General features: G+C 71.4%; 103 protein-coding genes, 2 pseudogenes and 1 riboswitch (1 of these 106 running past the window's edge). Of the genes and pseudogenes, 66 read left to right on the top strand and 39 right to left on the bottom strand.

The features are described from left to right. Both ABD333_RS11955 and ABD333_RS11960 read left to right on the top strand, forming a co-directional pair. A partial coding sequence (locus tag ABD333_RS11955; protein ID WP_344540486.1) for a transposase occupies positions 1-186 on the top strand: 186 nt, incomplete at its 5' end. A gap of 165 nt (positions 187-351) precedes the next feature. After that, entirely contained in the window at positions 352-888 is a 537-nt protein-coding gene (locus ABD333_RS11960; RefSeq protein ID WP_344540487.1) for a DUF4253 domain-containing protein, read from the top strand. A 91-nt stretch (positions 889-979) separates the two neighbouring features. Here the strand turns inward: ABD333_RS11960 and ABD333_RS11965 are convergent, their stop codons facing one another. Next, entirely contained in the window at positions 980-2,902 is a 1,923-nt protein-coding gene (locus ABD333_RS11965; protein WP_344540488.1) for a sensor histidine kinase, read from the bottom strand. 109 nt (positions 2,903-3,011) lie between these two features. Here ABD333_RS11965 and ABD333_RS11970 point away from each other — a divergent pair, with 109 nt between their 5' ends. The 6 genes from ABD333_RS11970 (at position 3,012) to ABD333_RS11995 (ending at position 10,056) form a co-directional block, all read left to right on the top strand. Next, the gene (locus ABD333_RS11970; protein ID WP_344540489.1) at positions 3,012-3,617 is read left to right on the top strand and encodes a response regulator transcription factor; all 606 of its coding nucleotides are present in this window, start codon (positions 3,012-3,014) and stop codon (positions 3,615-3,617) included. Positions 3,618-3,932: 315 nt separating this feature from the next. Further along, positions 3,933-5,525, top strand: a complete 1,593-nt coding sequence (locus ABD333_RS11975) for a multicopper oxidase family protein (RefSeq protein ID WP_344540490.1) — start codon at positions 3,933-3,935, stop codon at positions 5,523-5,525. A gap of 78 nt (positions 5,526-5,603) precedes the next feature. Beyond that, the gene (locus ABD333_RS11980; protein WP_344540492.1) at positions 5,604-6,242 is read left to right on the top strand and encodes a hypothetical protein; all 639 of its coding nucleotides are present in this window, start codon (positions 5,604-5,606) and stop codon (positions 6,240-6,242) included. A gap of 8 nt (positions 6,243-6,250) precedes the next feature. Further along, positions 6,251-7,351 carry a hypothetical protein gene (locus ABD333_RS11985; RefSeq protein WP_344540494.1) on the top strand — a complete coding sequence of 367 codons (1,101 nt, stop codon included), beginning with the start codon at positions 6,251-6,253 and terminating at the stop codon, positions 7,349-7,351. Between the two features lie 128 nt (positions 7,352-7,479). Then, complete coding sequence (locus ABD333_RS11990) at positions 7,480-8,388, top strand: LysR family transcriptional regulator (RefSeq protein ID WP_344540496.1); 909 nt, start codon at positions 7,480-7,482, stop codon at positions 8,386-8,388. Between the two features lie 123 nt (positions 8,389-8,511). Continuing rightward, entirely contained in the window at positions 8,512-10,056 is a 1,545-nt protein-coding gene (locus tag ABD333_RS11995) for a carboxylesterase/lipase family protein (protein ID WP_344540498.1), read from the top strand. Positions 10,057-10,086: 30 nt separating this feature from the next. On the opposite strand, the gene ABD333_RS12000 is transcribed toward ABD333_RS11995, so the two are convergent. The 3 genes from ABD333_RS12000 to ABD333_RS12010 form a co-directional block, all read right to left on the bottom strand. Continuing rightward, a complete protein-coding gene (locus ABD333_RS12000) occupies positions 10,087-11,592 on the bottom strand; it encodes an MFS transporter (protein WP_344540500.1) in 1,506 nt (501 codons plus the stop codon). 241 nt (positions 11,593-11,833) lie between these two features. Next, entirely contained in the window at positions 11,834-12,178 is a 345-nt protein-coding gene (locus ABD333_RS12005) for a VOC family protein (protein WP_344540502.1), read from the bottom strand. A 1-nt stretch (position 12,179) separates the two neighbouring features. Next, the gene (locus ABD333_RS12010; protein WP_344540503.1) at positions 12,180-12,356 is read right to left on the bottom strand and encodes a ribbon-helix-helix domain-containing protein; all 177 of its coding nucleotides are present in this window, start codon (positions 12,354-12,356) and stop codon (positions 12,180-12,182) included. Positions 12,357-12,410: 54 nt separating this feature from the next. Between ABD333_RS12010 and ABD333_RS12015 the strand changes: the two genes are divergently transcribed. Both ABD333_RS12015 and ABD333_RS12020 read left to right on the top strand, forming a co-directional pair. Then, positions 12,411-12,782 (top strand): cupin domain-containing protein, encoded by a 372-nt coding sequence (locus ABD333_RS12015; RefSeq protein WP_344540505.1) that lies wholly within the window; start codon positions 12,411-12,413, stop codon positions 12,780-12,782. Between the two features lie 273 nt (positions 12,783-13,055). Next, entirely contained in the window at positions 13,056-14,225 is a 1,170-nt protein-coding gene (locus ABD333_RS12020; RefSeq protein WP_344540507.1) for an alkaline phosphatase PhoX, read from the top strand. A 21-nt stretch (positions 14,226-14,246) separates the two neighbouring features. Here the strand turns inward: ABD333_RS12020 and ABD333_RS12025 are convergent, their stop codons facing one another. Beyond that, positions 14,247-15,185: an MBL fold metallo-hydrolase gene (locus ABD333_RS12025; RefSeq protein ID WP_344540509.1), complete on the bottom strand. Its 939-nt coding sequence runs from the start codon at positions 15,183-15,185 to the stop codon at positions 14,247-14,249. A 113-nt stretch (positions 15,186-15,298) separates the two neighbouring features. Between ABD333_RS12025 and ABD333_RS12030 the strand changes: the two genes are divergently transcribed. Next, entirely contained in the window at positions 15,299-15,652 is a 354-nt protein-coding gene (locus ABD333_RS12030) for a single-stranded DNA-binding protein (RefSeq protein WP_344540510.1), read from the top strand. 686 nt (positions 15,653-16,338) lie between these two features. Here the strand turns inward: ABD333_RS12030 and ABD333_RS12035 are convergent. Beyond that, the gene (locus tag ABD333_RS12035) at positions 16,339-17,658 is read right to left on the bottom strand and encodes a DUF1015 family protein (protein WP_344540511.1); all 1,320 of its coding nucleotides are present in this window, start codon (positions 17,656-17,658) and stop codon (positions 16,339-16,341) included. A gap of 141 nt (positions 17,659-17,799) precedes the next feature. Between ABD333_RS12035 and ABD333_RS12040 the strand changes: the two genes are divergently transcribed. From ABD333_RS12040 to ABD333_RS12050, 3 genes are all read left to right on the top strand, one after another. Then, positions 17,800-18,162 (top strand): tetratricopeptide repeat protein, encoded by a 363-nt coding sequence (locus tag ABD333_RS12040; RefSeq protein ID WP_344540512.1) that lies wholly within the window; start codon positions 17,800-17,802, stop codon positions 18,160-18,162. Positions 18,163-18,191: 29 nt separating this feature from the next. Next, the gene (locus ABD333_RS12045; protein ID WP_344540513.1) at positions 18,192-19,205 is read left to right on the top strand and encodes an HAD-IIA family hydrolase; all 1,014 of its coding nucleotides are present in this window, start codon (positions 18,192-18,194) and stop codon (positions 19,203-19,205) included. 246 nt (positions 19,206-19,451) lie between these two features. Next, positions 19,452-20,495 carry a glycerophosphodiester phosphodiesterase family protein gene (locus tag ABD333_RS12050; RefSeq protein ID WP_344540514.1) on the top strand — a complete coding sequence of 348 codons (1,044 nt, stop codon included), beginning with the start codon at positions 19,452-19,454 and terminating at the stop codon, positions 20,493-20,495. 47 nt (positions 20,496-20,542) lie between these two features. Here the strand turns inward: ABD333_RS12050 and ABD333_RS12055 are convergent, their stop codons facing one another. Then, a complete protein-coding gene (locus ABD333_RS12055; protein ID WP_344540515.1) occupies positions 20,543-20,884 on the bottom strand; it encodes an SCP2 sterol-binding domain-containing protein in 342 nt (113 codons plus the stop codon). A 115-nt stretch (positions 20,885-20,999) separates the two neighbouring features. Here ABD333_RS12055 and ABD333_RS12060 point away from each other — a divergent pair, with 115 nt between their 5' ends. The 11 genes and pseudogenes from ABD333_RS12060 (at position 21,000) to ABD333_RS12110 (ending at position 34,967) form a co-directional block, all read left to right on the top strand. Next, positions 21,000-21,425, top strand: coding sequence for a hypothetical protein (locus ABD333_RS12060; protein ID WP_344540516.1), 426 nt, complete (start codon positions 21,000-21,002; stop codon positions 21,423-21,425). Continuing rightward, positions 21,422-22,231, top strand: coding sequence for a TlyA family RNA methyltransferase (locus ABD333_RS12065; protein ID WP_344540518.1), 810 nt, complete (start codon positions 21,422-21,424; stop codon positions 22,229-22,231). The genes ABD333_RS12060 and ABD333_RS12065 overlap by 4 nt, the downstream gene beginning before the upstream one ends. Then, positions 22,228-23,115: pseudogene (locus ABD333_RS12070) on the top strand (NAD kinase); the annotation flags it as partial. The gene ABD333_RS12065 and the pseudogene ABD333_RS12070, both read left to right, overlap by 4 nt. A 230-nt stretch (positions 23,116-23,345) precedes the next feature. After that, positions 23,346-25,043, top strand: coding sequence for a DNA repair protein RecN (recN, locus tag ABD333_RS12075; RefSeq protein ID WP_344540520.1), 1,698 nt, complete (start codon positions 23,346-23,348; stop codon positions 25,041-25,043). Between the two features lie 219 nt (positions 25,044-25,262). Then, positions 25,263-26,501, top strand: a complete 1,239-nt coding sequence (steA, locus tag ABD333_RS12080; protein ID WP_344540522.1) for a putative cytokinetic ring protein SteA — start codon at positions 25,263-25,265, stop codon at positions 26,499-26,501. Further along, positions 26,498-27,457, top strand: coding sequence for a copper transporter (locus ABD333_RS12085; RefSeq protein WP_344540523.1), 960 nt, complete (start codon positions 26,498-26,500; stop codon positions 27,455-27,457). Before steA ends, ABD333_RS12085 begins: the two co-directional genes overlap by 4 nt. A 5-nt stretch (positions 27,458-27,462) precedes the next feature. Then, positions 27,463-28,320 (top strand): annotated as a pseudogene (locus tag ABD333_RS12090) (hypothetical protein); the annotation flags it as partial. 262 nt (positions 28,321-28,582) lie between these two features. Beyond that, entirely contained in the window at positions 28,583-30,220 is a 1,638-nt protein-coding gene (gene murJ / locus ABD333_RS12095) for a murein biosynthesis integral membrane protein MurJ (protein ID WP_344540525.1), read from the top strand. After that, on the top strand, positions 30,213-31,415 hold the full coding sequence (locus tag ABD333_RS12100; protein ID WP_344540527.1) for a glycosyltransferase family 4 protein: 1,203 nt from the start codon (positions 30,213-30,215) through the stop codon (positions 31,413-31,415). The genes murJ and ABD333_RS12100 overlap by 8 nt, the downstream gene beginning before the upstream one ends. A gap of 239 nt (positions 31,416-31,654) precedes the next feature. Further along, positions 31,655-32,656 carry a TerC family protein gene (locus ABD333_RS12105; RefSeq protein ID WP_344540529.1) on the top strand — a complete coding sequence of 334 codons (1,002 nt, stop codon included), beginning with the start codon at positions 31,655-31,657 and terminating at the stop codon, positions 32,654-32,656. Positions 32,657-32,771: 115 nt separating this feature from the next. Next, positions 32,772-34,967, top strand: coding sequence for an acyl-CoA dehydrogenase family protein (locus ABD333_RS12110; RefSeq protein WP_344540530.1), 2,196 nt, complete (start codon positions 32,772-32,774; stop codon positions 34,965-34,967). A gap of 35 nt (positions 34,968-35,002) precedes the next feature. Here the strand turns inward: ABD333_RS12110 and ABD333_RS12115 are convergent, their stop codons facing one another. Then, positions 35,003-35,374, bottom strand: coding sequence for a hypothetical protein (locus ABD333_RS12115; protein WP_344540532.1), 372 nt, complete (start codon positions 35,372-35,374; stop codon positions 35,003-35,005). 153 nt (positions 35,375-35,527) lie between these two features. Here ABD333_RS12115 and ABD333_RS12120 point away from each other — a divergent pair, with 153 nt between their 5' ends. From ABD333_RS12120 to ABD333_RS12140, 5 genes are all read left to right on the top strand, one after another. Then, the gene (locus ABD333_RS12120) at positions 35,528-35,956 is read left to right on the top strand and encodes a hypothetical protein (protein ID WP_344540533.1); all 429 of its coding nucleotides are present in this window, start codon (positions 35,528-35,530) and stop codon (positions 35,954-35,956) included. 3 nt (positions 35,957-35,959) lie between these two features. After that, positions 35,960-36,853: an AAA family ATPase gene (locus tag ABD333_RS12125; RefSeq protein ID WP_344540534.1), complete on the top strand. Its 894-nt coding sequence runs from the start codon at positions 35,960-35,962 to the stop codon at positions 36,851-36,853. Between the two features lies 1 nt (position 36,854). Further along, positions 36,855-38,258, top strand: coding sequence for a vWA domain-containing protein (locus ABD333_RS12130; protein WP_344540535.1), 1,404 nt, complete (start codon positions 36,855-36,857; stop codon positions 38,256-38,258). Between the two features lie 58 nt (positions 38,259-38,316). Further along, entirely contained in the window at positions 38,317-38,811 is a 495-nt protein-coding gene (locus ABD333_RS12135) for a winged helix-turn-helix transcriptional regulator (protein ID WP_344540537.1), read from the top strand. 537 nt (positions 38,812-39,348) lie between these two features. Beyond that, entirely contained in the window at positions 39,349-40,905 is a 1,557-nt protein-coding gene (locus tag ABD333_RS12140) for a COG1361 family protein (RefSeq protein WP_344540539.1), read from the top strand. A gap of 75 nt (positions 40,906-40,980) precedes the next feature. Here ABD333_RS12140 and ABD333_RS12145 read toward each other — a convergent pair whose 3' ends face one another. Together ABD333_RS12145 and ABD333_RS12150 are read right to left on the bottom strand one after the other, a co-directional pair. Next, positions 40,981-41,556 carry a TetR/AcrR family transcriptional regulator gene (locus tag ABD333_RS12145; protein ID WP_344540541.1) on the bottom strand — a complete coding sequence of 192 codons (576 nt, stop codon included), beginning with the start codon at positions 41,554-41,556 and terminating at the stop codon, positions 40,981-40,983. Positions 41,557-41,633: 77 nt separating this feature from the next. Beyond that, positions 41,634-41,966: an SPW repeat protein gene (locus ABD333_RS12150; RefSeq protein ID WP_344540543.1), complete on the bottom strand. Its 333-nt coding sequence runs from the start codon at positions 41,964-41,966 to the stop codon at positions 41,634-41,636. A gap of 178 nt (positions 41,967-42,144) precedes the next feature. Between ABD333_RS12150 and ABD333_RS12155 the strand changes: the two genes are divergently transcribed. Continuing rightward, positions 42,145-43,728, top strand: coding sequence for an adenylate/guanylate cyclase domain-containing protein (locus ABD333_RS12155; protein WP_344540545.1), 1,584 nt, complete (start codon positions 42,145-42,147; stop codon positions 43,726-43,728). 6 nt (positions 43,729-43,734) lie between these two features. Here the strand turns inward: ABD333_RS12155 and ABD333_RS12160 are convergent, their stop codons facing one another. The 3 genes from ABD333_RS12160 to ABD333_RS12170 all read right to left on the bottom strand — a co-directional run bounded on the left by ABD333_RS12160 (position 43,735) and on the right by ABD333_RS12170 (position 46,363). Then, a complete protein-coding gene (locus ABD333_RS12160; protein WP_344540546.1) occupies positions 43,735-44,514 on the bottom strand; it encodes an RlpA-like double-psi beta-barrel domain-containing protein in 780 nt (259 codons plus the stop codon). A gap of 122 nt (positions 44,515-44,636) precedes the next feature. Then, positions 44,637-45,278: an MBL fold metallo-hydrolase gene (locus ABD333_RS12165; RefSeq protein WP_344540548.1), complete on the bottom strand. Its 642-nt coding sequence runs from the start codon at positions 45,276-45,278 to the stop codon at positions 44,637-44,639. Then, a complete protein-coding gene (locus ABD333_RS12170) occupies positions 45,278-46,363 on the bottom strand; it encodes an S-(hydroxymethyl)mycothiol dehydrogenase (RefSeq protein WP_344540550.1) in 1,086 nt (361 codons plus the stop codon). The genes ABD333_RS12165 and ABD333_RS12170 overlap by 1 nt, the downstream gene beginning before the upstream one ends. 116 nt (positions 46,364-46,479) lie before the next feature. Between ABD333_RS12170 and ABD333_RS12175 the strand changes: the two genes are divergently transcribed. The 3 genes from ABD333_RS12175 (at position 46,480) to ABD333_RS12185 (ending at position 49,594) form a co-directional block, all read left to right on the top strand. Continuing rightward, positions 46,480-47,982, top strand: a complete 1,503-nt coding sequence (locus ABD333_RS12175; RefSeq protein ID WP_344540551.1) for an MFS transporter — start codon at positions 46,480-46,482, stop codon at positions 47,980-47,982. A gap of 126 nt (positions 47,983-48,108) precedes the next feature. Continuing rightward, complete coding sequence (locus ABD333_RS12180; protein WP_344540553.1) at positions 48,109-48,939, top strand: alpha/beta fold hydrolase; 831 nt, start codon at positions 48,109-48,111, stop codon at positions 48,937-48,939. Positions 48,940-49,012: 73 nt separating this feature from the next. Then, on the top strand, positions 49,013-49,594 hold the full coding sequence (locus ABD333_RS12185; RefSeq protein ID WP_344540555.1) for a TetR/AcrR family transcriptional regulator: 582 nt from the start codon (positions 49,013-49,015) through the stop codon (positions 49,592-49,594). An 18-nt stretch (positions 49,595-49,612) separates the two neighbouring features. Here the strand turns inward: ABD333_RS12185 and ABD333_RS12190 are convergent, their stop codons facing one another. Continuing rightward, a complete protein-coding gene (locus tag ABD333_RS12190; RefSeq protein ID WP_344540557.1) occupies positions 49,613-50,350 on the bottom strand; it encodes an AAA family ATPase in 738 nt (245 codons plus the stop codon). Positions 50,351-50,381: 31 nt separating this feature from the next. Here ABD333_RS12190 and ABD333_RS12195 point away from each other — a divergent pair, with 31 nt between their 5' ends. Further along, positions 50,382-51,596, top strand: a complete 1,215-nt coding sequence (locus tag ABD333_RS12195) for an MFS transporter (protein WP_344540558.1) — start codon at positions 50,382-50,384, stop codon at positions 51,594-51,596. 9 nt (positions 51,597-51,605) lie between these two features. Next, a complete protein-coding gene (locus ABD333_RS12200; RefSeq protein ID WP_344540560.1) occupies positions 51,606-52,643 on the top strand; it encodes a zinc-dependent alcohol dehydrogenase family protein in 1,038 nt (345 codons plus the stop codon). Between the two features lie 52 nt (positions 52,644-52,695). Here ABD333_RS12200 and ABD333_RS12205 read toward each other — a convergent pair whose 3' ends face one another. Together ABD333_RS12205 and ABD333_RS12210 are read right to left on the bottom strand one after the other, a co-directional pair. After that, the gene (locus ABD333_RS12205) at positions 52,696-53,517 is read right to left on the bottom strand and encodes a hypothetical protein (protein ID WP_344540562.1); all 822 of its coding nucleotides are present in this window, start codon (positions 53,515-53,517) and stop codon (positions 52,696-52,698) included. 108 nt (positions 53,518-53,625) lie between these two features. Further along, a complete protein-coding gene (locus tag ABD333_RS12210) occupies positions 53,626-54,435 on the bottom strand; it encodes an SAM-dependent methyltransferase (RefSeq protein ID WP_344540564.1) in 810 nt (269 codons plus the stop codon). A gap of 145 nt (positions 54,436-54,580) precedes the next feature. On the opposite strand from ABD333_RS12210, the gene ABD333_RS12215 reads away from it, so the two are divergent. From ABD333_RS12215 to ABD333_RS12225, 3 genes are all read left to right on the top strand, one after another. Continuing rightward, positions 54,581-55,201, top strand: a complete 621-nt coding sequence (locus tag ABD333_RS12215) for a methyltransferase domain-containing protein (protein ID WP_344540566.1) — start codon at positions 54,581-54,583, stop codon at positions 55,199-55,201. Positions 55,202-55,447: 246 nt separating this feature from the next. Then, the gene (locus ABD333_RS12220; RefSeq protein ID WP_344540567.1) at positions 55,448-58,036 is read left to right on the top strand and encodes a glycosyl hydrolase family 18 protein; all 2,589 of its coding nucleotides are present in this window, start codon (positions 55,448-55,450) and stop codon (positions 58,034-58,036) included. 379 nt (positions 58,037-58,415) lie between these two features. Next, positions 58,416-59,846, top strand: coding sequence for an NAD(P)/FAD-dependent oxidoreductase (locus ABD333_RS12225; protein ID WP_344540568.1), 1,431 nt, complete (start codon positions 58,416-58,418; stop codon positions 59,844-59,846). A 7-nt stretch (positions 59,847-59,853) separates the two neighbouring features. Here ABD333_RS12225 and ABD333_RS12230 read toward each other — a convergent pair whose 3' ends face one another. Then, positions 59,854-60,510 carry an MBL fold metallo-hydrolase gene (locus tag ABD333_RS12230; protein WP_344540569.1) on the bottom strand — a complete coding sequence of 219 codons (657 nt, stop codon included), beginning with the start codon at positions 60,508-60,510 and terminating at the stop codon, positions 59,854-59,856. Positions 60,511-60,679: 169 nt separating this feature from the next. Between ABD333_RS12230 and ABD333_RS12235 the strand changes: the two genes are divergently transcribed. From ABD333_RS12235 to ABD333_RS12245, 3 genes are all read left to right on the top strand, one after another. Further along, positions 60,680-61,171: a hypothetical protein gene (locus ABD333_RS12235; protein ID WP_344540570.1), complete on the top strand. Its 492-nt coding sequence runs from the start codon at positions 60,680-60,682 to the stop codon at positions 61,169-61,171. Further along, positions 61,168-64,974 carry a tetratricopeptide repeat protein gene (locus ABD333_RS12240; protein WP_344540571.1) on the top strand — a complete coding sequence of 1,269 codons (3,807 nt, stop codon included), beginning with the start codon at positions 61,168-61,170 and terminating at the stop codon, positions 64,972-64,974. The genes ABD333_RS12235 and ABD333_RS12240 overlap by 4 nt, the downstream gene beginning before the upstream one ends. A gap of 122 nt (positions 64,975-65,096) precedes the next feature. Continuing rightward, complete coding sequence (locus ABD333_RS12245; RefSeq protein WP_344540572.1) at positions 65,097-65,804, top strand: Crp/Fnr family transcriptional regulator; 708 nt, start codon at positions 65,097-65,099, stop codon at positions 65,802-65,804. Here ABD333_RS12245 and ABD333_RS12250 read toward each other — a convergent pair. After that, positions 65,799-66,545 carry a maleylpyruvate isomerase family mycothiol-dependent enzyme gene (locus ABD333_RS12250; RefSeq protein ID WP_344540573.1) on the bottom strand — a complete coding sequence of 249 codons (747 nt, stop codon included), beginning with the start codon at positions 66,543-66,545 and terminating at the stop codon, positions 65,799-65,801. The two genes, ABD333_RS12245 and ABD333_RS12250, sit on opposite strands and share 6 nt — an antisense overlap. A 151-nt stretch (positions 66,546-66,696) precedes the next feature. On the opposite strand from ABD333_RS12250, the gene ABD333_RS12255 reads away from it, so the two are divergent. Continuing rightward, entirely contained in the window at positions 66,697-67,632 is a 936-nt protein-coding gene (locus ABD333_RS12255; protein ID WP_344540574.1) for an SMP-30/gluconolactonase/LRE family protein, read from the top strand. 184 nt (positions 67,633-67,816) lie between these two features. Continuing rightward, positions 67,817-70,663 (top strand): excinuclease ABC subunit UvrA, encoded by a 2,847-nt coding sequence (gene uvrA, locus ABD333_RS12260; protein ID WP_344540575.1) that lies wholly within the window; start codon positions 67,817-67,819, stop codon positions 70,661-70,663. A 318-nt stretch (positions 70,664-70,981) separates the two neighbouring features. On the opposite strand, the gene ABD333_RS12265 is transcribed toward uvrA, so the two are convergent. Continuing rightward, positions 70,982-71,185 carry a cold-shock protein gene (locus ABD333_RS12265; protein ID WP_344540577.1) on the bottom strand — a complete coding sequence of 68 codons (204 nt, stop codon included), beginning with the start codon at positions 71,183-71,185 and terminating at the stop codon, positions 70,982-70,984. 265 nt (positions 71,186-71,450) lie between these two features. Here ABD333_RS12265 and ABD333_RS12270 point away from each other — a divergent pair, with 265 nt between their 5' ends. Both ABD333_RS12270 and ABD333_RS12275 read left to right on the top strand, forming a co-directional pair. After that, positions 71,451-71,675: a hypothetical protein gene (locus ABD333_RS12270; RefSeq protein WP_344540579.1), complete on the top strand. Its 225-nt coding sequence runs from the start codon at positions 71,451-71,453 to the stop codon at positions 71,673-71,675. 252 nt (positions 71,676-71,927) lie between these two features. After that, entirely contained in the window at positions 71,928-72,422 is a 495-nt protein-coding gene (locus ABD333_RS12275) for a Rieske (2Fe-2S) protein (protein ID WP_344540580.1), read from the top strand. Between the two features lie 29 nt (positions 72,423-72,451). On the opposite strand, the gene ABD333_RS12280 is transcribed toward ABD333_RS12275, so the two are convergent. Beyond that, on the bottom strand, positions 72,452-73,507 hold the full coding sequence (locus ABD333_RS12280) for a mechanosensitive ion channel family protein (RefSeq protein WP_344540581.1): 1,056 nt from the start codon (positions 73,505-73,507) through the stop codon (positions 72,452-72,454). 211 nt (positions 73,508-73,718) lie between these two features. Here ABD333_RS12280 and uvrC point away from each other — a divergent pair, with 211 nt between their 5' ends. The 9 genes from uvrC (at position 73,719) to ABD333_RS12325 (ending at position 83,016) form a co-directional block, all read left to right on the top strand. Continuing rightward, positions 73,719-75,794 carry an excinuclease ABC subunit UvrC gene (uvrC, locus tag ABD333_RS12285; RefSeq protein ID WP_344540582.1) on the top strand — a complete coding sequence of 692 codons (2,076 nt, stop codon included), beginning with the start codon at positions 73,719-73,721 and terminating at the stop codon, positions 75,792-75,794. Beyond that, a complete protein-coding gene (gene rapZ, locus ABD333_RS12290; RefSeq protein WP_344540583.1) occupies positions 75,791-76,669 on the top strand; it encodes an RNase adapter RapZ in 879 nt (292 codons plus the stop codon). Before uvrC ends, rapZ begins: the two co-directional genes overlap by 4 nt. A gap of 40 nt (positions 76,670-76,709) precedes the next feature. Further along, entirely contained in the window at positions 76,710-77,663 is a 954-nt protein-coding gene (locus tag ABD333_RS12295) for a gluconeogenesis factor YvcK family protein (protein WP_344541554.1), read from the top strand. Positions 77,664-77,724: 61 nt separating this feature from the next. After that, positions 77,725-78,702 carry a DNA-binding protein WhiA gene (gene whiA / locus ABD333_RS12300; protein WP_344540584.1) on the top strand — a complete coding sequence of 326 codons (978 nt, stop codon included), beginning with the start codon at positions 77,725-77,727 and terminating at the stop codon, positions 78,700-78,702. A 383-nt stretch (positions 78,703-79,085) separates the two neighbouring features. Then, on the top strand, positions 79,086-80,090 hold the full coding sequence (gene gap, locus ABD333_RS12305) for a type I glyceraldehyde-3-phosphate dehydrogenase (RefSeq protein WP_344540585.1): 1,005 nt from the start codon (positions 79,086-79,088) through the stop codon (positions 80,088-80,090). 74 nt (positions 80,091-80,164) lie between these two features. Continuing rightward, positions 80,165-81,352, top strand: a complete 1,188-nt coding sequence (locus ABD333_RS12310) for a phosphoglycerate kinase (protein WP_344540586.1) — start codon at positions 80,165-80,167, stop codon at positions 81,350-81,352. A 3-nt stretch (positions 81,353-81,355) separates the two neighbouring features. Continuing rightward, on the top strand, positions 81,356-82,150 hold the full coding sequence (gene tpiA / locus ABD333_RS12315; RefSeq protein WP_344540587.1) for a triose-phosphate isomerase: 795 nt from the start codon (positions 81,356-81,358) through the stop codon (positions 82,148-82,150). 162 nt (positions 82,151-82,312) lie between these two features. Continuing rightward, positions 82,313-82,552, top strand: a complete 240-nt coding sequence (secG, locus tag ABD333_RS12320) for a preprotein translocase subunit SecG (RefSeq protein ID WP_151560601.1) — start codon at positions 82,313-82,315, stop codon at positions 82,550-82,552. A gap of 89 nt (positions 82,553-82,641) precedes the next feature. Next, positions 82,642-83,016, top strand: a complete 375-nt coding sequence (locus tag ABD333_RS12325) for an RNA polymerase-binding protein RbpA (RefSeq protein WP_151560602.1) — start codon at positions 82,642-82,644, stop codon at positions 83,014-83,016. Between the two features lie 111 nt (positions 83,017-83,127). Here the strand turns inward: ABD333_RS12325 and ABD333_RS12330 are convergent, their stop codons facing one another. Next, positions 83,128-83,979, bottom strand: coding sequence for a M23 family metallopeptidase (locus ABD333_RS12330; RefSeq protein ID WP_344540588.1), 852 nt, complete (start codon positions 83,977-83,979; stop codon positions 83,128-83,130). Between the two features lie 51 nt (positions 83,980-84,030). Further along, a riboswitch (ZMP/ZTP riboswitch) is annotated at positions 84,031-84,116 on the top strand. 57 nt (positions 84,117-84,173) lie between these two features. Here ABD333_RS12330 and ABD333_RS12335 point away from each other — a divergent pair. Continuing rightward, positions 84,174-85,445, top strand: a complete 1,272-nt coding sequence (locus ABD333_RS12335) for a serine hydroxymethyltransferase (RefSeq protein WP_344540589.1) — start codon at positions 84,174-84,176, stop codon at positions 85,443-85,445. 22 nt (positions 85,446-85,467) lie between these two features. Here ABD333_RS12335 and ABD333_RS12340 read toward each other — a convergent pair whose 3' ends face one another. The 3 genes from ABD333_RS12340 to ABD333_RS12350 are packed head-to-tail and all read right to left on the bottom strand — an operon-like array spanning position 85,468 to position 88,228. Next, positions 85,468-86,352, bottom strand: coding sequence for a DUF4429 domain-containing protein (locus ABD333_RS12340; RefSeq protein ID WP_344540590.1), 885 nt, complete (start codon positions 86,350-86,352; stop codon positions 85,468-85,470). A gap of 10 nt (positions 86,353-86,362) precedes the next feature. Beyond that, complete coding sequence (locus ABD333_RS12345; RefSeq protein WP_344540591.1) at positions 86,363-87,148, bottom strand: class I SAM-dependent methyltransferase; 786 nt, start codon at positions 87,146-87,148, stop codon at positions 86,363-86,365. A gap of 30 nt (positions 87,149-87,178) precedes the next feature. Next, entirely contained in the window at positions 87,179-88,228 is a 1,050-nt protein-coding gene (locus ABD333_RS12350) for a GNAT family N-acetyltransferase (RefSeq protein WP_344540592.1), read from the bottom strand. 166 nt (positions 88,229-88,394) lie between these two features. On the opposite strand from ABD333_RS12350, the gene ABD333_RS12355 reads away from it, so the two are divergent. The 6 genes from ABD333_RS12355 (at position 88,395) to ABD333_RS12380 (ending at position 95,674) form a co-directional block, all read left to right on the top strand. Continuing rightward, the gene (locus ABD333_RS12355; RefSeq protein ID WP_344540593.1) at positions 88,395-89,084 is read left to right on the top strand and encodes a carboxymuconolactone decarboxylase family protein; all 690 of its coding nucleotides are present in this window, start codon (positions 88,395-88,397) and stop codon (positions 89,082-89,084) included. Then, positions 89,077-89,784, top strand: a complete 708-nt coding sequence (locus ABD333_RS12360) for a GNAT family N-acetyltransferase (RefSeq protein ID WP_344540595.1) — start codon at positions 89,077-89,079, stop codon at positions 89,782-89,784. The genes ABD333_RS12355 and ABD333_RS12360 overlap by 8 nt, the downstream gene beginning before the upstream one ends. Before the next feature lie 56 nt (positions 89,785-89,840). Beyond that, positions 89,841-91,265, top strand: coding sequence for an NAD(P)/FAD-dependent oxidoreductase (locus ABD333_RS12365; protein ID WP_344540596.1), 1,425 nt, complete (start codon positions 89,841-89,843; stop codon positions 91,263-91,265). Positions 91,266-91,283: 18 nt separating this feature from the next. Continuing rightward, positions 91,284-91,607, top strand: coding sequence for a DUF1330 domain-containing protein (locus ABD333_RS12370; protein WP_344540597.1), 324 nt, complete (start codon positions 91,284-91,286; stop codon positions 91,605-91,607). 114 nt (positions 91,608-91,721) lie between these two features. After that, positions 91,722-94,742, top strand: a complete 3,021-nt coding sequence (locus tag ABD333_RS12375; RefSeq protein ID WP_344540598.1) for an NACHT domain-containing protein — start codon at positions 91,722-91,724, stop codon at positions 94,740-94,742. 8 nt (positions 94,743-94,750) lie between these two features. After that, on the top strand, positions 94,751-95,674 hold the full coding sequence (locus tag ABD333_RS12380) for a hypothetical protein (RefSeq protein WP_344540599.1): 924 nt from the start codon (positions 94,751-94,753) through the stop codon (positions 95,672-95,674). Here ABD333_RS12380 and ABD333_RS12385 read toward each other — a convergent pair. From ABD333_RS12385 to ABD333_RS12395, 3 genes are all read right to left on the bottom strand, one after another. After that, positions 95,643-96,446 carry an isocitrate lyase/PEP mutase family protein gene (locus tag ABD333_RS12385; RefSeq protein WP_344540600.1) on the bottom strand — a complete coding sequence of 268 codons (804 nt, stop codon included), beginning with the start codon at positions 96,444-96,446 and terminating at the stop codon, positions 95,643-95,645. The two genes, ABD333_RS12380 and ABD333_RS12385, sit on opposite strands and share 32 nt — an antisense overlap. Then, positions 96,443-97,243: a hypothetical protein gene (locus ABD333_RS12390; RefSeq protein ID WP_344540601.1), complete on the bottom strand. Its 801-nt coding sequence runs from the start codon at positions 97,241-97,243 to the stop codon at positions 96,443-96,445. Before ABD333_RS12390 ends, ABD333_RS12385 begins: the two co-directional genes overlap by 4 nt. Positions 97,244-97,306: 63 nt before the next feature. Next, positions 97,307-97,453 carry a hypothetical protein gene (locus ABD333_RS12395; RefSeq protein WP_344540602.1) on the bottom strand — a complete coding sequence of 49 codons (147 nt, stop codon included), beginning with the start codon at positions 97,451-97,453 and terminating at the stop codon, positions 97,307-97,309. A gap of 76 nt (positions 97,454-97,529) precedes the next feature. On the opposite strand from ABD333_RS12395, the gene ABD333_RS12400 reads away from it, so the two are divergent. Next, positions 97,530-98,399, top strand: a complete 870-nt coding sequence (locus ABD333_RS12400; RefSeq protein WP_344540603.1) for a LysR family transcriptional regulator — start codon at positions 97,530-97,532, stop codon at positions 98,397-98,399. Positions 98,400-98,422: 23 nt separating this feature from the next. Here the strand turns inward: ABD333_RS12400 and ABD333_RS12405 are convergent, their stop codons facing one another. Then, positions 98,423-98,893: a MarR family winged helix-turn-helix transcriptional regulator gene (locus tag ABD333_RS12405; protein WP_344540605.1), complete on the bottom strand. Its 471-nt coding sequence runs from the start codon at positions 98,891-98,893 to the stop codon at positions 98,423-98,425. 99 nt (positions 98,894-98,992) lie between these two features. Between ABD333_RS12405 and ABD333_RS12410 the strand changes: the two genes are divergently transcribed. Both ABD333_RS12410 and ABD333_RS12415 read left to right on the top strand, forming a co-directional pair. Further along, a complete protein-coding gene (locus ABD333_RS12410; protein WP_344540607.1) occupies positions 98,993-100,060 on the top strand; it encodes an amidohydrolase family protein in 1,068 nt (355 codons plus the stop codon). 31 nt (positions 100,061-100,091) lie between these two features. Then, positions 100,092-100,607 carry a winged helix-turn-helix transcriptional regulator gene (locus ABD333_RS12415; protein ID WP_344540608.1) on the top strand — a complete coding sequence of 172 codons (516 nt, stop codon included), beginning with the start codon at positions 100,092-100,094 and terminating at the stop codon, positions 100,605-100,607. Here ABD333_RS12415 and ABD333_RS12420 read toward each other — a convergent pair. The 5 genes from ABD333_RS12420 to ABD333_RS12440 all read right to left on the bottom strand — a co-directional run bounded on the left by ABD333_RS12420 (position 100,588) and on the right by ABD333_RS12440 (position 105,521). Continuing rightward, the gene (locus ABD333_RS12420) at positions 100,588-101,361 is read right to left on the bottom strand and encodes an ABC transporter permease (protein WP_344540610.1); all 774 of its coding nucleotides are present in this window, start codon (positions 101,359-101,361) and stop codon (positions 100,588-100,590) included. The two genes, ABD333_RS12415 and ABD333_RS12420, sit on opposite strands and share 20 nt — an antisense overlap. Then, complete coding sequence (locus ABD333_RS12425) at positions 101,358-102,272, bottom strand: ABC transporter ATP-binding protein (RefSeq protein ID WP_344540612.1); 915 nt, start codon at positions 102,270-102,272, stop codon at positions 101,358-101,360. The genes ABD333_RS12420 and ABD333_RS12425 overlap by 4 nt, the downstream gene beginning before the upstream one ends. Positions 102,273-102,347: 75 nt before the next feature. Next, entirely contained in the window at positions 102,348-103,031 is a 684-nt protein-coding gene (locus ABD333_RS12430) for a response regulator transcription factor (protein WP_344540614.1), read from the bottom strand. Positions 103,032-103,046: 15 nt separating this feature from the next. Beyond that, entirely contained in the window at positions 103,047-104,246 is a 1,200-nt protein-coding gene (locus ABD333_RS12435; protein WP_344540616.1) for a sensor histidine kinase, read from the bottom strand. Between the two features lie 81 nt (positions 104,247-104,327). Beyond that, complete coding sequence (locus ABD333_RS12440; RefSeq protein ID WP_344540617.1) at positions 104,328-105,521, bottom strand: L,D-transpeptidase; 1,194 nt, start codon at positions 105,519-105,521, stop codon at positions 104,328-104,330. Between the two features lie 101 nt (positions 105,522-105,622). Here ABD333_RS12440 and ABD333_RS12445 point away from each other — a divergent pair, with 101 nt between their 5' ends. Beyond that, positions 105,623-106,210, top strand: a complete 588-nt coding sequence (locus ABD333_RS12445) for a hypothetical protein (protein ID WP_344540619.1) — start codon at positions 105,623-105,625, stop codon at positions 106,208-106,210. A gap of 134 nt (positions 106,211-106,344) precedes the next feature. Here ABD333_RS12445 and pgl read toward each other — a convergent pair whose 3' ends face one another. The 6 genes from pgl to ABD333_RS12475 form a co-directional block, all read right to left on the bottom strand. Continuing rightward, the gene (gene pgl, locus ABD333_RS12450) at positions 106,345-107,127 is read right to left on the bottom strand and encodes a 6-phosphogluconolactonase (protein WP_344540621.1); all 783 of its coding nucleotides are present in this window, start codon (positions 107,125-107,127) and stop codon (positions 106,345-106,347) included. After that, the gene (locus tag ABD333_RS12455) at positions 107,124-108,125 is read right to left on the bottom strand and encodes a glucose-6-phosphate dehydrogenase assembly protein OpcA (protein ID WP_344540623.1); all 1,002 of its coding nucleotides are present in this window, start codon (positions 108,123-108,125) and stop codon (positions 107,124-107,126) included. The genes pgl and ABD333_RS12455 overlap by 4 nt, the downstream gene beginning before the upstream one ends. A gap of 1 nt (position 108,126) precedes the next feature. Further along, complete coding sequence (gene zwf / locus ABD333_RS12460; protein ID WP_344540624.1) at positions 108,127-109,653, bottom strand: glucose-6-phosphate dehydrogenase; 1,527 nt, start codon at positions 109,651-109,653, stop codon at positions 108,127-108,129. Positions 109,654-109,819: 166 nt separating this feature from the next. Continuing rightward, positions 109,820-111,436 (bottom strand): glucose-6-phosphate isomerase, encoded by a 1,617-nt coding sequence (locus ABD333_RS12465; protein WP_344540626.1) that lies wholly within the window; start codon positions 111,434-111,436, stop codon positions 109,820-109,822. Then, entirely contained in the window at positions 111,433-113,127 is a 1,695-nt protein-coding gene (locus ABD333_RS12470; RefSeq protein ID WP_344540627.1) for a phosphoheptose isomerase, read from the bottom strand. The genes ABD333_RS12465 and ABD333_RS12470 overlap by 4 nt, the downstream gene beginning before the upstream one ends. Before the next feature lie 132 nt (positions 113,128-113,259). Further along, on the bottom strand, positions 113,260-114,212 hold the 3' portion of the coding sequence (locus ABD333_RS12475; protein WP_344540629.1) for a glucose-6-phosphate isomerase. Its footprint extends 715 nt past the window's final position; the window shows 953 of its 1,668 coding nt (coding positions 716-1,668); its start codon lies off the right edge, out of view; it ends in the stop codon at positions 113,260-113,262.

The following is a 114,212-nucleotide window of genomic DNA, read 5'->3' on the forward strand; positions in this document are numbered from 1 at the left end:
GTCGGGATCTTCCCCGACCGTAACGCGATCGTCCGGCTGGTCGGCGCGGTGTTGATGGAACAGACCGACGAATGGGCCGAGACCCGCCGCTATATGGGCCTGGAGTTCCTGGCCAAGGCCCGCCTGCACATCATCGCCGGCGACACCCCGAACGACAAGATCGACCAACAGCAACTCACCGCTTAACCTGCACAAACGGATCACGCGGTGGTCTCCTCTTACACCACTCCGCTGGACGTGACCCACACCGGTCTCTGGCCGCTCCTGCTGGGAGCGATCGACAGCGAGGCCCCGTTGCGGCCGTGGCACAACGACCGGCTCGCACCCACGCCTCCAGAACGAGCCGACCAGGTGGACGTGCAGGCGATGCTGAGCGATGCCTGGGCCTCCGTGCAGCAGGACTGGGCGGAATTCGGCTCGGACGAGGACGTCGGCATTGCTCCGTTCGACCGCGCCTGGCCCGGGTTGGCGCCCGCGAGCGAACCCAGGGCCGATCCCGATGAGAGGGCCATCGCGTTGGCCACTTCGCCTGACGAGGTGCCGGGAATGCTCAGCGGGACGGGCTGGGGTCCCTTTCTAGGCCTGGTCGCCGCCGCTGACGGCGCGGATGCGCTGAGTGAAGCAGGGTGGACGTCGGAGACCCCGTGCGAAGAGGCGACGGCGATGCTGCGTAGTTGGCAGCGGCGATTCGGCGTTCGGCTGTGCTCGATGGGCCACTCCACGCTCGTCGTCTCGGTCGCGTGGCCGCCACGTACGCAGGAGCATGCGTGGCAGGTGGCGATGGAGCATTACGCCTTCTGCCCCGACCTCGGCCAGGAGTACGACGACTTCGAGGAATACGCACAAGGACTGGTCGACGCGAAGACGTGGTGGATGTGGTGGGACTGACCGTCCCGCCGGCACGCGGCTGAACATATACGGCAAGCTGGCCTGCCGCTGCGGCGACAAGCTCAGGGGGAACGCTGGACCGTCTCGGGCCTCAGGGGTTGCCGCCGGGCACCTCGGCTGACAGGTGGAAACGGCCGTCAGGGCCGTTCACTGCGGTGAGCCGGCCTCCCAGGGCCTCCACGCGGGTGGTCATGCTGACGATGCCCATGCCGGTGGAAGGTTCCGCCGGTCCTTCCCGGATGCCGTCGTTGACCACCTGGAGCCGCACGCCGTCCGCGACGGTCACCTTGATGACGACACGGCGCGCGGCGCTGTGCCGGACGACGTTGGTGATGGCCTCCCTCAGCACGGCGGCCAGCTCCACGTCCACCTTCTTCGGCAGCGGCTCCGACGGCACCGTGACCACGGCCTCGATGTCCAAGGCGGCCAGCACCGCGCGGGCGGAATCTGCCTCGGCCACAAGTGAGAGATCGCCGGAGCCCTCGGTCATGTCACGGAGCTCGTCGAGCGAGCTTCGGGCCAGCCGGGACACCTCGACCAGCTCCCTGTGGGCCCGGCCGGGGGCCTCGGGCAGCAACTGCCGAGCCAGCTCGGTCTTGAGTGTGATCGCCGACAGTCCGTACCCGAGCAGATCGTGGACGTCGCCCGCGACGCGCAGCCGCTCGGCCAGCACCGCCATCCGCGCCAGCTCCGCCCGCGCAGCCCGCAGGTCGCCGGCCATCTCCACCAGCCAGATCAGCCCATAGATGACCGTTCCGGAGGCCACGCCGGCGACCCAGCCGTAGGCGGTCTGCAGCGGCGACCGCGAACCCAGGGACGCGAGCATCGGACCGCTGACCAGGAGGATCGCACAGAGTGTCCAGGCAGCGCGGCGGGGTAGCAGAAGGAGCGCCGACGCCGCCACCAGCCCCAGGGGCAGGGACCAATAGAAGCCCGGCACCGCCTGCGGCACATAGGCGAGCACCACCTGTCCGGCGAGGTTCCGGTACCGGTCGCGGACCGGGCTGCCGCGCAGCCGCAGCAACACGTGACGGAGTTGCAGCAGCAGGATTCCCGCGACGCTTCCAGCGGCGGCCAGCCATTCGACGAGGCCCGCCCGCGTCTCCACCAGGAAATGCAGCCCCGCGGTGAGATACATGACGTAGAGGACGAACAGGAGGCGCAGTGCCAGGTGCGCCGCGGTCTCGTCACCGGACGCCGCCGGGACCGGTGACGGCGCCCGATAGGCGACGGCCACCGTACGCGCCTCGTTCAACGCGCGCCGCGACAGCCGCAAGATCTCGGCCGTCGCGGCGGCGGTCTCGGCCGCGGAACGCGCCGCCGCCGCGGTCGCGCTCTGCCGGGCGATCGCCGACAGCCCGCGGCCGATCGCCTGGTCGAGATGGCGCGACGCCCGCAGGCGTTCGGCGATCACCGCCATCCCCGCCAGTTCGTCGAGCGTGGCGGCCACCCGCGCCACCTGGGCGCCCAGATGGGAGAGCCCGAACAGTGCCAGGCTGATGTTCAACGTGCACAGCAGCGCGTACCAGGTGCCTTCCGTGCCGCCGCCGTACCCGCCGCCGAAGAACGCAGAGCTTCCCACCACCAGGGCGAAGAGCGCCCAGGCCGCCCATCCACGCAAAAGGATCAGCACCGAGCCGGCCAGGAACGCCGGCAGCCCCACCCATATCTCACCGAAGTAGAGGTAGGGCAAATAGGTGAACAGCGCCTGGAGGGGCAGGGTATAGCGCGCCAAAGCACGGCCTCCGCCGCGCGTGCTCGAATGGACCAGCTGCAGGACGACCACCGGCGCCACCGCGGCCAGGTACCCGGCGGTCCGCCATGAGAGGCCGAAGTACGTCAGGCGCGAGAGCACGAAGGCGGTGGCGCTGCTGAGCAGAAAACCAAGGACCACTGCTTCGGCGAGCCGGGGGCCGCGCTGCTCACCATCGCTCATCGCCCTCCACCGGCCGGGCACCGAGCCGGTGTCGTCCGGCGGATGGATCGCCGCGGCCGGCGCGTCCGCGCACATCATCCAGGTCCTCCCTCGCCGGGAACTTCATGATCGCGTATGTGGCCGGTCAGGAACGCCGCAGCGGGATAATCAGAGGCTCGGAGCGAACCGCAGGATCGGGAGGTACGTGGTGATCCGGATACTGCTGGCCGAGGACATGCACATGATCCGTGCCGCCCTGGTCGCCCTGCTGCAGCGGGAGCGGGACATCGAGGTCGTGGCCGAGGTCAGCAGCGGAAATGACATCGTGCCCACCGCCCTCGAACACCGTCCCGACGTCGCCGTGATCGACATCATGCTGCCAGGGGTGGACGGCATCACCGCCGCCGCGGAGCTGCACGAGGAGCTGCCGCATTGCCGCACGCTCCTCCTCACAGGAGTGGGCAGACCCGGCGACCTGCGGCGCGCGCTCGCCGCCCATGCCTCCGGTTTCATCCTCAAGGACGCGCCTCCGCAGCAGCTCGCCGAGGCCGTGCGCAGGGTGGCGGACGGCCTGCGAGTGATCGATCCGCAGCTCGCGGTGGCCGCCCTGGAGATCGAGCACAGCCCGCTCTCCGAACGGGAGATCAACGTTCTGCGGCTGGCGGCCGAGGGCCTGGACGCGCCGCAGATCGCCGATCGGCTCAACCTCTCCATCGGGACCGTCCGCAACTACCTCACAGCGATCGTCAGCAAGCTGGGGGCGCGCAACCGCCTGGACGCCGTCCGGATCGCCACCGGCGCCGGCTGGCTCTGAACCCCCATCCGGCCCGTACCGGCGGGACCTTTCACCCAGCGTGGTCCTTCAACCGGCGTGGTCCTTCAACCGGCGTGAATTTCTCATGGCGGCGCATGAGCACGGCATCCCGGAGCCGGACGAGCTCATCCGGAGATAGTGATCTTGGCACTGGCCGCGATTCCGGACACGATGCAGACTTCCCCTGTCCGGTCGCCGAGCGCCGACTCCGCCGCGTGCTGATCGCCGCACTCTCCCGCTGACACCCTGCCCTGATCACGTTCCGTGCGTTCTTTGGGCATGCCTGCACGCCTGACGAAGACAAGGATTGGAACGTTGACCCCACCGCTGGACCGCTCCATGACGTCGGCGCCCGGAACACCCGCCGCGTCGCGCCCGCGATTCACCCGGCGGCGGCTCCTGAAGGCCACGCTGATCGGGGTGCCTGGTGCGGCGGCGGCGGCGGTGGGTGCGGGCGGCTTCGGCCTGCTGTGGGCATCCGCCGACGTGAGCACCGTGGGAAAGGTGCGGTTCGTCAACCGGCTGGTGATCCCATCGCTGGCGGCGGGTCGCCGGGACGAAGCGGGACGGCGGGTGTTCGACTTGCGCGCCACCACGGGCACCAGCCGCTTCCGTTCCGGCGGGGCGACCCGCACCTGGGGTTTCGGCGGCGGGTATCTGGGGCCGACGCTGCGCGCCGCCCGGGGCGAGACGGTGCTGGTGAACGTGCGCAACGACCTGCCCGAGACGACCACCGTCCACTGGCACGGCATGCGCCTGCCCGCCGCGATGGACGGTGGCCCGCACCAGCCGATCCGGCCGGGTACGACGTGGTCGCCGACCTGGAAGGTCGATCAGCCGGCGAGCACGCTGTGGTACCACCCGCATCCGCACGGCGAGACGGCGAAACATGTCTATCGTGGGCTGGCGGGGCTGTTCATCGTGGACGATCCGGCGACCGGCCGGCTCGGGCTGCCGAGCCGGTACGGGGTGGACGACGTCCCGGTGATCGTTCAGGACAAGAACTTCGGCGACGGCAACCGGTTCGACGAGGGACACCCGCTGATGGGCGGGCTCGGCATCATGGGCGACACGATCCTCGTCAACGGTACGCTCGGGCCCTACCACGACGTGACCACCCGGCGGGTACGGCTCCGGCTGCTCAACGCCTCCAACGCGCGCACCTACCGCTTCGTGCTGTCGGACCGGCGGACGTTCGCGCTCGTCGGCACCGACGGCGGCCTGCTGCCCGCCCCGCACACCACCGACCACATCCAGCTCTCTCCCGGAGAACGCGCCGAGATCGTGGTGGCGTTCGCGCCAGGGGAGAAGGTCGTGCTGCGCAGCGATCCGCCCGACCTGGGGGAGGTCGGCAGCGCCCGGTTCGTCGGCGGCGACGACGCGTTCGACGTTCTCGAACTGCGGGCCGCCGACCGCCTCGCCCCCTCACCCGCGCTGCCCGGCAGCCTCGCCGAGGCGCCCCGGATCGGCCCGCCCGGCGGTGCGGGCGCCCGGGTCGATCGCCGCTTCGAACTGAGCGGTTCCAAGCTCAACGGTAAGAAGATGGACATGAGCCGGATCGACTTCGCGGCCGCCACCAACGCCACTGAGATCTGGGAGCTGACCAGCCTGGGCGGCAAACCACACAACTTCCACGTCCACGACACCCACTTCCAGACCCTGTCAGTGGCCGGCGCGCCGCCGCCCCCCGAACTGCGCGGCTGGAAGGACACGATCTTCCTGCGGGCGCAGCAACCGGTACGGGTGGCCGTCCGGTTCGGCGACCATGCCGACCCACGGACGCCGTACATGTTCCACTGCCACATCCTCTACCACGAAGATCAGGGCATGATGGGCCAGTTCGTGGTCACCGAGCCCGGCCAGGCCCCGGCGACGTCCATCGCGCCCCACACCGGCCACCATGGCTGAACGCCCGGATTCTGCGCCGCGGCGCCACGTCACCCAGGGCTGGACAACGCCGCACGAGACCGCTCTAGGGTCGCTCACATGACGCGTGAAAGCGGAATGACGGGCACACGGTCGATGCATCCGAACCGCATCGTCGCCGGCGGGTGGATAGCGATAACGCTCCTGTTCGTGATGACCCTGAGGGCCTGGCCGTCCAGCATGAGCGACGACGAACGACCCTTCTACGTGTCGAATATGGCGTGGAGCCTGGGGACGCTGGGCGTCGTGGTGTTGCTCGGAACGCTGGCAACCGTGGTCGTGAAGGATCCCGCCACTTGGCATGATGACGGGGCACCGGAGGACCGGGCTCAACGGATCGCCCTGGCGCTGACCTTGGGCGCGTGGCTCTTCGGTGGGCTTTTCACCCTCAATCAATATCTGTTCGGCGTTCCTTTCAACCTCTTCGCGGACATCCCCGGGGAGGTCTGCGGCGGATCTGAGGGCGCCGGCACATTTGGATGTCTGCACCGAGTGGGCCCGGTTCTCCATGTTCTCGGCGTGGTGTTCGCGCTGTTGGCGACTCCCATCGCAGGGATCTTGCTTTGGGTGGCAAGTCGCTCGCGGCTGTGCGCGCGCGTGTCCCCGATCATCATCTTCGGCCTGTATCTGCTGGCGCTGCGCTTCTGGCTGCCTCATGAAGGCTGGGGTGTTCCGAACCGTCCCCGCCTTGGGCCGTGAGGCCGTTCATGATCGACACCTCGCAGGGCGCCGCGCCGGTGACGGACCGCCCGCCGCTGCTGCCCGCTCTGCTGCTGCTCGCGGTACTGCCCGCCGGACTGCTGGTCATGCTGATCGATCTGCTCGCCTACACCCGCACCAAAGCGACGCTCCCCGGTGCCCGCCCCAACGTCAATGCCGACGCGGTCGGCCCCGCGCTCGCGGCGTTCGCCGATTTCGGTCCGCACCGCCTCACGCTCATCGCGGGGTTCTTCGCGGCCGCCACTCTCGCGTTCGCCACGCTCGCGTGGGTCCTGCGCCGCGGCGCGTTCCGGTGGCCCGCCGCGCTCCTGCTGGCCGCGGGCACACTGACCGCCGCCTACCTGGCCGGGCTCTTCCAGGTGTTCGCGCACGACCCGGTGCACGATTTCACCGGGCAGGTGGTCGACACGCCGGGCCCAGGGTCGGCGACCGTGCCGTGGGCGATGGACACGCTCAGCCCTGACTGGTACATCCCGGCGCTCGCGGCGGTGCTGATCGCTGCGGCCGCCGCGCCGGTCGCCGCCTGCGCCCTGCTCAGCAGGCCCCGGGCCACTTCCTGGATCGCGGGAGGCCGCACCGTCGTGGTCTCCGTGCGCGCCCACAGACGCAGCGCACTGCTCCTGACGTTGATGCCCGCCACGACTCCCATCCTGTACGCGGCCGTCAACCTTGTCGCGATAGCCGCCGCCGCGCATGCGGGGGACGCGTCCGATGGCGCGGCGGACATCTCCCGCCGCATCGCCATCGCCATGACGGCGGTTCTCGCCGTCGTGGCGGCGGGCTGGACGATCCTGGGCGTCCGCTTGCGGTACGTGCGCGCCTGGCCCGCGTCGCTGCCGGCGGCGGGTGCGCTGCTGGTCGTCCACCTGCTCGTGCTCCGGCTGGTTTGGGATTACCAACCGCTCGGCCACACCGCCTTCCCCGACGACCAGTCAGGGCTGCTCGAAAACCGTCCGTCCTGGCACGCCCCGGGCCTCGCGTTGACAGTCGGCCTGGCCGCCGTGTGGCCCGTCGCCGCGCTGCTCGGAATGGCCACCGCAGGCCGCAGATCGGCCACCGCCCAAGATGAGGACATCACCCCCGGATGAACCGGCCCTGACGATCGGGGACGGCACGGTCGCCGCACGCGCCGCTGAAGGACCGCAGCCGTTTCCGCACACCGGCACAACGTGCGGCGAGTCTGGGGTAAGGGCGGACTGCTGGCAGTGTGCTCTGTATGAAGTTCGAACTCCGTCATCTGCGGGCCTTTGTCGTTCTTGCCGAGGAGCTGCATTTCGGGCGTGCGGCCGAACGGTTGCGCATTGCCCAGCCGGCGCTGTCGCAACAGATCCAGCGGCTTGAGGCCGATCTCGGGGTGATCCTGCTGGTCCGGGATCGGCGCGGGACCGCGCTGAGCCCGGCCGGGCAGGCGTTCTTGCCCGAGGCCATCCGCACGCTGGAGCAGGCCGCCATCGCCGAGACCACCGCATGGCGTGCCCACAAGGGGGAGTGCGGACGGCTTCGCGTCGGATGCTACGCGCCGTCGTCCGCCGGTCCGTTTCTGGAGACCCTCGCTGGTTTCCAGCTGCGATCTCCGGAGGTCGAACTCATGCTGCAGGGGTTGCGGCCGGGATCGCAGACGGCTCCGTTGCTTGAGGATCGCATTGACATCGCGCTGATGACGGTGCTGGGGGAGGTCCGGCCTCCCGGTGAGGTGACGGCCCGGCCGCTGTGGCGAGATCCGCTCGTGGCGGCTCTGCCCAAAGGCCATCGCCTGGCGGCGAGTTCCCAGATCGCGCCGGAGGACCTCGCCCAGGAGAGCTTTGCCGTGATGCCGCGCGGCCGGTGCGGTGAATGGTTCGAGGAGATCATCGCGCTGTGCCGTCGCGCGGGTTTCTCGCCGCGGATCACCCATCAGCTCAGCGAGATCAGCGACCAGCTGGGTTTGGTCGCGGCCGGACTGCGCGTGGCGCTGGTCCCCAGGCCGTCGCGGTCACCGCTGCCGGGTGAGGTCGTCTATGTGCCTCTGGCGGGCACGCGGCTTGAGGTGTCGAGGTGCGCGGCCTGGCGCAGCGATGATTCCTCTCCGGTGGTCGCGAGAATCCGCGAGGCGCTTGAGGTGACGTTTCCCGTGGCGTTCTCCTGATGCATGTCACTGATCAGGCCATCGGAAATTGATCTTTGACGGGAGGAGGCCGGAGTTCCTAATGTCGTCGAGGTCCGCAGATATGCGGTTGCCGACCTCGATATCCCAGAAAGAAGGAACCGGATGACTCCTGCCGAAGATGTGGTCGTGCGTACGACGTTGGGTCGGCTGCGCGGGACGAAGGAATCGGGTCTCACCATGTTCCGTGGCGTTCCCTACGCGGCTCCACCGGTCGGTGAACTGCGCTGGCGCGATGCCGCGCCCCATCCCGGATGGACGGGGACAAGGGACGCGAAGGAGCATGGGCCGATCGCGCCGCAGCGTTCCGATCTGCCCCACTACGCGGTCTTCGGCTCGACGGGCGGGGACTTTGAGTCCATGGACGAGGACTGCCTGACCCTGACCATCGCCACGCCGGAGGCCGATGCCCGGCGGCGCCCGGTTCTGGTGTGGATCCACGGAGGCGGGAACGTCAGCGGCGCCGGGTCGTGGGACTGGTACGACGGGCGGAGTTTCTGCCGCGACGGAGACCTCGTCTTCGTGTCGATCAATTATCGGCTCGGCCCGCTTGGCTACCTCTATATGGGAGAAGAGGACGGAACGGCCCACGGCAATTTCTGGTTGAGTGACATGCTCGCCGCACTGCGCTGGGTGCGGGACAATATCGCCGCGTTCGGCGGTGACCCCGATACCGTCACGGTCGCGGGAGAATCCGGCGGTGCGGCGTCCATCGCCTGGATGATGGGAGTCGCCGAAGCGCGCGGGCTGTTTCGCCGAGCGATCCTGCAAAGCGCTCCACTCGGTGTCGGCGCCATTCCACCGGCGGAGGCCGCGGTCCTCACCGAGCGCTACCTTCACGCCCTCGGGGCGTCCACCGCGGCCGAGGCGAGGCGGCTGCCCTGGGAACGGCTTCTGGAACCGGTGAAGGTGCTCACCGAGACGTTGATGCCTCCCTTCTCGGCGGTGCTCGACCATCCGATCCAACGGCCCCGCGGTGAGGCGCTCACCGGAGACATCGACGTTCTCATCGGATGGACCCGGGAGGAGCACGGTTTCTTCCTGGCGCCCGATCCACAGATGCGCGCCATCGATGAGGAACAGGTCATCGCGGCGCTGCGGTTGCAGTTCGGGGAGGCGGCACCTGAGGCGTACGCGGAGTATGCACGGATGCGCCCCGGAGCCCGCCCCGTACAGGTCTTGATCGACGCCTGCGACGACGAGTGCTTCCGTATCGACGCCATGCGGTTCGCCGACGCCAACGCCGACCGTGGAGGCGGTACCTACGCCTACCAACTGGACTGGGCCTCGCCGGCCTTCGAAGGTCTGCTCGGGGCCGCCCACTGCATGGATGTGCCCTTCGCGTTCGACAACTTCCACGCCTGGCGCGACAGCGCCCTACTCCAAGGAAACGAAACCCACCAGCGCGGCGCACTGGCCAAGTCGATGCATCGGGCATGGATCGACTTCACCCGGACTGGCGACCCAGGCCATCAAGGCCTGCCGGACTGGGCGCCCTACACCACCGCCCGAAGAACGGTCATGCGTCTTGACGCGATCTGCGAGCCGATGGACGACCCCGGCGCCCACCGGCGGCGACTATGGGAACGGCTGGGTGGACGCAGCCACCGCGCCGAACTGCTCTGGCGCGACGCGGTGACCGTCGGCTGAAGCCGATGCCTCCCGGCCCACCCCGGCACATCACAGGCCTCGGCTCACCGGTCGACCAGCGCGATTGACCGGACGGTTCCCGCGGTTCGTTCCGTTCTCCGTGTCGTCCTGTCGGTGTCGTACCAGAAAGCACGCGGCGGCGCCGACGGCTATCACCACGATGGGCAGCGCCATGGTCGGTCGTATCGCGTGTACGAGGCCGGCCTCGAACTGGCCCGAGACGCCGGTGGGCAGCTCGGCGGCCCGGCCGGGCGCCACGTCGTGGATGGAGGCGGCAAGGCGGTTCTGCAATACCGCACCGACGGCGGCGCTGCCGATGACGGTGCCGATCTGCCGGATCGTGTTGAGTACGCCGGAGGCGGCTCCGGCCATCGTGGGTTTCACGTTGTACATCGCCAGGGTCACCATTGGTCCGAACACGCAGCCGATGCCCACTCCGGCGACGGTCAGCGGCGGCTGGAACTCCCACCATGCGCGGCCGACCTGGATCGTCCAGGCCAGCCAGGCCATTCCGGCCGCGAACAGCGTCAGGCCGGTCATCAGGACGTACTTGCCGCCGAGCCGGTCCGCCATCCGGCCCGCGACCGGCGACAGGAACGCCGACACCACCATCGCCGGAGCCATCACCAGTCCGGCCTTGAGCGCGCTGTAGTTCAGGACCGACTGCAGATACATCATCACGGGCAGGAACAGGCCGATCATCCCGACCTGGACGGCCGCGGAGACCACGCTCATGACCGCGTAGTTGCGATCACGGAAGAGCGCGAAGGGCAGCAGCGGTTCGCGGTCCTGCCGCGTGCGCTGGTAGATCAGGAACGCCGCCAGCAGTAGCCCGGCCCCGCCCAGCAGTGCCCAGATCACGGCGTTCCAGTGATAGCGCTGGCCCTCGGTGAGTGCGAACGTCAGGCATCCCAACGTCGCGGTGGCCAGCAGTACGCCGGGGAGGTCCAGCTTGCGGTGGGCGTCCTGCCGGGCCTCGGGCACGAGCGTGACGGCCATCGCGAGCACCAGGGCCCCGATCGGGACGTTCACCAAGAAGATCCACCGCCAGCCGGCCGCACTGACCAGCAGTCCGCCCAGCGTGGGCCCGGCGATCGTGGCGACGCCCGCGACCGCGCCCCAGACGCCGAGCGCCGTGCCCCGGCGCTCGGCCGGGAACGTGCCGATGATGATCGTCATCGTCTGCGGCATCAGCGCCGCCGCGCCCACGCCCTGCACGGCCCGGGCGGCGATGAGCTGCGCCGGATCCTGCGCCAGAGCGCACAGCACGGACGCCACCGTGAACAGCGTGACGCCCCCGATGAACATGGTGCGCGGCCCGCGCACGTCGCCCAGCCGCCCGAACGTGATCAGCAGTGCGGCCAGGACCAGGACGTAGACATTGATGACCCACAGCACCTGGTCCAGCGACGCGTGCAGGTCGTCGATCATGGCTGGGATGGCGACGTTGACGGCCGTGAGGTCCAGCAGTGTCAGGAAGAATCCCAGGCTGAGCGTCAGCAGCACCCCCCAGGGATTGCCGCGCCATCTCTTCATGCGTATTCCCCTCCGTTTCCTCGCACGGCCACCGCCGTTGGCGCGGCCACCATCGTTGGCGCGGCCACCATCGTTGGCGCGGCCACCGCCGTTGGCGCGGCCACCGCCGTTGGCGCGGCCACCGCCGTTGGCACTGGCGCCGCCATCGAGTGCGGTCGGCATTGCCACGCGGCTCTGATCGCCTCATCCGAGGCGCGCGTGTGCGGGTCGGCTCCGTCGCGCCGGCGCGCTCGTCCAGGCGTCAGCTCTTGGCGGGTGCCTGCAGGCTCCACAGCCGCCCGTCGGGATCGCGGACGGTCATCTCCTGCGTCCCGTAGTGGGTGTCCTCGAACGGAGTGACCACCTCGACGGCAGGATCGGGACGGAATCCGTCCGCGTCGGGCACCCTGAGCGCGACCTGCACCCCGGGCTCTCGCCCCTCGGGGATCTCCACGACGACGAGGTAAGTTCCCTCGCCGTTGCGGAACACCCCGGACCCGTCGCCTTCGGAGAGCTCCAGTTCGAAACCCAGTGCCTGGAAGAACCTCGCGGTCTTGCCCCAGTTGCGGGTCTCCAGGAACACCGCCTCGATTCCTTCGGTCGCCATGTCATGACTCCTTTTCGGATGTGTGCTGTTGTCCGTGGGGATTGTCGAGGTAGGCGCGCAACGCCTCGGTGACCAGCGCCGACAACGACGAACCGGTCTCGATCGCGTGATGCTTGACCTGCCTGATCAGCTCTACCGGCAGGTACACGTTGAATTGCTTGACTTCGGCATCACCCATGAGGCAATGCTAGCATGCTAGCAAGCTACTAACCTAGCCCCGGGGGAGTTCCGTATGTCCGTCCCAGCGGCGAAGCCGCACGACCCGGTCGTCGTCCGCGCCGCCGATGGCGCGGTCCCACATCGGCACGACCGTTCGTCCGAACTGTTCTTCGTCGTCGACGGAGCGCTTGAGCTGCTCGTCGGAACGGAGATCATCACCGCCGGTTCCGGCGATCTCCTGGTCGTCCCGCCGCGCTGTGACCACGCCTTTCGCGCCACCTCGGACGACACCGCGGACGCACTGATCGTGATCACCCCAGGCGTCGAACGGTTCGACTACCTGCGGCAGGTCGCCCGGATCCGGCGCGGCGACGCCGACCGCGACAGCCTGCTCACCGAACAGAGCCGTTACGACACCCATTTCGTCACAAGCCCGGTCTGGTAACTCACTTCGCGACGAACTGAAGGATCCTCAGCGAAGCTGAGGGCGCCCCCCATGCCGAGTCTCTCGGCCACGATGTGGCGGACGGCGCCTTCGATCACGCCGGTGACGATCGGCCATCCGGCCGCCGGTGCCTGGTCGGTGCGGGCGCTCGCAGGGGCCTTGACGGGTGGGGCATTTCACCGGATATTCGCATGATCGTGTCGTTCGGGGGCCGCCGGAGTCGTCCGGTGGTGATGAACTCCACCGGTCGTGTGGAGCCTGTGAGGGAGCACTATGCCCATCGCCCTGAACCGACGTATGTTCCTACGCGCCACCGCCGTCGCGGGAGGCACGACCGCCTTCGCGGGTGCGTTGTGGCAGCAGGCGTTCGCCGGGCCCGCGCAGCCCGGGCCTGGTCCGTACGGTCCGCTGCTGGCGGCCGATGGCAATGGCGTTCAGCTGCCCGCCGGTTTCACCAGCCGAATCGTTGCGCGGTCGTTGCAGCGGGTCGAGGGCACGCGCCACACCTGGCACGCGGCGCCGGACGGCGGCGCCTGTTACCGCGACGGCGACGGTTGGATTTACGTGAGCAACTCCGAGGTGCCTCTGGTGGGCGGTGCCTCGGCCGTACGGTTCGACGCGACAGGCAAAATCACCTCTGCGTACCGCATCCTGAACGGGACCACGCTCAACTGCGCAGGCGGTGCCACTCCCTGGAACACCTGGCTGTCGTGCGAGGAACACGACTACGGCCTGGTGTACGAGACCGACCCGTACGGCCGGACTTCGGCGAAGCCGCGCCCGGCCATGGGGCGCTTCAAGCACGAAGCGGCCGCCAGTGACCCGGTGCGGAAGGTCGTCTACCTCACCGAGGATCAGGGGAACGGCTGCTTCTACCGGTTCAGGCCGACGACCTGGGGCGACCTGTCCAGCGGCACCCTGGAGGTGCTGATCGGCACAGGCGTCGGCGCCGTACGCTGGGCCAAGGTGCCGCGTCCCGAGATGTGGATCACGCCGACCCGCGACCAGGTCGAGGGCGCCATGCGCTTCGACGGCGGCGAGGGCTGCCACTACGCGGGCGGCGTCTGCTACTTCACCACGAAGGGCGACAACCGGGTCTGGGCGTACGACGCCGTCAACGAACGCCTCGACCTGGCGTACGACGACGACCTCGTGACCGGCGGAGCCGCCCCGCTGCGCGGCGTCGACAACATCACAGGCGCCGTCTCCGGCGACCTCTACATCGCCGAGGACGGCGACAACATGGAGATCAACGTCATCACGCCCGACGGTGTGGTCACACCGTTCCTGCGCGTCCTGGGCCATGACAAGTCCGAGATCACCGGTCCCGCGTTCTCGCCCGATGGCACCCGCCTGTACTTCTCGTCGCAACGTGGCAAGAGCGGATTCGTCGCCGGTACGGACGGCCACACCTTCGAGGTGACCGGTCCCTTCCGGCGTTGAGGCCGCCGGCACCCGCGGTGGTCAGGCGTGCCGGTCCAGGGCGTGCATGATGCCGGCGACGTTGTTCACCGTGCCGCTGAGGACCTCGTACTTCTCGACGGTCTCGGGATCGGTGATCTCCTTGGTCATGCGGTAGCGGTCCTTGGTGCGCTCGTGCACCATCGCGGCGGCGTGGTCCAGGTCCAGTCCTTCGTCGCGGGCGTCCTTCACGGCGTCGACCCAGACGCGCAGTTCCTCGGCCGACCGTTCGAGCGTGCCGGTGACCTCCGAGACCGGCCCGTAGTGGGCGAACAGCAGCCGTTCGGGCTGCAGGGCCTGGAACTTGGCGAGTGACCGCAGCGCCGTCTCCAGGTCGAAGTCGGGCGGCGGGGTCGCGGGCCGCACGTCGGCGGTCTCGGGGATGTAGATCCCGGCCGCGTCGCCCACGTACAGGTCGCCCGTCTGCGAGTCCATCAGCCCCACATGGTGCTTGGCGTGGCCGGGGGAGTAGTACGACTCCAGGCGCCGGCCCCCGCCGAGGTCAATGGCACCGGTGTCCTGGACTGCGCGGATCCTTGCCGCATCCGTCGGCTTGAGCTCGCCGAAAAGGGTGTCGAGAGCGTCGCCATACACCATGCGTGCGCTGCGCATGAGACGTTCGGGGCCTGCCAGGTGTCGCGCCCCCTTCTCGTGGACGACCACCTCGGCCTGCGGATACATCTCCGCGATGTCCCCGACCCCGCCTGCGTGGTCGAGATGGATGTGCGTCACGACCACGCTCGCGAGATCGGCCGGCCCCACGCCCAGCTCCGTCAGAGCACGCCGCACCACGGGTGCCGATCCCGCCGTACCCGGCTCCACCAGGCATGGCCGGTCGGAGAGGATCAGGTATCCGGCGGTGATGCCGCTGTAGCCCGCCATCCGCGTGTCGATCTCGTAGACGTCACCGCCGAGCGGCGTGACCGTGGTCTCGGTGTCCATTGATAGATCATCGCCCTGCCGTGGCCCGGTTATCCACAGTTTCGGCCCGGTCTTCCGTTCCCAAGGGCGCGTCTTCCACTCTGGTGACCCCAGCACACGGAGAGGAGTCGTTCATGGCCTGCCCCCACATCAACGACGTGACCTTGCTCGGCAAGCTGGCCGAGGACCCCGTCCGACGCGCCTTACCGAGTGGCTTCGTCGTGGCCTGGCGCCTGATCGTGGATCGCCCCCGCAAGGGTTCAGGCCGACGCGTCGTGGACGCCCTCGCCTGCGCCACGTACGAGCCTTCGGTGATCGACCAGACGCCGACCTGGCGCACAGGCGACCTCATCGAAGTGCACGGCTCTCTCCGCCGCCGCTTCTGGCGCCCGGACGACCTCGGCATAGGCCGCTACGAGGTGGAGGTCTACGAAGCCGCCCTGATAGCGGTGGCTCCCATCCCGGCAGGAGGCAACCAAGCACCTTGACGAAGCCACCGCCACCCCGCTGGCATTGCCGGTCCGACTCACTTGGGCAAGCCACGTCCCGGCTCCCACTCATGCCTAGCGCGATCGAGGGCGTTCCGCCCAGGCACAGCCCAGCGCATTGAGTAACCGTGCCCACCACCCCAGCTCAGGCGCGCCCAGGCAAACCAGCTCGGGCGTCGTCCGACTCGCCTGTTCAGGTGCGGGTTCCCCACGCCAGCGCGTCCGGGCTCACATGCTCGGACGTGGTCGGGCGCGTCAGTCCAGGCGTGGGCTGGCTCGGAGGCTTAGGTGGTCCGCGCCAGTCCAGGTGCATCTGCCTGCGGCTGTCCAGGTGGCGTCCGGTGAGCAGTTCGGGCGCGTGCCAGCGCGCGCCTGTTAGAGCGCGGTCCCGCTCGCGTGTCTAGGTGTGGTCCGGCTCGCTGGCCAGGCGTGTTGCACGCCCGTCCGGGAGGGTTCTCGTTGTGGCGGCATAGGCGGTGTCCGTTCCGGAACGTCCGTTGAGGTGCGTGCCAGCCTCTGTTTGGGCACGGGTCAGCTCGGCAGCTCAAGCGCCTTCCGGTACGCCTGTTCGGGTGTGTCTCGCCACAGCTGTTCGCCGGGTCCTCGGTGCGGCAGTTCAGGTGCGGGCCGGTGCGGTGGCTCGGGTGTAGCTGAGCCGTTCTTGGTCGGGATTTCGGTTCGAGTGCTTACGTGCGGTCTAGGAGGCGGAGGACCAGGCCGGTACGGGGTTTGGGTCCGAACGAGGTGGATTTGCGGGGGACTCGTTCGCCCTGGCCTGCCACGGCGAGGACGTCCTCGACCTTGAGCGGGTTGAGGATGACGGCGGTGCCGCCCGTGCGGCGCGCTCGTTCGATCGCGGCGGCGGGGTCGTCGTGGACGACTTCGACGCTGCGCTCGTTCTCGGGCAGGTTCCAGACGCCTTCGATGAGGAGGGCGTCGAGGATGGCGGTGCCCAGCCCGCGCCAGCGTTCGGAATGGCCCACGGGCATCGCGTCTAGCAGTCGGCGCGGGTCCGCCGCCGTGAGCAGGTGCAGTCCGGCGCCCCCGAGGAGGAACGCCGGTCCCTCGGCGGTGGCGAGCGCTTCCATCGCGGCCGGAAGGTCCGGAAGGTGGGTGACCTCGAAGATCTCGGCGGCGCGGGCAAGGGCCGTGTCCGGGGGGAGGGCTGGCAGAACGCGGTGGATCGCGCCCAGGTGCGGTGGATAGCGGGTCGAGTCGACCAGGAGGGCGAGGCCGTAGTCCCAGGGGCCGTGGCCGTCTCCCGCCGTGTGGTGGCGAGCCTGCAGCGCCCGGTACGTGGCGTACCGGTGATGCCCGTCGGCGATCAACGCCCGGCGGGGGCCGAGATCCGCCGCCACGCGGGCGTGGTGGCCGGGGTCGGAGGTCCGCCACAGCCGGTGGACCAAACCGTCGTCGGACCGGAACTCCACCAGCGGAGGCGTGCCGGCGATCTCGTCGATGATCTGCGCGGCGTCACCACCGCCCTCGTACACGAGGAAGATCGGTTCGGGGTTGGCGTGCGTGGCCGCCATGAGATCCAGCCGATTGCGCACCGGGCCCGGATAGACGTTCTCGTGCGGGAGAACGACCCCGTCGGCTTCGGCGCGCAGGCCCAGCGCGCCGATGAGGCCACGCTGGACGGGGGTGCCGTCCGAGGCCGCCTCGTAGACGTACAGGGCCGGTTCGGAGTCGACGATCAACGCGCCGTCCGCGAGCCAGCGCTGAAGGGTCGCCGCACCCTCGCTCGCGGTCGGAGGGAGGATCAGCCGGACGATGTTGTGCCCGTCGCTGGCCATCAGCCGGGCGACCGCCTCATCGTCGATCAAGTCGTACGGCGGCGAGGTCACCGTGGCCAGATCCCCGACGACCTCGGGCGCGAAGCGCACCCCCCGGAACGGGGCCAGCTCCAGTCCGGCGGGCGCGGCGGGGCCGGGGGCGCCGAAGATCCAGGCGCTGAACGCCTCGGGGTCCAGCCCGGAAGGGAGATCGTCGTCCACTGTGGGCATGGTAACGAGGGGCGGGGACACGCGCCGCGCCCGGGTACCGTCGTCAGGATCGAAGGGGAGGTCCACGTGAGTGTTCAAGGGCCGGGGCGGTCAGGGGATTCCCCGGGTGAGGATCCCGGGCCCGCCGCACCCGACGGCGGAGTGTACGAGTGGTACACGCGTGGCCTCGAACTCCTCAAATCGGGCAGCCCGGCCGCCGCGGTCCAGCTGCTGACGCGCGCCGCCGAGGCTGAGCCGACCTCCCGCAGCATCCGGGAGGCGCTTGCCAGGGCCCAGTACGGTGCTCGGCTGTTCGAGGAGGCGGCGGCCAGCTTCCAATGGATCGTCGATTCTGATCCGGCCGAGGACTACGCGCTGTTCGGGCTGGGGTTGTCGCTGAGCCGGATGGGAGAGTTCGAGGCGGCGGTCGAGCATCTGGCTCTCGCGGTCGCGATGCGCCCCGACAACAAGGACTACGCCAAGGCACTGCGCCACGTCCGCGCTACCTTGGCCGCTCGCAAGTGAATCAAGGCACCAGTGGTGAGAGGGGCACGATGAAGGGCAGTGACCGCCCGCTGAGCGAGGCGTACGACGTCGCTCTGCTCGATCTCGATGGCGTCGTCTACGTGGGACACCATCCGGTGCCCGCCGCCGCCGAGTCACTCGCCAAGGCACGCGCGGCGGGTCAGCGGCTCGCGTTCGTCACCAACAACGCCTCCCGGACGCCCAGCGCGGTCGCGGCGCTCCTCACCCGGGTAGGGGTGCCCGCCACCGCCGAGGACGTCGTGACGTCGGCCCAGGCCGCCGCGCGTCTCCTGGCCGAACGCCTGCCCGCTGGGTCCAAGGTTCTGGTGGTGGGCGGAATGGGGTTGCGCCAGGCGCTCTACGCCCGTGGGCTACGGCCAGTCTCCACCGCGTCCGAACGCCCCGCCGCCGTCGTGCAGGGATACGACCCCAACCTCTCCTACGGACTGATCGCCGAAGGTGCCAAGGCCGTCGCCGAGGGTGCCCTTTTCCTGGGCTCGAACGGCGACTTCACCATCCCCGGCGGCGGCGGCCCGCCCAAGCCCGGCAACGGCTCGCTGCTCCAGGTGATCCGTACCGCCACCGGCGTCGAACCGATCGTCACGGGCAAGCCCGAACGGCCGCTCCACCACGAGTCCATCATCCGTACGGGAGCCCAGCGGCCCCTCGTCGTGGGCGACCGCCTGGACACCGACATCGAAGGCGCCCACAACGGGAACGCCGACAGCCTGCTCGTGTTCACCGGTGTCACGGACCCCTTGACCGCGCTCACCGCCGAGCCCCACCACCGCCCCACCTACCTGGCCCCCGACCTCACCGGACTGCTGGTTCCCCACCCCGACGTACGCACGGACGACGACGGCTACCACTGCGTCGGCTGGACGGCCCGCTGGGACGGCGACCACATCACACTCACCGGCGAGGGCGACCCGTACGACGGCCTACGCGCCCTAGCCGCCGCCGCATGGCGCACAGACGCCCCCGCCCCTCCCGAGTCAGTCACCCCCGCCCTAAAAACGCTGAACCTCAACCCCACTCCCTAACGAAACCCGACCCCCGTCCCAAGACCACGCCCCTCCACGCGAGCCAAGCCCGAGAACCCCGCCTCCGCCAGCGCCGCGCCGAAGTCGTACTGATGCCGGAGGCGATGGGTGTTGGCGGCGTCGGGGGACCCGACGTTGGGGTGGCCGAGATGGGCACCTGGGTGTCACTGATCGTTTCCTTTGGAATCATCCGGTGGACGTGCGTGTGCCAGACCGTGTGCCGCAGTAGACGGAAGGGACACTCGGATGAGCAATTGGCGTCGTATCGGTGCGGGGGCCATCGGCTGCGCGCTGGTGATGGGGATGGGGGCGGTCCAGCCCGCGTGGGCGGGAAGAGGCTTTGACCTGCAAGCCCATCGGGGCGGGCTCGGCCTGATGGTGGAGAGCACGCTCCCCACGTTCGCCAACGCGCTGCGGCTGGGCGTGAGCACGCTGGAACTGGACGTTCAGATCACCGAGGACGGGCAGGCGGTCGTCACCCATGACCGGCGGGTCAGTGCGAGGAAGTGCAAGGACACCGCTCCGGTCACGCCGGGGGATCCGGAGTTCCCCTACGTCGGCAAGTACATCAACACGCTGACGTTGAAGCAGGTGCGGACGATGGACTGCGGGTCGCAGACGTTGCCGGAGTATCCCGGTCAGCGGGCCGTCCCCGGGGCCAGGATGCCGCTGCTGCGTGAGGTGTTCGGGCTTGTGCACCGCTTCCGGGCGTACGGGGTCAAGCTGAACGTGGAGACCAAGGTCGAGGCGGGCGCGCCGAGCGAGACCGCGCCGCGGGAGCAGTTCGTGCGGGTGACGGCCAGGGAGGTGCGCCGGGCCGGTCTGCTCCGGCAGGTCACGATCCAGAGCTTCGACTGGGGCGCCCTCATGCGGATGCGTCAGGTCGAACGCCGGTTGCCGCTGGTGGCGTTGACGAACTTCGACTTCTTGCAGGTCGGGCAGCCCGGCAGATCACCGTGGCTCGGGGGTATCGACATCGATGACTTCGGCGGTGACCCGCTGAAGGCGATCAAGACCTTCGGTGCGGTGGCGTTCTCTCCGGTGCACGGCTTCCCGCAGAACGGCAAGATCACGGATCCCGGCTACCGGCCGTACGTCACCAAGGCCATGGTCGAGCGGGCACACCGGATGCGGATCAAGGTCGTCCCGTGGACGGTGAACGACACGGCGACCATGAGCAAGCTGATCGACGACGGGGTCGACGGGATCATCACCGATCATCCCGACCGGCTGCGCGCCCTGATGGCCGAGCGTGGGCTCAAGCTGCCGCGCCGCTATCACGCGCACTGATCCGACGCCGGAGAGCCCTGCCGCCCGAGGTGGCAGGGCTTTCGCGATCACAGCAGCCTGCGGAGGCGAAGCAGGTCGAAGATGCTCGCCTCGATCTTGAGGCGGCCGCTCGCCCAGGCCTTGGCCGGGTTGAGCTCGTCGTTCGCCAGCGCGACCAGGTCGTCGCTGTTCACGGTCAACCGGACCTGGGCGGCCTTGGGGTCCGGCGTGGACTCGAACGCGTCCAGCCCGCCCGCATGGATTCTGGTCACATAGGCCACGCCCAGGTCGGGGATCCGGCAGCTGATCGTCCGTTCGACGACATGTTCGGCCAGCTTGTCGGAATCCACCTCGGCGAGCCGGTCCGCCACCCGGATGAGGGCGGTGCGGCAGTCCTCCTCGTTCGCCATGGTCAGGCCGTTCCCCGTTCGGTCGCCAACGATGTCGTGATGGGACGGTAGCGTTCTGACTGAGCCCGAAGCGACCCGCGGCACGGGGTCGGGGGTCTTCTTGGAGGTAAACGTGATGTCTGGCGAGGCTTCGGGGGAGCACGAGGCCGGAGGTGCGCCGGCGGGGGAGGCGGCCCCTGGCGCGCCGCAGAGCGCCGGTGCCGGCCTGCCCGGGCTGGAGCCGCCAGGGAACGAATCCGTGGCGCCTGAGGGCACTGAGGAGGCTCCCGAGCCCGTCCAGAGTGGGGAACGGCCCTATGTGACGCCTCCCTTCCGGCCGGGGCCGCCGCCTGAGCCGACCGGCGACGCGAGGGTGGACGCTGCGCTCGCGCCCCTGGGCGAGCTGGGCGGTACGCAGGTGGCCGATCACGTCGAAGTCTTCGAGGAGATTCATCAGCGGCTCCAGGAACTGCTGCTGTCGGCTGACGAGGAGGAGGCCGTTCCCCGGCCGCCAGGTCTCCCCGGGCCTGGCAGTGTGCCGCCGGACGGCTTCGGGCGATGAGCCGACGACGGCTGGACGCCGAGCTGGTACGGCGCGGGCTGGCCCGGTCACGTGAACACGCCGGGCAGCTCATCGCCGACGGCCGGGTCAAGGTGGGCGGGCAGGCCGCGGCCAAGGCGGCCACGCAGGTCGAGACCGGTGCCGCGATCGTGGTGGAGACGGCCGACAGCGGGCCGGAGTACGTGTCGCGCGGCGGGCACAAGCTCGCCGGGGCGCTGGAGGCCTTCTCCGATCTCCGGGTCGAGGGGCGGGTCTGCCTCGACGCGGGTGCTTCCACCGGCGGCTTCACCGACGTGCTGCTGCGAGCCGGTGCCGCGCACGTGTACGCGGTGGACGTCGGATACGGGCAGATCGCCTGGTCGCTCCGTACCGACGAACGCGTCAGCGTGCTCGAACGGGTCAACATCCGTGACCTGACCCCCGAGCGGCTGGGGCGGCCCGACGCCGATCCGCCGGACCTCGTGGTCGGCGATCTGTCGTTCATCTCCCTCAAGCTCGTCCTCGGCCCGATCAAGGCGTGCGTGGCGCCCGGCACCGACTACGCGCTCATGGTCAAGCCGCAGTTCGAGGTCGGCAAGGACCGGGTCGGCGCGGGCGGTGTGGTCCGCGATCCGGAGCTGCGCGCCGAGGCGGTGCGGGACGTGGCCGGCCACGCGCGGACGCTCGGGCTCGGCGTGCGCGGCGTGACGGCCAGCCCGCTGCCCGGCCCGTCCGGCAACGTGGAGTACTTCCTGTGGCTGCGCGCGGGGGCGCCGCCGCTGGACGAGCCCGAGCTGAAGAAGGCCATCACGGAGGGGCCCCAGTGAGCACAAGGTCGGTGCTGGTCGTCGCCCACACCGGGCGGCGGGAGGCGGTGCGCAGCGCGCAACTGGTGATCGAGCGGCTCAGCGAGGCCGGCATCGGCGTCCGCGTGCTGGCCGGCGAGGCCGAAGACATCGGCTGCTCGGGCGTGGAGGTCATGCCGCCCTCCGCCGAGGCCGCGGCGGACGCCGAGGTGGTCATGGTGCTCGGCGGCGACGGCACGCTGCTGCGCGCCGCCGATCTCGCCAAGCCCGCGGGCACGCCGCTGCTCGGCGTCAACCTCGGCCATGTCGGGTTCCTCGCCGAGGCCGAACGCGAGGACCTCACCGCCACCGTCGAGGGCGTCGTCACCAGGCGCTACGACGTCGAGGAACGCATGACCATCGACGTCACGGTGCGCCGCAACGGCTCGATCGCGGGCACCACCTGGGCGCTCAACGAGGCCACCGTGGAGAAGGCCGAACGCGAGCGCATGCTGGAGGTCGTGGCGGAGATCGACGGGCGGCCGCTGTCCAACTGGGGCTGCGACGGCGTCGTGTGCGCCACGCCGACCGGGTCCACCGCCTACGCCTTCTCCGCCGGGGGCCCGATCGTCTGGCCTGAGGTCGAGGCGATGCTCGTCGTGCCGATCAGCGCGCACGCGCTGTTCGCCCGGCCGATGGTCGTGTCGCCGCGTTCGGTGGTGGCGATCGAGGTGCTGCCGGGCACACCGCGCGCCGTGCTGTGGTGCGACGGCCGCCGCACGCTCGACCTGCCGCCCGGCGCGCGCGTGGAGGTGCGCCGGGGCGCCGAGCCGGTACGGCTCGCCCGCCTGCATCTCACGCCGTTCACCGACCGCCTGGTCACCAAGTTCGGGCTGCCCGTCACCGGCTGGCGCGGCCGTTTCCGCCAGGCCGCGTCCGATGCCGCGTCCGAGGGTGTGGAACGTGCGGTCCCGCAGGCCGGAGCGGACGGCGCCCTTGGCGGCGCCGGGGCCGCGGCGCCTGTCCGTGACCAAACCCCTGCCGCGAGCGGGGAAGCCGGACCTGGACAAGAGCGATAATCTCACCAGCGGTACAGCGAGACAGCGAGGCGCGGAAACCGGGAACTGTTTGCGAGGGGTTGACGCAGGTGCGTCCGATGGTCGATGAGGTGCGGATCCAGGGCCTCGGCGTGATCGACGAGGCCGTGCTGGACCTCTCACCGGGGTTCAACGTCGTGACCGGCGAGACCGGCGCGGGCAAGACCATGGTGGTCACCAGCCTCGGGCTGATGTTCGGTGGCCGCGCCGATCCGCAGCGGGTGCGGCCGGGCGCGGAGCGCGCGACCGTCGAGGGACGGATCGTGGTCGATCCCGGCGGCCGGGTGCTCGACCGGGTCGAGGAGGCCGGCGGCGAACTCGACGAGGGCGCGCTCATCATCACCCGGTCGGTGTCCGCGGAGGGCCGTTCGCGCGCGTTCCTGGGCGGCCGGTCGGTGCCGGTCAGCCTGCTGATCAACCTCGCCGACGACCTCGTGGCCGTGCACGGCCAGTCCGACCAGCAGCGGCTGCTGCAGGCGGGCAGGCAGCGCGCCGCGCTCGACCGGTACGCCGGAGGTGCGCTCACCAAGCCGATGCGCGCCTACACCACCGCCTACCAGCGGCACCGGCAGGTGAGCGCGTTGCTGGAGGAGCTGACCACCCGGGCGCGCGAACGCGCGCAGGAGGCCGACATGCTGCGCTTCGGCCTGGAGGAGATCGAGAAGGTCGATCCAAAACCGGGTGAGGACGCCGAGCTGGCCGCCGAGGAAGAGCGGCTCGGGCACGCCGACGCCCTGCGCAGCGCCGCGACGACGTCGCACGAGGCGCTGCTCGGCGACCCTGCGGCGGCGATGGAGGCGGCGAACGTCGTGGGGCTGCTCGGCACGGCCCGCCACGCGCTCGACAACGTGCGCGACCACGACCCCGCCCTCGCCACGCTCGCCGACCGCCTGGCCGAGGCCGGATACCTGGTGTCCGACGTCGGCACGGAGCTGGCCGCGTACGCCGAGTCCGTCGAGGCCGACCCCGCGCGGCTCGCCGCCGTGCAGGAGCGCCGCGCGGAGCTGACCGGGCTCACCCGCAAGTACGGGCAGACCCTCGACGAGGTCCTCGAATGGGCGCGCCGGTCCGCGGCCCGGCTCATCGAGCTGGAGGGCGACGACGAGCGCATCGAGGCCCTCCAGGCCGAGGAGACCGAGCTCACCGAACGGCTCGCCGCCGAGGCCGCGGAGCTGACGGAGGTGCGCACGCGCGCCGCCGAGCGGTTCTCCGAGGCGGTCACCGAGGAGCTCACCGCGCTGGCGATGCCGCACGCGCGCGTGGTCGTCTCGGTCACCCAGATGCCGGAGTACGGGCCGCACGGCGCCGACGAGGTCGAGGTACGGCTCGCCCCGCACCCCGGCGCCCAGCCGCTGCCGCTGCACAAGGGCGCCTCCGGCGGTGAGCTGTCGCGCGTCATGCTGGCGATCGAGGTCGTGTTCGCCGGCGCCGACCCCGTGCCGACGTTCGTGTTCGACGAGGTGGACGCCGGTGTGGGAGGCAAGGCCGCGGTCGAGATCGGCCGGCGGCTGGCCCGGCTCGCCCGCAACGCCCAGGTGATCGTCGTCACCCACCTGCCCCAGGTCGCCGCGTTCGCCGACCAGCACCTGCTGGTCGAGAAGTCCGACGACGGCCTCGTGACCCGCAGCGGCGTCACCGCGCTCGACCGCGAGGGCAGGCTGCGCGAGCTGTCGCGCATGCTCGCCGGCCTGGAGGACTCCGAGCTCGGCCGGGCCCACGCGGAAGAACTGCTCCAGCTCGCCGCCGAGGAACACTGACCCAGGAACGACACCCGGACCGACGACCCGTACGGACGACCCGTACGGACGTGGCGTTGAGGAACACTCGGGCGGCGGTGCTCGTTGATGCGCAAGGGAACACCGGCACGACGATCCCGATCGCGAACGGTCCAAAGCCACAGAGAGCGCACGAACGAACACGCCCCGCCGCTCGTCGTTGCCGGTCTCGCCTCCCGCGCTCTGGCAGGATGTCATTCGATGAACGACCCGTCTCCCATCACCGAGCGCCGCGCGCTGATCTCGCCGCGGCTCCAGCGGCGCGTGCGCGCACTGGGCCGTGGCCGGGAGGACGGCCAGCACGGGATCACCGCCACCGCGCGCCTCGACCGGCGGACCAAGGACCTCACCAAGCGCCTGAACACCGGCGACATCGCCGTGATCGACCACGTCGACCTCGACCGGGTGAGCGCCGAGGCGCTGGTGTCGTGCCAGGTGGCCGCCGTGGTCAACGTCGCGCCGAGCATCTCCGGCCGCTATCCCAACCTGGGGCCCCAGATCCTGGTCGAGGCGGGCATCCCGCTGCTGGACGACGTCGGTCCTGAGATCTTCGCCAAGCTCAAGGAGGGCGACCTCGTCCGGATCGAGGACGAGGCCGTCTACCGCGGCGACGAGGTGGTCGCCAAGGGCACCGTGCAGACGCCCGAGACGGTCGAGGAGGCGCTGACCGAGGCCAAGGCGGGTCTGTCGCACCAGCTCGAGGCGTTCGTCGCCAACACGATGGAGTACGTCAAGCGCGAGCGCGACCTGCTCATCGACGGCGTCGGAGTGCCCGAGGTCGCCACCCGCATCGAGGGCCGGCACGTGCTCATCGTCGTGCGCGGTTACCACTACCGCGAGGACATCGCCGCCCTCCGCCCGTACATCCGCGAATACCGTCCGGTGCTCATCGGCGTGGACGGCGGCGCGGACGCGCTCATGGAGGCCGGCTACCGGCCCAACATGATCGTCGGCGACATGGACTCGGTCTCCGACGACGCGCTGACCTCGGGTGCCGAGATCGTCGTGCACGCCTACCGGGACGGCCGCGCGCCGGGGCTCAAGCGGGTGGAGGAGCTCGGCCAGAAGGCCGTGACCTTCCCCGCGACCGCGACGAGCGAGGACATCGCGATGCTGCTCGCCGACGACAAGGGCGCCACGCTCATCGTCGCGGTCGGGACGCACGCCAACATGGTCGAGTTCCTCGACAAGGGCCGCGCGGGCATGGCGAGCACGTTCCTCACCCGGCTGCGGGTGGGCAGCAAGCTCGTCGACGCCAAGGGTGTGAGCCGCCTCTACCGCAGCCGCATCTCCACCTGGTCGTTGTTGTTCCTGGTGCTCGGCGCGTTCATCGCCATGACCACCGCCGTGATCATGTCGCCGGCGGGGGACGTCCTGCTCCCGCTGCTGGCCGACCGCTGGCACGCCTTCCTCTTCTGGCTGACCGGACTCTTCACGTGATCGATTTCCGCTATCACCTCGTCTCCATCGTCGCGATCTTCCTCGCGCTGGCGCTCGGCATCATCCTCGGCTCGACGACGCTCTCGCAGTCGGTCGCCGACAGCCTGCGAAGCCAGGCCAACGATGCCAAGGAGCGCGGCGACCGGCTCCGCGCCGAGAACACGGAGCTGAGCGAGCAGCTCAAGGGCGGCCAGCAGTTCGCCCAGGTGCTCGGCCCGCAGACCGTCGCCGAGCGGCTCAAGGGCCAGTCGGTGGTCTTCGTCGAGACGCCCGGCGCGGCCAGCGACGCGCTGGAGCGGCTCAGCGAGCTCGCGCGGCAGGCGGGCGCCGCGGTGACCGGCCGGGTGACGATCCAGAAGAAGTTCCTCGACGACAACGAGAAGAACACGGTCGACGAGCTCGCCGGCCAGCTGACGCCCGAAGGGATGACCTTCCCGGGCGACGCCGACCCCTACGACAAGGCCGCCGCGGTCCTGGCCAGCGCGATCACCACCAGGGACGCGACTAAGGCGGGCCGGGAGGACACCTCCGGCGGTGCGATCCTCAGCGGCTTCAAGCAGCGGGGTTACGTGACGACCAGCGGGAAGCCGGGTCAGCATGCGACACTCGCCGTCGTGATGGCACCCTCCACCCCGTACACCGGCACCGGCGGGGAGAGCGACAACGAGGCGCTCCTCTCCCTCGCCACCGCGCTCGACGCCGCCGGCCGGGGGACCGCCCTCGGCGGCCCCAACACCGCGGCCCAGAAGAGCGGCGGGCTGATCGCCGCGCTGCGCGGCTCGGACGCCGAGAAGAACGTCTCCTCCGTCGACGTCGCCGACCAGCCCTCGGGCCAGGTCGTGATGATCCTGGCGCTCCAGCAGGAGCTGGCGGGCAAGGCCGGCCAGTTCGGCATCGGGCCCGACGCGGGCGGCTACCTGCCCTCGCCCGCGCCCGCCGCCGGGAAGAGCGGGTGACGGCGATGCGGCGAGTGCTCATCGGGACCGCCCTCGGCGCGGCCGCGGGCCGTGCGGCCTACGTCGCGCTGACGCGGCGTCCCCCCGGCGTGAACGGAGTGCCCGGCGACGAGGTGTGGGGCCGTACCAACCATCGCGGTGAGCCCGTCACCCTGCTGGAGGGTCCCGCGTTCGTCGCCGGAGCGGCGGCGGGCGGCCTGCTGACCCCCGGGCTCGGCGGGCGGATGCGCGCCGCCGTGTTGCTCGCGGGCGCCGGTTCGGGTCTGCTCGGCGGATATGACGACCTCGCGGGCACGACATCGTCGCGTGGCTTCAAGGGACATCTGGCCGCGCTCGCCCGCGGCGAGGTCACCAGCGGCGCGGTGAAGATCCTCGGCATCGGCGCCACCGGCCTGGCGGCCGCCGCGATCGCCGGATCCGGTGCGCCCGGCCGTCCGGGCCGCGCGTTCGACACCGTGGTGAACGGCGCGATCGTGGCGGGCGGCGCCAACCTCATGAACCTCTTCGACCTGCGTCCCGGCCGGGCGATCAAGGTCGGGCTGCTCACCGGCACGCCGCTGGCGCTGACCTCGTCCGGTGCCGCGGTGGTCGCCGCCCCGCTGGGCGCCGCCGCCGTGCTGCTCCCCGAGGACCTCGGCGAACGCGCGATGCTCGGCGACACCGGCTCCAACGCCCTGGGGGCGCTGCTCGGCCTCGCCGCCACCCGGCTGGGCCGCGGTCCTCGCCTGGCCGTGCTGGCGGGGCTCGTCGGCCTCAACGTCGCCAGCGAGTTCGTCAGCTTCACCAAGGTGATCAAGCAGACGCCGGTGCTGGACCGGCTCGACATGCTCGGCCGCCGGCCGGTCGAGCCGTCCCCCGCCCCGCCGCGGTCCGCCCCGCCCGCCGACGGCACCGCCGCCGCTTCCCACCCTGGGTCCGCCGCCGGGCCAGACGCGGCGTTCAGGCCCGACGCCGACGCCGACTCCGCTGCCCGGCGCGTCACCGACGCCGACTCCGCCGCCAGGCCCGCCTCCGACGCCGACTCCGCCAACGGACCGGCCCGGCTGCGGCTCGTCGAGCCCGCGGGCGACCCGCGGCCTGGCGACCCGCGTGCGGGAGACCCCACGGTCTGACGGTCGCCGTACCTTGTCCTCACGTCTGCGTCCCGTCAGCGGCGGCTTCGCCCGCGGCCTCACGCGCGGCCTCGCGGGGGCGGCCGTCCTCATCGGGATCATCACCGTCCTGTCCCGGCTGGCGGGCTTCGGCCGTACGTACGTCTTCTCGCAGACGGTCACGACGTCGTGCCTGAGCCAGGCGTACTTCACCGCGACGCAGTTCCCGAGCATCGTCTACGAGATCGTGGCGGGCGGCGCGCTGGCCAGCATGGTCGTTCCCGTGCTGGCGGGCCCGGCCGAACGCGGTGACCGCGAGACGGTGCGGCGGATCACCTCGGCGCTGCTGACGTGGATCGTCGTGCTCATGGTGCCGCTGTCGCTGCTGATGGCGCTGCTCGCGGGCCCGGTCATGCGGCTGATGGTCGGGGACGACCTGAGCGGCTGCTCCCGTTCGGGGATCGTCTCGACCGGCACCGACATGCTGGCGATCATGGCGCCGCAGATGGTGATGTACGGGCTGGCGGTGGTGCTGTACGGGCTCCTGCAATCGCATCGGCGGTTCGTGGCGCCCGCGCTCGCGCCGCTGATGTCCAGCCTCGTCGTCATCGGCGCCTACCTGCTGTTCGCGCCGCTCGGGCACGGCTACGAGAACGACCTGGAGCACCTGCCGCGCTCCGCCGAGCTGGTGCTGTCCATCGGCACCGCGATGGGCGGTGTCGCGATGGCGGTCACGGCGGGCGTCGCGGCGTGGCGGCTGCGCCTGGGGCTGCGGCCGACGCTGAGGTTTCCCGACGGAGTCGCGGGCCGGGTGCGGCGGCTGGCCGTCGCGGGGCTCGCCACCGTCGCGGCGCAGCAGCTCTCGGCCCTGCTGGTCGTCCGGCTGAGCTACGAGGGGACGATCGGCGCCCTCGCCAACTACCAGTACGCCTGGGCGGTCTATCTGCTGCCGTGGGCGATCCTGGCGGTGCCGATCGCGACCAGCGCGTTTCCGGCCTTGTCCGCCAGGGCGAGCGATGGGGACACCGGCCGCTTCGACCAGATCACGGCCGCGACCACCCGCGCCGTCATCCTGGTCTCGTGCGGGGGCGCCGCCGCGCTCGTCGCGGTGGCGCCGCCGGTCGCCGCGTTGTTCAACCCGGGTCAGCCGCTCCAGCAGGAGGTCCTCAGCCGGGCGGTGTACGCGTTCGCGCCGGGGCTCCTCGGCTACGGCCTGGTCGCCCATCTCGGCCGTGTGCTGTTCGCGTGCCACCGGGGCAGGATGGGCGCGATCGCCGTCGTCACGGGATGGCTGGTGGTGATGGCCGCCGATCTCGTGCTCGTCCTGTCCGTGGACGAGGAGTGGGTCGTCGCCGCGCTGGGCTTCGGCAACGCCGCCGGGATGACCGTGGCCGGGATACTGCTGCTGGGGACGCTCGTCCGGGCGAGGGGCCGGGCGGCGGTGCACGGTGTGCCCCGCGCGCTGGCCGCCGGGCTGGCCGGAGCCGGCGCGGGCGGTGCGGCGGGGTACGCCCTGGCCACGGTGCTCGGCACCGGAGGCCAGGTGGCGAACGCCGGGGTCGCGGCGCTGGCGGGCCTGGCCGCCGGTGTGGTGTTCCTGGTGGTCGCGTTCGTGATCGACGGCCGGGATCTGCGGGCCGTCCTGAGCCGGAGGGTGACGCGCGATGTCTGACCTGGAGCTGGGCGGCCTGCGGGTCGCGCTCGTACTGGGGACCAGCGCGGGCGGCGTGGGACGGCACGTGTCGTCCACGGCCGCCGGGCTGGTGGCGGCGGGCGCCCGCGTGCTGGTGTGCGGGCCGGCCGAGACCGAGGAGCTGTTCGGGTTCGGCGAGGCGGGCGCCCGGTTCGCCGAGGTCGATCTCGCCGATCGTCCGCGCCCGCTCAACGACGCCAGGGCGGTCCGGCGGCTGCGCACGCTGCTGCGTGACGCCGGCGTCGTCCACGCCCACGGGCTGCGCGCCGGGGCACTGGCGGTCGCCGCCCGCGCCAGGGTCGCGCCCGGCCCGCTGAGGTTCGCCAAGGGCGGCCCTCCACTGGTCGTGACCCTCCACAACGCGGTCATCGCCGGTGGCAGGACGGCCGCGATCTACGGCGCGCTCGAACGGGTCGTCGCGCGCGGCGCTGACATGGTGCTCGGCGTGTCCCCCGACCTCGAAGAGCGGATGCGGGCTCTCGGGGCGCGGTCGGTCGGGCACGCGCTCGTACCCGCTCCGGCGCCCCGGGCGCAGCCCGGACCCGCCGTACGGGCGGATGTACGGGCCGAGCTCGGCGTGGGGGAGCGGCCACTGATCCTCACGGTCGGACGGCTCGCGGACCAGAAGGGGCTGCCCACGCTGCTCGACGCCGCCGCGGGCTGGGGCCGCCGCACGCCCGCGCCGCTGGTCGCGATCGTCGGAGACGGCCCGCTCGAAGCCGAGCTCCGGGGGCGGATCGAGGCCGAGGACCTGCCGGTGCGGCTCCTCGGACGGCGATCCGACGTCCCGGGCCTGCTGGCCGCCTCCGACGTCGCGGTGGTGCCGAGCGTCTGGGAGGGCCAGCCCCTGATCGTTCAGGAGATCCTCCGGTCGGGGCGGCCGCTGGTCGCGACCCGGGTGGGCGGGATCCCGATGATGCTCGGAGCGGAGGGCCCGGGTCCGGGCTCGGGCGAGCCGCTGCTGCACGGGCCTGAGAGCGCCGCCGCGCTGCTGGTGCCGCCCGGGGACGCCACCGCGCTGGAACGGGCCGTCAGCCGCATCCTGGACGATCCGGCGCTGGCGGTACGGCTCGGCGCGGCGGCGGCCCAGCGGGCGACGGAGCTGCCGACCGAGGCCGACGCCGTCCAGCAGCTCGCCGGTCTCTACCTCGACCTCGGAGCGAAAGCCACTTAGACGCCCTCGGCGCGGGCGTTGTTCGCGGCCGACGGGACGAGTTTCCGGTTTTTAGGAAAAAGTTCCCGCCGCCGGGAACGGAAAGATCGCTGCGGTCGTTGGAACGGAATAGTGGAGGGGAGTATCCCTGCGCGGCGGTCTCGTCAGCACGGTCGATCCATATCGACCCGGGGCCGTCGGCCTGCCAGTCAAGGCGGGAGAGACCTCCGGCGCTTCGCCATGCCGCCGGAGGTGTCACGTTGAACGTATCGCCATGGGTGTGGGCCCTGACTCTGATCGGGATCCTCACCGTCATCACCATCGACCTGTTTGTGATCAACAGGGACGAGACCAAGGAGTTCACCACCCGAAGGGCCGCCTTCTGGTCGGTCGTCTACATCGGCCTGGCCGTCGCGTTCGGCATCGGGGTCTGGATCTTCTCGGGCGGCCGCTACGCGGCCGAGTACTTCGGGGGTTTCGTCACCGAGAAGAGTCTCAGTGTCGACAACCTCTTCGTCTTCATGGTGATCCTCGCGAGGTTCGCCGTGCCCAAGCAGGCGCAGCACAAGGTGCTCATGGTCGGCATCGTGATCGCGCTGGTGCTGAGGGGCATCTTCATCGCCGTCGGCGCGGCGGCCATCTCCCAGTTCACCTGGGTCTTCTTCATCTTCGGCGGCATCCTGATCTGGACCGCGATCGGTCTGGTGCGCGGCGGCGACGAGGACGAGTTCAACGAGAACCGCCTGCTGCGGATGGCCAAGCGGCTCATCCACACCACCGACTCCTACGACGGCGACAAGATCGTCACCAAGCGGGACGGCCGCCGCATGGTCACGCCGCTGCTCATCGTGATGATCGCGATCGGCTCCACCGACGTGCTGTTCGCGCTGGACTCCATTCCGGCGATCTTCGGTCTGACCACCGAGCCCTACCTGGTCTTCACGGCCAACGCGTTCGCCCTGATGGGGCTGGTGCAGCTCTACTTCCTGCTCGGCGGGCTCGCCGAGCGCCTGGTCTACCTCGGCCACGGCCTGGCGTTCATCCTCGGCTTCATCGGCATCAAGCTGATCTTCCACGCGATGCACGAGTACGGCGTGTCCTGGGCGCCGGAGATCCCGATCTGGCTGTCCCTCGGCGTGATCGGCGGCACCCTGGTCGCCGTCACCGTCGCCAGTCTTGTCTCACCGAAGCGACCGGCCGCGATCACCCCGGACGACACGTCCGGCACACCGGCGGAGAAACTGGAGTCGGATTCGGTGTGAGAGTAAGGTCACTGCCGCACGGAACCAGAATGCTGTTCTAGAATCGTGGTCAACAACGTTCTCAGAGCAGTGAACCGGTTCTCAGAGCGACAGCGGTCTTGGGAGAAGGTGACGAATGGCCATCGGGCTGACCGAGGAGCACGAGGCGCTCGCCGATTCGGTGCGCGGGTTCGCCGAGCGCAACATTCCGGCGACCGCCGTGCGCGCCGCGCTGGAGGCGGACGAGGAGACCAGGCCGCCGTTCTGGCCGGCCCTCGCCGAGCAGGGACTGCTGGGCCTGCACCTGGACGAGGAGCACGGCGGGCAGGGCTACGGGCTGCTCGAACTGGCCGTGGTCGTGGAGGAGCTGGGCCGCGCCGCCGCGCCCGGCCCGTTCCTGCCGACGGTGCTCACGAGCGCCGTGGTCGACGTCTCCAGCAACGCCAAGGTGCGCGGCGAGCTGCTGCCCGCGCTCGCCTCGGGCGAGAAGACCGCGGCGATCGCGCTGACCGGCGAGCTGACCGGCCGCCGCGACGGTGACGCGCTGGTGGTCGGCGGGCACGCCGGCACGGTGCTCGGGGCATTGCTCGCCGATGTGGTCGTGCTGCCCGTGGCGACTTCTGACGGCGAGCAGTGGGTGGCGGTCGACGCCGCCGACCTGACCGTCACGCCGGTGGAGAGCCTGGACCGGGTACGCCGGGTCGCCCGGGTCGAGGCCGCCGAGGTGTCCGTGGCCGCCGACCGCGTGCTGGACGGCGTCACCACCGGGCAGGTCCGTGACCTCGCGGCCACGCTGTTCGGCGCCGAGGCCGCGGGTCTGACCGGCTGGCTGGTCACGACGGCGGCCGACTACGCCAAGGTGCGCGAGCAGTTCGGCCGCCCGATCGGCCAGTTCCAGGGCGTCAAGCACAAGGCCGCCCGGATGCTGATCGCGTCCGAGCAGGCCGGCGCCGCCGCCTGGGACGCCGCCCGCGCGCTCGACGAGGGCGTGGCCGAGGCGGGCTTCGCCGCCGCCGTGGCCGCCGTCGTCGCCACCGACGCGGGCGTGCGGACGGCCCGCGACGCCATCCAGATCCTGGGCGGCATCGGCTTCACCTGGGAGCACGACGCGCACATCTACCTGCGCCGCGCGCTGACCCTGCGGGCTCTGCTCGGGGGCGCCAAGGGCTGGGCGGCCAAGGTCGCCGAGCTCGCGCTGCAGGGCGGCCGCCGGCCCGTCGAGCTGGAGCTGGACGACGACACCCAGCCGCTGCGCGAGCGCATCCGCGGCCAGATCGCCGAGCTCGCCGCGATCGAGGACAAGAACGAGCGCAACCGGAAGATGGGCGACGACGGCTGGACCGTGCCGCACTTCCCCGAGCCGTGGGGACGCGGCGCCGGGCCGGTCGAGCAGATCCTCATCCAGCAGGAGCTCAAGGCCGCCAAGGTCAAGGCGCCCAACCTGGTGATCGGCGCCTGGCTGGTGCCCTCCCTCGTCCGCTACGGCAGCGAGGAGCAGAAGGAGCGCTTCCTGCGGCCGACCCTGCGCGGCGAGCTGGTCTGGTGCCAGCTGTTCAGCGAGCCGGGAGCGGGCTCCGACCTCGCCTCGCTGTCGATGAAGGCCGAACGGGTCGAGGGCGGCTGGAAGCTGACCGGGCAGAAGATCTGGACCTCGGTCGCGCAGTTCGCCCAGTGGGGCTTCTGCATCGCCCGGACCGACCCGGACGCGCCCAAGCACGACGGCATCACCTACTTCCTGGTCGACATGAAGGCCGAGGGCGTCGACGTGCGGCCGCTCAAGGAGCTCACCGGCGAGGCCATCTTCAACGAGGTGTTCCTCGACGGCGTCTTCGTCCCCGACGACTGCGTGGTGGGCGAGGTCGACAAGGGCTGGCAGGTCGCCCGCAACACCCTGTCCAACGAGCGCGTGTCGCTGTCCACGGGCGGCGGCATGGGCATGGGCGTGCCGGAGCTGCTGGACTTCTTCAAGGACAGGGAGCTGGACGCGGTCGCCACGGCCGAGGTCGGCACGTTGATCGCCCAGGGCCAGTCCATCGACCTGCTGGGCCTGCGCACCACGCTCAAGCAGCTGAACGGGGTGGAGCCGGGCGCGGAGGCCAGCGTCCGCAAGCTCCTCGGCGTGCAGTTCAACCAGGACGTGGCCGACTACTGCTGGGCGGCGCAGGGCGAGGCGGCGGCCACCGAGGTGCCGCTGGCCGAAAGCGGCATCGTGGCCCGCGCGATGCTGTTCAGCCGCGCGATGACGATCTACGGCGGGACGACCGAGGTGCAGCTCAACATCATCGGCGAGCGGCTGCTCGGCCTGCCCCGCGACCCGGAGCCCGGGAAGTAGGCGTGACCGTGCCCCGGCGCGACGAGGCGTGGAGCTCAGCCGCGCCGGGGACGCAGCGCGTGCGCGACGTTGATCGCCACGATCGAGAACCACACGATGATGAGCGCGCCCATCCCCTCGTTCACCACCGCGATGGCGCTCAGCGGGATGGCCGCGGCCAGGGACACGATGGCCAGGGCGAGGTCGGCGCCGTTGCCGTTGCCGCCGCCGCGGGTCGCGCGCGGTGGGGCGGGAGCGTACGAGGGCCCCGGCGCCGGCCGCTGCTGACCGGCCAGGCGCGCGTCGAGCGTCTGCTCGATCCGGTCGACGACCGAGTCGATGAAGGCGTCGTCGTAGTCGGGCCCGAGCTCGCGGCGGGCGGACAGTGCCGCGGCGAGATCGTCCCGTGGCAGCCGTGGAGTCGTCATTCTTCGGTTATAGGCCGCCGGTCGGTGGGTTGGCGTCCCTCCTGGGGACGAAACGTTATGTACCGCCCAGGGTTGAGGCGGGTCAGGGGACTGCGCGCCGGTAAACTGCCGAATCCTTCGTCCTTCCTCCTCCCACTCCTCCCGGAGGTCCACGTGCGCGTGCGGGCCCGTTCGATCCTGTCCCCGGCCGGCGCGGCGATCGCCGTCGCTCTCGTGCTCAGCGGCTGCGGCGGCGGCGACAAGAAGGCCGACGCCCCGGCCAAGGCCGACTCGGAGGCGCCCGCGAAGCTGGCCCCGCTGCCCAAGGTCGCGCCCGCCGACGTGAAGCCCCTCGTGGGCCGCTGGGTCGGGATACGGCAGGACTACTTCTTCTTCAAGCCGGACGGCACGGGCGTCTGGATGAAGGACAAGAACACGCTCTGGAGCGGTCAGGCCATTCCGGAGAGCAAGGGCAGGTTCCGCTTCTCGTGGCAGGGCGGTGACCCCAAGAGCGCCTCGTACTGGGGCGCGGAGGTCAGCGCCGACGGCAAGAAGATGACCTTCGCCGGCACGAACCAGACCTACACGAAAGCGAAGGCGTGATCCTTGAGCCTGAATCCTGACTCGCTCTTCATCTCGCCCGCCGATGTGGAGCGGCGGCTCGCCCACGCCGGCTATCTCGCCGACGACTCGATCGCCACCACCGTGTTCCTGGCGCAGGCGCTCGGCAAGCCGCTCCTGGTGGAGGGCCCGGCCGGGGTGGGCAAGACCGAGCTGGCCAAGGCGGTCGCCCGGGCCGCCGACGCCGAGCTGATCCGGCTGCAGTGCTACGAGGGACTGGACGAGGCCCGCGCGCTGTACGAGTGGAACTACAAGAAGCAGCTGCTGCGCATCCAGGCGGCGCCGAACGACCAGGCCTGGGACTCCACGCACGACGACATCTTCACCGACGAGTTCCTCCTCGAACGCCCGCTCCTGGCGGCCATCCGCCGCAGCGGCGCGACCGTCCTGCTCATCGACGAGACCGACAAGGCCGACGTCGAGGTCGAGGGGCTGCTGCTGGAGGTGCTCTCGGACTTCCAGGTGACCATCCCGGAACTCGGCACGGTCACGGCGGTGCGCAGGCCGTTCGTCGTCCTCACCTCCAACGCCGCCCGCGAGCTGTCGGAGGCGCTCAAGCGCCGCTGCCTCTACCTGCATCTGGACTACCCGCGGCCGGACCGCGAGCGTGACATCGTGCTCGCCCAGGTGCCCGGCATCGAGGCCGAGCTGGCCGAGCAGCTGGTCCGCACCGTGGGAACGCTGCGCGGCTTGGAGATCAAGAAGGCCCCGTCCATCGCCGAGACCATCGACTGGGCCCGGACGCTGCTCGCCCTCGGCCTGGACGAGCTCGACGAGGCCGCCGTCGCCCGCACCCTCGGCGTCGTCCTCAAGCACGTCTCCGACCAGGAGCGCGCCGCCAAGGAGCTCGGCCTCGACACCTCGGGTCTCAAGGGCTGACGTGACCACCCCCGCGCGGCGTTCGCTCGTCGACCGGCACACCGCCTTCGTCGCGGCCCTCCGCGAGGCGGGCCTGCCGGTGTCGGTCGCCGAGGGCCTGGACGCGGTGCGCGCGATGCGGCTCATCGACCTGGGCGAACGGGAGTCGCTGCGCGCCGCGTACGCCGCCACGCTCGTCAAGCGGCCCGCGCACCGGCGGACCTTCGACACGCTCTTCGACCTCTGGTTCCCGGCGGCCCTCGGCGACGGTGCCGTCCCGCCGGACCGGCCGGCCCGGCGGCGCGATCCGGAGGAACGCCGCGTTCCGCCGGCGCTCGACCCCGAGGTGCAGGCCCGGCGCGAGGAGCTGTTCGAGCTGCTGCTGTCGGGCGACGACGCGGGCCTGCGCCGGTTCGCGCGTACGGCCGTGGCGGAGTACGGGCAGACACCCGGCCAGGAGTCGTGGTTCTCCTCCGGCGTGCTGCGCGCGATGTCGCCAGAGACGTTGATGGCCAGGCTCCTCAACGCCGTGCTCACGGGACGGGAACGCGGCGGCATGGCCGAGCAGGTCGCGCGCCGCACGTTCCGTGACCGGATCTCCCGCTTCGAGGGCCAGGTCGCCACCGAGGTCCGCCGGCGGATCGCCGAGGACACCGGGGTGGAGCGCACCGCGCGCCTGGCCGTCCGCCCGCCCCTGGAACGGCTCGACTTCGCCTCCGCCTCACGCGCCGACCTGGCCGCGCTGCGCCGCGAAGTCTATCCGCTGGCCCGGCGCCTGGCCTCGCGGCTCGCCCAGAAGCACCGGCTCGGTCACCGGGGGCGCCTCGACTTCCGCCGGACGGTCCGGGCGTCGCTGGCCACCGGGGGAGTGCCGCTCACCACCCACCACCGGCCGCGCCGCCCGCACAAGCCCGAACTGGTGATCCTGTGCGACGCCAGCGACTCGGTCTCGGCGTTCGCCCACTTCACGCTGCTGCTGACGTTCGCGCTGCGCGAGCAGTTCACCAAGGTGCGCGCGTTCGCGTTCATCGACACGACCGACGAGATCACCAAGTACTTCGCCCCCGGCACCGACGTCGTCGACGCGATGACCCGGATGGCGGCGGAGGCCGAGCTCGTCTGGATCACCGGGCGCAGCAACTACGGCCATGCCATCAAGGTCTTCGACGAGAAGTACGCGGACGCCGTCACGCCCAGGACCTCGCTCCTGGTCCTCGGCGACGCGCGTTCCAACTACGGCGAGCTCTCCCTGCCGCTCCTGCGCCGCGTGGTCGGCCAGGCGCGGCACGCCTACTGGCTCAATCCCGAGCCGCGCTCCCAGTGGGACACCGGTGACTCGGCGGCCTCGCGATACGGCGAGCTGCTGCCGATGTACGAGTGCCGCAATCTCACCCAGCTCACCGAGTTCATCGAGGAACTCGCCTAGCGCGATCGCGGCCATCATGGTTCGGTGACCGAACTTAGTGCCGGGTAGGCTGGCGGGCATGGCACTCGGCAAGGACTACACCTCGCAGGACTGCTCGCTGGCCCGGGCTCTGGAGGTCGTCGGGGAGCGCTGGACGCTCCTGATCGTCCGGGACGCGTTCTACGGAGTCCGCCGCTTCAGCGACTTCCGCGCCCATCTGGACGTGCCCAAGGCGGTGCTCTCCGACCGGCTGCAGAAGCTCGTCGAGGCCGGGGTGCTCGACAAGCAGGGCCACGAGTACGTCATGACCTCCCGGGGCCGCGGCCTGTGGCCCGTCGTCCACACCCTCGGCCGCTGGGGCGAGCAACTGCACGGCTCACTCCAGTACCGCCTCTTCCTTCACGCCGCCTGCGGCACCCGCATCGATTCCGACGGCCGCTGCCCCTCCTGCACCACGCTCGTGGCGCCCGACGACGTCGAACTGCGTCCCGGCGCGGGATCCGAGCGGCGGGACGACCCGGTCAGCAAGCTCCTCCGCGAGCCGCACCGCATGCTTGAGCCGATCCGCCCTTGACCCCGGCGGAGCCAGACGGGATTCTGCAGCGGCGGAGCAGGCGCCTCCGTAGACCGCTTGGCCAACGAGAAGTGATGGCCGGATTCAGCCACTGCCAGCCTGTCTGACGTCTCCTTTGGTATCCGGCCGTCCGCCCGCGAGGCCCCCGCCCGCTGAATGGCCGGGCTTGTCGGGCGTGGTCGTCCCCGGAGCGTTTTTCCTGGTCGAAGTCCCAGTGCGTGGTCTTGGCCGGATCGAGAGATCAAGGGACGCCCGTGACCACTCCGGAGAGCACATCGTGGCCGGTCACGGCCTTTCTCGGAATGCGGCTAAACCAGGGACGCGAAAGTTTCTCCGGCATTACGGTCATCTCCTGGCCGTGCGAGAGGCGTCGTAATGACAACGTCTCCCACATCAGGAGTGCACATGCGACAACGGGGTTGGATGAATTCGCGTTGCCTGAGAGAACGGTCACGGCAACTGATCACACTGTCACTTGCGGTAGCCATTTCCTGTGCGGGCCTCAGCGCGCCGGCGGCCGCTGAGTTCCGGCCTCAGATGGACGCTCAGATTTCCTATGACCCGCCCGTGGTGCTGGCGCCGTCGGCGGCTCGGCCAAAGCCCGTCGTCACCTACGAAGCATCCTTCTATTACCGCGGGTGGGAGTCGGTGCCCAAGGCCTACGGCACGATCGCCAAACTGACGCTTCCGTATGGCGTCAGGGTCGAGTCGGTGTCGCCGGGCGGCTGCGCGGTACGCGGCCGTGTCGTCACCTGTGGGTTCGGCACAGTGCCCACCGACGAGGTCAAGACCGTGAAGGTTCGTACCAGGGTCGTCCGGGCCAAGGTGGGGGATCGCCTGGGCGCCACGCTGGTGGCGTGGGCCGACAACGTCGACCGCAACCCCGGCGGCGGCGGCTCCGAGGACATGGGGCCGACCGTCGTCGACAACAGCGCCGACCTTGAGGTCGAGATCAACGCCTCCCGGGAGTCGGTCGCTCCCGGGGCGGAGATGCGCTACCACGTCAGGGTGACCAACAACGGCCCGTTGACCACCGCACCGGCGGCCTTGGTCATCAAGCCCGGTCCGCAGCTGACCGATCCTCGCACCTCCGCGGACCCGCCCAACTCCTGCGCCCGGACCGAGGAGGGGTTCCGGTGCCCGTTCACAAGGTTCCTCCAAGTGTCCGTGTCGGGCACCGTGGACGCGGGCGCCGCGGGCACCAAGCTCCTGACGTCCTTCACCGCCGGGTTCACCGGTCAGGACCCTCCGCCGGATCCCGAACCCGGCAACAACACCGTGACCGAGACGACCGAGGTCGAGCATCGCGCCGACCTGGGCGTGGCGATGTCGGTCACCCCCGATTCGGTACCGGCCGCCGAACTTCCGGACAGGCCCGTCCTGACCTACCGCGCCGTCGTCACCAACGCCGGCCCCGGCACGGCACGCCGGACCAGAGTGAAGGTCCACAGGCTGAACGGCGACCACGGGATCGAGTCCGTTTCCGTCCCGGACGGCTGCACATACGACCGCGTCGTCGACTGCGACGCGGGCGACCTGCCCGTGGGCGGTTCTCGCGAGTTCGTCATCAAGGCCAAGGCCACCCCGCAGATCAGCGGTGAGGTCTTCGACGCCTGGGCCGAGGTCACCGCCGCCAACGACGACTATGAGAGGCCCGGCGACAACCAGTCGACGGCCTACGTGAAGGTGCCGGGCAACCACGCGGACCTGGGCGTGCAGCTCGCCGCGGGCACCGATCCGGTCGTCGTCGGCAAGCCGGTGACCCTCGTGGCCAAGGTGATCAACCACGGCCCCCTGCCGAGGGTCGACTCGCGGGTGGTGGTCAGGACCAGCGTGCCGCTCAGCGACGCGCGGGTCGAGGTCGAGGGCGGGACCTGCCGGATGCAGAGCATCCCGAACGACCGGTTCGAATGCACGATCCCGCAGCTGACCGGTGAGGCCAAGGACGTGAAGGTCACCGGCGTCACGGCGCTCCAGGCGGGGGAGCGGCTGAGCGTGAACGCCGATATCGACGCCGCGGAGAACACGCCGGTGGACAACGACCACGCCAACGACTGGGCCACGCTCAACGTCGAGGTCGTGGAATCGCGCTGAGCGTCCGCGATGGCATCGAGGTACGGCCCGCCGCCACCGCAGGCGGCGGGCTGGCCCTCTTCGCACAGATCCGGGTCAGGTGCCGCCCAGGGCGCGGGCGATGAGGTCGGCCACGGCGTCGGGGTCGACGGCCTGGCCGGTGAGCTGGGAGAGGTTCTCCTGGTAGATGAGGACGGCCGCGAACGTGGCGGCGGCGACCTCCAGGCGCGCCTGGTCGCCGCGGGCGCCGGGCAGCGCCAGTTCGAGGGCGCGCCGGGCCCGGCGGAAGACCTCGCTGTTGAGGCGCCCGAGCCGTTCGCCGACGGACGTGTGCGTGGCGGCCTCCCGGAAGAGGATCCGGCGCATCGCCGGGGAGGCGCGCAGCGGGAACCGGCGGGCCAGCCGCGAGAGCGTGCCCGCCGGATCTCCGGGCAGGGCCTCGACGGCGTCCTCGGGCAGCTCCTCGATGAACGTGCGCTCGTCGACCAGCGCGACCAGGACGTCGATCTTCTGCGGGAAGTAGTGGAAGACCAGGCCCTTGGGGACGTGGGCGAGCCTGGCGATGCGCGCCGTCGAGCTGGCGTCGTAACCGCGTTCGGCGAACAGGGTCTCGGCCGCGTCCAGGATGCGGGTGCGGGCATCGACCCCGTCGTCCTTCTTCGACGCCCTCATGGCTTGTGCCTCCTGAAAGGCTTGTGGCCCCTGGGCGCGCCGCGTACGCGCCAGGGACCACCTTCGGGGTCTTCGTTTCAGGTCGTGGCCGTGCCACGCGCCTGGGTGGCTCCCCACAGGCCGACGATAGTCGCGACGCCACCGGCGATCCATGCCGTCCAGGCTGCAGCGTCGTAACTCGTGAAGCCGAACGCCCACGGGGAGACGAAGATCAGCAGCGCGAACGCCGTGGCCGTCCACGCCGACGGGCCGGGTGCCCTGAGCAGGGCGTACAGGCCCGCGAGGGCCAGCAGGGCGCCGAGCACCATGAGGGGCTGCTCGCCGTGGCCGTCGGTCCACAGCTCGGGCGCGAGGAGAGCGGCGAGGCCGGCGACGAAGGCGACGGCGTCCTGCCATGCGAACTTGTCCATTTCCCCACCTCCAGGAGATCACGTTTGGACCTCTTTGTCGTTTATGGATCCCCTGATTGACCGGCCGGTCAATCTGCCCGGCGCGCTCGTCCCTCCTGGCCGCAGGGTGAGGTTCGGCAGGCCTCGGCGGATCCGGTGCCGTCTGACCATGGGAATCGACCGGCTACCCTGCACCCTCATGGAGATCGAAGAGGTGGACGCCGCGGCCGTGCGCCCGCAGCGGAGCCTGCTCGCTCCCCTATGGCGGCTGATCGACGGCCGTCCGGACGACTCGCGGGGCCGGATCGTCCATCGCGCGCGGCTGCTGGTGACCGTCGCCACCGGGCTGGCCAACCTGGTCGGCGCCCTGGTCGTGCTCCTGTTCACGGTCATCGTTCCCAACCCGGACGGTGCGGTCTCCGGCCGGCTGCGCCTGATCAACTTCGCGGTGTTCGGCGCGTACGTCGTGCTGGCCGTGCCGGTCGGCCTGGTGCTGGGCGAACGCTTCTTCCGGCGCGTCCGGCGGCTGGTGGAGACCGACCGGAAGCCCGACAAGCGCGAACGCCTCCTGCTGCTGTACGGGCCGTTGCGGCTGATGGCCCTCCATCTCACGCTCTGGGGAATCGGCACGGTCGGCTGGGTCGTGATCAACGCGCCGTTCGACGGCCTGCTGGCGGTCAAGCTCGGCCTGACGAGCCTCCTGGGCGGCCTGACCACATGCACCGTCGTCTACCTGCTCACCGAGCGCCTGCTGCGCCGGGCGGTGACCACCGCGCTGCGCACCGGCATGCCGCAGCACACCGGGCTGCCGGGCGTGGTGGCCCGGTCCGTGCTCGCCTGGGCACTGGGCACGGCCGTGCCGATCCTCGGCCTGATCGTGCTCGCGGTCGGCTCGTTCCTGATGGCCCGGGTGACCGTACGGGACTTCGCACTGGCGGTCCTCGCCCTCGGCGGCATCGCGCTCGTCGTCGGCCTCGGCGTCACCTACGGCGCCGCGCGGGCCATCGCCGACCCGGTCGAGTCGGTGCGGCTGGGCCTGGCCAGGGTCGAACGCGGCGATCTCGACGTCGCGGTGCCCGTCTACGATGCCAGCGAGGTCGGGCTGCTGCAGGCCGGGTTCAACCACATGGCGTCCGGCCTGCGCGAGCACGCGAGGCTCCAGGACCTCTTCGGCCGGCAGGTGGGGGAGGACGTCGCGCGGGTCGCGCTGGAGCGCGGCATCGACCTCGGCGGCGAACTGCGCGAGGTCGCGGTGATCTTCGTGGACCTCGTCGGCTCCACCCGGCTGGCCGCCGACCGGCCGCCCACCGAGGTGGTCAGGCTGCTCAACGACTTCTTCGCCGTCGTGGTCGAGGTGATCGGACGCCATGGCGGCTGGATCAACAAGTTCGAGGGCGACGCCGCGCTGGCCGTCTTCGGCGCGCCGCTGGATCTGGACGGCGCGCCCACCCGGGCGCTGGCCGCGGCGCGCGAGCTCGCCGCCCGGCTGCGGGACGAGGTGCCCGGCGTGGCGGCGGGCGTCGGCGTCTCGGCGGGGGAGGCCGTGGCGGGCCACATCGGCGCCGAGGAACGGTTCGAGTACACCGTGATCGGCGATCCCGTGAACGAGGCGGCCCGTCTGACCGACCTCGCCAAGTCGAGTGCCGGGCGTGTGCTCGCGGCCGGTTCGGTCGTCGAGTCCGCCGACCCGAGGGAAGCCGCACGGTGGCGGATCGGCGAAGAGGTCATGCTGCGCGGCCGGGCCGCCGCGACACGCCTGGCCGAACCCCGCACAGCGGACTGACTTCGCTCAGCGGGTGTAGAGGGTCGCGCCGTGGAGTTCGGTGTAGAACGGTGACTTGGTGAAGCCGGGGCCGGTCTCCTCACCGATGTAGATGTCGGCGTGGTGGTCGCCGCCCCAGCCCGGCCGGAAGACGTCGGTCACCGTCCACTCGTGGGACCGGAACTTCGCGCAGGTCGCCGCCTTGATCTGCCGCCCGGCGCCGTTCTTGCCGCAGTCGGTGATCAGGAACTTGGCGCCCCGCGCGAGCACGTCCCGGTCGGCGGCGGCCGTGCTCCAGGGGCGCAGCGGCCGGCCCGCCGAGTCGCGGGTCGTGTCGTCCAGCCACCAGCCGACGCTGGACGACCAGTTGAGGTAGCGGCCGCGCCGCGGCCCCGTCGTGATGCGGCCGCTGCCCTCGATCTGCACGGCCTTGATGAAGTCCTCGGGGTACGAGCCGAGCGGCGTCTTCCCCCATTTGCAGTGGAACTCGGTGCACCCCCGGACGGCCTTGGGCTTGCCGCCGTGGAACCGTTCGACCAGCGTGTAATAGACCGTGACCCGCCAGCGTCCGGGCTTGCCCACCGGCCTGCTCCCGGGGCCGGGGGAGAGCGGCTGCCTTGCCGCCCGGTCCGGAGCGGGGGACGACGGAGTCACCGGAACGGTGGCCTCGGCCGAGGCCGTGGCCAGGGGCGGGATCGCGACCGGCGGGGCGTCGGCCGAGGCCGGCGGGTCGGATCCGCAGCCGGTGGCCGCGACGGCGCAGCACGCGAGCACGGCGGCCAGGACGGGCCGTGCTCCGCCTCGCATCGCGTCTCCCGTCTCGGCGGCCGTCGTCCGGTGCTCCCCGGAGCACCGAAGGTGGACTCTATCCCGTCGATGCGTCCTGATGTGTCCGATTCGATGGGTCCGCGGCCGGCCGCCGGCGGGGCTCAGTGCCCGCGTGCGATCCACTCCTCCAGGTGCGGGGCCTCGTCGCCGATGGTGGTGTCGTCGCCGTGCCCGGTGCGGACCAGGGTCCGCGCCGGAAGGGTCAGCAGCCGTTCCTGGATGGAGGTGATGATCGTCGGGAAGTCGGAGAACGACCGCCCGGTCGCACCGGGGCCGCCCTGGAAAAGGGTGTCGCCGGAGAAGACCGTGCCCAGGTCCGCCGCGTACAGGCACACCGCGCCCGGGCTGTGGCCGGGCGTGTGCAGGACGGTCAGCTCCGTCCCGGCGACCGTGATGACCTGGCGGTCGGCCAGCTCGGCGTCGGGCTCCACGTCGGGGTGGCGCTGCTTCCAGAGCATGAGGTCGGCCGGGTGAAGGAGCACCGGCGCGCCGGTGCGGGCCGCCAGCGCGGGCGCCGCGTCGATGTGGTCGTCGTGGCCGTGGGTGCAGACGATCGCCGCCAGCGTGCGGTCGCCCACCGCCGCCGCGATGGCGTCGGCGTCGTGCGCGGCGTCGATGACGATCGCCTCGGTGTCGTCGCCGACGATCCAGACGTTGTTGTCGACCTCCCACGTACCGCCGTCCAGGGAGAACGTGCCGGACGTGACCAGGTGGTCGACGCGCACCCGCGATCCGCCCGCCATCAGAGGATCACCACCGAGCGGAGCACGTCGCCGTGGTGCATCTTCTCGAAGGCGGCCTCGACACCGTCCAGCGGGATCGTCTCGGACACGAACGCGTCCAGGTCGAGACGGCCCTGGAGGTAGAGGTCGATGAGCATCGGGAAGTCGCGGCTCGGCAGGCAGTCGCCGTACCACGAGGACTTGAGCGAGCCGCCGCGGCCGAAGACGTCCAGCAGCGGGAGCTCCAGCGTCATCTCCGGCGTCGGCACGCCCACGAGCACGACCGTTCCGGCCAGGTCGCGGGCGTAGAAGGCCTGCCGGTAGGTCTCCGGGCGGCCCACCGCCTCGATGACCACGTCGGCGCCGAAGCCGCCGGTCAGGTCGCGGACGGCCTCGACCACGTCGGCCTCCCCGGCGTTGACCGTGTGGGTGGCGCCCAGCCCGGTGGCCGCGTCGAGCTTCCTCCCGTCCAGGTCGATCGCGATGATCGTCTTGGCGCCCGCGAGCCGGGCGCCGAGCACGGCGGCCGATCCGACGCCGCCGCAGCCGATGACCGCGACCGAGTCGCCCCGGCCGACTCCGCCGGTGTTGATGGCCGCGCCGAGCCCGGCCATGACGCCGCAGCCCAGCAGCCCGGCGGCGGCGGGCGCGGCGGCCGGGTCGACCTTGGTGCACTGCCCCGCGGCGACGAGCGTCTTGTCGGCGAACGCGCCGATGCCGAGCGCGGGCGAGAGCTCGGTGCCGTCGGCCAGGGTCATCTTCTGCGCGGCGTTGTGGGTGTTGAAGCAGTACCAGGGCCGCCCGCGCAGGCAGGCCCGGCACTGGCCGCACACGGCGCGCCAGTTGAGGATCACGAAGTCGCCAGCCGCCACCTCGGTGACGCCCTCGCCCACCGACTCGACGATCCCGGCGGCCTCATGCCCGAGCAGGAACGGGAACTCGTCGTTGATGCCGCCCTCGCGGTAGTGCAGGTCCGTGTGACAGACCCCGCAGGCCTGGACCTGTACGACCGCCTCGCCCGGCCCGGGATCGGGGATCGTGATGGTCTCGATCCGGACCGGCTCGCCCCTGCCCGGAGCGATGACTCCGCGTACCTGCTGCGCCATTGCCGCTGCCGCCTTTCCTCGTCCTGCACCAGGACGACCCTATCGACCGGGGCGTGTGGGACCGTTCCACCCGGGAAGGATGTCGATCAGCCCCCCGCCGGAACGGGGGGTGGAGCGTGGGCAGGCGGCGCTGGGCGGTGCTGGCCGTGCTGTCGGGCAGCCTGCTGATCATCGCGATGGACGCCACGATCCTGAACGTGGCGTTCCCCTCCCTGGTGGACGATCTGCGGCCGAACTCGGTCGAACAGCTGTGGATCATCGACGCGTACGCGCTGGTGCTCTCGGGACTGCTGATCACCGCGGGCGCGCTCGGTGACCGGTGGGGCCGCCGCCGGCTGCTGATCGCGGGATTCGTGATCTTCACGCTCGCCTCCCTGCTGGCGGTCGTGGCCCATGCCCCCTGGGTGGTGATCGCCGCCCGTGCGCTGCTCGGCGTGGGCGGCGCGGCGATCATGCCTTCGACGATCTCGATCCTGCGGGTGGTGTTCACCGATCCCCGGGAGCGGGCGCTCGCCTACAGCGTCTGGACCGCCGTCATGGGCGCCGGGATGGCCTTCGGCCCGCTGGTCGGCGGCCTGGTCGTGCAGCTGTACGAGTGGGAGGCCGCGTTCCTGCTCAACGTGCCGGTCGCCGTCGTCTGCATCGGGCTGGCGTGGTGGCTGGTCCCCGAGTCGGTCAGCCCGCGCGAGGGCCGCTGGGACTGGTGGGGCGTCGGCCAGTCGATGGTCGGGATGGTCGCGCTGGCCGGGGGGATCAAGCTGGTGGGCGGCCATGACGTGCCGCTGGGGCTCGTTCTCCTGGCGGTGGCGGCCGTCGTGCTGACCGTCTTCGTGCGCCGCCAGCTGCGGCTGGACAACCCGCTGTTGCAGGTGCGGATGTTCTGCGACCGGACGTTCAGCGTTTCGGCGGTCTCGATCTTCCTGGGCATGATGGCGCTCGGCGCGGTGCTGTTCCTGCTGAGCCAGTGGTTCCAGTACGCGGAGGGCCTCAAGCCGTTCGAGGCCGGGGTGCGGCTGCTGCCCGCCCCGGTCGCGCTCATCATCGCTCCGCTGTTCACGCCCAGGTTCCTCGACCGGTTCCGGGTGAGCACCGTGCTGGGGCTGGGCATGCTGCTCGCGGCCGTCGGCATGGCCGTCCCCTGGGCCGCCGATCTGGACGGCGACCTGCACTACGTCGAGGTCGCGATCGCCCTCGCCTGTCTCGGCACCGGCTTCGGCGTCGCCGCGACGGCCGCGTCGGTAGCCCTGCTGTCGTCGTCTCCGCAGGAGGAGGCGGGCGGCGCGGCGGCGGTCGAGGAGATCTCCTACGAACTGGGCGGAGCCATGGGCGTCGCGGTGATCGGCAGCCTGGCCCACGTCCTGTACTTCAACGCGATGCCCGCCCTGGGCCTCCCTCGCGATGTCCACGCCAAGGTGCGCGACTCCATCGGCGAGGCCACCGTCGTCGCGGAGGAGGTCGGCGGTGCGAAGGCGCGGGAGATCATCGTGGCCGCGTGCCAGGCGTTCACCGATTCTCTCGGCACGGCCTGCCTCGCCGCCGCCGTGCTGCTGCTCGCCTCAGGCCTGATCGGCTGGTGGCTGATCCCGCACGACTTCCGCCCGACCAAGTCCGGCCACTGAGGACGGGGCCGGCGCCCGTTCCGCTGTCGCGACCGCCCGTCCGGAGCACTTGAAATACAGACTGCCTGTATGTGATTCTCGGCATGACGGTTTACAGACAGCCTGTATGTATTTTCCGGAGGCGTGATGCCGCACATCGAACTGAGCCAGGGCACGATCCGCTACCGGGAGGCCGGGGCCGGGCCGCCGATCGTGTTCCTGCACGGCTACGTCATGGACGGCCGCCTGTGGGACGGCGTGATCGAACGGCTCGCGGGAGAGTTCCGGTGCATCGCGCTGGATCTTCCGATGGGCGCGCACACCGTCCCGATGGCGCCCGATGCCGACCTCAGCCTGCGCGGACTGGGCGCGCTGGTCGCGGACGCCCTGGCGGCGCTCGACCTGGAGGACGTGACGCTGGTCGGCAACGACAGCGGCGACGCCATCGCCCAGGTCGTGGCGGCCTGGCACCCCGAGCGGGTGGCCAGGCTGGTCCTCACCCCCGGCGACTGCTTCGACAACTGCCCGCCCGCGCTGTTCAAGCCGCTGGTGACCGCCGCCCGGGTTCCGGCCCTGATCACCTTCGCCATCGGGTCACTCCGGGTGCGGGCACTGCGCCGGCTGCCGTTCGCCTACGGCCTGCTCACCGGACGCCCTCTGCCGCACGACCTGATCGACGGGTGGATCGCCGCGTTCCGCCGCCACCCGGGCGTGCGCCGCGACTGCGTCAAGGTCACCCGGGGACTCAGGCCCGACGTCACCCGGGAGGCGGCGATCCGGCTGGCGGAGTTCGGCCGGCCGGCGCTGCTCGCCTTCGCCCCGGACGACAGGCTCTTCCCGTTCGCGCACGCCGAGCTGCTGGCCGCGGTCCTGCCCGACGCGCGGGTGGAGCGCATCGACGACAGCCTCACCTGGGTCATGATCGACCAACCCGACCGCACGGCCGCGCTGATCCGCGACTTCGCGGTCTCCACTTAGGATGCGTACAGACTGTCTGGATATTTGCCAGCAGTCTGTACGCACGCGGAGGGGTGGGGGAACGGTGACGGCTGTGGGCAGGACGCACGCCGAGCGTTCGCGGGCGACCCGGACGGCCCTGATCACCGCCGGACGAGGACTGTTCGGCGAGCGCGGGTACGCCGACGTCGGCACCGAGGAGATCGTCCGCACGGCGGGGGTGTCGCGCGGCGCGCTCTACCACCAGTTCAGCGACAAGCGGGCACTGTTCGACGCGGTCGTCGAGGAGGTGGAGGCCGAGGTCACGCGGCGGGTCGTCGAGGACGCGCTGACCGGTCCCGCGGACCCGGCGGACGCCCTCCGGGCCGGCGCTCGCGCGTTCCTCGACGCCTGCGCCGTCCCCGAGGTCGAGCGCATCCTGCTGCTCGACGCCCCCGGCGTGCTCGGCTGGGAACGCTGGCGCGAGATCGGCGCGCGGCACGGCCTGGGCGTGATCGAGACGGCCCTGCAGACGGCGATCGACGCCGGAGCCCTGCGTCCGCAGGCGGTCCGCCCCCTGGCTCACCTGGTGCTCGGCGCACTCGACGAGGCCGCGATGGTCGTGGCCCGGGCCGCCGACCGCGATGCCGCGCGCGAGGAGATGCTGGCCGCCCTTGAAGGGCTGCTCTTCAGCTGAGGGACCGCGCTGGTCGCCTTACCGGGATTCGGGCTCGCCTCCCGGGGCCGCGTCGAAACGAATCGTCTTCAGCCGGTCGGCGGCGGCGCGGTCCAGCACCGTGACGCCGTCGGCCGGCGGCACGTGCCCGTCGCGGGCGCGCTCCATCAGCGGCCGCCAGCGGCGGACGTGCCGCGCGAACGCCGCCGGCGTCACGATCCGGCCCCGGGCGACCTGGCCGGCCCGCGCGGTGCGCGCGTCCACGTCGAGCAGGATCAGGTGCACCTCGGCGTCGCGCCGCCGCGCCAGCCAGGCGAAGCCGCGCAGGATGTGCGGCCAGGTGCCGCGGGTGTGCGCGACGACGGCGTGACCCCGGAACATCGCCCGGGCGATCCGCCACACATGGCTGGCGTGCACGACAGGGACGCGGAGCCGCTGCGGCACGGGACCCAGGAAGCGCGCCCACCAGTTACGGGACTGGCGTGAGTCGATCACCCGTGCGTCGCCGGAGATCACCGGCAGGGTCTCGTCACCGCGCAGGCCGTACAGCCGGTCGAGCAGGGTGCTCTTCCCCGCGCCGGGCAGCCCGGCGACGAGCACCAGCGATCCGGCCGGATAGCGCAGTTCGGTGAGCTGCGCGGACGTGGCCCTCTCGTTGAGTTCGCGGATTGTCTCTCCTGGTCTAGGCCCCCGAGGTCGGCGGTGCTCAGAAAACGAACGCCCGGCGCCGGTGGTTCCGGCGAGGGAATGCGCCACCGTACCGGAGATCACCGACATCGGCCTCCCAACATGCGGAAAACTCCCCTCCATGACCACCGAAGGCAGGAGCGCGCTGCGGCTCGTTCGCTCCGACCCGCCGTTCCGCCGCCTGTGGACCGCCCGCGCGGTCTCGTTCCTCGGCGACTCGCTCAGCCTGGTGGCCCTGATGGTCCACGTGGCGGACACCACAGGCCAGGCTCTGGCGGTCGCGCTCCTGCTGCTCGTCGGCGACTTCGCGCCCGCCCTGCTCGGCCCGCTGACCGGCGTGGTCGCCGACCGGTTCGAGCTGCGGCGGGTCATGATCGTCTGTGAGGTGGCGCAGGCCGCCCTGATCGCGGTGATCGCGCTCGGGATCACCGTGTTCCCGCTGCCGCTGATCCTCGGCCTGGTCGCGCTGCGGTCGATCGCGGGGCAGATCTTCCAGCCCGCGTCGCGCGCCGTCGTGCCCGCCCTCGTCCCCGACCGCGACCTGGAGGGCGCGAACGCGGCCATCGGCTTCGGCACCAACGGCGGTGAGGCGCTCGGGCCGCTGCTCGCCGCGCTGCTGCTGCCCCTGCTCGACGTGCGCGGCGTCCTGCTGGTCGACGCGGCCACCTTCCTGCTGTCCGCCGTCCTCCTGGTGTTCCTGCCCGCCGCCCGGCCGCCCGCCCCGGACGAGCGCGCGACGATCCTGAACGACGCGATCACCGGCCTCCGGCACATCGCGGCCACTCCGCTCCTGCGCGCCGTCGGCCTCGGCTTCATCGCCGTGGTGGCGTGCAACGGGATCGACGACGTCGCGCTGGTCTTCCTGGCCAAGGACACCTTCGACGGAGGCGACGCGGCCGTCGGCCTGCTCCTGGCAGCCGTCGGGATCGGCCTCTTCGCGGGCTACGCCCTGCTCTCGCGCCCCCGCCTGGCGCTGCCCGCGCTCCTGCTCACCGGCTTCGCGGTGAGCAGCGCGGGAAACCTCCTCACCGGCTTCGCCTGGGCGGTAGGGGCGGCCTTCGTCGTCCAGGCCACCCGCGGCGTCGGCATCGCCGCGATGGACGTCGCCACCAACACCCTCATCCAGCGGAACGTCCCCGCCCACCTGCTCGGCCGCGTCTTCGGCTCGCTCTACGGCGCCATCGGCGTCGCCGCGGCGCTGTCCTACCTCGGCGGCGGGCTCCTGCTGGACCTCACCGGCCCGCGCACCGCGTTCATCGTCGCCGGAACGGGCGGTCTGCTGACCACCCTCGCCACCGCCGCGGCCCTGCGGAATAGGCTCGGACCGATCACGTGAGGAGGGCCGATGCAGGCCGTGATGTACGAGGCGTTCGGTGCGCCTCTCGAAGTTCGCCAGGCGCCCGACCCGGTCGCTCCGGCCGGCGGAGTGGTGATCCGTGTCGAGGCGACCGGTCTGTGCCGCAGCGACTGGCACGGGTGGCAGGGGCACGACGCGGACATCCAGATCTTCCCGCACGTACCGGGCCACGAGCTTGCCGGGACCGTGGCCGAGCTGGGACCGGGCGTCGCCGGATGGAAACCCGGTGCCCGGGTGACCGTCCCGTTCGTGTGCGCGTGCGGGCGCTGCCGGTCGTGCCTGCGCGGTGACCAGCAGGTCTGCGAGAACCAGACGCAGCCGGGTTTCACGCACTGGGGCTCGTTCGCGGACTACGTGGTGATCGAGAACGCCGACGTCAACCTCGTCGGGATGCCGGACGAGATGGAGTTCACGACGGCGGCGGGCCTGGGGTGCCGGTTCGCCACCGCGTTCCGCGCGGTCGTCGCCCAGGGCCGCGTCACGCCGGGGGAGTGGGTCGCCGTGCACGGCTGTGGCGGCGTCGGCCTGTCGGCGGTCATGATCGCGGCGGCACTGGGCGCCCGGGTCATCGCGGTGGACATCGCGGCGGCCGCGCTGACGATGGCCGCCCGCCTCGGCGCCGCCGTGACCCTCGACGCCTCGGAGGAGACGGACGTCCCGGCGGCGATCCACGACCTCACCCGCGGCGGCGTGCAGGTGTCGCTGGACGCCCTGGGCAGCCCGGCGACCGCCCGCGCGTCGATCGCCGGGCTGCGCCGCCGCGGCCGGCACGTCCAGGTGGGCCTGCTGCCCCCGGCCGCCGGGCGCGCCGAACTCCCCATGGAGCTGGTCATCGCCCAGGAACTGGAGATCCTCGGCAGCCACGGGATGGCCGCCCACGCCTACGGGCCGATGATGGAGATGGTGCGGGCGGGCACCCTGCGCCCCGATCTCCTGGTGAGCCGCACCATCGGACTGGACGAGGCCCCCGCCGCCCTGGCCGCGATGAACACCCCCGGCGTCACGATGATCGTCCCCAGCGCCTGACGCCGGGCGTCAACGCCCTTGCACATGCCGCCGACCGCTCGCGCGGGTGGGGTCAGGAGTGCGGGGTGTCTGCGATCGCGTCCTGGGCGATGGTGAAGCGCGCCACGCATTCGTAGAAGGCGAGGGAGGCGTCGACGAAGCCCGCGTTGTTGGCGAGTTTGGCCAGTTGGTGGGCGTGGCGGGCGGCGAGGGAGCGGTCGAGGTGGCGCGGGCTGGCCTGCAGGAGCGCGAGGGCCTCAGGGTGGCCGGTCGCGGCGGCGTCGGTCAGCAGGGACAGGGCGTCCTGGGCGCGGGCGGGGTCGGCCGCCAGCAGGACCGCGACCTGGTAGACCGCGTGCGGGTCGCGGGCCGACGCCTGGAGCAGGAGGATCCGTCCGTAGGGCCCGAACGTGATCGTGTGTTCGTAGGCGGCCTCACTCACCCGGATCGGGCCGGTGAGTCCGTGGTCATCGTCGGGCGGCACGTACAGCGTCGCCGTGGCCGGCAGGGCGTGCGGACCGGGGCGGACGGGCAGGCCGAGCCGCCGCGCCTCGTCCTCGGCCTCGCTCAGGCGCCGCTGCCAGTCGAGCAGGCTGGCGCGGCCCGGGTCCTTCGCCAGGTGGCCGGATTCGAAGCCGAGCCGCTGGCAGCACAGGACGAAGCACGCGAGCCACGCCGGATCCGGCATGGTCTCGCGGCGGCCGTGCAGGTTCTCGCTGAGGGCGCTCTTGGAGAACGTCGTCGTCACGTTCTCCAGATCCGGGTAGAGGCCGGGCAGGCGCGGCGCCAGCTCGATGATCAGCTTGTACCGGGGGCGTCCGCAGTCGGCGTAGAAGCGACGCAGCCTCGCCGCGAACGCGTCCCGCACCGGGTGTGCCGGATATCTCCTCACCACGCAAGGATGCTATGTGAAGCGGTGGGCGTCTGTGGCGAATGACGACGTAGGTCCGTACTCACAGGCCACGGACGATCTCGCGCAGGACGGCGTCGCTTCCCACGTCCGTCAGGGTTTCCTGCCCACCCCGCAGAACTGGTCGATCGGTTCGGGCTCGCCGAACGGTGTGGCCTCGGGCCGCCACAGCGTGCAGGAGACGATGCCGGGCTCGACCAGCTCCAGCCGGTCGAAGAACCGCGCCAGCTCGGCCGGGCCGCGATGCTTGCCCGGCGGCTTGCCGAACCGGTTCCACTGCCTGATGGCCTCGGCCATCCTCTCCCCGGTGACCTCGATCGTGGGGTGCGCGATGGCCAGGTAGCTGCCCGCCGGAACCTCGTCGAGCAGCCGGTCGACGATGGACTGCGCCTCCGCGTCGTCCATGACGTGCCACAGCACGCCCAGCATCGTGATCGCGACCGGCCGGCCGAAGTCGAGGGTCGCCGCCGCCCCCTCCAGGATCGTGTCGGGATCGTGCATGTCCGCGTCGAGGTAGTCCGTCGCTCCCTCCGGGGTGCTGGTGAGCAGGGCCCGGGCGTGGGTGAGGACCAGCGGGTCGTTGTCGACGTAGACGATCCGTGACTCGGGCGCCACCCGCTGGGCCACGGTGTGGGTGTTGTCGACGGTCGGCAACCCCGTCCCGATGTCGAGGTACTGGCGGATGCCCGCCTCTCCCAGGAAGCGCACGGCCCTGCTCAGGAACGCCCGGTCGGCGCGGGCCTGCGTGACGATGTCGGGCAGGACCTTCTCGATTTGATCGCCGAGCTCGCGGTCGACCGGATAGTTCTCTTTCCCGCCCAGCCAGTAATCCCAGATGCGCGCGGAATGCGACACGGTCGTGTCGATCTCCGCCGCCGGCCGAAACTCCGAAGCCCCGGTCACGAGCCACCTCCACAGATACCTTTCCGCCAACCTAACCCCGGTGGCATCTGCTCACGTTCCGGTCAGCGCGACAGCGCGACGATTCCTTTTCGCGCATCTCGCAAGTCACGAGATATGCCCACAAACGTTCCATCGGTGCTCAGCGGTGGCGAACGCCCGACCGGAGAACGCGGCGGCCGTTCCTCCGGCTCGTGAGGTAGCCAGAACCTTCCCGAACGGCCACCGCTCTCAGGCTCCGCACGTCTTCGGCGCGACGGGATGGTGGTCGGCTTCGGCTACTCAGCCGGGTGAGCGGGTGCTGCCGCCGGGCGGGCACCTGCTCGTCGAGGTCCCCGATCCGGAGTGGATCATCGGCAGGCTCGCCGGGCGCTGGTGGCACGCGTGGTTCCAGCCGCAGCACCTGCACTTCGTCCCGGTCGGCAACCTCGTCGCCGCGCTGGCGGACCGCGGCCTGGAGACCGTCGCCGTCGAACGCGGGCGGGCGCACCAGCCGGTGGACCTCCTCATGATCGTGATGATGCTCGCGCACCGGGTCGTTCCCGATCCCGCCAAGCCGTGGCGGACGGAGCGGCACGCCCGGCTGAGACGCGCACTGCGCACGGGCGTCTATCTGGCCGCGGGTCCCGCCATGTTCGCGGCGGCCTCGGCGGACCAGCTGCTGGCTCCGCTGATCAAGCGCGGGCCGCGGTCCAACACCTACCGGGTGCTGGCCCGGCGGACGGCCGGTGAGGCGGCGGCTGCGCCGCCGTGGCCAGAGGTGGGCTGACCAGCAAGAACGGTCAGGTTTGCCCAAAGGGCACCGGGCGTGCGAGCAATCACTGTCGATATGCCTGTTCGGTCGGCGTGGTCCGGCGTTCCACCTGCGGCGGGCCGTGGTCGTGAGGGTATGGCAGGCCATTGACCTGCGGGTTAGCGCTGCTCAAACTAAAAGGAAACCTTTCTGTTTGTTGCTGGCGCTCGTCCGCCGCGCTCTCCCCGCCACCGATCCCCTCACCCCGGAACAGGGCTCCCCATGCGCCGATCGGTCAGTATCCTCCTCGCCCTCCTGCTCGCCGCCGCCGCGCTCGCGGCCCCCGGCACCGCCGCCCGCGCCGCCGACCGGCTGATCGCCACGTTCAGCCTGTCCGGCACCACCGGCAAGTTCGTGGTCAAGAATCCCGGCACCGCCGCCGCCACAGGATGGTCCATCGCCTTCGAGCTGCCCTCCGGAGTGACCGCGAGCAACCCCCAGAACGCCGCGCTCAGCCAGAACGGCACGCGGGTGACGCTCACCCCGGCCCACTACATCAACACCATCCAGGCGGGCCGGGACACCGAGCCCTACAGCCCGACGTTCGCCCTCAGCTCCGCCGCGCAGCCGACCACCTGCCTGGTCAACGGCGCGAACTGCGACGGCACCGGCGATCCGCCGGCGCCGTCCGCCGGGGTCACCGCCGGCTACTCCGTCAGCGGCACCCGTGCGAAGTTCGTCGTGGCCAACAACACCGCGACCGCGCTGAACGGCTGGACGATCGTGTTCGACCTCCCCGCCGGGGTGACCGCGAGCGCCGCCGACAACGGGTCACTCAGCCAGAACGGCCGTACGGTCACGCTGACCCCGGCGCACTACAACTCCACGGTCAGGGCGAACTCGACCACCGAGCCCTACAGCCCCACCTTCAGCGTCAGCACGTCCGGGGCCGAGCCGGTGAACTGCCGGATCAACGACGTCAACTGCGACGGGACGGCCGACCGGCCACCGGGCGCTCCCGGCAACCTGCGCTCGCCGGTCAAGACCACCAAGACCGCGTCGCTCGCCTGGGACGCGGCGGCGCCCGGGAGCCTGCCCATCACCGGGTACGAGATCTACAACGGCTCGGCGCACGCCGCGTCGGTGACCGGCACGAGCGCCGTCGTCACCGGGCTCACGCCCGACACCGAGTACACGTTCACGGTGAAGGCCAAGGACCGCAAGGGAGCGCTCTCGGCCGCCAGCGCTCCGCTGAAGGTGCGGACGAACAACCCGGCGGACGACTCGACGCCGCCCAGCGTCCCCGGTGACCTGCGCAGCACCGCGAAGACGTCGTCGACCGTGACGCTCGCCTGGAACGCCTCCACCGACAACAAGGGCGTCGCCAACTACGACGTGCTGGCCGACGGCGCCGTGGCGACGACGGTCACCGGCACGACGGCGACGGTCACGGGCCTGTCGCCGTCCACCGCCTACACGTTCACCGTCAGGGCCCGCGACCTGTACGACAACGTCTCGGCGGCGAGCACCGCGCTGAAGGTGACCACCGGCGACATCGAGGCCGGGCATGCCCGCGTCGGCTACTTCGTGCAGTGGGGCATCTACGGCCGCCAGTACTTCGTGCGCAACCTCGACACGACCGGCAACGCCGCCAAGCTGACGCACATCAACTACGCGTTCGGCAACATCGACCCCGTCAACCTGACCTGCCTGCAGGGCGTCACCAAGGGCACCACGCCCAACCCGCAGGACCCCAACCAGGGAGACGGCGCCGGGGACGCCGAGGCCGACTACGGCAGGCCGTTCAGCGCGGCCCAGTCCGTGGACGGCGTCGCCGACACCGGCTGGGAGAAGCTGCGCGGCAACTTCAACCAGCTGAAGAAGCTCAAGGCCAAGCACCCCCATCTGAAGGTGCTGATCTCGCTCGGCGGCTGGACGTACTCCAAGTACTTCTCCGACGTCGCCGCCACCGACGCCGCCCGCAAGAAGTTCGTGTCGTCCTGCCTCGACATCTACATCAAGGGCAACCTGCCGGTGTACAACGGCGCGGGCGGCCCCGGCACCGGTGCGGGGATCTTCGACGGCATCGATCTCGACTGGGAGTGGCCGGGCGCCGAGGGGCACGCGGGCAACCACGTCAGCCCCAACGACAAGGCCAACAACACCCTCCTGGTCGCCGAGTTCCGCCGCCAGCTCGACGAGCTCGGCGCGCAGACCGGCAAGCGCTATCAGCTGACGGCGTTCACCCCCGCCGACCCCGCCAAGATCGAGGCCGGCTGGGACCTGCCGCAGATCAACAAGCACATGGACATCTTCAACGTGCAGGGGTACGACTTCCACGGCGCCGGCAGCGACAACTCCTGGGAGCCCAACCGCACCGGCCACCAGGGCAACCTCCACACCGACACCGACGATCCCTACCCGTTCCACTTCAGTGTCGAGAACGCGGTGGACGTCTATCTCAAGGCCGGGGTCAGCCCACGCAAGATCACCATCGGGCTGGCGTACTACGGCCGTGGCTGGCAGGGCGTGACCGACGGCGGCAAGCGCGGCGAATGGCAGGCAGCCAAGGGCGCCGCTCCGGGACAGTTCCAGGAGGAGGCCGGAACGCGCGGCTACAGCAACCTGATATCGAGCGTGCCGAACTGCACCATCAGCCATGACGAACAGGCCATCGCGACGTCCTGCTTCACCGGTGACGGCGGTCAGTGGTGGACGTTCGACGACGCCTGGTCGATCGGGAAGAAGACCGCCTGGCTGAAGAGCAAGAACCTGCTCGGCGCCATGATCTGGGAGATGTCGGGCGACCCCGGCGTCCTCACCAGGGCGCTGCACGACGGCCTCGGAACGAGAGTGACCGCCACTCGCTGACCGTGCCCGGGCGGGCCCGGTCCTCCGTGCGAACCGTACGGAGGGCCGGGCCCGCTTTCGCGTTCACGCTTCGCACCAGTGGCGGGCGAGGACGCGGGCATAAGTGCGGAAAAACGGCGATGGACGGCCTGAATATTCAGCCGAAACGGCGGAGTCGGGGAAGATTGCTTGAGTGACATGTTTATAACCATTTCAATAGGTATCGCAGTGTGAAGTGTCGATCTAGCGTGTTCCCTTGATTGCCGGAACCGATCTCTGGGCGTGGACTGGGCGTGTGCGCAGTCAATTACGGAATGGAGTGTGTGCATTTCCCGGGCCACTGCCGACGACGTCAACGGCATGGGCGTACCGCTGATCTCCTCGAAGAAAGGTCACCCCCATGCCTGAGCGAATCCTCGTCATCGGCGGCGGGCCCGCCGGGAGCACGGCCGCGGCACTGCTCGCCCGCGCCGGCCACGACGTGCTCCTCCTGGAACGCTCCGTCTTTCCCCGCTACCACATCGGGGAGTCCCTGTTGCTGTCCTGCGTGCCGGTGCTTCACGTGTCCGGCGCCTACGAACGTGTGTCCCGGCACGGCTTCCAGGTCAAGCGGGGCAGCGTCTTCCGGTGGGGCACCGACGAGTGGGTCATCGACTGGCCGGCGATGGTGCACCCGGACGCGCACTCCTGGCAGGTCCATCGGGCGGAGTTCGACCACGAGCTGCTGCGCAACGCGGCCGACCAGGGCGCGAAGATCGTCGAGGGCGCCACCGTCAAGAAGATCATCTTCGCGGGCGGGCGGGCCGTCGCCGCCGAATGGGCGCACCGCGACGACCCGGAGGACGTTCGCGTCGCCGAGTTCGACTTCCTGGTGGACGCCTCAGGCCGGACCGGCGTCCTGACCAAGGGGCACTTCGCCAACCGGCGGCGGCACGACGTCTTCCAGAACGTCGCCGCCTGGGCGTACTGGACGGGTGCCGAGCTCCTGCCGGGATCGCCGGAGGGCTCGGTCAACTCGATCTCGACGGACGGCGGCTGGTTCTGGGCGATCCCGCTCGCGGGAGGCCAGCTGAGCCTCGGACACGTCACCCACAAGGACATCTTCGCCGAGGAGCGTCCCAGGTTCGCCTCGCTGGAGGAGTACTACCTGCATCAGGTCCAATCCTGCGAAACGCTCGGGCCGATGCTGCGGAACGCCCGCCGGGTCGGCGACGTCCGCGCCGAGCAGGACTACTCCTACGTGGCCGACTCGTTCAGCGGTCCGGGCTACATCGCGATCGGCGACGCCGCGTGCTTCCTGGACCCGCTGCTGTCCACCGGGGTGCACCTCGCGCTCTACAGCGCGCTCACCGGCGCGGCGGCGATCAACTCGGCGCTGAACGGCGGGCTGTCGGAACAGGAGGCGCTGGCCTTCTTCGAGTACGCCTACCGGCGGGCCTACGCGCGGCTCATCACCCTTGTCTCGCATCTGTACCAGCGCTACGACGGCAAGGACTCCTACTTCTGGCAGGCGCAGCGGCTGCACCTGACCGAGCACGACGACCGGCCGCCGATCCACTCGTTCATGGAGATCACCGCGGGCACCACCGACCTGCGGGAAGTCGCCGACGCGAGCACACGGATCATGACCGACGCGCTGATCGTCGAAGCCGACCAGGCGCAGCGGACCGCCGGAGAGCACCGCGTGTCAGGCACCCTCGGCGTCGACATGCGGCCGCTGCGGGACCTGTGGGCCGACCCGTCCGACCCGAGCCGGCTCGCCGCCGAACTGGACGGCGTCTACGTCACCACCGACCCGGTCCTGGGGCTCGCCCGCGCCGCGAGGACGTGACTTCGACTCACCAGCCCCGGTTGTGCCATTCGGGGAGGGAGGGGCGTTCGCGGCCCAGGGTGCTGTCCTTGCCGTGGCCCGGATAGAACCACGTGCTGTCGGGAAGGCGGTCGAAGACCCGCTCCTCGACGTCGCTCAGGAGCTGCTTGAAGCGGGTCGGGTCGCCCCAGGTGTTGCCCACGCCGCCCGGGAAGAGGCTGTCGCCGGTGAAGAGGTGGGGGCGTTCGCCCCCGGCGTCGTACAGCAGGGCGATCGAGCCGGGGGTGTGGCCGCGCAGGTGCACGACCTCTAGGACGGCCTCGCCGACCTGGACCGTGTCGCCGTTGTCGACGGGTTCGGTGACGGGTTCGGGGAGGGGCTCGGCGTCGAAGGGGTGGGCGACGACCGGGGCGCCGGTCGCCTGGACGACGTCGCTCAGCGCCATCCAGTGGTCCTGGTGGCGGTGGGTGGTGACGACGCGGCTGAGCGGGCCGTCGCCGATCAGTTCAAGGAGGCGGGCGGGCTCGTTGGCGGCGTCGATCAGGAGCTGGTCGCCGGTCGCGGCGCAGCGGAGCAGGTAGGCGTTGTTGTCGTACGGGCCGACGGCGACCTTGGTGATCGTGAGGCCGGGCAGCTCCCGGACATCGGGCTTCCCTCCGACCTCGACATAGCCGGTGTAGCTCATGTGTCCTCCTCGGTGGTGCGCGCCCACCCATCCTCCCCCATCCGGTGGAGGGGACCACGGAATTGAGTCACCAGACTCAGCGCAAGCGTGCCGTACCGGATGGTTCCTGACGGATTCTTGACGGACGATCGTTCGTGGAAGGTCAGGTCGAGAGGACGGTGACGCGGTGGTGACGAGGACTTCCCCGGTCGGCCCTCCGCGTGGGGACGACGCCCCTGACGAACTGCTGCGGCAGGCCTGTGCGCTGGTCCGGCTGTGCGGACAGGACGGGCTCATCGCGGCGGTGCTGCTGGCGCTCGTGCTCGCGGGAGTGGCCGCGCAGCTCGCCGCGGTCAGGCCCGGCGTCGTTCAGCTGGTGCTGCTGGGCGTGCTGGCGGTCGCCTACACCGTATCGGCCGGCTTCGTGGTGCGGTCGCGGATGACGCTGGTGGCGGCGCTCAGCACCGCCCGGGGCAACACGGGGTCGCCGCTCGACCCGGCCGTGCCGTGGCGGCCGTTCGCGCTGGACGCGGCACTGGACGTCCGGGTGCGCGACGGGGAGCTGCGGCGGCTGCTGGCGGCGGCGCACCGCTGTTCGGAGCTGTCCTGGCGCGCGGTGGTGTGGGGGATGGTGACGGCCGTGGCGTTCATCGTCTGGACGATGGCGATGGTGGCGTTGTGATCGACGACGATGTCAGGCCGGGCAGCTTCTGGGATCGGCTCGCGGCCACCGACCGGCAGGCGCTGCGCGCGATGGGCCGGCGCTCGGAGATCCCGAAGGGCGGGATGGTGTGCCACCAGGGTGTGGTGGCGCCCGGCGTCTTCGTGATGTTCAAGGCGAACGCGCGGACCGTGTCCAACGCGGTGGCCAAGGAGTTCGTCGACTCCAGCGAGGGCGACGAGTCCATCATCGATCTCTTCGGTCCCGGGGACCTGGTCGGCGCGCTGGCGCCCTGGGGGCATCCGCAGCGCGGGACGGTGGCCGCGCTCGACCAGATCGCCGTGCTGCGCATCGACCGGCGGCAGTTCGCCAGCCTGCTCGCGGCCAATCCACAGGTAGCCGACGCGATGATGCACACCATCGCGGAGGCCGACGCCTACGGCGGGCGCCGCCATGCGGTACGGGCGGCCGAACATCCGCAGCGTCTGGCGTACCACCTGCTGGAGCTGGCGCATCGGTTCGGCGTGCGGACCGCGCACGGCGTCCAGATCCCGCTGCGTCTCAGCCAGGCCGATCTGGCCAACTGGGCGGGCATCTCCCGCGAGACCCTGGTGCGCTGGTTCCGGGTCTGGCGTTCCAAGGGCATCCTCGACACCCGCAGCCGCCCGCTCACCGTGCTCGCCCCGGAGGCGCTGCGGCGGGCGGCCAGCCCCTGGGGAGACGAGTGGCCCGCGGAGACGCGGACGGCGGAACCGGTGCCCGTCGCGCCGGTGGAGGAGGCGATGAGCATCAGGATCGCCACCCGTTCGTCCGTACGGCTCGAGTCGCCGGAAGGCGGCCCGCCCGTCCTGAGGCTCCCACCCGACAACCCGTACTTCGCCGGCCGTGAGGTCAGTCTGGACAAGCTCGATCTGCTGGTGTCCCAGGCCGAGATGCCGCGGGCAGTGATCGTCCAGGGCATGGCGGGGGTGGGGAAGACCACGCTCGCGCTGCACTGGGCGCACCGGGTCGCCGTGCGTTTCCCGGACGGTGTGATCTTCGTCGACCTGCGGGGGACGACCCGTTCTCCCGTCACCGCGGGCGAGGCGATGGGGCAGGTACTGCGCGGCATGGGAGTGCCCGGCGACCAGCTGCCCCGGACCGAGAGCGGGATGCACGCGCAGTGCAGGTCGGTGCTGGCCGACCGGCGGGTGCTCCTCGTCCTGGACAACGCGGCGGGGGCCGAGCAGGTCCGGCCGCTGCTGGGCGCCATGGGGCCCGGGCTGGCCGTGGTGACCAGCCGCCGGCAGCTGCCGGACCTGCTCGACGGCGCCGACGTCCGGACGCTGGAGTTGCGGGAGATGATGCCGCGGGAGGCGGTCGCGCTCTTGGCCGCCGTCCTCGGCCCGGGCGACCGGCGCGTCCGCGACGAGGAGAAGGCGGCGGTACGGCTCGCGGGGGAGTGCGGCTTCCTGCCGCTCGCCCTCGGCATCATGGCGGGCCGGCTCGCCGAGAATCCCGAGGAGTCGATCGCCGACGCCGTCCGGGAGCTGGCCGACCGCGACGGCCCGGAACCGGCGCCGTACGGGCCCGGGCTCGCCGGCGGCGGCATGCCGGCGACCGGCGGCCTGCACGGTGTGCTGAGCCCGACGTTCGACGTCGCCTACCGGGCGCTGCGCCGCGACCAGCGGGAGGCGTTCCGCAGGCTGGGACTCGTCCCCGGCCCCGACTTCACGCCGACCGCGCTGGCCGCGCTGCTGGACCGTCCGGTCGCGGAGGCACGTGAGCTGCTCGACGGGTTGTGCCAGGCCTACCTCGTGCAGGACGTGGCGTCCGGCAGGTTCCGCATGCACGACCTGCTGCGCGACTTCGCCCGTGAACGCGGTCTCAGCGAGGACGACGACAACGACCGGCTCGCGGCGCAACGGCGGCTGCTGGGCGGATATCTCGCGGAGGCGCGCGAGGCGGGGCAGGCGCTGGGACGAGGCGGCCGTCCTGTGCTCGAGGGCGCGGAGGAGCCGGCGTCGCCGCCGGACCCGGCCGCCCGGGCGCGGAGCCTCGCGTGGTTCGAGGCCGAACGGCGCAACCTGGTCGCCGCCGTGCATCTCGCGGCCCAGCACGGACTGCACCGTACGTGCTGGGAGCTGGCCGACTCGCTGTTCGACTTCCAGGAGTTCCGGCGCTACAGCGAGGACAACATCACCGTTCACGACGCGGGGCTGCGCGCCGCACGGACGGAGGAGGACTGGGCCGCCGCGGCCGTCATGCTGCACAACCTCGCCGTCGCCCACTCCGACCTCGGCCGGCCCGTCCAGGCCATCGGATACTGCGAGGACGCCAAGCGCGGATTCCGTTCCGCCGATCCGCCCGACCGCCGGGGGGAGGCGCTGGCGCTGGCCACCCTCGCCGACGTGCACTGTGCGCTCGGCCGCTACATGACGGCGATCGAACGGGCGCGGCAGTCACTGGCCATCCACGAGTCCCTCAACGACAGCAGTGGCGTCGCAAGAGGACACGAGACGCTCGCCAGGAGCTTCCTCCTCCTCGCCGACTACGGGGCATGCCTGGAGAACGCGGGCAAGGCGCTGGAGATACGCCGCCGGATCGGAGACATGACAGGAGTGGCCGAGACGTTGCTCACCCTCGCACGGGTGCACCGGCGGCGCGGCTCCATCGACGCGGCGGTCTCCCACGCCCTTGAGGCCCTCTTCATCCGGCAGGAGCTCGCCGACCGGCACGGTGAGGCGCAGGCCCTCACCGAGCTGGCGCGCGTGTACGCCTCGCTCGGCCTGCGCGAGCTGGCACAGCAGGACGCCGAGAAGGCACTGGAGAGTTATCGGGCCCTCGGAGCCCGCCAAGGCGAGGCCCGCGCCCTCACCACGCTGGCACGGCTGACGTGCGACGCCGCCCGCTTCGCCGAGGCGTTCACCTATTGCGGCGAGGCGCTGCGCCTGCACCGGGAGATAGGAGACCGGCACGGCGAGGCGGAAGCCCTCGCGCAGGTCGGCATCGTGCACTGGCGCCTCGGCCGCTACCGCGAGGCCCGCGAACAGCTCGCCCGCGCGCTGGAGATCCGGCGCGAGATCGGTGACCTGCACGGCGAGGCCCATGACCTGGAGCACCTGTCGATGGTGATGCGGCGCCTCAACCGCTACCAGGAGGCGTTCGTGCTCGGCCTGGAGGCGCTGGACCTGTGGCACCGGCTGGGCGCCCAGGACGGCCTGGCGGGCACGCTCGGCAGCGTCGCCCGCACCTATCTGTGCCTGGGCCTGCACGAGGAGGCCGAACGGGCCGCCACGCAGGCCCTGGAGATCCGCCGCGACATCGGCGACCGGTACGGGCTCGGCACCGGCCTGGACACCTACGCCCTCGTTCTGCGCCGCAGCGGCCGCCTCGACGAGGCGCTGCGGACCGAGCTGGAGGCGCTGCGCGTCCTCGGTGAGGTCGGCGACCAGCACAGCGAGGGCACCGCGCTGGTCCACCTGGCGGCGATCTACCTCGACCTCGACCGGACCGACGAGGCGCTCGCCACCGGCAAGGAGGCGCTCGACCTGGCCACCAGGCTCGGCGACGCCCGGGAGCAGGCGTACTCCATGCACACGATGGGCCGCGCCTGCCAGCGCCAGGGCCACCATCCGGAGGCGGCCGGGCACTTCGCCGCCGAGATCGTCATCCGCCGCGAGGTGGGCGACCACAGCGGCCAGCGGACCGCGCTCGAAAAGCTGCGCGAGTCGTACGTGGCGCTCGGCGACGAGACCGCCGCCGCCGACTGCGTCCGCCGGATGCGCGCCATCGACCTGTGGCTGGACTCCGAGGGCGGCGAGGAGGTTCCCGAGGCAGAATGATCTTCAAGGTCCAGTGACCACGCGGGCGCGGGCCGCGGTGATACCGACGGCCGGCCGCACGTGTGTCGTCGTACGCAGATCGTCGTCGCTCTGCCGCGTTCACTGGAAGAGGGAGGGCGCCGATGGACATCAGCACGTTCTGGGCCGCGCTGCCCGACCCGGGGCGCAGGGCGCTGGAGGAGGCCGGCACCTCGGTCCTCATCAGGCAGGGCGCGTTCCTGACGCGCCAGCACAACCGGTCGTCCCAGGTGTACGTGCTGCGGTCGGGAGCGGTGGAGGTCTGGGTCGACCGGGCCGGGGAGCGGGTCATCCTCGACGTGCTCGGCCCGGGTGACCTGGTCGGGGAACTGGAGGCCGTGGACGGCGGCGTGCGCGAGGCCAGCGTGGAGGCGCTGACCCCGGTCCAGGCGCTGGTGCTGCCCGCCGACCGGTTCCGGACGGTGCTGAACGCCGACCCCGAGTGGGTGTGGGCGGTCGCGGGCGTCCTCGCCGAACGGCTCCGCGACGCCAACGAGCTGCGGATCTCGCACTTCCCGGACGACGCCGAACGGCGCCTCGGGACCCGGCTGCTCCGCCTCTTCGCACGCTTCGGGGTCCCCTCCGAGGACGAGGACGGCTCGCTCCTCGTCCGCCTGCCGATCTGCCAGCAGGACCTCGGCCGGTGGGCGGGCATGGGCCGCCGGAAGGTCGCCCAGATCCTCGCCGGGGAGCGGGTCCGCGGCGGCCTCTCCGTCACCCGCAACACGATCACCGCGCGGTCGCCGGAGGTCCTGCGCCGCCTGGCCGGCGACGACGCGGACCCGGCCCCGGGCGGTGACCCGCGCTCATAGGCCGCTGGGCTCGTGCGGCCACGGGGGAGGTACGGGCAGCGCGCCGTCGGGCCGCAGCACCAGGCCGGAACCGTCGGAACGGCCGCTGAGCCAGCCCAGCAGCGCGCGGCCGGAGCCGGAGATGACCGACCCCGCCGCGTCGCCCAGCTCGGCCGACTCGCCGGTGTCGGTGGCGACGAGCCGGAATCCGGCGACCTCGCCCTGCAGCTCCGCCGGGAGGGCGGCCAGATCCGCGAGCGTCGCGGGCAGCGCCCACCGCACGTACGGCTCGGGCCAGTCCGCCGGACCGTACCCCGCCGCGAGATCGACGTGATGCGCCTCGACCTCGTTCCAGCGGCGGTACACCGTGTACCAGGCGGGGTGCGCGTACCCGGCCAGCGCCCGTACCTCGGCGTCCCACGCCGAGGCGGGCAGGGTGCGGGCCTGCTCGGCGAACCGCCCCGCCGTCGCCCGGACGTCGGCGACCAGCGCTGACCGGCACCGTCCGGCGCCCGCCTCCAGATCGGCCTCCCGCGCCGCGAAGCTCGGGTACTGCGGGACCTCCACGCCCGTCCGCGCCCATTCGAGCAGGTTCCAGAGCGAGTCGGCGTTGCGCGCGATGTGCGTGGCCACGTGCGCGCGCGTCCATCCGGGCAGCGCGGAGGGGGCGGCGAGCTCCTCGTCCGACAGCCCGGACAACGTGGCCACGACCCGTTCGGTCCCCGAGTCGATCTCCTCCAGGACCTTTCCCCACTCCCGCATGACGCGCTCCTCTCGTCGCCAGGGCCTCCATCCTGCCCGGTGCCGGGCCGACGGCCGAACGCCGGTCCGGGTGGCGCGGTTCGGCCACGGTCCAGGGGTTCATGGATGTCCGCGGCGGTGCGAGACTCGATCTCCGGAGAGGAGTGATCCCATGCTTCGCCGTGCCGGTGTCGTCGTGTCCGCAGGAATACTCGGGGTCGTCGTGCTGCCTCCAGCGGAGGCCTCCGTGCACGGCGGGGGCCTGGTGAGCGAGATCCAGCTGCCGAACGGCTGGCGGCCCGAGGGAATCGCGATCGGGGCGGGCCCGTTCGCCTATGTCGGGTCGCTGGCGGACGGGGACATCTACCGGGCCGACCTGCGGACCGGGAAGGGCGCGGTCGTCAGCCAGGGCCCCGGCACGCCGACCGTGGGCATCAAGGTCGACCGGCGGGGCCGGATCTTCGCGGCGGGCGGGCCCACCGGGACGGCGCGGGTCGTGGACGCGCGGACCGGGCGGATCATCTCCAGCCACCAGCTGTCGGCCGGGACGCCGACGTTCGTCAACGACGTCCATGTGACACGGGACACGGCCTGGTTCACCGACTCCGCGACCCCGCAGCCCGCCCTGTACAAGATGCGGCTGGGGCGGGACGGGCTGCCGAGGGGCGTCGAACGGCTGCCGCTGAGCGGTGATCTCGTCTTCAACCCGACCGGCCCGAACGCCAACGGCATCGTCTCGACGCCGGACGGGAAGGGCCTGCTGATCGTCCAGAGCAACGCCGGGAAGCTCTTCCGCGTCGACCCGGCCACCGGCGTGACGCGGACCGTCGACCTCGGCGGCGAGTCGCTGCCCAACGGCGACGGAATGCTGCGGCACGGACGGACGCTGTACGTGGTGCAGAACCGCCTCAACGTCATCGCCGTCCTCAGGCTCGACCGGTCCGGCGAAACGGCACGGGTGGTCCGGCGGATCGGTGATACTCGTTTCGACGTGCCCACCACGGTCGCGTCGTTCAAGGACCGTCTCTACCTGCCGAACGCCCGGTTCACCACACCGCCGACGCCGGACACGACCTACAACGTGGTCGGGGTCAGAGCGCACAGGTAGGCCGCCCGGAGGGCCCGGCGCGTTCCGGTGGCGAGAGCCGTTCGAACACGTGTACGGTTCGAAATGCGGAGGCGGTCGCCGCTGTTGTCGCAGGACGGGGGATTCTGTCGTACCCCCTGGCTAGCCTGAGACCGACGCTCTCTAGTCTCTATTCGCCGCGCCCAAGAGGAACCGGAAGAACGCTGTGCATGACCGACTCATCGTGCGTGGAGCACGCGAGCACAACCTGAAGGACGTCTCGCTGGACCTCCCGCGGGACTCCATGATCGTGTTCACCGGGCTGTCGGGGTCCGGCAAGTCGAGTCTGGCGTTCGACACGATCTTCGCCGAGGGCCAGCGCCGGTACGTGGAGTCCTTGTCGGCCTACGCCCGGCAGTTCCTCGGGCAGATGGACAAGCCCGACGTCGACTTCATCGAGGGCCTGTCCCCGGCGGTGTCCATCGACCAGAAGTCGACCAGCAAGAACCCGCGTTCGACCGTCGGCACGATCACCGAGGTCTACGACTACCTGCGGCTGCTGTACGCGCGGATCGGCCACCCGCACTGTCCCGAGTGCGGCCGCCCGATCAGCCGCCAGGCGCCCCAGCAGATCGTCGACCGGGTGCTGGAGCTGGAGGAGGGCACCCGTTTCCAGGTGCTCGCACCGGTGATCCGCGGCCGCAAGGGCGAATACCTGGAGCTCTTCCGCGAGCTACAGTCCAAGGGCTACTCCCGCGCGCTGGTCGACGGCGCCATGATCCGGCTCGACGAGCCGCCCCGGCTCAAGAAGCAGGAGAAGCACGACATCGCCGTCGTCGTCGACCGTCTCGCGGTCAAAGACTCGGCCCGCCAGCGCCTCGCCGACTCGGTCGAGACCGCGCTCGGGCTGGCCGGCGGCACGATCGTGCTCGACTTCGTCGACCTGCCCGAAGACGACGAGCACCGCACCCGGATGTTCTCCGAGCACCTCTACTGCCCGTACGACGACCTGTCGTTCGACGAGCTGGAGCCGCGCTCGTTCTCGTTCAACTCGCCCTACGGCGCCTGCCCCGACTGCACGGGCCTCGGCACCCGCATGGAGGTCGACCCCGAGCTGGTCGTCCCGGACGTGGAGAAGACCCTCGGTGAGGGCGCGATCCAGCCCTGGTCCAACGGGCACGTCAGCGACTACTTCCTGCGGTTGCTGTCGGCCCTCGGCGACGCCATGGGCTTCGACCTCAACACCCCCTGGGAAAAGCTCCCCGCCAAGGCGCGCAAGGCCGTGCTCAACGGCCACGAGACCCAGGTGCACGTCCGCTATAAGAACCGCTACGGCCGGACGCGTTCCTACTACACGGCCTACGAGGGCGCGATCCCCTACATCCAGCGGCGGCACGCCGAGTCCGAGAGCGACGCGACCCGCGAGCGCTTCGAGGGCTACATGCGCGAGATCCCGTGCCCGACCTGCCACGGCGCGCGGCTCAAGCCCGTCATCCTCGCGGTCACCATGGGCGGCAAGTCGATCGCCGAGGTCGCGGCCATGCCCATCGGCGAGTGCGCCAAGTTCCTGCTGGCCATGGAGCTGGACGAGCGCGAGACGCACATCGCCGAGCGGGTCCTCAAGGAGGTCAACGCCCGCCTGGGCTTCCTGCTCGACGTCGGGCTCGACTACCTCACCCTCGACCGGGCCTCGGCCACCCTCGCCGGCGGCGAGGCGCAGCGCATCCGGCTGGCCACCCAGATCGGCTCGGGCCTGGTCGGCGTGCTGTACGTGCTGGACGAGCCGTCCATCGGCCTGCACCAGCGCGACAACCACCGGCTCCTGGAGACCCTCATCCGCCTCCGTGACATGGGCAACACGCTCATCGTCGTCGAGCACGACGAGGACACCATCCAGGCCGCCGACTGGATCGTCGACATCGGTCCCCGCGCGGGCGAGCACGGCGGCGAGATCGTCGTCTCCGGCACGCTCGACGAGCTGCTCACCTCCGACAGGTCGCTGACCGGCGCCTATCTGTCGGGCCGCCGCAGGATCGAGATCCCGCAGATCCGCCGTCCCCGGACCAAGGGCCGCGAGGTCACGGTCAAGGGCGCCGCCCAGAACAACCTCCAGAACGTCGACGTGGCGTTCCCGCTCGGGGTCTTCACCGCGGTCACCGGCGTCTCGGGCTCGGGCAAGTCGACGCTGGTCAACGACATCCTCTACAACTCGCTGGCCAAGCAGCTCAACGGCGCCCGCACCGTCCCGGGCAAGCACAAGCGGGTCAACGGCGTCGACCAGCTCGACAAGGTCGTCCATGTCGACCAGTCGCCGATCGGCCGCACGCCCCGTTCCAACCCGGCCACCTACACGGGCGTCTTCGACCACATCCGCAAGCTGTTCGCGCAGACGACCGAGGCCAAGGTGCGCGGCTACCAGCCGGGCCGCTTCTCCTTCAACGTCAAGGGCGGCCGCTGCGAGAACTGCTCCGGTGACGGCACCATCAAGATCGAGATGAACTTCCTGCCGGACGTCTACGTCCCGTGTGAGGTCTGCCACGGCGCCCGCTACAACCGGGAGACCCTGGAGGTCCACTACAAGGGCAAGACGATCTCCGAGGTGCTCGACATGCCGATCGAGGAGGCCACGGTCTTCTTCGAGCCGATCACCGCGATCCACCGTCACCTCAAGACCCTGAGCGACGTCGGCCTCGGCTACGTCCGCCTGGGCCAGCCCGCGCCCACCCTCTCCGGCGGCGAGGCGCAGCGCGTCAAGCTGGCCGCCGAGCTGCAGAAGCGCTCGACCGGCCGGACGATCTACGTGCTGGACGAGCCGACCACCGGCCTGCACTTCGAGGACATCCGCAAGCTCCTGGGCGTGCTCAACGGCCTGGTCGACAAGGGCAACACGGTGATCGTCATCGAGCACAACCTGGACGTCATCAAGACCGCCGACTGGATCATCGACATGGGTCCCGAGGGCGGCTCGCGCGGCGGCACCGTCGTCGCCACCGGCACCCCCGAGGACGTCGCCAAGGTCGAGGCCAGCCACACCGGCATGTTCCTGGCCAAGATGCTCGACCAGAACGGCTGACCCACGGCCTGAACCGGCCGCCCGCGCCGGCCGTGACAGGAGTACGGCGGCACGTCCGCCGACTCCTCGCGCCGGTGCGGGCCTGCTGCCCCGTCACAGGCGACAGGCCCGCGGGGCGTCTTCACCGGTGCGAGGCCTGCGGGACTGGCCGGGCAGGTGACGGCATGCGGTGGACCGGAGGGCGGCACGACCCCGCGAGCCCAGCCGACACCGGCCAGTCCTCCGCGCTGGTCCAGTTGTGACGTGAACGCACGATGCCCGCGGCGGGACCGGCCCCAGGGGGGTCGTGCCCGCCACGGGCATCGTCAGTGGTTCAGGTCAGGCGGGAAGGATGTTCTCCGCCTGGAGGCCCTTCTGGCCCTGGGTGACGTCGAACGTCACCTTCTGGCCTTCCTGGAGCTCACGGAAACCCTGCGCGGCGATGTTCGAGTAGTGGGCGAAGACGTCCGGGCCTCCGCCGTCCTGCGCGATGAAGCCGAAGCCCTTTTCCGAGTTGAACCACTTGACCGTACCGGTGGCCATAGCCATCTCCTTCTGGATAGGTCCCGGACCCACCCCTTGTGGGCCCGAGAACGCCGCGACCGCCCATCCGGAAGATCCAGAAAAAACAAAAAGCGCCTGAGGAAACCGTCAGGCGCACACAACAATGTTTATGGGAACCGCAACGGGACTACGCTAGCACACCTCCAGGCCTGGACGTGCCAGATCGTCCGCGACCCGAAAGATTCGAGGTCAGGTGCCGGGGAAATGCCCCGGAACCTTCCTCCGTGACGCATACTGAGATGTGATGAAACCCTCCCGAGCCGCGCAGCGGCGACACCTGCCGACCAGCCCCTTCAAGCCTCCGCTCCCGGCGCCGCCGGTCAAGGAGTTCGAGCCGGGCGACCAGGTGACCCACGACAAGCACGGTCTCGGACGCGTTCTCGAAGTCGAGGGACAGGCCGTCCTCGTCGACTTCGGCACGGTGAAGGCGCGGATCGTCGCGCCCTACGCCAAGCTTTTCAAGCTGTAGGCGTCCGAGGCCTGACCAGGTCTGCGCCCCGCCAAGGGGCACGGGCCCGCCGACCATGCGTCCTGTCATCTTCGCCGACCCTACCTCGCGGCCCCGCGATCCGCCCGCGCTTCCCCGCGGCGGCTCCTCAGCGCGCGCGGCCAACAAATTCGATCTCGGTTCGCCTGTTCAGGATTGAACCTTCCCTGTGATGCGTACGTATCTCCTAGTGATAGGGGAGTAATCGAACGCCGCACACGGAGGTAGGAATTCATGGTGACGGAGCCCGCATCGCAGGTGGAGGAGAACGAGCGGCCGGCCACCGAGGCACCGGACGGCGGCAACACGCGGCGCGGGGTTCTCATCGGGGTCGGCCTCGCCGGCGTCGCGGGGGTGGCCGCGGCGTGCGGCGGATCCGATGACTCCGGCGATTCCGGCGGCAACGGCGCCGCCGGCCAGCAGTCGCCGGCGGCGGGCGGCGGCGCGGCCCTGGCCCAGACGAGCGAGATCCCGGTCGGCGGCGGCAAGGTCTTCAAGGAACAGAAGGTCGTCGTCACCCAGCCGGCGCAGGGCACGTTCAAGGCGTTCAGCGCGATCTGCACGCACCGGCAGTGCCCGGTCGACGAGGTCGCCGACGGGACGATCAACTGCCCGTGCCACCGCAGCAAGTTCAAGATCGCCGACGGTTCGGTGGCGGGCGGTCCCGCGACCAGGCCGCTGGAGGAGAAGCAGGTCACGGTCTCGGGCGGGCAGATCAAGCTCGCCTGACGACCGCCGGGCCCGGGTCCCGGGCCCCTCTAACGGCCATCGGCATGGGCCAGGAGGGGCTCGGGGAGCTCCGTGCGGAACCTCGGCAACGCCTGCGGGTGGTTCTCGCGGATGTAGCGCACCAGGTGCTCGCGCACGTCGCAGCGCAGATCCCAGGCGCTCGCGGAGTCGGCCGCGCTCACCAGCACGCGGACCTGCACGAGGCCGTTCGGCAGGACGTCGGTGACCTCCAGCACCCACTCGCGCCGGTCCCACAGCGGGTTCTCGCGCAGGAACGAGTAGACCTCGGTGCGCAGCTCCTCCACCGGCACCGACCAGTCGACGTGGACCAGCACGGTGCCCATCACCCGGCTGGAGCGGCGGGTCCAGTTCTCGAACGGCTGCTCGGTGAAGTACGACACGGGCAGGATCAGCCGCCGGTCGTCCCAGAGGTGCACCACGACGTACGACAGGGTCAGCTCCTCGACGCGTCCCCACTGGCCCTCGACGACCACCACGTCGTCGAGCCGGAGCGCGTCGCTGAAGGCCAGTTGCAGCCCGGCGAAGAGGTTTCCCAGCGTCGGCCTGGCCGCGATGCCGATCACCAGCCCGGCGACTCCCGCCGAGGCCAGCACCCCGGCGCCCAGCGCCCGCACCGCCGGGAACGTGAACAACGCCGCGCCGACCGCGAGGATCACGACCACGACCGCCGCGATCCGGCGCAGCAGCGTCATCTGCGTCCGCGCCCGCCGCGCCCGGCGGTTGCGCTCGCCCTCGATCCGGGTCAGCCGGTCCAGCGCCGGATCGGTCAGCGCGTACGAGATCCGCAGCAGCAGCCAGGTGGCGACGCCGATCGCCGCGATGCGCATCCCGTGCCGGACCACGCCCTGCGCGCCGCCGTCGAGCACCTGGTACGGCATGGCCGCGTTCGCGCTGATCACCGCCGCGGTGGCGAACGCGGGCGCGGTGCAGCGGCGGGCCACCGCCCCGACCGCGGGCCACCGCACGGACAGCCGCCCGGCGAGCAGGCGCCGGCCCCCCTCGACCACGATCACCGAGGTGGTGACCGCTATCGCCAGAATGATCCAGGACCAGAACGCGGACACGTCCGGACGACCTCCCTTGATCTTGATCGCGGGCTGGATGCCATCCGGGTCCCCCTTTCCGATCGTCCCGGCTCCGAATCGAGATCTGGATCACCCTCGAGGGCACGGGCGGGCCGGTGAGATCAGGATCACTCGGCCGCCGCCCCGCCCCGGTGCCGGCGGCGCGGCGTGCGCACGCACTCTGTCGGCGGCGCCCACTAGGCTTTCTCACGTGGCAGATCCGGCGACCTACCGACCCGCCCCGGGGTCCATTCCGGACTCGCCGGGGGTCTACCGCTTCCGTGACGAGCACGGGCGGGTCATCTACGTGGGCAAGGCCAAGAGCCTGCGCTCCCGGCTCAACTCCTACTTCGCCGACTTCGCCGGGCTGCACCCCCGCACGCAGACCATGGTCCAGACCGCCGCCCGCGTGGACTGGACGGTCGTCGGCACCGAGGTCGAGGCGCTGCAGCTCGAATACTCCTGGATCAAGGAGTTCGACCCCCGGTTCAACGTCCGTTACCGCGACGACAAGTCCTATCCGTATCTGGCCGTCACCCTCGACGAGGAATTCCCGAGGGTGATGGTGATGCGAGGCGCCAAGCGCAAGGGCGTGCGCTACTTCGGCCCCTACTCCCACGCGTGGGCGATCAGGGAGACGGTCGACCAGCTGCTGCGCGTGTTCCCGGTGCGGACCTGCCGTCCCGGCGTGTTCAAGCGGCAGCACCAGCTCGACCGGCCGTGCCTGCTCGGCTACATCGACAAGTGCTCGGCGCCCTGCGTGGGACGGGTGACGCCTGAGGAGCACCGCCTCCTCGCCGAAGACTTCGGCGACTTCATGGCGGGCAACACCACCCGCTTCATCAAACGGCTCGAACGCGACATGCGCGAGGCCGCCGCGTCGCAGGAGTACGAGCGGGCCGCGCGGCTGCGCGACGACATCCGAGCCCTCGAACGCGCGCTCGAAAAGCAGACCGTCGTGCTCGGCGACACGACCGACTGCGACATGATCGCCTTCTTCGAGGACGAGCTGGAGGCGGCGGTCCAGGTCTTCTACGTCCGGGGCGGGCGCATCCGCGGCCAGCGCGGCTGGGTCGTCGACAAGGTCGAGGCCGTCACCACCGCCGACCTCGTCGAGGACTTCCTCATCCAGATCTACAGCGAGAGCGACTCGGTGCCCCGCGAGGTGCTGGTGCCCGCGCTGCCACCGGACGAGGAGGCGATGACCGAGCTGCTGACCGAGCAGCGCGGCGGCCCGGTGCGCCTGCGGGTGCCCCAGCGCGGTGACAAGAAGGCGCTGCTGGAGACCGTCCAGCGCAACGCGATGGAGGCGCTCAAGCAGCACAAGACGCGCCGCGCCAGCGATCTGACGACCCGGAGCAAGGCCCTGCAGGAGCTGCAGGAGGCCCTCGACCTGGACGAGGCGCCGCTGCGGATCGAGTGCTACGACGTCTCCAACCTGCAGGGCACCAACGTGGTCGCCTCCATGGTCGTGTTCGAGGACGGGCTCGCCCGCAAGAGCGAATACCGCCGGTTCACCATCAGGGGCGTCGAGGGCCAGGACGACGTCCGCTCCATCCACGAAGTGATCACCCGCCGGTTCAAGCGCTACCTGGCCGAGAGCGAGCGGACCGGCGAGCTCGACACCCTGGGCGATCCCGAGGCGGGCATGGAGGCCGAGATCGAGGGCGCCCTGGGGGCCGCACCGGCGGACGGCCCGGAGGTCGGCTCTCTGGACGCCGCGGCGCACCAGCCGATCGACCCCGAGACCGGCCGTCCCCGCAAGTTCGCCTACCCGCCCAACCTGGTGGTCGTCGACGGCGGCCCGCCGCAGGTGGCGGCGGCGCAGCGGGCGCTGGACGAGCTCGGCATCGACGACATCGACGTCTGCGGCATCGCCAAGCGGCTGGAGGAGATCTGGCTGCCCGGCGACGACGATCCGGTGATCCTGCCGCGCAACAGCGAGAGCATGTACCTCGTCCAGCGGGTCCGGGACGAGGCGCACCGGTTCGCGATCAATTTCCACCGCCAGAAACGTTCCAAGACGATGACGGCGAGCGAGCTCGACAACGTTCCCGGCCTCGGCCCGGCCCGCCGCAAGGCCCTGCTGAAACATTTCGGCTCGCTCAAACGGTTGAAGGAAGCGACACCCGAGCAGATCGCCGAGGTGCCGGGCATCGGGCTGCGCAGTGCCGCGCAGATCGCCGCGGCGCTCGGGGGAGCGCCGGTCCCGGGCGGGTCCGCGACCGCGGCGATCGAGGAACGCGCGGGCAACGACGACGGGGAGCACAGGGGGAGACCGAGATGACCGCCGAGACACAGGTCCCGGACATCGTCATCGTCACCGGCATGTCCGGGGCGGGACGCAGCACGGCCGCCAAGTCGCTGGAGGACCTCGACTGGTTCGTGGTCGACAACCTCCCGCCCGGCCTGCTGGCGACCATGGCCGACCTGGGGGGCCGGGTCAAGGACGCGGTGCCGCGCATCGCCGTCGTCGTCGACGTGCGCAGCCGCGCCTTCACCGCCGACCTGCACTCCTCGATCGAGGAGCTGGAGGCCCGCGGCGTCCATCCGCGCGTGGTGTTCCTGGAGGCCTCCGACGCCGCCCTCGTGCGGCGTTTCGAGAGCGTTCGGCGGCCCCATCCGCTGCAGGGCGACGGCACCCTCATCGACGGCATCTGCCGCGAGCGCGAGCGCGTCCGCGAGGTGCGCGCCGAGGCCGACCTGGTGCTCGACACCAGCGACCTCAACGTGCACCAGCTGCGGGCCAAGATCGTCAGCTTCTTCGGCAACGACACCGGCGAGTCCCGGCTGCGCGCCACCGTGCTCTCGTTCGGCTACAAGTACGGCCTGCCGGTCGACGCCGACCTCGTCGTCGACTGCCGCTTCCTGCCCAACCCGCACTGGGTGCCCGAGCTTCGGCCCCAGACCGGCCGGGACGCCCCGGTGCGCGAGTACGTGCTGGCACAGCGCGGCGCCAAGGAGTTCCTCGACGCCTACACCGAGGTGCTGCGGCTGCTGACCGACGGCTACGAGCGCGAGGGCAAGCACTACGTCACGCTCGCCGTCGGATGCACCGGCGGCAAACACCGTAGTGTGGCCATGGCGGAACAGCTCGCCACCCGGCTGCGGGACGAGGGCATCGAGGTCCAGGTGGCCCATCGTGACCTCGGTCGTGAGTGAGCGTTCCGATCAGGTCCGGTACGAGGAGACGAGCGGCACGGTGAACCCCCCTGGGCCCAAGGTCGTCGCGCTCGGCGGGGGCCACGGCCTCTACGCGTCGCTGTCGGCGCTGCGCCGGGTCACCGAACGGCTGACCGCGGTGGTGACGGTCGCCGACGACGGCGGCTCCAGCGGTCGGCTGCGCAAGGAGCTCGGCGTGCTGCCGCCGGGCGACCTGCGGATGGCGCTGGCCGCGCTCTGCGGCGACGACGAGTGGGGCCAGACCTGGCGCGACGTGGTGCAGCACCGGTTCCGCAGCCAGGGCGACCTGCACGACCACGCCGTCGGCAACCTGCTGATCGTCGCGCTCTGGGAGCTGCTGGGGGCCGAGGCCGCCGTCGAGGGGCTCGACTGGGTGGGCCGCCTGCTCGGCGCCCACGGGCGCGTGCTGCCGATGGCCTCGGTGCCGATGGACATCGTCGCGGAGGTGCGGGGCGCCGACCCGGCACGCCCGGACGCCGTCTCCCGGGTCAAGGGCCAGGTGGCGTGCGCCAAGACGCCCGGGACGGTGCTGAGCGTCTCCCTCGTCCCGACCGACCCGCCCGCGTGCCCCGAGGCGCTGCAGGCGGTGGACGAGGCCGACTGGGTGGTGTTCGGCCCGGGCTCCTGGTTCACCAGCGTCATGCCGCACCTGAAGGTGCCCGAGCTCGCCCAGGCCTTGACCCGCACCCGCGCACGGCGGATCGTCGCCTTGAATCTGGTGCCGCAACCCGGGGAGACCGACGATTTCTCGCCGCAGACCCATCTGGAGGTATTGCAGGCGCATGCCCCGGATCTGCGGATCGACGTCGTGCTCGCCGACCGGGGCGTCGTCGACGACACCGCGGCCCTCGACAAGGCCGTGCAGGCCCTCGGCGGCAGCCTGGTGCTCGCCGACGTCGCGGCGGCGGACGGATCGCCACGTCATGATCCCACCCTGCTGGCCCAAGCCTTCGTACAGATATTCGCCGACTGACGACCGCGCGGGCCGCGATCGGCCAGACTGCTGGAAGTTTCATTAGGGGGAGGGTTCATCTATGGCGATGACCGGGTTGGTGAAGGACGAGCTGAGCAGGTTGTCCGTCATGAAGCCGTGTTGCCGCAAGGCCGAGGTGTCGACGCTGCTGCGCTTCGCCGGCGGCCTTCATCTGGTCAGCGGGCGCATCGTGATCGAAGCGGAGATCGACACCGGCTCGGCCGCCCGGCGGCTGCGCAAGGACATCGCCGAGGTGTTCGGGCACACCTCGGACGTGGTGGTGCTCGCGCCGAGCGGCCTGCGCAAAGGCAACCGCTACGTCGTCCGGGTGTTCCGCGACGGCGAGTCGCTGGCCAGGCAGACCGGTCTGATCGACAACAACGGGCGGCCCGTGCGCGGGCTGCCGCGGCACGTGGTCGCGGGAGCGGCCTGCGACGCCGAATCGGCCTGGCGTGGCGCGTTCCTCGCGCACGGCTCGCTCACCGAGCCCGGCCGCTCGATGTCGCTGGAGGTGACCTGCCCGGGCCCGGAGGCCGCGCTCGCGCTCGTCGGCGCCGCCCGCCGGCTCAAGATCCACGCCAAGGCCAGGGAGGTCCGCGGGGTCGACCGGGTCGTCGTGCGGGACGGCGACGCGATCAGCGCGCTGCTCACCCGGCTCGGCGCGCACGACAGCGTGCTCGCCTGGGAGGAGCGGAGGATGCGCCGCGAGGTCCGCGCCACCGCCAACCGGCTCGCCAACTTCGACGACGCCAACCTGCGCCGCTCCGCCCGCGCCGCCGTCGCGGCCGGCGCCCGCGTCGCCCGCGCGCTGGAGATCCTCGGCGACGACGCACCCGAGCACCTGGTCAACGCGGGCAGGCTCCGCCTGGAGCACAAGCAGGCCTCGCTGGAAGAGCTCGGCCAGCTCGCCGACCCGCCGCTCACCAAGGACGCGATCGCCGGCCGTATAAGGCGTCTGCTGGCCATGGCCGACAAGCGCGCCCAGGACCAGGGCGTCCCCGGCACCGAAGCCAACCTGACGGCTGACATGCTTTCTTAGCTTTAGTGGCCTCGGGTCTTCGCCTGGCGGCTCAGACCCGAACCACAAAAGCAGCGATTGCGACATCGCTTCGCGATCTTCGCTCGGAGCTTCGCTGGCGCTCGCTCCGGCTCAGGTAGCGCAATCGCGTGCGGATGCGGGTCTGTGCGACCGTGATCGCCGCTTGAACGCGGTCGCGGGATTTGGGGGATTGGTCTAGACGGGCCGGTCTCGACCGCTGGCTGGGCGGGTTGGATCCCTCTGGTGGGGGAGGAAGACTTACCCGGTAGATCACCGGGACCGGTGGCGATGCGGGGGGCCTCGGTTCGGTAGGGTCGCTGATGGAGGGCCCTGGGGGCTCCTCCGCAGCATGCTGGACATCGACGTACGAGGAGTGGCGTTCCGTGACCATCCGAGTAGGCATCAACGGGTTCGGCCGCATCGGCCGCAACTTCTTCCGCGCGATCAAGGCGAGCGGGGCCGACATCGAGGTCGTGGCGGTCAACGACCTGACCGACAACCAGACACTGGCGACGCTGCTCAAGTACGACAGCATCCTCGGCCGCTTCCCCGAGGAGGTCACCGCGACCGCCGACGAGATCATCGTGGGCGGCAAGGCGATCAAGGCGTTCGAGGAGCGTGACCCGGCCAATCTGAAGTGGGGCGACCTCGGCGTCGACATCGTGGTCGAGTCGACGGGCTTCTTCACCGACGGCAAGAAGGCCAAGGTGCACGCCGACAACGGCGCCAAGAAGGTCATCATCTCCGCGCCGGCCAAGAACGAGGACGTCACTCTCGTTCTGGGCGCCAACGAGGACAAGTACGACCCGGCGGCCCACACGGTCATCTCCAACGCGTCCTGCACCACCAACTGCCTGGCTCCGCTGGCCAAGGTGCTGCACGACAACTTCGTCATCGAGAAGGGCCTGATGACGACGATCCACGCGTACACCCAGGACCAGAACCTCCAGGACGCCCCCCACAAGGACCTGCGCCGGGCGCGCGCGGCCGCGCTGAACGTGGTGCCGACGTCGACGGGCGCCGCCAAGGCGATCGGGCTGGTGCTGCCCGAGCTCAACGGCAAGCTCGACGGGTACTCGCTGCGCGTTCCGGTGCCGACCGGCTCGGCCACGGACCTGACCGCGACCCTGGGCCGCGAGGTCACCGTGGACGAGGTCAACGCCGCGTTCAAGGCCGCCGCCGAGGGGCCGCTGAAGGGCTACCTGACCTACACCGCGGACCCGATCGTGTCCTCCGACATCGTCACCGACCCGGCCTCCTGCATCTTCGACTCGGGGCTGACCAAGGTCATCGGCGACCAGGTGAAGGTCGTCGGCTGGTACGACAACGAGTGGGGCTACTCCAACCGCCTCGTCGACCTCGTCAAGCTCGTCGGCTCCAGCCTCTAGTCTCCTCGTTCCGCCGTGATCACGTACCGCACGTGATCACGGCGGCGGCGTATTCCGGAAGGACACGCGTTTCGATGCGCACCATTGACGATCTCGACGTCGCCGGGAAGCGGGTGCTGGTCCGCGCGGACCTGAACGTCCCGCTCCAGGACGGGAAGATCACCGACGACGGCCGGATCCGGGCCAGTGTGCCGACGATCCAGGCGCTGCGGGAGAAGGGCGCCAAGGTCGTCGTCTGCGCCCACCTCGGCCGTCCCAAGGGTGAGGTGAAGTCTGAATACTCGCTCGCACCCGTGGCCGTGCGGTTGGGGGAGCTGCTCGGTGCCGACGTCACGTTCGCCACGGATGTGGTGGGCGAGTCCGCGCGGGGTGTGGTTGCCGGGCTTGACGGCGGCCAGGTCGCGCTGCTGGAGAACCTCCGTTTCGAGGCGGGGGAGACCAGCAAGGACGACGGTGAGCGGGGGGCGTTCGCCGACAGGCTGGCCGCCCTCGCCGAGGTGTACGTGGGCGACGGCTTCGGTGCGGTGCACCGCGAGCACGCCAGCGTCTACGACGTGCCGCGACGGCTTCCGCACGCGGCCGGTGGTCTGATCGTCACCGAGGTCGAGGTCCTGAAGAAGCTCACCGAGGACGTGGAGCGGCCGTACGCGGTGGTGCTCGGCGGCTCCAAGGTCTCCGACAAGCTCGGCGTGATCGACAACCTGCTGGGCAAGGCCGACCGCATCCTCATCGGCGGCGGCATGGTCTTCACCTTCCTCAAGGCCCAGGGCCACGAGGTCGGCCAGAGCCTGCTCGAAGCGGATCAGCTCGACACCGTCCGCGACTACCTGCGCCGCGCCGAGGAGGCGGGGGTGGAGTTCGTGCTGCCGGTCGACATCGTCGCCGCCACGGCCTTCGCCGCCGACGCCGACCACGACGTGGTGGCCGCCGACGCCATCCCGGCCGACCGGCTCGGCCTCGACATCGGCCCCGAGTCCGGGAAGCTGTTCGCATCCCGGCTTGCGGGGACGAAGACGGTGTTCTGGAACGGCCCGATGGGCGTGTTCGAGATGGAGCCGTACTCCCACGGCACCCGCGCCGTGGCGCAGGGCTTGATCGACTCCGGCGCGTTCACCGTCGTCGGCGGCGGTGACTCCGCCGCGGCCGTGCGGACGCTCGGCTTCGACGAGAACGCCTTCTCCCACATCTCGACCGGCGGCGGCGCCAGCCTCGAATACCTCGAAGGCACGACGCTGCCCGGCCTGCAAGCGCTGGAGGACTGAACCATGGCCCCCAAGGCCCCCGCACGCAAGCCGGTCATGGCCGGCAACTGGAAGATGAACTGCAACCACCTTGAGGCGATCGCGCTGGTGCAGAAGCTGGCGTTCGGGCTCAAGGAGGCCGACCACGAGGCCGTCGACGTGGTCGTGCTCCCCCCGTTCACCGACATCCGCTCGGTGCAGACGCTGGTGGACGCCGACCGGCTCCAGATCCAGTACGGGGCGCAGGACCTCTCCCAGCACGCCTCCGGCGCCTACACCGGCGAGATCTCCGGGGCGATGCTGGCCAAGCTCGGCTGCTCGTACGTGGTGATCGGGCACTCCGAGCGCCGCCAGTACCACCACGAGGACGAGGCGCTCGTCAACGCCAAGGTGAAGGCGGCCTTCGCCAACGACCTGACGCCGATCATGTGCGTCGGGGAGGGCCTGGACGTCCGCAAGGCGGGCGAGCAGGTCGCCCACACGCTGGCCCAGGTCGACGGCGGGCTGGAGAAGATCCCCGCCGACCAGGCCAGGACGATCGTGATCGCGTACGAACCCGTCTGGGCCATCGGCACCGGCGAGGTCGCCACCCCGCAGGACGCCCAGGAGGTCTGCGGCGCGATCCGGGCCCGGCTCGCCGAGCTATATGACGGCGAGGTCGCCGACTCTGTACGTATCCTGTACGGAGGGTCGGTGAAGGGCGCCAACATCGCCGGGATCATGGCCCAGCCCGATGTGGACGGGGCACTGGTCGGAGGTGCCAGCCTCGACCCGGGTGAGTTCGTCAAGATCTGCCGGTACCGGGACCTGCCCGTCTGATCAATTCTGATCAATTCGGCGACGACATGGGGGTTCTTGACGAACCAGCGAAGAGTTCGTCGTACCCTTCGTAGCTGACGGGTAAACCGCCCGGCTCGTTCCTCCGTCCTTGATACGACAAGCCCCGCGCCAGCGGGGGTGGCCAGAAGAGGCGCAACTGCAGTGATTCTCGCAACGTCCATCGTGCTCATCCTCACGAGCCTGCTGATGGTGGTCCTCGTCCTGATGCACAAGGGCAAGGGCGGCGGCCTGTCCGACATGTTCGGCGGCGGCGTCTCGTCTTCGCTGGGCGGCTCGTCGGTGGTGGAGCGCAATCTCGACCGGCTGACCATCGGCACGGGCGTGATCTGGTTCGCCTCGATCATCGTCCTCGGCCTGTTGTTCAAGAGCAAGGGCGCCTGAGCCGGACAGTCCGGCACACACGAACGATCGCCGCTCCGGCCGGGGTCAGGCCGGCGGGCGGCAGCGGAACATTGAGCGAGGAGTAGTCCGTGGGTAGTGGCAACGCGATTCGGGGCAGCCGTGTCGGGGCAGGGCCGATGGGAGAGGCCGAGCGCGGGGACGCGGCACCCCGCGTCTGGGTGACCTTCTACTGCGCCAACCGGCACGAGACCCGCCCCAGCTTCGCGACGGACGTCGCGGTGCCCGACACGTGGGATTGCCCGCGCTGCGGGTTCCCGGCGGGCCAGGATTCCGACAACCCCCCCGCTCCGCCGAAGACGGAGCCCTACAAGACGCACCTGGCGTACGTGAAGGAGCGGCGCAGCGACGAGGACGGCGAGGCCATCCTCGAGGAGGCCCTGGCCAAGCTGCGCCAGAAGCGCGCCGCCGTCAAGGCCGCCATGGAGGCCGCCGCCCGCGTCTGAGACCGCCCGCCGCCGGCTCGAGAGCGGCGGACGCACGGACATGGCGAAGGCCCGGCTCCCTCGGGGAGCCGGGCCTTTTGCGTGCTCAGACGCTTTCCAGGACGGGTCTCGTCACCGTCTCATCGCCGATCCGGCGGCCGGCACGCCGCGGTGTTCCTCACCGTCCGCCGCCTCGTAACGGTCGAAGACGAAGGGGACGCCGTTGGCGACGATCGGGCTGGGCCGGTCCATCAGCTGGAAGTGCAGGTGCGGCTCGGAGGTGTTGCCCGAGTTGCCGCAGTCGGCCAGGTGCTCGCCGGCCCGGACGCGCTGACCGCGCCTGACCTTGATCGAGCCGCGCTTGAGATGGGCGAACGCCGCGTACGTGCCGTCGCCGAGGTCGAGGATCACGTGGTTGCCGAGAATGAAGCCGGGACCGCCCAGCTCGCGCAGCATGCCTTCGATCATCATGAACGGGAGCGTGATCCACGAGTTGCGGCTCCAGTGGTCGCGTCGCCAGCCGGAGGCACGCACGACCTCGCCGTCGGCCGGAGCGAAGATCGGCTTTCCGAACCCGGAGAACGCGCCGGCCCGCCGCGCCGGAGGCCAGGCGCGCATCGCCGACCACTCGTCGTCCTCGTCGTGGTGGACGAGGTCGACGGCGTAGGTCTGCCCGTAGGCGTCCACGCCGTGGCTGGGCACTTTGTCCGCAGGGCTGTTGACGGCGATCCAGCGTCCGCGTACCGGAGCCTGGACGGGCCGCGGCCCGGCGGCGGCCGTCGTGCCGGCGGGCCTGCCCCTGAACGCCTCCGGGCCGGTCCTGGACGGCTTCACCGTCATCAGCGCGAACCCGGCGACCATCACGACCAGTCCGCCCAGCAGCACCCATCCCACGTCGTGCAGGAACGTCGAAAGGCTGATGACGGCGCCCAGCAGGACCATCAGCGTCTTGAAGCGGGCCGCGCGCAGGATGAAGGACCTCATGACACCAGCGTACGGATTTCCGGAATTCCGTCAATCCGGTCTGGGCTATGCTGGCGCCCACGCGACTGGCGCAGTCAAGGTGGAATCACCACCGGGGAGCGAAGACCGTCCGCACACCGCGCGCCTGGGTGTACGGGTCCCTCAGCCGGGGGTTCCCGTCACGAGCCCCGGCGTGATCAGCGCGGAGGTTGTTCATGCATCAGCTGGCCATCCCCCATCTGCACGACCAGGACCCCGACATCGCCGGACTCGTCGAGGCCGAGGCCCGCCGCCAGTACGAGAAGATCCGCCTCATCGCCTCCGAGAACTACGTCTCGCCCGCCGTACTGGAGGCCACCGGCTCGGTCCTCACCAACAAGTACTCCGAGGGCTATGCGGGCCGCCGCTACTACGAGGGCCAGCAGAACGTCGACCCGATCGAGCTCCTCGCGATCGAACGCGCCAAGGCCCTGTTCGACGTCGAGCACGCCAACGTACAGCCGTACTCCGGCTCGCCCGCCAACCTCGCGGTCTACATGGCGTTCCTGGAGCCCGGCGACAAGGTGATGGGCCTGTCGCTGCCGATGGGCGGTCACCTCACGCACGGCTGGTCGGTGTCGGTGACCGGCAAGTGGTTCACGCCCGTGCGCTACGACGTGCGCGCCGACACGGGACGCGTCGACATGGACCAGGTCCGGGACCTGGCGCTGAAGGAGCGGCCCAAGCTGATCTGGTGCGGCGGCACCGCGATCCCGCGCACCATCGACTTCCCCGCGTTCGCCGAGATCGCCCGGGAGGCGGGCGCCGTGCTCGCCGCCGACATCGCCCACATCGCCGGGCTCATCGCCGGTGGTGCCCATCCCTCCCCGGTCGGGCACGCCGAGGTCATCTCGACCACCACCCACAAGACGCTGCGCGGCCCGCGCGGCGCGATGGTCCTGTCCACGGCGGAGCACGCCAAGGCGATCGACAAGGCGGTGTTCCCCGGCCTCCAGGGCGGCCCGCACGACCACACCACCGCCGCCATCGCGGTCGCGCTCAAGGAGGCCGCGCGGCCCGAGTTCGCCGCGTACGCCCGCCAGATCGTGGCGAACGCCCGCGCCCTCGCCGGCGCCCTGCTCGAACGCGGCTACGACCTGGTGTCCGGCGGCACCGACAACCACCTGATCCTCATCGACCTGACCAGCAAGGGGGTCGCCGGCAAGCCCGCCGCGCAGGCCCTCGACCGCGCCGGGATCGAGCTCAACTACAACGCGGTGCCGTTCGACCCGCGCAAGCCGTTCGACCCGTCCGGCCTGCGCCTCGGCACCGCCTCGATCACCACCCGCGGCCTGACCGAGCGGCAGATGCCGCAGGTGGCCGCCTGGATCGACGAGGTGGTGCAGGCCGCCGCCAAGCAGGACGAGGCCGTACTGGCCCGGATCGCCGGTCAGGTACGCGAGCTGCTCGCGGCCTATCCGATGCCCGGGTGGGCGCCGACGCCGTGACGCGGCGCATGCCGCGGCGTCGTCAGAAGCGGCGGAGCAGGGCCTGCTTGGCCGTGGCGAACTCCTCGTCGTCCAGGATGCCCTCCTTGTGGAGCGCGCCCAGTTCGCGGAGCCTCCGTAGAAGCGTGTCGTGATCCTCGCCCGGAGTCTCGGTGTCACGGGGCTCCGGGCCCGGCGCCGCCTGCTCGATCGCCGGTGCGGCCGGATGCGGCAGCCGCGCGACGACCGCGGCCGCCACCAGCGCGGTCAGGCCGCCCTCCTTCTGGATGCCCCACGCCAGGCACTGGGGGTCGTCCTCGGCCGTGACCGCCCTGGAGTCGCCCTGCCTCTGCCTGAGCCTGAAGCGCAGGCAGCCGTATCCCATCCCGGACTGCGGCGACCACTCCACGCCCGCGATCTCAGCGAGCTCGAACAGCTGCGGCCCCGCCTCCTCCTTCTTGGAACTGGCCATCCAGTTCCATTCGAGACGGACGCGCTCGCCGTCGAACGAGGCCGTCCCGTCTCCCGCCGAGGCGCTCACCGGCACCGGCGGCCCGGGCATGAGATAGCGGTCGCATGGTCCGTCCGGCACCTGTTCGAGGATCAGCGCGTTGCGCACCTCGTCGACGAAGTACTCGGCCACGCCCGTGCGCCCGGTGTCGACCGACAGCCGGTACGGGTCGGCGGCGGAGTCGGCGAGGCCGCCCGCGACGGCCTGGCTGAACGGGTCGGCCGCGGCGCGCAGCCGCAACCGGAGCCGCCCGCCCTTGCGGCCCGGCTCGTAAGCCACCCCGGCTATCGCCGTCACCGGGACGACCAGTTCGCCGAGAGCCCTGCGAAGCTTGTGCACCCCCCGGTCACGGCCGGGGACGATCCGGAGTACCTCGCCGTCGAACGTCCACGTGCCGTCGCGCCCAATGACCTCCATGCCCGAGATCCTAGGACGGCTCCGCGCCCCGGAGAATCGTGATCATCCGCCAGGCCTCCGGATCGGCGAGCCCGACGTCCCCGAAGTCCCCGTACCGCGCCACCGGCTCCAGCGCGCCGGACAGGCGGACCGCGGCGGTGAGCTCGGTCGCCGTCCAGAACCGGTACGGCACGACGTCGTGGATCACCCGGGGCTCGCGCCCGCCCTCCGTGATCGTCATCGTGACGTGGTCGGCGGCGATCTGCGTGACGGGATCGAGCCGGTCGGAGGGCTCGCCCCAGCGCACGGTGGCGTGCACGCCCTCGCGGTCGATCCGCCAGGCCGTTCCGACGCTGGGCTCGTCGGTGAGCCGGTCCTTGGGATGCGACATCTCCACGATGTAGAGCCCGCCGTCCGCCAGATGCGCGGCGGCCCGGCCCAGGTGGGCGGTGAACGCGTCGAGCGTCATCAGGTGGGAGGTGGAGTCGAGCATGGTGACGACCAGGTCGAACCGGCGGCCGAGGTCGAAGTCGGTCATGTCCGCCCGCACCACCTCGACCTCCAGGCCCGCGAGCCCGGCCTGCTTGGCGGCGTACGCGCACATTGCCGGGTTGAGGTCCAGCGCGGTCGCCCGGATGCCGCGCCGGGCGAACTCGCGGGCGTGCTCGGCCGGCCCGGCGGCCAGCTCGAGGACGGTCCGGGCCGGCCTGCCCGCGTGCTCGGCGTACCAGGCCAGCAGAACGTCCACCTCGGCAGGCACGTCGCGGAACGAACAGGCCAGCTCGTAGGCCCACGGATCGTCATAGATGCCGGTCACCCGGCCATCCTGCCAGGACGGACAGTGCAGCTAGCGCCGGACCGCCCGCTCTGATCCCGTGCGGGCAGGACGGCCGTCGAGGCGGAGCCTGACCTCGACGATCCCGGGCTCGCCTGTGCGCACGGTGCGCCCGCCGAGCGAGCCGAGCAGCCGCCGGATGCGCGCGTTCTCGCTCAGCGCGGTCGCCCGCAGCTCCACCAGCCCGCGGTCGCGTGCCTGGACCAGCAGCAGCTCGGCCAGCGCCCGGCCGAGGCCACGCCCCTGCCAGGCGTCCTCCACAAGGAAGCCGAGCTCTGCGACGCCCGGGTCGAGCATGTGCATCAGATGCGCCAGCGCGAGCAGCGACCCGTCGGGGCCCTCGGCGACGAACGTGAGGCCGTGCGAGGGGTCGCAGAACAGCTCGACCGCCCGCCGCGACGGGAACGGCTTGGCGCTGAAGTAGCGCATCCTCCGGTTGTCGAGCGAGCAGCGTCCGTGCATCGCGCGAACGGCCTCGGCGTCGCCGCGCTCGATCGGCCGGACGACGACCCGCGTGCCGTCGCGCAGCGCCACCCTCCGGGAGACCGGCCGCGGGTCTCCGGCGGGCAGCACGGCGCGGACGAGAGCGTCGGCGCGCGCCGCCTCGGTCGTGGTGAACGGCAGGCCCGGGCGCCGCAGCCGTACCGCCCGGCGATGCCCTACGGGGACCACGAGCGCGTCGGCGGCTTCCGCCTCCGGCGCCGCCCAGTCCGACGAGTCCGCGCGCAGCAGTTCGGCGAGGACGGCCGGGAGCGCGTGCGGCTCGGTGCGGAGCCGGGCGGCCAGCGCCAGCACCCGGGTCGGCTCGTCGACCAGTTCGTGAGGGGTCGCCGGGACGACGGCCGTGCGCACGCCGCCCGCGTCCTCCAGCGCCGCCCGCAGTTCGTCCGGCGAGTCACCGCGGGACGGCACGGCGACGACGAACTCGTCCACCACCCCCTCGGTGTCCACCTGGACGTTCAACGCGAGGATGTTGGCGCCTCGTCTGGCCAGCGCCGCCGTCAGCAGGGCCAGGCGTCCCGGTCTGTCCTCGATCTCGGTGCGGATGCGCAGGAGCGGCATGGCGGTGTCCCTTGGTCGGCGTGCTTTCGGGTGGATCGTTCGGTGCTGGGTGCATCGGCCACGTTCGCCCGTCGCTGTTACGGAATCGCTACGTCATCATGAGCTGACGGTTTCACCTTTCGGGACGGGCTTGAGGCCCGTGCGCCGACCGCCTACCGTTCCGTAAGTGATCGACCCGCTGAGTGGTGAGGACGTCAACGATCAACCCGTGACCACCGGTCGTCCCGCCCGGCTGCCCCTCCTGCCACCGGGGATGCTGAGCGACGAGCAACGCGAGGTGTACGACGCGGTGCGCGGCGGTCCGCGTGGCGGTCGGGCGGCGGCCTTCCGGTTCGTCGACGACGCCGGCCGCCTCCTCGGCCCGTTCAACGCCATGCTCTACAGCCCCGCGGTCGGCGCTCCGCTGCAGGAGCTCGGCGCGGCGCTGCGCTTCCGGACCTCGTTCACCCGGCGGGAACGGGAGATCGCGACGCTGGTGGTGGCCGAGCACTGGCGCTCGGACTTCGAGTGGTACGCACACGAGCGGGTCGGCCGCCGGGCCGGCCTGACCGACGACGAGCTCGACGCCCTGCGCGACGGCCGGGCGCCGATGCTGGCCGACGTGCGCGAGCGGGTGGTGTACGAGGCGGCCCGGCAGCTCGCCGCCGAACGCGACCTCGGTGACGCCCTCTACACCGAGGCGGTCGCCACCCTGGGCCGTTCCGCCCTCGTCGAGCTGGTCACCCTGGTCGGCTACTACGCGGCACTGGCGCTGCAGTTGCGTGTGTTCCGGGCGGGCGTGCCTGAAGGCGAGCCCGCTCCGGTCTGGAAGGAACCCGGACCGGCCCCCGAGTGGAGAGAGCGTGGGCATGAGTGACAGCGTGGACATGGGCGATGACGTGCTGCGGACCGAGCGGCTGGCGCTGCACCCGGTCAGCATGAGCGATCACGGCGCGCTGCTGGCGCACTGGACCGGACCGCACGTACGCCGCCACCTCTTCGACGACAAGACGCTCTCGGCCCTGGAGGTCACCGAGATCATCGCGGCCAGCCAGCGAGACTTCGCCACCGAGGGCTACGGCCTATGGGCGATCCGCGCGACCTACCGCAGCGATGCGCCCGCCCGCGACGACGCGACCTCCTGCGACGACGCGACCTTCCGGGGCGGTGCGGCCTTCCGGGGTGATGCGGCTTCGCGCGGTGGTGCGGTCTCGCGTGGCGGTGCGGTCTCGCGCGGTGGCGCGGTCTCGCTCGGTGATGCGGTCGACGCGGTGATGCCTGGGGGCGCGCTTGTCGGGGTCGCGGGGTTGCGCGGTCATGGCGCCGACGTCGAGATCGTTTACAGCCTCGAACCTGACCGGTGGGGGCAGGGGCTCGCGGCGGAGGCGTCGCGCGCGGTCCTCGCCTACGCGTTCGAGGTGCTCCAGCTCCGCCGGGTCACGGCCGAGATCGACGAGGCCAACGTGGCCTCGGCCGAGCTGGCCGAACGGCTGGGCATGCGCCCGAACGGCGACCCTGGCCACTACCAGGCCGAACGCGCCAGCTGGCACGGATCTCGGCACTCCATCGACGCCTGACGACTGATTCAGTGTGACCCGCTGCCTTTGGTCGCTGATTACGCCAGTATGGAGCCATGGGTTCGACACCGTCCGCACCGCGTGCCGATGATCATGTCAACGGGGATGTCTCGTACTGGTTCCGCGACGGGGGAGTGCCCGAGCCCGGTTCCCGCCTGCCGGGGCCGCGTGCCTGCGACGTGTGCATTGTCGGCGCCGGCTACACCGGACTTTGGACCGCCTACTACCTCAAGCGCGCGCGGCCCGACCTGCGCATCGTCGTGCTGGAGAAGGAGTTCGCCGGATTCGGCGCCTCCGGCCGTAACGGCGGCTGGGTCGTGGGGGAGCTCGCCGGGTCCCGCGAGGCCTACGCCCGGCGCCACGGCAAGGACGCCACCGTGGCTCTGCAGCGGGCCATGTTCGACACCGTGGACGAGGTCGTGCGGGTCGCGGCCGAGGAAGGCATCGACGCGGACGTGGTGAAGGGCGGCGTTCTGACCGTCGCCCGCAACCAGGCTCAGCGCGCGCGCCTGACCGGCCTGGTGAGGCATGCCCGCGAGTGGGGGTGGACCGAGGACGATCTCGTCGTGACCGGTCCCGGCGACCGTATCCGGGTCGAGGGCGCGGTCGGCGCCGTCTGGAGCCCGCACTGCGCCCGCGTCCAGCCCGCCGCGCTGGCCCGGGGGCTGGCCCGTGTCGTCCGCGCCCTGGGCGTGGAGATCTTCGAGCGGACCCCGGTGCTGCGGATCCGGCCGCGCACGGCCCACGTCTGCCCGGCCGCGACGACTCCCTACGGCACCGTCACCGCCGAGCACGTCATCCGCGCCACCGAGGGCTTCACCGCCGCGCTGTCCGGCCACCATCGCGACTGGCTGCCGATGAACAGCTCGATGATCGTGACCACGCCGCTGCCCGCGGACGTCTGGGCACGCGTCGGCTGGGAGAACGCCGAGCTCCTCGGCGACATGGCCCACTACTACGTGTACGCGCAGCGCACCGCCGACGGCCGCATCGCGTTCGGCGGACGCGGCAGGCCCTACCGGTACGGGTCCCGGATCGACGACGCGGGCCGCACGCAGCCGGAGACCATCGACGTCCTGTGGCGCATGCTCACGGAGATGTTCCCCGCCGTGGCGGGGGAGGCGCGGGTCGCCCACGCCTGGTCAGGCGTGCTCGGCGTCCCGCGGGACTGGTGTTCCACCGTCGTGGTCGACCACGAGTCCGGTCTCGGCCACGCCGGGGGTTACACCGGGCACGGCGTGGCGACCGCCAACCTCGCCGGGCGGACGCTGCGTGATCTCGTGCTGCGCGAGGACAGCGAACTCACGGCGCTGCCCTGGGTGAACTGGCGCGTCCGCCGCTGGGAGCCCGAGCCCCTCCGCTGGCTCGGCGTCCAGGCGATGTACGCCCTCTACCGCGCCGCCGACGCGCGGGAGTCGGCCTCGTCCTCCGCGCGCACCTCGCTCCTCGCCCATGTGGCCGACACGATCACCGGCCACTGAACCGGCTATCGTGCGTTGATGGCCCCGGTTTACGCGCTCAATCTCTTCGACGTCGCCGACCGTGACGAGTACCTCGCCTACTCCCGCCGTTCCGCCCGCGAGGTCGCCGCGCACGGCGGCCGGGTCGTGGCCCTCGGCAGGTTCCGCGAGCAGGTCACCGGCGATGTGGAACCCCGCCAGGTGCTCATCCTCGTGGAGTGGGAGTCCAAGGAGGCCTTCGACTCCTACCGCGGCGACCCCGCGCTGGCCGATCTGCACCCGCACCGCGAGAACGGCTCGTCCGCCTACGTCTGGCATCTGTTCGACAAGCTCGACGACCTGCGCCCCCTCCTGAAGGAGTGACTTCCATCGGCCGGGCGTAGGTCGCATTTCGTCATCGGATGCGGCGCTTTACTGCGGTTGGCGCGGATCGTGTGTTGACTCTTCTCCGTCAGTGACCGGGGGAGCGTTCGGACGATGACAGTGACCAGGCCACAACTGCGGCGGGTGGGGCTCGACGCGGCGGTCGTCGTGCTGACGGTCGTGCTCGGTGTCGCGATCAACCAGATCCTCAACGGCGGCGTCGTCGCGTGGGTCTGGCTGGCTCCCGCCGCCGCGTTCGCCGCGCTGCTCGACTGGGCGCAGCGCCGCCGTTCGGCCGGTGGCGCGGCCCGCGCGCCGGGCGGCGCGCTTCCGGCGGCGGAGTTCGAGGAGCGGTACCGCCAGTACGTGCTGGACGGCATCACGTTCATCGACCAGCGGGGCCTGGCGACCATCGGGCCCTACACGCCCAAACTCGAAGACGTCTACGTCGACGTGAGCCTGGCGCACCGGGCACCGCACAGGCTTTCCGGCCATCCGCTGGCCGACCTTCCGGGCCGCGAGACCGAGCGGCGCTCGCTCGGGGACTTCTTCGGCCTGCCCGAACCGTGCCGCGTCGCCGTGACCGGCGCGCCGGGCAGCGGCAAGACGACGCTGCTGCGCCACACCGCACAGGACCTCTGCCGCCTGCCGCCGACCGATCACAGGTCCCTGCCCGTTCTGATCTACTTTCGCGAGCACCAGGAGGCCATGACCGGCACGACGACGCTGCCCGAGCTGATCACCATGTCCGTGGGCGGGCTCGGCGCGCTGGCCCCGCCCGGGACCGTCGAGCGCTGGGCCGACGAGGGGCGCTGTGTCGTGCTCCTCGACGGGCTGGACGAGATCGCCTCGGAGGACCGCCGCCGGGAGGTCTCAGCCTGGGTGGAAAGCCAGATCCAGCGGTTCCCCGGCAACGACTACGTGGTGACGGCGCGGCCTCAGGGCTACCGTGCGGCTCCGATCGCGGGAGCGGTCGTGCTGCAGGCGCGGCCGTTCACCGACGCCCAGGTCGAACGGTTCGTGCGCGGCTGGTATCTCGCCACCGAGAGCCTGAGCACGGGGGAGAGCGGGGAGGCGACCCGGCGCCTGGCCGACGAGTCGGCCGAGGACCTCCTCGGGCGCCTGCAGCTCGCGCCCGAACTCTACGACCTCACCACCAACCCGCTGCTGCTCACGATGATCGCCAACGTGCATCGCTTCCACAGCGCCCTGCCCGGCAGCCGGAGCGATCTCTATCGCGACATCTGCGAGGTCATGCTCTGGCGGAGGCAGCTGGCCAAACGCCTCAGCACAGGCCTGCGAGGCGAGCACAAGGAACGGGTGCTGCGCGGCCTCGCGTACACCATGATGCGGCTACGGATACGAGACCTGCCGCAGGAGGCCCTTCTGGCGGAGGTGTCACCGGCCCTGAACCGGCTGTCCGACACCGTCACGCCCGAGGAGTTCGTGGCCGACGTTGCCACCAGCGGCCTCATGGTGGAGACGGAGGAGGGCGTCTACTCGTTCGCTCACCTGACGTTCCAGGAGTACCTCGCCGCCGCGTTCCTCCGGGACGAGCGTCAGCCGGGCCCGCTGGTCGAGGCGATCGACGACTCGTGGTGGCGGGAGAGCATCCTCCTGTACGTCAACCGGGCACCGGCCGACCCGATCGTGGTGGCGGCGCTCGAATCGGGCACCCCTGACGCGCTGGCCCTGGCCCTGGACTGCGCGGACGAGAACCCCGAACTGGCCCCGGACCTCCGGCGGCGGCTCAACGAACTGATCACGACCAGCCTGGCCGGTGCCCCGGAACAGCGCCTCCTGCTCACCCACGTGCTGCTGTCCCGTCAGATGCGGCGGCGCTTTCGTGCGGAGGACAACGGGCACCTGTGCGCGGAGCCGGTCGGCGGGCTGCTCTACCGGCTGTTCCTGGACGACGCCGAGGCGCGCGGGGAGCACCGTCCGCCCGACGTTCCGCTCCCGCCCGCCTCGCACAACGACTCCGTCACCGGCATACGCCACGAGGACGCCGAGGCCTTCGTCGCCTGGGTCAACAGGACCGTCGGCGCACAGGTCGCCCGGCTGCCCACCGGGCAGGAGCTGGACGGTCCGGCCGCCCGGCGCGCGTTCGGCCGCCGTGTCCCCAGCGCCTGGGTGAGCCGGGCGGACGGGCTTCAGCGGAGATGGACCCCCGCCGGGCTGGAGGAGGCGAACGTGCTCGACGAGAGCGTCCTCGCGGAGGCGCTCGCGGACGACCTCAGGGATCTGGTGGACCCCGCCTCCCTAGAGCAGATGTCGGCAACGATCAGACTGGCCATGCTGAGCGAGCTGGTCACGCTCCTCGCCGAGGAATGCGCGGACCGGGCGGACCCCGGGAGGCTGGCTGAGATCAGCCGGCTCATGGACACCGGTTTTCCCGCTGCCCGTCTGGTCCTGCGTGTCGTGTCGATGAGCGTTCCGCACCGGGCCGGCGGCCCTCCGAGGCCGGACTTGCTCCACTGTCGGATGCGGACGATCGCGGCCGATCTGCGTGCGGCTCTCGCGTTCGCTCCGCAGGCCGGTCGCATGGGTCCCACACGGTTCGTCGTTAGGGACGCCGCGCAGCTCTGGCTTAGTCACGAGGTTCTCACGGACCAGAGTTGGTCACTGACCGTGCCCCCACCGGTCCACTTCGAGAGGGTGGCACGGGCGATGCTCGGCCATGCCCTGGGTGAGGCCGTCTCTTTCACGGCACTGACGGTCATGCCGGAGGCCGTGCGGCACGGGTTCTCCGAGAGGGTGATCCAGATGGCAGGAGGGGACCGAGGGCCGTACGTGGTCCGAATGGAGGCGCTGGCAGACCTGGTCAGGGAATCCACTGCGGCCGTCCAGCGGCTGTCGGGCCAAGGGTCCGCCCGGACCTGGAGTTCATGGGTGGCCGAGAACCTGCGGAACGAGGCGATCCCTGTCTTCGAACGCCGACGAGAACCCACCTCGGACGACATATCGGCTGTCCGGCTGATGGCGTTGTGCCTGGCCGCCCAGGCCGGCCTGACCCATCAGGCCACGACCCGTGCGCTCTGTGAGATAGCGGCCGGGATCACGCTGCTCGGCCGGCGCCTGCACTCCGGCGCGCCGGGCGAGGCGCTCATTCTCGGCTGGACGGAGGGTGGCTGATGGAGGCCATGGACGTGCGATCCCGGTGTGAGATCACGCTGTGGGGAGCGCCCGGAAGCGGAAAGACGACGTTCCTGAACGCTCTGAGCATCGCCGCCGCGCAGGGTGAGCAGAGTTCGCAGCTGATCGGCCTGAATGACGCTTCTGCGAAGGCCGTGACTGACGGGGCGCATCGCATCGCCGTCGAGAGGCTCTTCCCGGCGGCGACGGCGGCGGCGACGGAGGTCGACGTGGCGCTCGTCGCCACGGAGACGGAACGGCGACGGAGCTGGGATGGCAGACGCCTGAACGTCGACCGTGAGGTCCGGATTCCGCTGCGGATCTTCGATCGCCCGGGCGGAGACTTCGGAAGGGGGGCCGCCGCTCGCGGCGTGCGGGGTGCCCTGCTCGACCAGCTGGCCGCCAGCGACGGCATCGTCTATTTCTTCGACGCGATCCGCGAGGCCGCCATCGGAGACGCGTTCGAGCACCTCCACGGTGTGCTCGCCCAGCTGTCCGTCCGGACCGGCGGTGCGCGGATGCAGGGGAGGCTTCCGCAGCGCATGGCTTTCTGCATCTCGAAGCTGGACGATGAACGGCTGGTCCGAGCCGCCGTCGAGCAGGGACTTCTCACGAGGGCGCCGCACGATCCCCACGGGTTCCCGATGGTGCGGGTGCCGGAACTCCTCTATCAGAGCCTGTCCGCAGCGAGTGACTGCGGGGGACTGGTGCTGCCCGCGTTGGGGGAGTACTTCGCACCTGTACAAATCCAGATCTTCGCGACGTCGTCCATCGGCTTCTATCTGGATGACGGCTCCCAGGACTGGAAGGCCGGGGAGCTTTCCAACCACTGGGTGGACCCGGACAGCGGCACGGCGGTGATCCGTGGTCGCGTCGTTCCGGTCAACGTGCTGGAGCCGATCATGTGGCTTGCGGGTCTGGAGAACGAGTGACCGGCGTCGTCAGCACCTTCTGGACGTCGGCGTAGGACGGGATCGGGCGGTCGGCGGGTTCGCCGGCGATGTCGAGGGCCGTGTTGAGCGCCGTGCGCAGGGCGGCGCGATAGAGCAGCGAGCCGCAGCTCACGCGGCGCGCTCCCAGCTCACCCATGCGCGTGAAGTCGGTACGGCCGGGCAGGTGCAGGACGTTCAGCGGCAGCGGGGTGCCCTGGACGAGCGCGCGCACGTCGTCGTCCGCGGAGACGCCCGGCACGAAGACTCCGTCCGCGCCCGCGTCGGCATAGGCGTTGGTCCGCTCCAGCGTCTCGTCGCGGGAACCCTTCCCGAGCCAGAACAGGTCCGTCCGCGCGTTCAGGAAGACCTCGGGCGCGGCGGCCTTGACCGCCTCGATGACCGCGACGAGGTGACCGACCGGCCTCACCGTTCCATCGGCCAGCCCGTCTTCGAGGTTGACCCCGGCGATCCCGAACGAGGCCAGTTCCCCGACCAGCGCGCCCACCTCGTCGGGCCGTTCCGAGTAACCGCCCTCAAGGTCGACGGTGACCGGGACCGGCAGGCGTGCCAGCGTCCGCGCCAGCGCGATGGTCTCCTCCTTGGTGTCACCCGAGGCGTCCGGCTTCCCCGCCACTCCCGCGACCCCGAGGCTCGTGGTGCCGATGGCGGGGAAACCCGCCTCGGCGAGGAGGGCGCCGCTGGCGAAGTCCCAGGCGTTCGGCAGGAGCAACGGCTTGTCGCCGTGGTGCAAGGCGTGGAAGGTGCTCGTCATGTCCTCGACCGTAGAATCGGAATGCTTCGACCGCGGCCGAAGTCTACGGCGCGGAGCGCGTCGAGGACGCCCGCGGCCAGCCGGACGGCGTGTTCGGCACCTGGGCAGGGGCGTCTGCCTGCGCCGAACGTCAGATGTGGTGAGTTTTCCTGGTTGGCGGACCTGACGTCCAGGGTCACGGGGCGGCCGCCGGGGTCCAGGCGGCGGAGAGCGGGGACGGGCGGGTCGAAGCGGAGGGTTTCGGCGATGACGCTCTCGGTGTCCGCGCCGGGACGGGCGGCGGTCTTGGCGATCAGGGCGGCGGTCGCTTCACAGGACTGCGTCAGGATCGCGATGCGGTTGGCGACCTCCTCGTCGGGTCCGGGGCCGAGAAGGGCGGCGAGGGTGGCGACGGCCTCATCGGCCTCGCCTGGGTGGTCGGTGCCTGTCAGATAGACGGCCGCCGCCGTCGGGACGACTTTGACAAGGGCGTCCAGGTCGGTCACGCCCAAGGCGCGGCCGAGGACGGCGGTCGGTACGGGGCGGGCGACGGCCTCGATCGGATCTGGCGGCGAGGCCTCCAAGATGGCTGTGGCACGTTCGCGGGCCTCGTCGTAGAGGGATGCAGGGTCCATCTGCGCCAGTTCCTTTTGCACGATGGCCACACGGCGGTCATGGACTTCGCCTTCGCTGAACCGGCACACGTTCTGGCGCAGCCACCGCAGTGTGCCCCGCGTGGCCTGACCCGGGACGCTGGGAACGGTGTAGCTCTCGTCGGACAGCAGGGCGGTGACACCGGCATGGGTGCGGATCTCCATGTGGCGACGGTAGGGCGCGATCGTTTCGACGCCCGCCGAAACGTACGCCCGCGGGGCATGCCTCTACAGGCTCGCGAAGGGATGGTGGTCCGCGCGGGCGAGGTCCCGCGCGAAGGCCATGAGCTTCAGCCACGCACGGACGAGGTGGCGGGTCACGGGTGATCGGTCAGGCCCGTACGCGACGGACCACAGCGTGGGAACGCGGTTCATGAGAACAAGCCTGGTCCCCGTCCGGGCGATCGGTCCAACACATCATTTCGCTACCAGCCATCGCTAATGTAGATGGATGGAGATGCGGCAACTCCGGCACTTCGTGGCCGTCGCGGTCCACGGCGGCTTCACGGCGGCGGCCCGCGCGGAGCTGATCGCCCAGTCGGCGCTGAGCACGTCGATCCGCAAGCTGGAACACGATCTCGGCGCGGACCTCTTCGACCGCACCGGGCGGCGGCCGGTGCTCACGCCCGCGGGGCAGGCGTTCCTCCCGGCGGCCCGTGCGCTCCTGGCCGACGCGACGGCCGCGCGGGACGCGGTCGCCGCGGTCACCGGGCTGGCGACGGGACGGGTGGCGATCGGCACCTTCCAGACGCTGACCCGCGTCGATCTGGCCGCCGAGCTCGCCGCGTTCCACCTCAAGTGGCCGGGCGTCCAGATCTCGGTGCACGAGGCGCCGGTCGGCGAGCTCGTCGACCGGCTGCTCGCCCGCGAGCTGGACCTGGCCTACCTCGCCGCGGCGGGCCCTGCGGTCCCGGAAGGGCTGACGGCCTTCGGCGCCTGGGAGGAGGAGCTGGTCCTGGTCACGCCGCCCGGCCACCGGCTCGCCGGGCAGCGCCGTGCGCTCCTGTCGAGCCTGACGGAGGAGCACTTCGTGGACTTCCGCGCCGGAACGGGCCTGGAGGCGGCCGTGCGCCGGCTGGCGGCGGGCTGCGGCCTGGATCGGCACATCACCTGCGAGGTCACCCAGATCAGGCTGCTCGTCGAGCTCGTCAGGGCCGGGATCGGCATCGCGATCGTCCCGCGTGCCGTGGGGGAGCGGGCGGGACTTCCCTGCCTCACGATCCGCCAGCCCGATCCCGCCCGCACCACGGTCCTCGCCGGCCGCACGCCGCGGCCGGCCAACCCGGCCGCCGCCGCCCTGCTGGACCACCTGACCGGCTGATCGGCCGCGTCCGAGGCCACCGGTCAGCCCGGCGATGACGGCTCGGTCCGCGCCACGAGCTCCTCCAGCAGCCCGACGAGCCGCTCGCGGTCGGCGGGCCGGAGCCAGCCGAACACCTCCCGGCCCACCGTGGCCGCCTCCGCCTGGGCCGACCGCAGCCGCTCGCGGCCGTCGGCGGTGAGCTCGATCGCGTACGCGCGGCGGTCGTGCGCGGCGCGGTTGCGGGCGGCCAGCCCGGACCGTTCGAGCTCGTCCATGATCCGGACCATCGCCGACTTGTCCAGGTCGAGCAGCTCGCTCAGATGCCGCTGGCTGGTCGGCCCGTGCCGGTGCAGCGCCGACAGCACGCCGAAGTGACGGACCTCGATGCCGAACGGCCGCAGCCGCTCGCCCAGCCTCTCGCGGGAGTTGAAGTGCGCCGTGGCCAGCAGGAGTCCCAGTGCGAGGTCGTCGTCGCGCGGGTCGCCCAGGACCGACGTCTCCGGTGTGTCCACGGCTCCATGGTAGTGGCAGAGCATATAGTCTCAAGTGAGACTTTCTTATATGCTCTCAAGCGGGCGGCTCCGACGAGCATGGGAGATGCGATGCAGGACATGAGCAGGCGGCGGGCCCTTCAGGCGGCCGCGCTCACCACGGCCGCGGTCGGGTTCGGCCCGGCCGCCGCGGACGCCGCGAGCCCCGCCAGGCGCCCTTTCCGGATCGACACCCACCACCACGCCGTTCCGCCGGAGATGCGCGAATGGGCGGTCGAGCACGGGCTGCTGCCGCCCAAGGGCGGGCCGCGCTGGGGACAGTGGAGCCTGTCGGAGACGCTCGACACGATGGAACGCGCCCGGATCGCCATCGGCGTCGCGTCCGCCCCGGTCCCGTCCATGGCCTTCCGTGACCGGTCGCTGGCGGTGTCGGGGACGCGGATCATCAACGAGGACCTGGCGAACCTCGTCCGCGACCATCCCACCAGGTTCGGGTTCTTCGCCTACCTGCCGCTGCTCCACATCGACGTCGCGCTGCGGGAGGCCGCGTACGCGCTCGACGTGCTCAAGGCCGACGGCGTGCTGCTGATGACCAACGACGGGAGCCGTTACCTCGGGGACAGGGCGTTCGACCCCCTCTTCGCCGAGCTCGACCGGCGCCGGGCGGTGATCTTCACCCATCCCGGCCCGCTGCCCGGCGGTGCCGCCGGGGTCCCGGGGATGGAGGACTGGATCGCCGACTTCATGCTCGACACGACGAGGGCCGCGTTCAACCTGGTCGCCTCCGGCACGATGGACAGGCACCCGCGGATCTCGGTGATCCTCTCCCACGCCGGGGGCTTCCTGCCGTACATCGGCGGCCGGATCGAGCACGCGGGCAGGACCGGGCGCGGTCCCAGCCCCGCCGCGTTCCGCCGGGCGGTCCGCCGCTTCTACTACGACACGGCCGCGCCGCCCTCGCCCTACGCCACGCCCACACTGCTCGCCGCCGCCGGTGCCGGGCGGCTCCTGTACGGCACGGACTGGGCGCAGACGACGGCCGCGGACGTCATGCACACCACCCGCGGTCTCGAACGCGACCCGGCGCTGAACGACCGCATGCGCCACGCCATCTACCAGGGCAACGCCCTGCGCCTCATGCCGGCGCTCGCCGGCCGGCTGGCCCGCCGGGGACGTGGCCGCACGTGAGTTTCTTGAGGAGACCAACTAGCCTGGTGGCATGCAACGCACCTCGCTGGCCGAGTTCTCCTGCTCGATCGCCCGGACCCTCGATGTCTTCGGCGAATGGTGGACGCCGCTGATCGTCCGCGACGTCCACCTCGGGCTGCGCCGCTTCGAGCAGATCCAGTCCAATCTCGGGATCTCCCGCAAGGTGCTCACCCAGCGTCTGGAGCGCCTGGTCGAGGAGGACGTCCTCGCCCGCCGTCCCTACAGCGAACGCCCGCCCCGCGACGAGTACGTGCTGACCGAGCGCGGCCGCGAGCTCGTGCCGATCCTGCTCGCGCTGATGGCCTGGGGCGACCGCTGGACGGCGGGCGAGGACGGGCCCCCGATGATCGTCCGCCACGAGACCTGCGGCCAGGTGATCACCCCCGTCGTCGGCTGCCCCGCCTGCGGCGAGGCGCTGACCGCCGATGCCGTGCCGGCCGAGCCGGGTCCGGGCGCCCGGATCGGGCCGGGCACCCGCGAGATCGCCCGCATGCTCGGCCGCGGCTCTACTTCACCTCCCGCCTGATGAGGCGGAGGGTCCCGATGACGAGCGGAAGGAGCATCCACACCGCGAGGGACGTGCCGACGCGGGCCCATTCGCCGGCCGTGACGCCCGGCTCGCTGAGCGCCTCCAGCGTGCGGTTGGTGTCCAGCCAGCCCGCCGGCCCCCGGAGCTTGGCGACCAGCTCGCTGAGCGTCGTCCAGAGGGTGGGCAGCAGGAAGTAGAAGACGATCGCCAGCGGCGCGTTCATGAACAGCATGCCGAACGCGATGCCCGTGAAGACCGCGATGACCGCCATGAGCAGGGCCAGGCCGAAGCGGCCCGGGGACAGCGCCCAGCCGCCGTCCGAACGGCCCATGACCTCGCCGGCCGTACGGCCGATCAACGCGGTCACGAGGCCGAAGCAGGCGAACAGGGCCCCGAGGGCCGAGCCGGCGAGCAGCTTGGCGACCAGGACGCGGGGCCGCTCCGGCACGAGGGTGAACGTGGTGAGCGCCGTGCGCTGGGACCACTCGCTCGTGACCGAGAGGATGCCGAGCACGGGCAGCAGGAGCGCGACGCCGGTCAGCGAGGCGCTGAAGAACTCCGGCAGCGTCTGGTCCTGCTTCGGCACCGCGTAGAGCACCACCGGCATCATGGCCACGGCGGTCAGGCCCATGAGGATGAGCAGCCAGCGGCCCGAGCGGGTGTCGGTCATCTTGCGGACCTCGACGGCGGTGAGCCGGAGGAGGGACGGGCGTGCCGGCTTCAGCAGGGCCGGTGCGGTGATGGCGGTCATCGGAGCGCCTCCTGCGGGGCCGGGGCCGCCGCGGCCGGGTTGGTGAGGGAGAGGAACAGCTCCTCCAGGCCGCTCCCGCCGGCCTGGCGCAGTTCGAGCAGGACGGCTCCGGTCGCGGCGGCGGCCCGTCCCACGGCCTCGGCGGAGGCGTCCACGACGAAGGCGCCCTGGCCGTCCGGCCGGGCGGGCAGCCCGTCACGGGCCAGCGCGGCCCGCAGGGCGGCGCCGTCCAAGGCGCGCACCACCACGCCGGTGGGCTTGGTGAGCAGCTCGCCCTTGGTGCCCTGCGCGGCGATGCGGCCGCCCGCGATGACGACGAACCGGTCGGCGACGGCCTCCACTTCGAGGAGCAGGTGTGACGAGAGCAGGACCGTCCCGCCCCGGTCGGCGAAGTCGCGCAACATGGAGCGCATCCAGTGGATGCCCTCCGGGTCCAGGCCGTTCGCGGGCTCGTCCAAGATGAGCACGGTCGGATCGCCGAGCAGGGCCTGCGCGATGCCGAGGCGCTGGCGCATGCCGAGCGAGTAGGCGCCGACCCGGCGCTTGGCCGCCTTGGGCGGCAGCCCCACCCGGTCGAGCATCGCGCCGACGCGCGCGGTGTCGACGCCGAGGACCTGCGCGGTCAGGACGAGCGTCTCGCGGCCGGTGCGGCCGGAGTGCTGCGCGGCGGCGTCGAGGAGGACGCCGACGTGGCGGCCGGGGTTGCTGATGCGGCGGTACGGGACGCCCTGGACCGTCGCGGACCCGGAGGTGGGCGGGGTGAGGCCGCAGATCATCCGCATGGTGGTGGACTTGCCCGCGCCGTTGGGGCCGAGGAAGCCGGTGACCGTCCCGGGCTCGCAGCGGAACGAGACGTCCTCGACCGCCGCGACCTCGCGATATCGCTTGGTCAGGCTCGCAACACTGATCATGCCTCCAGGCTGCCGGTCGGGGCCCGGGCGGCGCGTCGGCCGGGCGGCGAGACCCGGGTCGACCAAAGTCGACGATCAGTCGTCCGATGGATCGTCGCCGCGCGCGTCGTGCACGAGCAGCGCGATCTGGACCCGGTTGTTGAGCTCCAGCTTGGTGAGCAGGCGCGAGACGTACGCCTTGACGGTGGCGACGCTGAGCGACAGCTCCTTGCCGATCTCGCTGTTGGTCTTGCCCCGCCCCACCAGCAGCGCGACGGCCCGCTCGCCCTCGCTCAGCCCGGCCAGCCGTTCGCGGGCCCGGGCCTGGCGCGGATCGACGCCCGCGTCCGCGACGTAGGACATCATCCGGCGCAGCACCGCCGGCGACATCATCGGCTCCCCGGCCGCGACCTGCCGGATCGCGCGCATGATCTCCGGTGGCGGCGTGTGCTTGAGCAGGAACCCGCCCGCGCCGGCGCGCATCGCGCGCAGGATGTGATCGTCGGTGTCGAACGTGGTCAAGATGATGATCTCGGGCGGTTCCCGCCGCGAGCGCAGCAGCTCGGTGGCGGCGAGCCCGTCCATCCGCGGCATCCGGATGTCCATGAGCACGACGTCGGGCCGGTGCTGGTTGACCGCCGCCACGACCTCGGCGCCGTCGCCGACGTCCGCGACCACCTCCAGGTCGTCGGCGCCCGCCAGCATCATCGACAGGCCCCTGCGGACGAGGGCGTCGTCGTCGACGATGAGCACCCGGATGGGCGAGTCCGTTTCGGTCACGTGGCTGACACTCGCTTACTGGTCGGGCCCGGCGTCATGGCCTGGCCGGGCGGGCAGGGGCAGGGACACGCGCAGCCGGAACTCGTCGCCGATCCGGCCGTGTTCGATCGTTCCGCCGACGAGGTCGACACGCTCGCGGAGGCCGACGAGCCCGGCCCCGGCGCCGGGCAGGTCCAGCGCGGCCAGGGCGGGCAGCAGCCGGTTGGCGACCACGATGGTCAGCTCGCCGCCGGCCGTCTCGACCGTGACCCGCACGTGCGAGCCGGGCGCGTGCTTGCGGGCGTTGGTCAGGCCCTCCTGGACGACGCGGTAGGCGTGCCGGCCGATCCGGGCCGGGATCGCGGCCGGGTCGGGGACACGGGCGTCCAGCCGGACGTGCGCCCCCGCCTCACGCGACTCGTCGATCAGCGCGGGCAGGTCGGTGAGTGTCGGCTGCGGCCGGTCGCGCTCGCCTCCCGTCACCACGGCGTCACCGGTGAGCGGGGTGTCGGCGCGCAGCACGCCGATCACCTCCCGCAGGTCCTCCATCGCCTCGTACGCGGACTGCCGGATGATCCCCGCCGCCTCCCGCTGCGCCGCCGGGGCGTCCGGGCCGAACTCAAGCGCCCCCGCGTGCACCGACAACAGCGAGATGCGGTGGGCGAGGACGTCGTGCATCTCCCGCGCGATCCGTTCGCGTTCCAGCAGCCGGGCCTCCTCGACCCGCAGCCGCTGGCCCTCCTCCGCCTCTCGAGCGCGTTCCCGCAGCGACGCGATGAGCTGGTGTTGCGAACGGATCAGCAGGCCGACGCTGACCAGGACGGCGTAACCCAGATAGAACGTGACCAGGCCGTCTCGGAAGTCGGCGCGGTCGAGCGACACCAGCGAGAAGACGGTGGTGATGATCCCGAGATTGGCCGCCGCCACGAGGGCCGTCACCCGCCACGAACGGCGGATCGCGACCGTGAACACCGCCATCGCGGCGGGTCCGTACGCGGTCGAGGCCATGATCTGGACGATCATGAGAACGACGGCGATGGCCGCGGGCCGTGCCCGCCGGAACGCCAGGAACAGGGCGCACGCGACCGTCCCGATCGCCAGGTCGGGGATGATCGCGTTCTCTTTCTCGGGGAAGCTGTCCAGCGAGGCGAAGAGCATGAGGACACCGACCACCGCCGCGACGAGGGTGGCGCCGGCGTCGGCGGCCCACTCGCGCTTCGAGCGCCGCAGATCCACCTGATCAACGTTACCGATCCGGCCGGGTGCCCGGAGTGACCGCAGGTCGATGCGGTAGAGACTTTGGTCGATGGCGTTCCGCTAGGTGAGGGGCTGCCCGGTCACCGGGGCGCCGAGCGCGCTTTCCTTGAGCCAGGCGCTCCAGGAGATCGCCCACGGCGTCGGCCCGTTGCCGAACCGCAGCTTGCGGGTGGTGCCGGTGACCTCGATGATGTCGCCGCGCTGGGTGAAGTCGTAGAACCACTTCGCGTCGGAAGGGGAGGCGTTGACGCAGCCGTGGCTGACGTTGGCGCTGCCCTGCGAGCCGGTCGACCAGGGGGCCGAGTGGACGAACGTGCCGCTGTAGGTGGTGCGGACGTTCCAGTCGGTGGGCGTGCGGTAGGCCCCGGGGTTGCCGGTGGTGGAGGAGTCCATGACCATGTGCGGGATCTTCTCCTGCGCGATCATGACTCCGGTGTAGCTGTCGTCGCCGGGCTTGCCGAGGCTGACCTTCATCGTCCGGACGGTCTCGCCGCCGTCGGTCACCGTCGCCCGGTGCGTCCTAGCGTTGATCTTGGTGTAGTGCTTGGGCCCAACGGTGAAGTTCAGCGTGCGGTCCTTCACCCCGTACAGCCCGTTACCGGCCTTGACGCCCGCCAGGTGCGCGACCACCTGGACCTTGGAGCCCGCGGGCCAGTACACGCGAGGCCGGAAGTCGACCTCCTTGTCGCTGATCCAGTGCCAGGCGCCCTCGACCGGCTTGGACATGCGCACCTCAAGCGAGCGTTCGATCGCCGCGCGGCCCTCCTTGGTGGAGACCGGCTGGGTCAGCAGGAGCTGGACCGGCATCCCGACCCCGACCTTCTCGCCCTCCAGCGGCGCCATGCCGCTTTCGAGCTTCTTGCGGGGCGTGAGCGTGGTGAACGTGGAGGTGGCGGTGGTCGGCTTTCCGTCGTCGGTGCCCTTGGCCGTCACGGTGTAGGTCGTCGCCGGGCGGAGCGTCCAGCGCGACTTCCACGACCGGCCGTCCGGGGCCAGCGCGCCCTCGGCCTTGCGTCCCTTGGCGTCCGCGACCGTCACCTCGGTCAGCTTGCCCTTGTCGGCCCTGACCGTGACCGGCTGGTCGGGCGCGACCTGCTTGGCGCCGGTCGCCGGCGTGATCGCCAGCTTGGCGGCTTCGGTCTTGCCGCCGTCTCCGCCGCCCTTGTCGCCGTCCCCACCCGACGAGCATCCGGCCGCGACCGCCACCGCGAGCACGGCCGCCGCGCAGGCTCTTCCGGCACGACCCTTGAGCACTTTGCCCCTCCTCATCGTTTGACAAGGGGTTCCCCCCGTTCCCCAGAGTATGTCGGGAAAACCGTTTGCCCGTGGCTCGGCTGATCGGTGACGCTGGGCGCATGCAGGTCATCTTTCACCGGCTGGCGGAGGCCATCTATTTCAGCACCGCGGCACGGGATGACGGCGTGACCGTGATGGTGCCGGGCTACGACCGCACCAGCCCGGTCCCGCACGACCTCGCCCATTTCGTCGCCGAACACGAGTTCGGCCTGGACCGGGGATTCTGGGGCAGTGTCGCCGCGGGCGCCATGTTCACGAACATGAAGGTCGTGGAGGGACGGCGCAGGCCGCACGCCGACGAGCGTTCCAAGCGGATCCTCAAGGCCAACGGCATGTGGGTCGGCGCGTCCGAGGCCCTCGCCGGGGCGGTCCACGACGCGGTCGAGGAGGGCCACACGCCCGAGCATGCGCTGGCGGCGCTTCGCAGGATGCACGGTGTCGTGAGCACCGAGCCGCTGCCCATCAAGGTGGCGGACGTCGAACGCGCGATCGGCGCGCTGCGGGCCGCCGCCGCCCGCTGGGCAGAGGTCCCGGTGGGGGAGGGCATGGCCCTCCAGTGGCGGCTGCCCGTCCACGACCCGGGCGCCGGCCGGCGCCGGTCCAAGGCCCGCAAGAGCGGTCGCCGCCTGCCGCGCGGTGCCCGCTAGGCGTCGTCGGCTTCGAGTGCCCTGAGCACGGTCTCGCCTCGTCCCCGCCCGCACGCGCGGGCGGTCCCACCGCCGGAACGCCAGAGTGATCGTCCCGTCGGCGAGACCCGCCCACGCCTGCTCGGGGAACTACATCAGGGTGAGGCGATGCGTTCGATGCCGGGCGGCAGCTGCGACGCCGCCGCCCGGTCCAGCAGGAACAGCGTGCGCTGGCGCCCGCGCGCCCCGGCGACCGGCACCTGCACCGGACCTGCCTCCTTCGACAGCCCGAGCCGGACCGCCCGGGCCTTCTCCTCGCCCGCCGCCAGGACCCAGACCTCGCGGGCGGCCCTGATCGAGGGGAAGGCCAGCGAGACGCGGGTGGGCGGCGGCTTGGGCGCGCCCCGCACCGCCACCACCGGCCGCTCGTCGTAGACCGCCGGCATCTCCGGGAACAACGACGCGACGTGCGCGTCCGGCCCCACGCCCAGCATGAGGATGTCGAACGAGGGCACCGGCCCGTGGTCTTCCGGCCGGGCGGCGGCGCGCAGCTCCGCGGCGTACCGTTCGGCCGCGGCCTCCGGGTCCTTGCCGTCCGGGCCGTCGGTGGCGGGCATGGCGTGCACCCGGGCCGGGTCCACGTCCACGTGGTCGAGCAGCGCCGTGCGGGCACCGGTCTCGTTGCGTTCCGGATCGCCGGTCGGCAGGAACCGCTCGTCCCCCCACCAGATGTCCAGCCGCCGCCAGTCGATGGCGTCGCGGGCCCGGCCGGCGCGGAGCTCGGAGAGCACCGCGGTGCCCACCCCGCCGCCGGTCAGCACCACCGAGGCGGTGCCCCGGGCGGCCTGCACGTCGACGATCCGGGTGATCAGGCGGGCCGCGGCCGCCTGCGCCAGCAGCTGCTGGTCGCGGTGGATCAGCACGGCCGGCGTGCTCATCGGCCGTCCTGCTTGGGCTTCGCCGCCGCCTTGCCGCGCGCCGCGGGCTTGGCCTTGGCGCCGTCCGGAGCGGTGGTCCCGTCGCCACTGGCCAGGTCCTTGGCGAACCGGGCCGCCGCCTCGTGGTAGGGCTCGTCGGGATCGAGCCTGCGCAGCTCCTCGGCCAGCAGCTCGGCCATCGGGCGGCGCATCAGCGCCACCTGCCGGTCGGGCTGGTCGGGACGCGACAGCGTGGCCACCCGCCCGTCCGGCCGCGACACCTCGATGTCGCCGCCGGTCGTGGACAGGCGGACGCCCGTGATGCCCGGGCCCTCGGAGACGACGCGGGTCACCGGGACCCCGAGCCGGATCGACAACCACGCGGCGAGCAGTTCGGCGCTGGGACTGTCGGGCTCGGCGGACACCTCGCCGGAGACGACCTGGTCGTGGTCCTGGTCGAGCGCCGCCGCGAGCAGCGACCGCCACGAGGTGAGCCGCGTCCAGGTGAAGTCGGTGTCGCCCGGCCGGTAGCCCTCCGCCAGTTTGGCCAGGGTGCCGAGCCGGTCGCGGGCGGCGTAGGAGTCGGTCACCCGGCGCTGGGCCAGCGCGCCCAGCGGGTCCTCGCCGGGCACCTTCGGGACCTTTCCGCCCGGCCACCACGTCACCACCGGCGTGTCGGGCATCAGCAGCGGCGTCACGACCGAGTCGGCGTGCTCGGCGAGCGGCCCGTACATCCGGAGCAGCACGGTCTCGCCCGGGCCGGTCTCGCCCATCCGGATCTCCGCGTCCAGGCGCGAGGTGCTGCCGCGCGCCTCGCGGGAGATGACCGTCAGCACGCGGCACGGGTGCTCGCGGGACGCCTCGGTGCCCGCCCGGACGGCGTCGTACTGCGCCGACTCGTCGGTCACGATGATGAGGGTCAGCACCATGCCGACCGCGGGCCCGCCCATCAGGTGCCGCGCCTGGGTGAGCGCCTCCTGGATCCGGCGCGTGCTGGTGTCGGTGAGATCGATGTTCATCTCAGATTCGCCTCCAGGCGCGCCCGTCGCGGGCCATGAGCTCGTCGGCGCCGGCCGGGCCGTAGCCGCCGGACTTGTACTGCTCGACCTTGGGCTTCGACGCCCAGTACTCGGTCACCGGGTCGAGGATCTTCCAGGACAACTCGACCTCCGTCTGGCGCGGGAACAGCGGCGGGTCGCCGATCAGCACGTCGAGCAGCAGCCGCTCGTAGGCCTCGGGGGAGGACTCGGTGAACGACTCGCCGTAGGCGAAGTCCATGTTCACGTCGCGGATCTCCATCGAGGTGCCGGGCACCTTGGAGCCGAACCGGACCGTGATGCCCTCGTCCGGCTGCACCCGCATCACCAGCGCGTTCTCGCCGAGCTCCTCGGTGTCGGTCTGCGAGAACGGCAGGTGGGGAGCCTGCTGGAAGATCATCGCGACCTCGGTGACGCGGCGGCTGAGCCGCTTGCCGGTCCGCAGGTAGAACGGCACGCCCGCCCACCGGCGGTTGTCGATCTCCATCTTGATCGCCGCGTACGTCTCGGTCCTGGAGTCCGGCGGGATGCCCTCCTCCTCCAGATAGCCGCGCACCTTGACACCGCCCTGCCAGCCCGCCGAGTACTGCCCGCGGGCGGTCGCGAGGCCGAGCTCGTCGGGCAGGCGGACCGAGGAGAGGATCTTGGACTTCTCGGCGCGGACCGCCTCGGCGCTGAACGACGTCGGCTCCTCCATCGCGGTGAGCGCGAGCAGCTGGAGCAGGTGGTTCTGGATGACGTCGCGGGCGGCGCCGATCCCGTCGTAGTAGCCCGCGCGACCGCCGATGCCGATGTCCTCGGCCATGGTGATCTGCACGTGGTCGACGTAGGAACGGTTCCAGATCGGCTCGAACATCGTGTTGGCGAACCGCAGCGCCAGGATGTTCTGCACGGTCTCCTTGCCGAGGTAGTGATCGATCCGGAAGATCGACTCCTCGGGGAAGACGCGGTGCACGGTGTCGTTCAGCTCGACCGCGCTCGTCAGATCGTGCCCGAACGGCTTCTCGATGACCACCCGCCGCCACGACGTGCGGTCGTGCTCGGCGAGCCCGCTGCGCTGCAGCTGCTCGACCACCTGGGGGAAGAACTTCGGGGGGATCGAGAGGTAGAACGCGTAGTTGCCGCCGGTGCCGCGGGTGGTGTCCAGCTCCTTGACGGCCATGGCGAGGGCGTCGAAGGCGCCGGGGTCGCCGAACTCGCCGGGCACGAAGTGCATGCCCTCCGACAGGTGCCGCCAGACGTCCTCGCGGAACGGGGTCCGGGCGTGCTGCTTGACCGACTCGTAGGCGATCTGGCGGAAGTCCTGGTTGTCCCAGTCGCGGCGGGCGAAGCCGACCAGCGCGAAGCCGGGCGGCAGGAGCCCGCGGTTGGCGAGGTCGTAGATGGCGGGCAGCAGCTTCTTGCGCGACAGGTCCCCGGTGACGCCGAACAACACCAGCACGCAGGGGCCTGCCACCCGGGGAAGCCGCTTGTCCCGCGGATCCCGGAGCGGGTTGTCTTTCGTGCTCACGTGGCGCCCCCCTCTACTCGCGACATGCCCCGCTCCACTCGGAGGCCGGCAGGGCGCGTTCCCGCCCTCAGTCTGCGCTGGCTTTCTCTGGCTGTCGGCATATCCGTGGCTGTCGGTATCTCTCTGACTTTCGCTGTGTCTCTGGCTGTCGCGGGTCGTGCCGACCTCATGCCTCTCCTCGGGCGGATTCGAGCAGCCGGGCGAGTCCCGCCCAGCGGTTCTGCAGGTGCAGCCGCACCACCGGGCGGCCGCCGTTCCGTGCCGCGCGGGCCTCGCTGAGGGCCCGCGCCAGCTGGAGCCGGCTCAACCGGTGGTGCCGATCGGGGACCGGCACGTCGTGAACGACGTTCCCGGTCAACACCAGGTATACGCCCCTCTCCAGACGATCATTCCCGACCGCCGGGTAACGGGAACCCCAGCTGATCGTCACGGGGCGGGCGCACCGGGCGGCCAGCAGCGCGCCGAGCCGGCGCACCTGCGCGCCCTGCCCGCGGGCCCGGTCGGGGTCCAGATGGGCCACGATCGCCAGATGGCCGTCGGCGCCGACGCGTTCGGCCAGGGCGTCGAACAGCCCGGCCAGGTCGGTGGCGCCGCCGAGCACCGGATCGTGGGTGTGCACCTCGACGGCCTGCCCAGGTTCGCCCTCGACCAACATGGCCGGCGGGACCGATTCCACCGTTCCACCACCGGCCGCGGCCGCGGGTGCGCGTTCGGGCGTCAGCGGGTCCACGCCGAGCAGCTGGGCGGCGACGGCGGCGGCGTACTCCCAGACGACCAGCTGCGCGGACGGGGGAGCGGTGACGGTGGCGTCGTCCTGCCGTGGCCGCCCGTCCAGTGTGACGAGGAAGACGTCGTCGGAGGGCACGACCGGCAGACCGCCGTGCTGGACGAGCGGAAGGATCCGGCCGCCGGTGGCCTCGGCGAGCAGCACCGCCGCCCAGTCGGCCAGCCCGGGCAAGGACGCCGGGTAGTCGCCGAGCACCACGGTGGTGCGGCCGGCCCGCGCCGCGCCGCCGAGGATCGCGCCCAGCACCAGGCCCGGGTTGTTCTCCGGGCGGGTCAGCGCGGGCAGCACGGTCGTCGCCTGTTCGAGGAGGCGCGCCACGTCGGTCCCGGCGAGCGCGGCCGGGACGAGCGCGTACGGGGAGAGGGCGCCGAACGGCGTGCGCGCCGGGGCCTCGATCAGCGCATGGCCCGCCTCGTCCGCCCGCTTCGCCGAGGCGGCGCCCGGTTCGGCGACGGTGACGAAGCGCCGGGCGATCTGCGCCGCGGACAGGCTGAGGTCCTGGAACATCTGCACGAAGATCCGCCGGAGCGTCTCGGTGACGGTGTCGTCCCCGGTCACCACGACCATCGTGCGGCGCAGCCGTTCGTGGTCGGCGCCGAGGCGCACCACCGGGCCGGGCTCGGCGCTCTCCAGCAGCGTCAGCGGCCGTCCGGCGGCCGAGTTGCGGGCGATGAGCCCGGCGGCGCGTGCGGGGGCGCCGCGGCCGAGCAGCGCCAGCTCCGTCAGTCCCTCCGCGCGGGCCGCCGCGCGCAGTTCGCCGAGCCGGGCGAGAAGCGCGCGGGAGGCACCGGGCTGGCCCGGCCAGCACAGCGTGCGCCCGTCGTCGGCCGCCGCGGCGGCCGACGGCCAGAGCGCGGGATCCTCCGACGCCAGCCGGACCGGCACCTGGTCGATCCAGAGCCTGCCCAGCATGCGTTCGGCGGCGTCCTTGACGGGACCGCGGGCGGTGACGGTCGTGTTGCCCGAGACGACCGCGGTGAAGCTCGGCACGGTCACGTCGAGCGGGCCGCCTCGGCGAGACGGCCGACCGCCTCGGCGGGGTTCCGCAGGTGCAGCCGCAGCGCGGGGAGGCCGCGCTGGCGCAGCGCCCGCACCTCGGCCACGGCGCGGGCCAGCTGGAGTTTGCCGAGCGTGTACGGGCGGCCCGGGACCGGATGGTCCTGGGCCGTGTCGCCGGTGATGACGAGGAACGCGCCGTTGCCCGGCCCCTCCTTGTGCACGGGACCGGTCGCGTGCAGGTAGCCGGGGCCGGGGCCGTACGACACCGGGCGCCCGGTGCGCCGTGCCAGGGCGGGCGCCAGGTAGCGGCCGGAGAAGTCCCCCGACAGGTAGGTGACGACCGACAGGTATCCGTTGGCCGGGACACGGCTCAGCAGGTCGCCGAGGGCGGCGTCGAGCCCGGTGCCGCCGGTGTGCGCCAGGTCGGTGTGCACCTCGATGTCGCCGTCGACGAACGTGGGCTCGCCGGACATCAGCGGGCCTTCGCCCGCCGCCCGGAGCATGGTCGCCGCGTCGTCCTCGGCGTCCTGCACGACGGGGCCGCCCGGCTCGAACGGGTTGACGCCGAGGAGCCAGCCCGCCACCGCCGTCGCGTACTCCCAGACGAGGAACTGGCCGCCCAGCGGCGCCCACAGCGAGGTGTCGGCGTCGGCGCCGGACGCCGCGGTCGGGTTCAGCGCCACGGTGTGCAGGTCGGGGAGCTCGCCGGGACTGCCGGGAGGCTCGAACGCCAGCACGCCGCGGCCGCGCTTACCGGTGCCGACGGCGAGAAGCTGGGAGATCCACGCGCTCAGCGCGCTCGGCCCCCCGGGCTCCCGCAGCACCACCTTGTCGCGGGCGTGGCCGGCCGGCCCCTGCTGCGCGCAGCCGCCCAGGACCGCGCCGAGCAGGAGCCCGGGGTTCTCGTCCTCGCGGGCCAGGGAGGGCACCAGCGCGGCGGCCTCGTCCAGCAGCCGGTAGACGTCGCCGCCCGCCAGCAACGCCGGCACCAGGCCGTACGCCGACAGCGCGCCGAAGTGCCCGGGCAGGTAGGGGTCGGTGAGTCCCACGCGGTAACCGCACTGGCGCGCGAAGTCGTGCAGCGGGCTGCCGTGGTCGGTGATGACGAGGAAACGTCCGGCGATCTCTCGTTCGGACAGGCCGTGCTCGCGGAACGCCGCCGAGAAGATGCGCCGGTAGGCGTCGCCCTCCAGCGAGACGCCGGCCTTGCTGGAGAGCACGACGAGCGTGCGGTCGAGACGTTCGAGGGCGAACGTGAGGGCGGCGATGTCGGAGCCGTCCAGAACGGTGAGCTCGCCGGAACGCTCAGCGTCCTGCCCGCCGCCGGTGCCGGGTACGCCGGAAACGCCGCCCGCGCTCTGAGCGGCGAGCGGCCGCCCCGCCGGAGAGTGCGTCTCGACGATCGCCTGCGCCGCGAGGGTCTCGGCGCCGATGCCGATGAGCACGATGTGGTCCAGGCCGGAGTAGCGGGCCTCGGCCACCAGCCCCTCGATCTGGTTGAGCAGACCGTGGGAGGCGAACGGCAGGTCCAGCCAGCCCAGCCGGCTGTGGTCCACGGTGCGCCGCCCCCAGAGCCGGGGGTCCTTCGCCGCGAGCGCGCCGGGGACGCCGCAGCTCACGAGGTAGTCGCGAGCCTGCAGCGCCGCGTCGAGCGCGTCGCCGCGGGTCAGTACGTCGAATCCGGCCACCGTCCTCCAGCCCCCACCCGCCGCAGTCGTCCTACTCCCATCGTTTCAGGAGAGAACGGGCAACAGCCACCAAAACGCCGATCTTCTGGATGACGATTTGTGCACAAGTGCACGACCGGAACCGAACATTGATCAGCCGGTGAGGACCTTGGTCAGCTGCGCGATGCCCTCGTCGCGGTCCCGGAGGTGGAGGCGGAAGGCCGGCCGTCCCAGCGACCGCAGCACCCGCAGGTCGCCGAACGCCTGGGCGAGCTGCAACTGCCCCAGCGTGTAGGGCCGCCCGGGCACCTCGACGTCCTCCCTGACGGCCCCGGTGATCTGCAGGAACGCCCCGTTCCGCGGTCCGCCCTTGTGGTATTGGCCCGCGGTGTGCAGCGCCTGCGGTCCCCATCCGAACGTGACCGGCGCGGCGTGCCTGCGCAGCCGCGCGCCGCGTTCGGCCAGCAGGGACCGGAGCCCGGCCGCCGAGGCGTCGCCGAACCTGTCCAGATAGGCCATCACCGCCAGATAGCCCCGGTCGGGGGCCGCCGTCAGGATCGCCCCGAAGACGCCGGCGAGGTCTTTGGCGCCCTGCAGCGACTCCTCGCGGGCGTGCACCTCCACGGCGCCCTCGACCAGCGCGGGAGCCGTGCGGACGACGGTGGGGGCGGCGCCCTCCTCGGCGCGCAGCAGCGCCGCGGTGTTGGCCTCGGACTCGCGGACGTCGGGCTGGTCGAACGGGTTGACCCCGAGGACGCGGCCCGCGACCGCCGTCGCGTACTCCCAGAGCAGGAACTGCGCGCCCAGCGGGCCCGCGACGCTCAGCCCCGCGTCGCGCCCCGCCGCGGGGTCGTCCGGGCGGCTGCCCAGCACGACCCGGCGCACGTCGCCGGTCGGCTCGAAGCCCGGCGCGTCGACGCTCTCGACGACGACCGGCAGCAGGCCCTTGCCGTCCTTGCCGGTGGACTCGGCGACGAGCGGTTCGATCCAGCCGTCGAGGCCCGGCAGGCCGGAGCCGTTGTCGGCGATCACCAGTTTGTCGCGGCCGCCGAGCGCCGAACTGCCGAGGACCGCGCCCAGCGCGAGCGCGGGGTTGTCGTAGGGCT

This window comes from Actinomadura fulvescens, from assembly GCF_039533225.1.
Classification (GTDB): domain Bacteria; phylum Actinomycetota; class Actinomycetes; order Streptosporangiales; family Streptosporangiaceae; genus Spirillospora; species Spirillospora fulvescens.

Coding starts and splice junctions, on each gene's coding strand:
- ABD333_RS11965 (WP_344540488.1), bottom strand. CDS start 2,902: ATGATGTGCGCGGACGCGCCGGCCGCGGCGATCCATCCGCCGGACGAC.
- ABD333_RS11980 (WP_344540492.1), top strand. CDS start 5,604: ATGACGCGTGAAAGCGGAATGACGGGCACACGGTCGATGCATCCGAAC.
- ABD333_RS11985 (WP_344540494.1), top strand. CDS start 6,251: ATGATCGACACCTCGCAGGGCGCCGCGCCGGTGACGGACCGCCCGCCG.
- ABD333_RS11990 (WP_344540496.1), top strand. CDS start 7,480: ATGAAGTTCGAACTCCGTCATCTGCGGGCCTTTGTCGTTCTTGCCGAG.
- ABD333_RS11995 (WP_344540498.1), top strand. CDS start 8,512: ATGACTCCTGCCGAAGATGTGGTCGTGCGTACGACGTTGGGTCGGCTG.
- ABD333_RS12000 (WP_344540500.1), bottom strand. CDS start 11,592: ATGAAGAGATGGCGCGGCAATCCCTGGGGGGTGCTGCTGACGCTCAGC.
- ABD333_RS12005 (WP_344540502.1), bottom strand. CDS start 12,178: ATGGCGACCGAAGGAATCGAGGCGGTGTTCCTGGAGACCCGCAACTGG.
- ABD333_RS12010 (WP_344540503.1), bottom strand. CDS start 12,356: ATGGGTGATGCCGAAGTCAAGCAATTCAACGTGTACCTGCCGGTAGAG.
- ABD333_RS12015 (WP_344540505.1), top strand. CDS start 12,411: ATGTCCGTCCCAGCGGCGAAGCCGCACGACCCGGTCGTCGTCCGCGCC.
- ABD333_RS12020 (WP_344540507.1), top strand. CDS start 13,056: ATGCCCATCGCCCTGAACCGACGTATGTTCCTACGCGCCACCGCCGTC.
- ABD333_RS12025 (WP_344540509.1), bottom strand. CDS start 15,185: ATGGACACCGAGACCACGGTCACGCCGCTCGGCGGTGACGTCTACGAG.
- ABD333_RS12030 (WP_344540510.1), top strand. CDS start 15,299: ATGGCCTGCCCCCACATCAACGACGTGACCTTGCTCGGCAAGCTGGCC.
- ABD333_RS12035 (WP_344540511.1), bottom strand. CDS start 17,658: ATGCCCACAGTGGACGACGATCTCCCTTCCGGGCTGGACCCCGAGGCG.
- ABD333_RS12045 (WP_344540513.1), top strand. CDS start 18,192: ATGAAGGGCAGTGACCGCCCGCTGAGCGAGGCGTACGACGTCGCTCTG.
- ABD333_RS12050 (WP_344540514.1), top strand. CDS start 19,452: ATGAGCAATTGGCGTCGTATCGGTGCGGGGGCCATCGGCTGCGCGCTG.
- ABD333_RS12055 (WP_344540515.1), bottom strand. CDS start 20,884: ATGGCGAACGAGGAGGACTGCCGCACCGCCCTCATCCGGGTGGCGGAC.
- ABD333_RS12060 (WP_344540516.1), top strand. CDS start 21,000: ATGTCTGGCGAGGCTTCGGGGGAGCACGAGGCCGGAGGTGCGCCGGCG.
- ABD333_RS12065 (WP_344540518.1), top strand. CDS start 21,422: ATGAGCCGACGACGGCTGGACGCCGAGCTGGTACGGCGCGGGCTGGCC.
- recN (WP_344540520.1), top strand. CDS start 23,346: ATGGTCGATGAGGTGCGGATCCAGGGCCTCGGCGTGATCGACGAGGCC.
- steA (WP_344540522.1), top strand. CDS start 25,263: ATGAACGACCCGTCTCCCATCACCGAGCGCCGCGCGCTGATCTCGCCG.
- ABD333_RS12100 (WP_344540527.1), top strand. CDS start 30,213: ATGTCTGACCTGGAGCTGGGCGGCCTGCGGGTCGCGCTCGTACTGGGG.
- ABD333_RS12110 (WP_344540530.1), top strand. CDS start 32,772: ATGGCCATCGGGCTGACCGAGGAGCACGAGGCGCTCGCCGATTCGGTG.
- ABD333_RS12115 (WP_344540532.1), bottom strand. CDS start 35,374: ATGACGACTCCACGGCTGCCACGGGACGATCTCGCCGCGGCACTGTCC.
- ABD333_RS12135 (WP_344540537.1), top strand. CDS start 38,317: ATGGCACTCGGCAAGGACTACACCTCGCAGGACTGCTCGCTGGCCCGG.
- ABD333_RS12140 (WP_344540539.1), top strand. CDS start 39,349: ATGGACGCTCAGATTTCCTATGACCCGCCCGTGGTGCTGGCGCCGTCG.
- ABD333_RS12145 (WP_344540541.1), bottom strand. CDS start 41,556: ATGAGGGCGTCGAAGAAGGACGACGGGGTCGATGCCCGCACCCGCATC.
- ABD333_RS12150 (WP_344540543.1), bottom strand. CDS start 41,966: ATGGACAAGTTCGCATGGCAGGACGCCGTCGCCTTCGTCGCCGGCCTC.
- ABD333_RS12155 (WP_344540545.1), top strand. CDS start 42,145: ATGGAGATCGAAGAGGTGGACGCCGCGGCCGTGCGCCCGCAGCGGAGC.
- ABD333_RS12160 (WP_344540546.1), bottom strand. CDS start 44,514: ATGCGAGGCGGAGCACGGCCCGTCCTGGCCGCCGTGCTCGCGTGCTGC.
- ABD333_RS12165 (WP_344540548.1), bottom strand. CDS start 45,278: ATGGCGGGCGGATCGCGGGTGCGCGTCGACCACCTGGTCACGTCCGGC.
- ABD333_RS12170 (WP_344540550.1), bottom strand. CDS start 46,363: ATGGCGCAGCAGGTACGCGGAGTCATCGCTCCGGGCAGGGGCGAGCCG.
- ABD333_RS12180 (WP_344540553.1), top strand. CDS start 48,109: ATGCCGCACATCGAACTGAGCCAGGGCACGATCCGCTACCGGGAGGCC.
- ABD333_RS12190 (WP_344540557.1), bottom strand. CDS start 50,350: ATGTCGGTGATCTCCGGTACGGTGGCGCATTCCCTCGCCGGAACCACC.
- ABD333_RS12195 (WP_344540558.1), top strand. CDS start 50,382: ATGACCACCGAAGGCAGGAGCGCGCTGCGGCTCGTTCGCTCCGACCCG.
- ABD333_RS12200 (WP_344540560.1), top strand. CDS start 51,606: ATGCAGGCCGTGATGTACGAGGCGTTCGGTGCGCCTCTCGAAGTTCGC.
- ABD333_RS12220 (WP_344540567.1), top strand. CDS start 55,448: ATGCGCCGATCGGTCAGTATCCTCCTCGCCCTCCTGCTCGCCGCCGCC.
- ABD333_RS12225 (WP_344540568.1), top strand. CDS start 58,416: ATGCCTGAGCGAATCCTCGTCATCGGCGGCGGGCCCGCCGGGAGCACG.
- ABD333_RS12230 (WP_344540569.1), bottom strand. CDS start 60,510: ATGAGCTACACCGGCTATGTCGAGGTCGGAGGGAAGCCCGATGTCCGG.
- ABD333_RS12245 (WP_344540572.1), top strand. CDS start 65,097: ATGGACATCAGCACGTTCTGGGCCGCGCTGCCCGACCCGGGGCGCAGG.
- ABD333_RS12250 (WP_344540573.1), bottom strand. CDS start 66,545: ATGCGGGAGTGGGGAAAGGTCCTGGAGGAGATCGACTCGGGGACCGAA.
- ABD333_RS12255 (WP_344540574.1), top strand. CDS start 66,697: ATGCTTCGCCGTGCCGGTGTCGTCGTGTCCGCAGGAATACTCGGGGTC.
- ABD333_RS12265 (WP_344540577.1), bottom strand. CDS start 71,185: ATGGCCACCGGTACGGTCAAGTGGTTCAACTCGGAAAAGGGCTTCGGC.
- ABD333_RS12270 (WP_344540579.1), top strand. CDS start 71,451: ATGAAACCCTCCCGAGCCGCGCAGCGGCGACACCTGCCGACCAGCCCC.
- ABD333_RS12275 (WP_344540580.1), top strand. CDS start 71,928: ATGGTGACGGAGCCCGCATCGCAGGTGGAGGAGAACGAGCGGCCGGCC.
- rapZ (WP_344540583.1), top strand. CDS start 75,791: ATGACCGCCGAGACACAGGTCCCGGACATCGTCATCGTCACCGGCATG.
- whiA (WP_344540584.1), top strand. CDS start 77,725: ATGGCGATGACCGGGTTGGTGAAGGACGAGCTGAGCAGGTTGTCCGTC.
- ABD333_RS12310 (WP_344540586.1), top strand. CDS start 80,165: ATGCGCACCATTGACGATCTCGACGTCGCCGGGAAGCGGGTGCTGGTC.
- tpiA (WP_344540587.1), top strand. CDS start 81,356: ATGGCCCCCAAGGCCCCCGCACGCAAGCCGGTCATGGCCGGCAACTGG.
- ABD333_RS12330 (WP_344540588.1), bottom strand. CDS start 83,979: ATGAGGTCCTTCATCCTGCGCGCGGCCCGCTTCAAGACGCTGATGGTC.
- ABD333_RS12335 (WP_344540589.1), top strand. CDS start 84,174: ATGCATCAGCTGGCCATCCCCCATCTGCACGACCAGGACCCCGACATC.
- ABD333_RS12340 (WP_344540590.1), bottom strand. CDS start 86,352: ATGGAGGTCATTGGGCGCGACGGCACGTGGACGTTCGACGGCGAGGTA.
- ABD333_RS12350 (WP_344540592.1), bottom strand. CDS start 88,228: ATGCCGCTCCTGCGCATCCGCACCGAGATCGAGGACAGACCGGGACGC.
- ABD333_RS12360 (WP_344540595.1), top strand. CDS start 89,077: ATGAGTGACAGCGTGGACATGGGCGATGACGTGCTGCGGACCGAGCGG.
- ABD333_RS12365 (WP_344540596.1), top strand. CDS start 89,841: ATGGGTTCGACACCGTCCGCACCGCGTGCCGATGATCATGTCAACGGG.
- ABD333_RS12370 (WP_344540597.1), top strand. CDS start 91,284: ATGGCCCCGGTTTACGCGCTCAATCTCTTCGACGTCGCCGACCGTGAC.
- ABD333_RS12375 (WP_344540598.1), top strand. CDS start 91,722: ATGACAGTGACCAGGCCACAACTGCGGCGGGTGGGGCTCGACGCGGCG.
- ABD333_RS12380 (WP_344540599.1), top strand. CDS start 94,751: ATGGACGTGCGATCCCGGTGTGAGATCACGCTGTGGGGAGCGCCCGGA.
- ABD333_RS12385 (WP_344540600.1), bottom strand. CDS start 96,446: ATGACGAGCACCTTCCACGCCTTGCACCACGGCGACAAGCCGTTGCTC.
- ABD333_RS12390 (WP_344540601.1), bottom strand. CDS start 97,243: ATGGAGATCCGCACCCATGCCGGTGTCACCGCCCTGCTGTCCGACGAG.
- ABD333_RS12395 (WP_344540602.1), bottom strand. CDS start 97,453: ATGAACCGCGTTCCCACGCTGTGGTCCGTCGCGTACGGGCCTGACCGA.
- ABD333_RS12400 (WP_344540603.1), top strand. CDS start 97,530: ATGGAGATGCGGCAACTCCGGCACTTCGTGGCCGTCGCGGTCCACGGC.
- ABD333_RS12410 (WP_344540607.1), top strand. CDS start 98,993: ATGAGCAGGCGGCGGGCCCTTCAGGCGGCCGCGCTCACCACGGCCGCG.
- ABD333_RS12415 (WP_344540608.1), top strand. CDS start 100,092: ATGCAACGCACCTCGCTGGCCGAGTTCTCCTGCTCGATCGCCCGGACC.
- ABD333_RS12420 (WP_344540610.1), bottom strand. CDS start 101,361: ATGACCGCCATCACCGCACCGGCCCTGCTGAAGCCGGCACGCCCGTCC.
- ABD333_RS12425 (WP_344540612.1), bottom strand. CDS start 102,272: ATGATCAGTGTTGCGAGCCTGACCAAGCGATATCGCGAGGTCGCGGCG.
- ABD333_RS12445 (WP_344540619.1), top strand. CDS start 105,623: ATGCAGGTCATCTTTCACCGGCTGGCGGAGGCCATCTATTTCAGCACC.
- pgl (WP_344540621.1), bottom strand. CDS start 107,127: ATGAGCACGCCGGCCGTGCTGATCCACCGCGACCAGCAGCTGCTGGCG.
- ABD333_RS12455 (WP_344540623.1), bottom strand. CDS start 108,125: ATGAACATCGATCTCACCGACACCAGCACGCGCCGGATCCAGGAGGCG.